Annotated in this window: 102 protein-coding genes and 1 rRNA gene (1 of these 103 cut by a window edge); 56 read left to right on the top strand and 47 right to left on the bottom strand. The window is 69.8% G+C overall.

Annotated elements, in window-relative coordinates; translation table 11 throughout:
• Positions 1-123 precede the first annotated feature (123 nt).
• From rrf to I004_RS0126525, 8 genes are all read left to right on the top strand, one after another.
• A 5S ribosomal RNA gene (gene rrf / locus I004_RS0126555) occupies positions 124-240 on the top strand.
• Positions 241-328: 88 nt separating this feature from the next.
• Positions 329-976: an HAD family hydrolase gene (locus I004_RS0126550; RefSeq protein WP_037977871.1), complete on the top strand. Its 648-nt coding sequence runs from the start codon at positions 329-331 to the stop codon at positions 974-976.
• 62 nt (positions 977-1,038) lie between these two features.
• Positions 1,039-2,220, top strand: a complete 1,182-nt coding sequence (locus I004_RS0126545; RefSeq protein WP_028437986.1) for an acetoin utilization protein AcuC — start codon at positions 1,039-1,041, stop codon at positions 2,218-2,220.
• Positions 2,221-2,325: 105 nt separating this feature from the next.
• Positions 2,326-3,201 carry a phosphatase gene (locus I004_RS0126540; protein ID WP_078511830.1) on the top strand — a complete coding sequence of 292 codons (876 nt, stop codon included), beginning with the start codon at positions 2,326-2,328 and terminating at the stop codon, positions 3,199-3,201.
• 129 nt (positions 3,202-3,330) lie between these two features.
• Entirely contained in the window at positions 3,331-3,540 is a 210-nt protein-coding gene (locus tag I004_RS0126535; protein WP_158677109.1) for a helix-turn-helix domain-containing protein, read from the top strand.
• A 150-nt stretch (positions 3,541-3,690) separates the two neighbouring features.
• The gene (locus tag I004_RS38550; protein ID WP_003948845.1) at positions 3,691-3,789 is read left to right on the top strand and encodes a 30S ribosomal protein bS22; all 99 of its coding nucleotides are present in this window, start codon (positions 3,691-3,693) and stop codon (positions 3,787-3,789) included.
• A 215-nt stretch (positions 3,790-4,004) separates the two neighbouring features.
• Positions 4,005-5,084 (top strand): NAD-dependent epimerase/dehydratase family protein, encoded by a 1,080-nt coding sequence (locus tag I004_RS0126530; RefSeq protein WP_028437984.1) that lies wholly within the window; start codon positions 4,005-4,007, stop codon positions 5,082-5,084.
• The gene (locus tag I004_RS0126525) at positions 5,077-6,123 is read left to right on the top strand and encodes a lysophospholipid acyltransferase family protein (RefSeq protein ID WP_028437983.1); all 1,047 of its coding nucleotides are present in this window, start codon (positions 5,077-5,079) and stop codon (positions 6,121-6,123) included. Before I004_RS0126530 ends, I004_RS0126525 begins: the two co-directional genes overlap by 8 nt.
• 151 nt (positions 6,124-6,274) lie before the next feature.
• Here I004_RS0126525 and I004_RS0126520 read toward each other — a convergent pair whose 3' ends face one another.
• The 3 genes from I004_RS0126520 to I004_RS0126510 form a co-directional block, all read right to left on the bottom strand.
• Positions 6,275-7,621, bottom strand: coding sequence for a DUF5667 domain-containing protein (locus tag I004_RS0126520; protein WP_028437982.1), 1,347 nt, complete (start codon positions 7,619-7,621; stop codon positions 6,275-6,277).
• Positions 7,622-7,883: 262 nt separating this feature from the next.
• Complete coding sequence (locus I004_RS0126515; RefSeq protein WP_028437981.1) at positions 7,884-8,753, bottom strand: ECF subfamily RNA polymerase sigma factor, BldN family; 870 nt, start codon at positions 8,751-8,753, stop codon at positions 7,884-7,886.
• A 365-nt stretch (positions 8,754-9,118) separates the two neighbouring features.
• Positions 9,119-10,102, bottom strand: a complete 984-nt coding sequence (locus tag I004_RS0126510) for an HAD-IB family hydrolase (protein WP_037977868.1) — start codon at positions 10,100-10,102, stop codon at positions 9,119-9,121.
• A gap of 263 nt (positions 10,103-10,365) precedes the next feature.
• Between I004_RS0126510 and I004_RS0126505 the strand changes: the two genes are divergently transcribed.
• From I004_RS0126505 to hemB, 6 genes are all read left to right on the top strand, one after another.
• Positions 10,366-10,602, top strand: a complete 237-nt coding sequence (locus I004_RS0126505; RefSeq protein ID WP_037977945.1) for a glutaredoxin family protein — start codon at positions 10,366-10,368, stop codon at positions 10,600-10,602.
• Positions 10,603-10,883: 281 nt separating this feature from the next.
• Positions 10,884-11,660 (top strand): redox-sensing transcriptional repressor Rex, encoded by a 777-nt coding sequence (locus I004_RS0126500; RefSeq protein WP_028437978.1) that lies wholly within the window; start codon positions 10,884-10,886, stop codon positions 11,658-11,660.
• Positions 11,657-13,168, top strand: a complete 1,512-nt coding sequence (locus I004_RS36195) for a glutamyl-tRNA reductase (RefSeq protein ID WP_078511829.1) — start codon at positions 11,657-11,659, stop codon at positions 13,166-13,168. Before I004_RS0126500 ends, I004_RS36195 begins: the two co-directional genes overlap by 4 nt.
• Complete coding sequence (gene hemC / locus I004_RS0126490) at positions 13,165-14,163, top strand: hydroxymethylbilane synthase (RefSeq protein WP_028437977.1); 999 nt, start codon at positions 13,165-13,167, stop codon at positions 14,161-14,163. The genes I004_RS36195 and hemC overlap by 4 nt, the downstream gene beginning before the upstream one ends.
• The gene (locus tag I004_RS0126485; protein ID WP_028437976.1) at positions 14,160-15,842 is read left to right on the top strand and encodes a bifunctional uroporphyrinogen-III C-methyltransferase/uroporphyrinogen-III synthase; all 1,683 of its coding nucleotides are present in this window, start codon (positions 14,160-14,162) and stop codon (positions 15,840-15,842) included. The genes hemC and I004_RS0126485 overlap by 4 nt, the downstream gene beginning before the upstream one ends.
• A complete protein-coding gene (hemB, locus tag I004_RS0126480) occupies positions 15,839-16,879 on the top strand; it encodes a porphobilinogen synthase (protein ID WP_051345459.1) in 1,041 nt (346 codons plus the stop codon). The genes I004_RS0126485 and hemB overlap by 4 nt, the downstream gene beginning before the upstream one ends.
• Positions 16,880-16,961: 82 nt before the next feature.
• Here hemB and I004_RS0126475 read toward each other — a convergent pair whose 3' ends face one another.
• The 3 genes from I004_RS0126475 to I004_RS0126465 form a co-directional block, all read right to left on the bottom strand.
• The gene (locus I004_RS0126475) at positions 16,962-17,765 is read right to left on the bottom strand and encodes an SAM-dependent methyltransferase (RefSeq protein ID WP_028437974.1); all 804 of its coding nucleotides are present in this window, start codon (positions 17,763-17,765) and stop codon (positions 16,962-16,964) included.
• 209 nt (positions 17,766-17,974) lie between these two features.
• Positions 17,975-18,649 carry a nucleoside/nucleotide kinase family protein gene (locus I004_RS0126470; protein WP_028437973.1) on the bottom strand — a complete coding sequence of 225 codons (675 nt, stop codon included), beginning with the start codon at positions 18,647-18,649 and terminating at the stop codon, positions 17,975-17,977.
• A gap of 12 nt (positions 18,650-18,661) precedes the next feature.
• Positions 18,662-20,179: an FAD-binding protein gene (locus I004_RS0126465; RefSeq protein WP_037977866.1), complete on the bottom strand. Its 1,518-nt coding sequence runs from the start codon at positions 20,177-20,179 to the stop codon at positions 18,662-18,664.
• A gap of 543 nt (positions 20,180-20,722) precedes the next feature.
• Here I004_RS0126465 and I004_RS0126455 point away from each other — a divergent pair.
• The 3 genes from I004_RS0126455 (at position 20,723) to I004_RS0126445 (ending at position 24,704) form a co-directional block, all read left to right on the top strand.
• Entirely contained in the window at positions 20,723-20,929 is a 207-nt protein-coding gene (locus I004_RS0126455; RefSeq protein WP_028437971.1) for a DUF397 domain-containing protein, read from the top strand.
• A gap of 263 nt (positions 20,930-21,192) precedes the next feature.
• On the top strand, positions 21,193-24,216 hold the full coding sequence (locus I004_RS0126450; RefSeq protein ID WP_158677108.1) for an NACHT domain-containing protein: 3,024 nt from the start codon (positions 21,193-21,195) through the stop codon (positions 24,214-24,216).
• Positions 24,217-24,497: 281 nt separating this feature from the next.
• Positions 24,498-24,704: a hypothetical protein gene (locus tag I004_RS0126445; protein WP_028437969.1), complete on the top strand. Its 207-nt coding sequence runs from the start codon at positions 24,498-24,500 to the stop codon at positions 24,702-24,704.
• A gap of 62 nt (positions 24,705-24,766) precedes the next feature.
• On the opposite strand, the gene argS is transcribed toward I004_RS0126445, so the two are convergent.
• Positions 24,767-26,542 carry an arginine--tRNA ligase gene (gene argS, locus I004_RS0126440; RefSeq protein WP_028437968.1) on the bottom strand — a complete coding sequence of 592 codons (1,776 nt, stop codon included), beginning with the start codon at positions 26,540-26,542 and terminating at the stop codon, positions 24,767-24,769.
• Positions 26,543-26,701: 159 nt separating this feature from the next.
• Here argS and lysS point away from each other — a divergent pair, with 159 nt between their 5' ends.
• Positions 26,702-28,453: a lysine--tRNA ligase gene (lysS, locus tag I004_RS0126435; RefSeq protein ID WP_028437967.1), complete on the top strand. Its 1,752-nt coding sequence runs from the start codon at positions 26,702-26,704 to the stop codon at positions 28,451-28,453.
• A gap of 25 nt (positions 28,454-28,478) precedes the next feature.
• Here the strand turns inward: lysS and I004_RS0126430 are convergent, their stop codons facing one another.
• The 3 genes from I004_RS0126430 to I004_RS0126420 all read right to left on the bottom strand — a co-directional run bounded on the left by I004_RS0126430 (position 28,479) and on the right by I004_RS0126420 (position 31,929).
• On the bottom strand, positions 28,479-30,101 hold the full coding sequence (locus tag I004_RS0126430; RefSeq protein ID WP_486580382.1) for a DUF2637 domain-containing protein: 1,623 nt from the start codon (positions 30,099-30,101) through the stop codon (positions 28,479-28,481).
• Positions 30,102-30,228: 127 nt separating this feature from the next.
• Positions 30,229-30,867 (bottom strand): DUF3558 domain-containing protein, encoded by a 639-nt coding sequence (locus I004_RS0126425; RefSeq protein ID WP_486580363.1) that lies wholly within the window; start codon positions 30,865-30,867, stop codon positions 30,229-30,231.
• A gap of 99 nt (positions 30,868-30,966) precedes the next feature.
• Complete coding sequence (locus tag I004_RS0126420) at positions 30,967-31,929, bottom strand: hypothetical protein (protein ID WP_028437964.1); 963 nt, start codon at positions 31,927-31,929, stop codon at positions 30,967-30,969.
• 199 nt (positions 31,930-32,128) lie between these two features.
• Between I004_RS0126420 and I004_RS0126415 the strand changes: the two genes are divergently transcribed.
• Positions 32,129-33,322 (top strand): RtcB family protein, encoded by a 1,194-nt coding sequence (locus I004_RS0126415; RefSeq protein WP_028437963.1) that lies wholly within the window; start codon positions 32,129-32,131, stop codon positions 33,320-33,322.
• A 110-nt stretch (positions 33,323-33,432) separates the two neighbouring features.
• Here the strand turns inward: I004_RS0126415 and I004_RS0126410 are convergent, their stop codons facing one another.
• The 5 genes from I004_RS0126410 to I004_RS0126390 all read right to left on the bottom strand — a co-directional run bounded on the left by I004_RS0126410 (position 33,433) and on the right by I004_RS0126390 (position 39,103).
• Positions 33,433-34,227, bottom strand: a complete 795-nt coding sequence (locus tag I004_RS0126410; protein WP_028437962.1) for an SDR family oxidoreductase — start codon at positions 34,225-34,227, stop codon at positions 33,433-33,435.
• A gap of 56 nt (positions 34,228-34,283) precedes the next feature.
• Positions 34,284-34,619 (bottom strand): YnfA family protein, encoded by a 336-nt coding sequence (locus tag I004_RS0126405; protein ID WP_028437961.1) that lies wholly within the window; start codon positions 34,617-34,619, stop codon positions 34,284-34,286.
• Positions 34,620-34,691: 72 nt separating this feature from the next.
• Positions 34,692-36,278: an FAD-dependent oxidoreductase gene (locus I004_RS36190; RefSeq protein ID WP_051345458.1), complete on the bottom strand. Its 1,587-nt coding sequence runs from the start codon at positions 36,276-36,278 to the stop codon at positions 34,692-34,694.
• A gap of 277 nt (positions 36,279-36,555) precedes the next feature.
• Entirely contained in the window at positions 36,556-37,260 is a 705-nt protein-coding gene (locus I004_RS0126395; protein ID WP_051345457.1) for a helix-turn-helix domain-containing protein, read from the bottom strand.
• Positions 37,261-37,315: 55 nt separating this feature from the next.
• Positions 37,316-39,103 (bottom strand): L-lactate permease, encoded by a 1,788-nt coding sequence (locus I004_RS0126390; RefSeq protein ID WP_037977863.1) that lies wholly within the window; start codon positions 39,101-39,103, stop codon positions 37,316-37,318.
• A gap of 202 nt (positions 39,104-39,305) precedes the next feature.
• On the opposite strand from I004_RS0126390, the gene I004_RS0126385 reads away from it, so the two are divergent.
• Positions 39,306-40,049 carry a FadR/GntR family transcriptional regulator gene (locus I004_RS0126385; protein ID WP_028437958.1) on the top strand — a complete coding sequence of 248 codons (744 nt, stop codon included), beginning with the start codon at positions 39,306-39,308 and terminating at the stop codon, positions 40,047-40,049.
• Between the two features lie 91 nt (positions 40,050-40,140).
• Positions 40,141-40,791, top strand: a complete 651-nt coding sequence (locus I004_RS0126380) for a TetR/AcrR family transcriptional regulator (protein WP_028437957.1) — start codon at positions 40,141-40,143, stop codon at positions 40,789-40,791.
• A 52-nt stretch (positions 40,792-40,843) separates the two neighbouring features.
• On the opposite strand, the gene I004_RS0126375 is transcribed toward I004_RS0126380, so the two are convergent.
• Positions 40,844-41,602, bottom strand: a complete 759-nt coding sequence (locus tag I004_RS0126375; protein ID WP_158677107.1) for a hypothetical protein — start codon at positions 41,600-41,602, stop codon at positions 40,844-40,846.
• A gap of 309 nt (positions 41,603-41,911) precedes the next feature.
• On the opposite strand from I004_RS0126375, the gene I004_RS0126370 reads away from it, so the two are divergent.
• Complete coding sequence (locus I004_RS0126370) at positions 41,912-42,355, top strand: SRPBCC family protein (protein ID WP_028437955.1); 444 nt, start codon at positions 41,912-41,914, stop codon at positions 42,353-42,355.
• A gap of 191 nt (positions 42,356-42,546) precedes the next feature.
• Here I004_RS0126370 and I004_RS0126365 read toward each other — a convergent pair whose 3' ends face one another.
• The gene (locus I004_RS0126365) at positions 42,547-43,101 is read right to left on the bottom strand and encodes a hypothetical protein (RefSeq protein ID WP_078511835.1); all 555 of its coding nucleotides are present in this window, start codon (positions 43,099-43,101) and stop codon (positions 42,547-42,549) included.
• 198 nt (positions 43,102-43,299) lie between these two features.
• Here I004_RS0126365 and hemL point away from each other — a divergent pair, with 198 nt between their 5' ends.
• From hemL to ccsB, 6 genes are all read left to right on the top strand, one after another.
• Positions 43,300-44,616: a glutamate-1-semialdehyde 2,1-aminomutase gene (gene hemL / locus I004_RS0126360; RefSeq protein WP_051345455.1), complete on the top strand. Its 1,317-nt coding sequence runs from the start codon at positions 43,300-43,302 to the stop codon at positions 44,614-44,616.
• 101 nt (positions 44,617-44,717) lie between these two features.
• Positions 44,718-45,362 carry a histidine phosphatase family protein gene (locus tag I004_RS0126355; protein WP_051345467.1) on the top strand — a complete coding sequence of 215 codons (645 nt, stop codon included), beginning with the start codon at positions 44,718-44,720 and terminating at the stop codon, positions 45,360-45,362.
• A gap of 150 nt (positions 45,363-45,512) precedes the next feature.
• Positions 45,513-46,115 carry a TlpA disulfide reductase family protein gene (locus I004_RS0126350; RefSeq protein ID WP_028437951.1) on the top strand — a complete coding sequence of 201 codons (603 nt, stop codon included), beginning with the start codon at positions 45,513-45,515 and terminating at the stop codon, positions 46,113-46,115.
• Between the two features lie 7 nt (positions 46,116-46,122).
• Positions 46,123-46,935 (top strand): cytochrome c biogenesis protein CcdA, encoded by an 813-nt coding sequence (locus I004_RS0126345; RefSeq protein ID WP_037977860.1) that lies wholly within the window; start codon positions 46,123-46,125, stop codon positions 46,933-46,935.
• A gap of 1 nt (position 46,936) precedes the next feature.
• Positions 46,937-48,796 carry a cytochrome c biogenesis protein ResB gene (resB, locus tag I004_RS36185; protein WP_078511827.1) on the top strand — a complete coding sequence of 620 codons (1,860 nt, stop codon included), beginning with the start codon at positions 46,937-46,939 and terminating at the stop codon, positions 48,794-48,796.
• Positions 48,793-49,938, top strand: coding sequence for a c-type cytochrome biogenesis protein CcsB (gene ccsB, locus I004_RS0126335; RefSeq protein ID WP_028437949.1), 1,146 nt, complete (start codon positions 48,793-48,795; stop codon positions 49,936-49,938). The genes resB and ccsB overlap by 4 nt, the downstream gene beginning before the upstream one ends.
• A gap of 54 nt (positions 49,939-49,992) precedes the next feature.
• Here ccsB and I004_RS40520 read toward each other — a convergent pair whose 3' ends face one another.
• Positions 49,993-50,535: a PLDc N-terminal domain-containing protein gene (locus I004_RS40520; RefSeq protein WP_028437948.1), complete on the bottom strand. Its 543-nt coding sequence runs from the start codon at positions 50,533-50,535 to the stop codon at positions 49,993-49,995.
• Between the two features lie 221 nt (positions 50,536-50,756).
• On the opposite strand from I004_RS40520, the gene I004_RS0126325 reads away from it, so the two are divergent.
• Both I004_RS0126325 and mqnP read left to right on the top strand, forming a co-directional pair.
• Positions 50,757-52,208 carry a menaquinone biosynthesis decarboxylase gene (locus tag I004_RS0126325; protein WP_028437947.1) on the top strand — a complete coding sequence of 484 codons (1,452 nt, stop codon included), beginning with the start codon at positions 50,757-50,759 and terminating at the stop codon, positions 52,206-52,208.
• Positions 52,205-53,131, top strand: a complete 927-nt coding sequence (gene mqnP / locus I004_RS0126320) for a menaquinone biosynthesis prenyltransferase MqnP (RefSeq protein WP_028437946.1) — start codon at positions 52,205-52,207, stop codon at positions 53,129-53,131. Before I004_RS0126325 ends, mqnP begins: the two co-directional genes overlap by 4 nt.
• A 75-nt stretch (positions 53,132-53,206) precedes the next feature.
• Here the strand turns inward: mqnP and I004_RS36180 are convergent, their stop codons facing one another.
• The 3 genes from I004_RS36180 to I004_RS0126305 all read right to left on the bottom strand — a co-directional run bounded on the left by I004_RS36180 (position 53,207) and on the right by I004_RS0126305 (position 55,933).
• On the bottom strand, positions 53,207-53,839 hold the full coding sequence (locus I004_RS36180; RefSeq protein WP_078511826.1) for a rhomboid family protein: 633 nt from the start codon (positions 53,837-53,839) through the stop codon (positions 53,207-53,209).
• A 117-nt stretch (positions 53,840-53,956) separates the two neighbouring features.
• Positions 53,957-55,198 carry a hypothetical protein gene (locus I004_RS0126310; RefSeq protein WP_028437945.1) on the bottom strand — a complete coding sequence of 414 codons (1,242 nt, stop codon included), beginning with the start codon at positions 55,196-55,198 and terminating at the stop codon, positions 53,957-53,959.
• Positions 55,199-55,249: 51 nt separating this feature from the next.
• Positions 55,250-55,933, bottom strand: a complete 684-nt coding sequence (locus I004_RS0126305) for a UbiX family flavin prenyltransferase (RefSeq protein WP_028437944.1) — start codon at positions 55,931-55,933, stop codon at positions 55,250-55,252.
• 196 nt (positions 55,934-56,129) lie between these two features.
• Here I004_RS0126305 and I004_RS0126300 point away from each other — a divergent pair, with 196 nt between their 5' ends.
• Together I004_RS0126300 and mqnE are read left to right on the top strand one after the other, a co-directional pair.
• Complete coding sequence (locus I004_RS0126300; RefSeq protein WP_028437943.1) at positions 56,130-56,585, top strand: Lrp/AsnC family transcriptional regulator; 456 nt, start codon at positions 56,130-56,132, stop codon at positions 56,583-56,585.
• A 114-nt stretch (positions 56,586-56,699) separates the two neighbouring features.
• Positions 56,700-57,866 (top strand): aminofutalosine synthase MqnE, encoded by a 1,167-nt coding sequence (gene mqnE, locus I004_RS0126295; RefSeq protein WP_028437942.1) that lies wholly within the window; start codon positions 56,700-56,702, stop codon positions 57,864-57,866.
• A 90-nt stretch (positions 57,867-57,956) separates the two neighbouring features.
• On the opposite strand, the gene I004_RS36175 is transcribed toward mqnE, so the two are convergent.
• Together I004_RS36175 and I004_RS36170 are read right to left on the bottom strand one after the other, a co-directional pair.
• Positions 57,957-59,306 (bottom strand): NAD(P)-binding domain-containing protein, encoded by a 1,350-nt coding sequence (locus I004_RS36175; protein WP_078511825.1) that lies wholly within the window; start codon positions 59,304-59,306, stop codon positions 57,957-57,959.
• The gene (locus tag I004_RS36170; RefSeq protein ID WP_078511824.1) at positions 59,291-60,694 is read right to left on the bottom strand and encodes an ATP-grasp domain-containing protein; all 1,404 of its coding nucleotides are present in this window, start codon (positions 60,692-60,694) and stop codon (positions 59,291-59,293) included. Before I004_RS36170 ends, I004_RS36175 begins: the two co-directional genes overlap by 16 nt.
• Positions 60,695-60,837: 143 nt before the next feature.
• Between I004_RS36170 and I004_RS0126280 the strand changes: the two genes are divergently transcribed.
• Positions 60,838-62,157 carry a glycosyl hydrolase gene (locus tag I004_RS0126280; protein WP_078511823.1) on the top strand — a complete coding sequence of 440 codons (1,320 nt, stop codon included), beginning with the start codon at positions 60,838-60,840 and terminating at the stop codon, positions 62,155-62,157.
• A gap of 67 nt (positions 62,158-62,224) precedes the next feature.
• Here the strand turns inward: I004_RS0126280 and I004_RS36165 are convergent, their stop codons facing one another.
• From I004_RS36165 to I004_RS0126235, 9 genes are all read right to left on the bottom strand, one after another.
• Positions 62,225-63,382 carry a GNAT family N-acetyltransferase gene (locus tag I004_RS36165; RefSeq protein ID WP_078511822.1) on the bottom strand — a complete coding sequence of 386 codons (1,158 nt, stop codon included), beginning with the start codon at positions 63,380-63,382 and terminating at the stop codon, positions 62,225-62,227.
• A complete protein-coding gene (locus tag I004_RS37720; RefSeq protein WP_051345454.1) occupies positions 63,379-64,791 on the bottom strand; it encodes a hypothetical protein in 1,413 nt (470 codons plus the stop codon). Before I004_RS37720 ends, I004_RS36165 begins: the two co-directional genes overlap by 4 nt.
• An 8-nt stretch (positions 64,792-64,799) precedes the next feature.
• Positions 64,800-65,993, bottom strand: coding sequence for a glycosyltransferase (locus tag I004_RS0126265; protein WP_028437940.1), 1,194 nt, complete (start codon positions 65,991-65,993; stop codon positions 64,800-64,802).
• Positions 65,990-66,760 (bottom strand): polysaccharide deacetylase family protein, encoded by a 771-nt coding sequence (locus I004_RS36155; RefSeq protein WP_051345465.1) that lies wholly within the window; start codon positions 66,758-66,760, stop codon positions 65,990-65,992. Before I004_RS36155 ends, I004_RS0126265 begins: the two co-directional genes overlap by 4 nt.
• Positions 66,761-66,899: 139 nt before the next feature.
• Positions 66,900-68,792: a lipid II flippase MurJ gene (locus I004_RS0126255; RefSeq protein WP_028437939.1), complete on the bottom strand. Its 1,893-nt coding sequence runs from the start codon at positions 68,790-68,792 to the stop codon at positions 66,900-66,902.
• On the bottom strand, positions 68,789-70,144 hold the full coding sequence (locus I004_RS36150; protein ID WP_078511834.1) for an O-antigen ligase family protein: 1,356 nt from the start codon (positions 70,142-70,144) through the stop codon (positions 68,789-68,791). The genes I004_RS0126255 and I004_RS36150 overlap by 4 nt, the downstream gene beginning before the upstream one ends.
• Positions 70,145-70,335: 191 nt before the next feature.
• Positions 70,336-71,871, bottom strand: a complete 1,536-nt coding sequence (locus I004_RS0126245) for an exopolysaccharide biosynthesis polyprenyl glycosylphosphotransferase (RefSeq protein WP_028437938.1) — start codon at positions 71,869-71,871, stop codon at positions 70,336-70,338.
• On the bottom strand, positions 71,868-73,034 hold the full coding sequence (locus I004_RS36145; RefSeq protein ID WP_051345453.1) for a glycosyltransferase family 4 protein: 1,167 nt from the start codon (positions 73,032-73,034) through the stop codon (positions 71,868-71,870). Before I004_RS36145 ends, I004_RS0126245 begins: the two co-directional genes overlap by 4 nt.
• A 63-nt stretch (positions 73,035-73,097) precedes the next feature.
• On the bottom strand, positions 73,098-74,186 hold the full coding sequence (locus I004_RS0126235; protein ID WP_106965443.1) for a DUF3344 domain-containing protein: 1,089 nt from the start codon (positions 74,184-74,186) through the stop codon (positions 73,098-73,100).
• Between the two features lie 176 nt (positions 74,187-74,362).
• On the opposite strand from I004_RS0126235, the gene I004_RS0126230 reads away from it, so the two are divergent.
• The 4 genes from I004_RS0126230 (at position 74,363) to I004_RS0126215 (ending at position 79,470) form a co-directional block, all read left to right on the top strand.
• Complete coding sequence (locus I004_RS0126230; RefSeq protein WP_028437936.1) at positions 74,363-74,887, top strand: GNAT family N-acetyltransferase; 525 nt, start codon at positions 74,363-74,365, stop codon at positions 74,885-74,887.
• Positions 74,888-75,071: 184 nt separating this feature from the next.
• Positions 75,072-75,362, top strand: a complete 291-nt coding sequence (locus I004_RS0126225; RefSeq protein ID WP_028437935.1) for a DUF4229 domain-containing protein — start codon at positions 75,072-75,074, stop codon at positions 75,360-75,362.
• A gap of 185 nt (positions 75,363-75,547) precedes the next feature.
• A complete protein-coding gene (locus I004_RS0126220; RefSeq protein WP_486580349.1) occupies positions 75,548-76,933 on the top strand; it encodes a dicarboxylate/amino acid:cation symporter in 1,386 nt (461 codons plus the stop codon).
• Between the two features lie 386 nt (positions 76,934-77,319).
• A complete protein-coding gene (locus I004_RS0126215; protein ID WP_158677106.1) occupies positions 77,320-79,470 on the top strand; it encodes a hypothetical protein in 2,151 nt (716 codons plus the stop codon).
• 123 nt (positions 79,471-79,593) lie between these two features.
• Here the strand turns inward: I004_RS0126215 and I004_RS0126210 are convergent, their stop codons facing one another.
• Entirely contained in the window at positions 79,594-80,574 is a 981-nt protein-coding gene (locus tag I004_RS0126210; RefSeq protein ID WP_028437932.1) for an alpha/beta hydrolase, read from the bottom strand.
• A gap of 436 nt (positions 80,575-81,010) precedes the next feature.
• Between I004_RS0126210 and I004_RS0126205 the strand changes: the two genes are divergently transcribed.
• The 5 genes from I004_RS0126205 (at position 81,011) to I004_RS0126185 (ending at position 85,739) form a co-directional block, all read left to right on the top strand.
• Positions 81,011-81,763, top strand: coding sequence for an alpha/beta fold hydrolase (locus tag I004_RS0126205; protein ID WP_037977908.1), 753 nt, complete (start codon positions 81,011-81,013; stop codon positions 81,761-81,763).
• The gene (locus I004_RS36140) at positions 81,763-83,052 is read left to right on the top strand and encodes a cytochrome P450 (RefSeq protein ID WP_051345452.1); all 1,290 of its coding nucleotides are present in this window, start codon (positions 81,763-81,765) and stop codon (positions 83,050-83,052) included. Before I004_RS0126205 ends, I004_RS36140 begins: the two co-directional genes overlap by 1 nt.
• Positions 83,053-83,246: 194 nt before the next feature.
• Positions 83,247-84,476: a Tm-1-like ATP-binding domain-containing protein gene (locus I004_RS0126195; protein WP_028437930.1), complete on the top strand. Its 1,230-nt coding sequence runs from the start codon at positions 83,247-83,249 to the stop codon at positions 84,474-84,476.
• A complete protein-coding gene (locus I004_RS0126190) occupies positions 84,466-85,293 on the top strand; it encodes a phosphoenolpyruvate hydrolase family protein (RefSeq protein ID WP_028437929.1) in 828 nt (275 codons plus the stop codon). Before I004_RS0126195 ends, I004_RS0126190 begins: the two co-directional genes overlap by 11 nt.
• A 32-nt stretch (positions 85,294-85,325) precedes the next feature.
• Positions 85,326-85,739: a cupin domain-containing protein gene (locus tag I004_RS0126185; RefSeq protein ID WP_028437928.1), complete on the top strand. Its 414-nt coding sequence runs from the start codon at positions 85,326-85,328 to the stop codon at positions 85,737-85,739.
• A gap of 93 nt (positions 85,740-85,832) precedes the next feature.
• On the opposite strand, the gene I004_RS0126180 is transcribed toward I004_RS0126185, so the two are convergent.
• Complete coding sequence (locus tag I004_RS0126180; RefSeq protein WP_028437927.1) at positions 85,833-86,180, bottom strand: putative quinol monooxygenase; 348 nt, start codon at positions 86,178-86,180, stop codon at positions 85,833-85,835.
• Between the two features lie 766 nt (positions 86,181-86,946).
• Here I004_RS0126180 and I004_RS38535 point away from each other — a divergent pair.
• From I004_RS38535 to I004_RS0126145, 7 genes are all read left to right on the top strand, one after another.
• Positions 86,947-87,273 (top strand): helix-turn-helix domain-containing protein, encoded by a 327-nt coding sequence (locus I004_RS38535; RefSeq protein ID WP_486580344.1) that lies wholly within the window; start codon positions 86,947-86,949, stop codon positions 87,271-87,273.
• Between the two features lie 72 nt (positions 87,274-87,345).
• Complete coding sequence (locus tag I004_RS39950; RefSeq protein WP_199779464.1) at positions 87,346-87,675, top strand: hypothetical protein; 330 nt, start codon at positions 87,346-87,348, stop codon at positions 87,673-87,675.
• Positions 87,676-87,776: 101 nt separating this feature from the next.
• Complete coding sequence (locus tag I004_RS0126165; protein ID WP_028437925.1) at positions 87,777-88,493, top strand: ABC transporter ATP-binding protein; 717 nt, start codon at positions 87,777-87,779, stop codon at positions 88,491-88,493.
• A gap of 5 nt (positions 88,494-88,498) precedes the next feature.
• On the top strand, positions 88,499-90,022 hold the full coding sequence (locus tag I004_RS0126160) for a hypothetical protein (RefSeq protein ID WP_158677105.1): 1,524 nt from the start codon (positions 88,499-88,501) through the stop codon (positions 90,020-90,022).
• Positions 90,003-90,236 carry a hypothetical protein gene (locus I004_RS0126155; RefSeq protein ID WP_028437923.1) on the top strand — a complete coding sequence of 78 codons (234 nt, stop codon included), beginning with the start codon at positions 90,003-90,005 and terminating at the stop codon, positions 90,234-90,236. Before I004_RS0126160 ends, I004_RS0126155 begins: the two co-directional genes overlap by 20 nt.
• Positions 90,205-90,732, top strand: coding sequence for a hypothetical protein (locus I004_RS37715; protein ID WP_158677104.1), 528 nt, complete (start codon positions 90,205-90,207; stop codon positions 90,730-90,732). Before I004_RS0126155 ends, I004_RS37715 begins: the two co-directional genes overlap by 32 nt.
• A gap of 103 nt (positions 90,733-90,835) precedes the next feature.
• A complete protein-coding gene (locus tag I004_RS0126145; RefSeq protein ID WP_028437922.1) occupies positions 90,836-91,030 on the top strand; it encodes a hypothetical protein in 195 nt (64 codons plus the stop codon).
• Between the two features lie 239 nt (positions 91,031-91,269).
• On the opposite strand, the gene I004_RS0126140 is transcribed toward I004_RS0126145, so the two are convergent.
• The 3 genes from I004_RS0126140 to I004_RS36125 form a co-directional block, all read right to left on the bottom strand.
• A complete protein-coding gene (locus I004_RS0126140) occupies positions 91,270-91,716 on the bottom strand; it encodes an SRPBCC family protein (RefSeq protein ID WP_028437921.1) in 447 nt (148 codons plus the stop codon).
• Between the two features lie 437 nt (positions 91,717-92,153).
• Complete coding sequence (locus I004_RS0126135; RefSeq protein ID WP_486580340.1) at positions 92,154-93,548, bottom strand: alpha/beta hydrolase; 1,395 nt, start codon at positions 93,546-93,548, stop codon at positions 92,154-92,156.
• A 415-nt stretch (positions 93,549-93,963) separates the two neighbouring features.
• Positions 93,964-94,332, bottom strand: a complete 369-nt coding sequence (locus tag I004_RS36125; protein ID WP_158677103.1) for a hypothetical protein — start codon at positions 94,330-94,332, stop codon at positions 93,964-93,966.
• Between the two features lie 68 nt (positions 94,333-94,400).
• Between I004_RS36125 and I004_RS36120 the strand changes: the two genes are divergently transcribed.
• The 3 genes from I004_RS36120 (at position 94,401) to I004_RS0126115 (ending at position 97,282) form a co-directional block, all read left to right on the top strand.
• Positions 94,401-94,895, top strand: coding sequence for a GOLPH3/VPS74 family protein (locus I004_RS36120; protein WP_486580338.1), 495 nt, complete (start codon positions 94,401-94,403; stop codon positions 94,893-94,895).
• A 500-nt stretch (positions 94,896-95,395) separates the two neighbouring features.
• Positions 95,396-96,034: a DUF4142 domain-containing protein gene (locus I004_RS0126120; RefSeq protein WP_028437919.1), complete on the top strand. Its 639-nt coding sequence runs from the start codon at positions 95,396-95,398 to the stop codon at positions 96,032-96,034.
• A gap of 522 nt (positions 96,035-96,556) precedes the next feature.
• Entirely contained in the window at positions 96,557-97,282 is a 726-nt protein-coding gene (locus I004_RS0126115) for a class I SAM-dependent methyltransferase (RefSeq protein WP_028437918.1), read from the top strand.
• A 56-nt stretch (positions 97,283-97,338) separates the two neighbouring features.
• On the opposite strand, the gene I004_RS0126110 is transcribed toward I004_RS0126115, so the two are convergent.
• The 5 genes from I004_RS0126110 to I004_RS0126090 all read right to left on the bottom strand — a co-directional run bounded on the left by I004_RS0126110 (position 97,339) and on the right by I004_RS0126090 (position 101,739).
• Complete coding sequence (locus tag I004_RS0126110) at positions 97,339-98,691, bottom strand: hypothetical protein (RefSeq protein ID WP_158677102.1); 1,353 nt, start codon at positions 98,689-98,691, stop codon at positions 97,339-97,341.
• 451 nt (positions 98,692-99,142) lie between these two features.
• Positions 99,143-99,547, bottom strand: a complete 405-nt coding sequence (locus tag I004_RS40515; RefSeq protein ID WP_051345448.1) for an MBL fold metallo-hydrolase — start codon at positions 99,545-99,547, stop codon at positions 99,143-99,145.
• A 144-nt stretch (positions 99,548-99,691) separates the two neighbouring features.
• The gene (locus I004_RS0126100) at positions 99,692-100,135 is read right to left on the bottom strand and encodes a PaaI family thioesterase (protein ID WP_028437916.1); all 444 of its coding nucleotides are present in this window, start codon (positions 100,133-100,135) and stop codon (positions 99,692-99,694) included.
• Between the two features lie 172 nt (positions 100,136-100,307).
• Positions 100,308-100,787 (bottom strand): hypothetical protein, encoded by a 480-nt coding sequence (locus I004_RS0126095; protein WP_486580335.1) that lies wholly within the window; start codon positions 100,785-100,787, stop codon positions 100,308-100,310.
• A 244-nt stretch (positions 100,788-101,031) separates the two neighbouring features.
• Positions 101,032-101,739: a class I SAM-dependent methyltransferase gene (locus tag I004_RS0126090; protein WP_051345462.1), complete on the bottom strand. Its 708-nt coding sequence runs from the start codon at positions 101,737-101,739 to the stop codon at positions 101,032-101,034.
• A 420-nt stretch (positions 101,740-102,159) separates the two neighbouring features.
• On the opposite strand from I004_RS0126090, the gene I004_RS0126085 reads away from it, so the two are divergent.
• A complete protein-coding gene (locus I004_RS0126085) occupies positions 102,160-103,632 on the top strand; it encodes an MFS transporter (RefSeq protein WP_028437913.1) in 1,473 nt (490 codons plus the stop codon).
• 553 nt (positions 103,633-104,185) lie between these two features.
• Here the strand turns inward: I004_RS0126085 and I004_RS0126080 are convergent.
• On the bottom strand, positions 104,186-105,019 hold the full coding sequence (locus tag I004_RS0126080; RefSeq protein ID WP_486580378.1) for an MIP/aquaporin family protein: 834 nt from the start codon (positions 105,017-105,019) through the stop codon (positions 104,186-104,188).
• Between the two features lie 157 nt (positions 105,020-105,176).
• Positions 105,177-105,824: a TMEM175 family protein gene (locus I004_RS0126075; protein WP_028437911.1), complete on the bottom strand. Its 648-nt coding sequence runs from the start codon at positions 105,822-105,824 to the stop codon at positions 105,177-105,179.
• A gap of 285 nt (positions 105,825-106,109) precedes the next feature.
• Here I004_RS0126075 and I004_RS0126070 point away from each other — a divergent pair, with 285 nt between their 5' ends.
• The gene (locus I004_RS0126070; RefSeq protein ID WP_028437910.1) at positions 106,110-106,742 is read left to right on the top strand and encodes a TetR/AcrR family transcriptional regulator; all 633 of its coding nucleotides are present in this window, start codon (positions 106,110-106,112) and stop codon (positions 106,740-106,742) included.
• On the opposite strand, the gene I004_RS0126065 is transcribed toward I004_RS0126070, so the two are convergent.
• A complete protein-coding gene (locus tag I004_RS0126065) occupies positions 106,711-107,712 on the bottom strand; it encodes a MaoC/PaaZ C-terminal domain-containing protein (RefSeq protein ID WP_037977855.1) in 1,002 nt (333 codons plus the stop codon). The two genes, I004_RS0126070 and I004_RS0126065, sit on opposite strands and share 32 nt — an antisense overlap.
• A 5-nt stretch (positions 107,713-107,717) precedes the next feature.
• A complete protein-coding gene (locus I004_RS0126060) occupies positions 107,718-109,121 on the bottom strand; it encodes a 3-oxoacyl-ACP reductase (protein WP_028437908.1) in 1,404 nt (467 codons plus the stop codon).
• Between the two features lie 72 nt (positions 109,122-109,193).
• Between I004_RS0126060 and I004_RS0126055 the strand changes: the two genes are divergently transcribed.
• Positions 109,194-110,495: an acetyl-CoA C-acetyltransferase gene (locus tag I004_RS0126055; protein WP_028437907.1), complete on the top strand. Its 1,302-nt coding sequence runs from the start codon at positions 109,194-109,196 to the stop codon at positions 110,493-110,495.
• Between the two features lie 82 nt (positions 110,496-110,577).
• Entirely contained in the window at positions 110,578-112,500 is a 1,923-nt protein-coding gene (locus tag I004_RS0126050) for an AMP-dependent synthetase/ligase (RefSeq protein ID WP_028437906.1), read from the top strand.
• A 251-nt stretch (positions 112,501-112,751) separates the two neighbouring features.
• Here the strand turns inward: I004_RS0126050 and I004_RS0126040 are convergent, their stop codons facing one another.
• Positions 112,752-113,238, bottom strand: partial view of a lipase family protein gene (locus I004_RS0126040; RefSeq protein ID WP_037977854.1) — the 3' end only. Its footprint extends 704 nt past the window's final position; 487 of the gene's 1,191 nt are visible here — the last part of the coding sequence; its start codon lies beyond the right edge, outside the window; it ends in the stop codon at positions 112,752-112,754.

Below are 113,238 nucleotides of genomic sequence, written 5' to 3'. Positions count from 1 at the left end.
TTTTTGCTCGCGTCCACTGTGCGGTATCTGAAACAACAACCGTTGTGCGGATACAACTGAACAGCGTTCATCGCTGATACACATAAAGATTTCCCCGGACCGGTTCCGGTTTCCGGGGTGTGTTTCGGTGGTCATAGCGTGAGGGAAACGCCCGGTTACTTTCCGAACCCGGAAGCTAAGCCTTACTGCGCCGATGGTACTGCATGCGGGAGCGTGTGGGAGAGTAGGTCACCGCCGAACTCCTTGTAGGAGAAGCCCCGTTGGAGGGGTGGGAACAACAGCCCACACACACCAACGGGGCTTCTTCATGTGCCCGTACAGTTGCCCCATGGGCAGGTATGACGTGGTCGTCTTCGACAACGACGGTGTGCTGGTGGACAGCGAGCCGATTTCCAATCGCGTACTCGCCGAGTATCTGACGGAGTTGGGGCATCCGACCACGTTCGAGGAGTCGGTCCGCGACTACATGGGTTCGGCCGTGCACCGCATTCACGAGCTGGTGCTGGAACGGTCGGGGCGGCGGCTGCCGGACGACTTCGACGACGCCTTTCACGGCCGCGTGTTCGCCGCGTTCCGGAGCGAGTTGAAGGCAGTGGAGGGTGTGCACGAGGTGCTCGCGAAACTGGACGCGGACGGTGTGCCGTACTGCGTCGCCTCGTCCGGGAGCCATGAGCGCATCAGGGTGGCACTGCGGAAGACGGGACTGTATGAGCACTTCGGCGAGGGGCGCATCTTCAGCGCGGACGACGTCGGTCGGGGCAAGCCCGCCCCGGACCTCTTTCTTCTCGCCGCGGAGAAGATGGGTGTGAGGCCCGAGAGGTGCGCCGTCGTGGAGGACAGCCCGATGGGTGTGCAGGCTGCGCTCGCCGCCGGGATGGACGTCTACGGCTTCGCGTCCATGACGCCCCGCGAGAGGCTCGGTGGGGTCATCGCCCACTTCTCCCGCATGGAGGAGCTGTCGGCGCTGCTCTCGTAGGGTCTGACCGCTCCGAGCGGCCTCTGTGATCCGTCCCCGGACCATGCCGGTACGGTGGCGGGATGAGTGGCGGCGCACAGTTGATGTGGGACGAGGCAGTCACCGGTTACGACTTCGGGCCGGGGCACCCGATGAATCCGGTCCGGTTGGCGCTGACGATGCGGCTGGTCGAGGCGCTCGGGCTCGACGCGCACAAGGACCTGAAGGTGACCTCCGCGAAGGCGGCCGGGGATTCGACGCTGCGGCTCGTCCACAGACAGGACTACATCGACGCGGTGCGGCGCATCTCCGACGATCCGCCCTCGGCGACGGGCGAGTTCGGGGTCGGCACTCCGGACGATCCCGCGTTCGCCGGCATGCACGGGGCATCCTCCCTGATCGCGGGCCAGTCCGTGGCGGCCGCCGACGCCGTGTGGCGCGGGGACGTGAAGCATGGGGTCAACTTCGCCGGCGGCCTGCATCATGCGATGCACGCGTCCGCGTCCGGGTTCTGCATCTACAACGACGCGGCGCTGGCCATCGCACGGCTCCTGGAGAACGGGGCGGAGCGCGTCGCGTACGTCGACGTGGACGTGCACCACGGGGACGGCGTCCAGGACGCCTTCTGGAACGACCCCCGCGTGCTGACGATCTCTCTGCACGAGCACCCGCGGATGCTGTTCCCCGGCACCGGCTGGCCCGAGGAGAGCGGCGGCCCGGACGCCGAGGGCGGTGCGGTGAACGTGGCGCTTCCGGCGGGCACCGGCGACGAGGGCTGGCTGCGGGCGCTGCACGGTGTCGTGCCCGACCTCCTCCGCGAATTCCAGCCACAGGCGCTCGTCACACAGCACGGCGCGGACACGCACTTCGAGGATCCGCTGGCTCATCTGGCCGTCAGCGTGGACGCCCACCGCATCGCCGCCGAGTCGCTGCACGGCTGGGCGCACGAGTACGCGGACGGGCGCTGGGTGGCGCTCGGAGGCGGCGGCTATGCCGTGTTCGACGTCGTGCCGCGCACATGGACGCACCTGGTGGCGATCGCCGCGGGCGCGCCCGTGCCCCCGGAGACCGAAGTCCCCGAGTCCTGGCGGGAGTTGGTGTACGCACGCACCGGCAGCCCTGCGGCGCCCCAGCGGATGACGGACGGGCGCGACCCGGAGTGCCGCGTGTGGTCGGAGACGGGCTACGACCCTGCCGACGCGCTCGACCGGGCGGTGCACGCGACGAGGAAGGCCGTCTTCCCGGCGCACGGGCTGATGCCGTAGCCGGACGGGGAAGAGCCTCGGTCACCGCGCTCCCGGCCCCCGCACAAGGATTCGCCAGGTGGACGCGGGCCGGAGGCCGGGCCGTGAGGGCCACCGGCCGCCAGCATGGGCGGTGTGCTGAGCATCGGCGGATCAGAGGCGGGGAAGGTCGGGGCGGACAACGGTCCGACCGGCGCGGGTGAACTGCGTGCGCATCTCCTCGCCTCCCGCCTTGCCGGCACGACGGCCACCAGCCGGGAGAAGAGCCTGCGCCGCTACCGGCTCTTCGCCGCTCGTGACCCGCGCGCCCTGATCGGGCTCGAACCCGAACGTGAGTGGCCTGTACCGGCGTTGCTGGCACTTATGGCTGAAACCTGCGGTGTCTCGGCCGACGCGGCTACTGTCACGGGTCACGACACCATCGACCCCGAGCGCACCATCGCTGCGCTGGACGCGTTCGCCGACCGGCTGCGAAGTGCGGCTGAGCGGCGGGTTCCCGTGTTGCTCGGGACGGGTCATCCGGCGCGCCTTCTGGGCTTCTACGCAACATTGGCCTCAGCTCTATCGTCGGCGGGATGCACTCTTCTCACATCAGCGACGGGGAGACGTATCGACATAACGACCCAGTTCGGCGTACGCACTCTCACCCTCGGATACGCACGGCGTGTTGCGCTGATACACGAACCCGGCGTGCGCCCGGCAGTTGATGCGCCTGGTGTGCACACGCATTCGCCGTTGCCGCTGCGGACCGTGCTCGCCGCCGCGATGGTGGACGGTGGACCGTTGCCGAGTCTGGTCATCGGGGACCACGGATGGGTCTGCGCAGCAGGTCAGTTGGGTATTGAGGCCATCGGGCCCGCAGATACGGATGATCCGGCGCCGTTCGTGGGTCAGGCCGAGGGGAGGGTGTCGGTCGCGGTACCTGTCGATGACGCTGCGCGGTCCGACAGCTACCGTCCGCTGGCGCGCTATGTACTCAATCGAGCGTGTCTGTCACAGTAGGAGACCGATCGCTACTCCTCTTCCCCACTTGCATCACCCGCCCCTAATCTGGGGAGGAGCGCGCATGCGAGCGGGAGTCGCCGGAAGGGGAAGCCGGTGACCGACATGTGCGGAAGGTTCAGGTGTGACATGGCTGCTGGCAAGGGACCTCTCAACGAGGTCAACTTTCTGACCGTGGCGGAAGTCGCCTCGGTGATGCGAGTGTCCAAGATGACCGTGTACCGGCTGGTGCACAGCGGTCATCTGCCGGCGATCCGGGTGGGCAGGTCCTTCCGGGTCCCAGAGCAGGCCGTCCATGAATACCTCCAGGAATCCTATGTGGGGGTGGAAACGGCCTGAAGGCGTCGCGCGACGACCCTCGGATTACGAGCCGCGCCCGGCGCCGGGTAGGCTGACCCTTCATGTAGGTCGTGTGGGCTCGGACGCCCCGCGCCGAGTGAAGACAGTTCTCTCCGCCCAAGCGGAGATGATTTGTGAGCGAGGGTTGTCGTGGGCTCAGTAATCAAGAAGCGGCGTAAGCGGATGGCGAAGAAGAAGCACCGCAAGCTCCTGAAGCGCACGCGAGTTCAGCGTCGCAACAAGAAGTGAGCGAGCGCCGGGTTCGTCGTTGACCGCCGTTCTGCTGCCCGCACCAGGTGTGCGGTGCGGTGGGGCGGCGGTTTCGTTTGGTACAGGCGTCTGAGTTTCGCCTACGCGTGTGCGGACAGGCGAGAGTCGGAATCCGCGGAACCGGAGTCGGCCGGAACACGCGGGGACCTCGCTTCATGCTGCAGGGTCCGCAAGCGGGCGTCAGGGGAGGGATCTTGGGCAGGGTCGTACTCGTCACCGGCGTGGCCCGGCAGCTGGGTGGCCATTTCGTGCGCCGTGTCCAACGTGAACCCGACGTGGACCGCGTCGTCGGCGTCGACGTCACAGAGCCGGTACACCACTTGGGCGGCGCCGAGTTCGTCCTGGCGGACATCCGGCAGCCCGACATCGCCGGAGTGCTCGCGCAGCACGGCGTGGACACCGTCGTCCACATGGATGTGCACGGCTCGCCGCCGTCGGTTCCGGGGACGGGCGGTCGCAGCTCGGTCAAGGAAGTCAACGTCATAGGCACCATGCAGCTGCTCGGCGCGTGCCAGAAGGCCCCGACGGTGCGCCGGCTGGTCGTGAAGTCGACGACGAGCGTGTACGGCGGGGCACCGCGCGACCCGGCCGTCTTCGACGAGTCCACCCCGGCCAAGTCGCTGCCCAGCGGCGGCTTCGCGAAGGACGCCGTCGAGGTCGAGGGGTACGTGCGCGGCTTCGCCCGGCGCCGCCCCGACGTGTCCGTCACGGTGCTGCGGTTCGCGCATGTGCTGGGCCCTTCCGTGGACTCGCCTCTCGCGGCGTACTTCGCGCTTCCGGTGCTGCCGACCGTGCTCGGCTACGACCCGCGGCTCCAGTTCGTGCACGAGGACGACGCCGTCGAGGTGCTGCGCCTGGCGGCCCGCGAGCCCAGGAGGGGCACGCTCAGCGCCGGTACGTTCAATATCGCCGGGGACGGCACGCTGTTGCTCTCCCAGTGCGCGCGCAGGCTCGGCCGTCCGACGGTGCCGATGCTGCTTCCGGCGATCCGCTGGGGCCGGTCGCTGCTGCAGTCGGTCGGTGCGACGGATTTCTCGCCGGAGCAGGTGCGGCTGCTGACGCACGGACGTGTCGTGCGTACGGCACAGATGCGTGAAGTCCTCGGCTTCGAGCCGCGGTTCACGACGGGCGAGACTCTTGCGGCCTTCGCGCGCAGCCGCGGGCCGGGGCTGATGCCGCCGGAGGCCCTGGCCCGTACGGTCGACAGAGTGGCTGCGATGCTGGAGCCACCGGAGGTCGGAGCGCAGGACGAGGAGGTCGGCCGGCGTGGCTGATGCGAAGGTCATCCCGTTCGGGTCTCCTGACGACGGGCACGAGCGGCGTGGTGGGTACCAACGGCACGAGGCGCGCGGGGAGCGGCATCTGCGCACGGGACACGCGGGCACGGGCGGCAGCGGAAACAATTCCGGTGCCGATGGCAGTGATGCGGCGTCCGGCGGTGGCGCGGACGCGCGAGGCGGCGCCGGAACGGAGGGCGGCTGGGACCGCAAGGCCGCACAGGCGCTCGCCTTCCTGCGCAGGCGCGTCACCGGCGAGTACGAGGTCGACGACTTCGGCTACGACCCCGAACTGACCGACCAGGTGCTGATGTCGCTGCTGCGGCCCATGTACGAGAAGTACTTCAGGGTCGAGGTGCGCGGTGTCGAGAACATCCCCTCGGAGGGCTCGGCGCTCATCGTCTCCAACCACTCGGGCACGCTGCCGCTCGACGGTCTGATGATGCAGGTCGCCGTCCACGACAACCATCCTGCGGGCCGCCATCTGCGCCTGCTCGCGGCGGACCTCGTCTTCATGCTGCCCGTCGTCAACGCGCTCGCGCGCAAGGCAGGGCACACGCTTGCCTGTTCGGAGGACGCCTCGGCGCTGCTGGCAAGGGGCGAGGTCGTGGGGGTCATGCCGGAGGGGTTCAAGGGACTGGGGAAGCCGTTCTCGGAGCGCTACAAGCTGCAGCGGTTCGGGCGTGGCGGCTTCGTCTCGACCGCGCTGCGCGCCGGGGCGCCGATCGTGCCGTGCTCGGTCGTCGGGGCCGAGGAGATATTCCCGATGGTCGGCAACGCCAAGACGCTCGCACGGCTGCTGGGGTTCCCGTACTTCCCGGTGACGCCCACGTTCCCCTGGCTCGGGCCGCTCGGGGCTCTGCCGCTGCCGACGAAGTGGACGATCCAGTTCGGTGAGCCGATCCCGACGGACGGCTACCCGGCCGGATCGGCCGAGGACCCGATGCTGATGTTCAACCTCACGGACCAGATACGCGAGACCATCCAGCACACGCTCTACAAGCTGCTGGTGCAGCGCCGGTCGGTGTTCTTCTAGCCGCACCCGGGCGGGTGCGGACGCAACAGGGGGCACCCGTCCCGTCGGCAGTGACCGCGAGACGGAACGAGCAACGCCCCTTCCATGTCCCGGACTTCACTGCCCGGTGCCACCGAAGGGGCGTCGCCTGCGCCGCTCTCTCCGCCGCGCGCTACTTGCCGTTCTCCGAGAGCTTCTTCAGCCCCGGCAGCACATCCGGGACGATGGGCGGCAGCGTGACCTGCGAATCATGCTGCGAATCGCCGTCCGAGCCGGGGTGCGACGGATTCCCGTCCGCGTCCCTGGACGGGTCCAGGATGCCGCCACCGCCGATGAGTTCTCCGGCACGCGGATCCGAACCGGTCGGCGACGGCTCGCCGCTTCCGCCGGCCTCGCGCCCGTCCTCCGAGAAACCGGACGAGGACGTCGACGACGGATCGGGAGACGTACGGCCGTGACCGTTCCGGCCGTCACCCCCCTGTCCCTGTCCGCGTGACGACTCCTTGTCCGAGCCGGAGAGCAGGCCCGCGATCGGGGTGATGTCGTGGTCCATGGCGTCGAAGACCGAACTCACGTCGTCGCGGACGTCCGAGAGTTGCGGCGGCAGGTTTCGCTGGAGCTTCGTCCAGCTCTCGCGGTGTCCCGAGCTGAACGAGGAGAGCGAACGCATCGGTGCGATGCTGCCGTCCCTCTCGTAGGCCGAGCTGAGCAGGTGATGTCCCTCAGTGGCGTCGTAGCGCATCCCGGCGAGGGCCCTGCGGACCTTGCCCATCGACTCGTCATCCAACTCGGCACCGCCGCGCGCCCGTTCCATCAGGCGGCGGGCCTCCCGCAGCCTTGCCGACGCACGGTCCAGATGCACCTGGCCGCGGTCCGTCTCGTCGTCGGCGAAGTCGAGGCGCAGATCCTCCATGCCCCGCTTGAGACCGTACAGCGAGTCGCCGGGCAGGGCCTCGCTGCTCGCCGCTGCGACGCCGCCGAGCGCGGACGCGGCGACTCCGACGCCGAGCCCGCCCGCGGCAAGCCCCTTGCCGAGACGTGAATGGGGACGGAGCTTGCTCAACGGACCGGCGGTGGGGGCGCGATGGGCGCCTTTCCTGGAGCCGCGGCCGTCCCGCTGTGCCGGAACCTGACGGGCGCGCGCCTCGGGTGAGGCGAACTCCGCCTCCATGGCGGCGATCAGCTGCGCCCGCTGGACGGTCTTGACGTCGGGAGCCAGCGCCGGCCGGGGCACTGAGCGGAGCTTCTCCGCCAGACCCAGCAGCAGCTCGGGCTCCGTGTCGCCGTCTTCCCCGGACGAGCTCTCCGCCGCACGTGCGGCGGTCGCCACGCCGTCGCCCGCCTGGAACGGACGTACCGGCGCGGGCGCGGGCGCGGGAACGGGCACCGGTGCAGTGATGCCCGGGCTCCCGACCACCTCAGCCGTCCGGTTGTCCGCCCCTGCCTCGTCGAGCGCGTGCTCGTCCAGGGCTTGTGCGAAGGCGGCAGCTCGCTTGCTCGCGGCTGCGGACCCGATCACGGGCGGCACCTCCTCTCGTCAGCACGGTCCACTCCCCATCACGGACGGAAGCTGTGGACAAAACGCTGATGTTCACTCGGAAGTGTGAGCGAACCCTTGCGCGCCACGGGTGCGGGGAGACTGCACCCCCACAACGAGCGGCAAGCCACTCGGGTTACGGACTCACGATGATGTGACCACATGCATGCGCGGAGTCACCCTGTGGTGAATGGCAAGCCCGGCAAAATCGGATGAACCGGGCTGCGCGAAGGGCGAGTTGGGCTCAGCGCGCGTCCGAGGGCAGCAGCCGCGCGAGAGTGCGGACCGCCCGGTACTGGAGGGTTTTGATGGCACCCTCGTTCTTCCCCATGGCACGGGCGGTCTCGGCGACCGACAGACCCTGCAGGAAGCGGAGCGTGACGCACTCCTGCTGCTGCGGGTTGAGCCTGCGTACGGCCTCGAGCAGAGCGGCGTTGGAGAGCGACTCCAGGACGGAGTCCTCCGGGCTGCGCTCGACCTCGTTGGCGTCGAGCATCTCGCCGGTGGTCACCTCGAGCCGGAAGCGGCTCGACTTGAAGTGGTCGGCGACCAGATTGCGGGCGATGGTGACCAGCCATGCGCCGAAGTCCCGGCCCTGCCAGGTGAAGGTCCCGATGCGCCGCAGAGCCCGCAGGAACGTCTCACTCGTGAGGTCCTCGGCCGTCGCCTTGCCGCCCACGCGGTAGTAGATGTACCGGTACACGGTGTCGCTGTACTGGTCGTAGAGGCGGCCGAAGGCCTCGGCCTCGCCGGCCTGCGCCCGCTCGACGAGATCCATCATCCGGCGGCCGTCGGTGTCCGAGACCGCAGGACGGGCGCGCCGGGCGTGCGACGTGCCCGCGCTTCCCGAGGCGGAGCTGCGGGTGCGCCTGCCGACACTGCCGGAGGACGCGGCGGAGACGGCCGGGGCGGCGTGGGCGGCAGCACCTACCGCCGCGCTGGTGGCGGCGCGGTGCGCCATGACATAGCGGTGGCCGGCGGGGACGGGTACGGCCGATGCGAGGGCGGGGGCATACGCGCGGGGGACAAGATCGCGCAGCCGGCCGAGTGCCGCAACGACCGTGCTGCGCAGCGTAGCCAGGCCCGAGGCGTCAACCCCGACGTGTGGGTACACGGGACTCCCAGAGGCAGAGCTTCCATCACGTGCAGTACGGGACCGTTCGACCCGGAAGGGGCGTGTGGGTACCGATTGCGTCTGAGGAGAATAACGCTTCGTATAGACAGTGCTACGCGTAGTTGCTGAAATCGCCGGTTCAGTCGGATCTGTTACGCGTTGATGCCTTCATTTGAACAGAGTGTGAACAGGTCAACGATCGTTTGCTGATCACAACTTGTCGTTCGAGTTACGACTTGTGCCCGGAAGTCCGAAGCGTGACTGGCGGGAAGGACCGTGCGCCGGATGTGCGAAACACGGGCCCAACTGCCGTGCGGCCACTGGCCGATACGGCGTGTCGGGAGGTGGCCGGCCGGGCTGAGGCCTTACCGGCGGCGACGCTGCAGAGCCACCGCCGCGGCCGCTCCGCCCGCCACCGCACCGACGCCCGCGGCCGCCGGGATGCCGACCTTCGCCGCCTTGCGCCCGGTCCTGTAGTCGCGCAGCCGCCAGCCCATTTCGCGCGCGTGCTCGCGAAGCCTGCTGTCAGGATTGATCGCATACGGATACCCGACGAGCGAGAGCATCGGGATGTCGTTCGCCGAGTCGCTGTACGCGGCGCACCGCTCCAGCTCCAGGTCCTCCGCCGTGGCGAGCGCCCGTACGGCCTCGGCTTTGGCGGGGCCGTGCAGCGGCTCACCCACCAGCCTTCCGGTGTAGACGCCGTCGACGGACTCCGCGACGGTGCCGAGCGCGCCGGTCAGGCCGAGCCGCTGGGCGATGATCGTCGCCGTCTCCACGGGTGCCGCGGTCACGAGCCAGACCTTCTGTCCCGCGTCGAGGTGTGCCTGGGCGAGCGCGCGGGTGCCGGGCCAGATGCGTCCGGCCATGAACTCGTCGTAGATCTCCTCGCCGATGGCCGTGAGTTCGGAGACGCTGTGGCCCTTGACGATGGACAGAGCGCTGGAGCGCACGTCCGCCATGTGCCCGGCGTTCTCGTTGCCGGCCATCCTGAACCAGGCCTGCTGCCAGGCGAACCGGGCCAGTTCGCGCTTCTCGAAGAAGTCGCGCTTGTACAGGCCTCGGCCGAAGTGGAAGAGGGCGGCGCCCTGCATCACCGTGTTGTCGAGGTCGAAGAAGGCGGCAGCACGGATGTCGCCCGCGACGGGGAATTCGGACTCTTCGTCCTCGTCCGCCTGCGCCGCCTCGAAGACACCCTGCTGGAGCTCTTCCGCCTGCCGCTGCTCCAGTTCCTGCTTGCGTGCCGCGTCGGCCGACGCCTCGCCCGCGAGCACGCTGCGCGCGGTCGCGGAGCCGGCCCGGCTGGCGATCCAGGACCAGGCGTGACGGGGGGAGGGACGGGAGGGCATGACACCGAGGATAGCGACTTCGTGGCGCCGGGCTGTTACGCCCGGATGTCCAACTGTGGGCCGTACGGGACACATTCGGAACTCACCGGTTGCGTACGGGTGTTAGGGGTGCCCGCGCGTCCCGTACGGGCGGCGGGAGGGCCCGTGACCGTCCCGTGCCTGTACGTACGGGTATCGGGGCGGCCCATCCGGCGGCAACGGCGCCGGATGTGAAGCCGCGGGGAGGTGACGTGTGGTGCCGGAGAAGCGTGACAATGGCGGGCATGAGGACTGTCACCCTGATCGGTAAGCCCGGATGCCATCTGTGCGACATCGCGCGGGACGTGATCGTGCGGGTGTGCGCCGAGACCGGAGCGGCCTGGGAGGAGAAGAGCATCGAGGACGACCAGGAGCTGTACCGGAAGTACTGGGAGCAGATCCCGGTTGTACTGGTGGACGGTGCGCAGCACGATTTCTGGCGCGTGGACCCGCAACGGCTGCGCAAGGCGCTGGAGAGCTAGCCGACGGACCAAGGGCGCCGTCGGGCGGCCCCGGGAAGACCGGTTGCCGTGCTGGGCAAGGGAGTTGGGTCCTGTCGCGGTGCCGCCGGTCACGGCCGGTAGCAGAGGAGGAGTGACGTGTGTCGCGCGTGTTGCATGTGGCACCGGTCACGTTGACCGGACAAATCGGACTCCATCTTTGTGCACGCGTTCACAAAGGCATAGCCTGGTCGCGATGGAGCGTTCGGAACGCGCGGCTTGTGCGAGATCGCTCACCGCTTCGCGCAAACGGCAGGAGCACTGTGGCAACTGGCCGAAACCACCGACCGGCGACGACCCGGAGCCGAGGGATCCCCGAGGCCACCGTCGCCCGGCTTCCGCTGTACCTGCGGGCTCTGACGGCGCTTTCCGAGCGTTCGGTGCCCACGGTCTCCTCCGAGGAACTGGCCGCCGCGGCGGGGGTCAATTCGGCCAAGCTGCGCAAGGACTTCTCGTACCTCGGCTCCTACGGCACCCGCGGGGTCGGATACGACGTCGAATACCTCGTCTACCAGATCTCGCGCGAGCTGGGTCTGATGCAGGACTGGCCCGTCGTCATCGTCGGTATCGGTAACCTCGGCGCCGCGCTCGCCAACTACGGCGGTTTCGCCTCCCGTGGATTCCGCGTGGCCGCCCTCATCGACGCCGACCCGTCCCTGACAGGCAAGCCCGTCGCCGGTATCGACGTGAAGCACACCGACCAGCTCGAGCAGATCGTCGACGAGAGCGGCGTATCCATCGGCGTCATCGCCACACCGGCGGGCTCCGCGCAGCAGGTGTGCGACCGGCTGGTCGCCGCCGGGATCACTTCCATCCTCAACTTCGCCCCGACCGTGCTGTCCGTCCCCGAGGGCGTCGACGTACGGAAGGTGGACCTGTCCATCGAGCTTCAGATCCTCGCCTTCCACGAGCAGCGCAAGGCCGGCGAGGAAGCGCCCGAGGAGGAGACCGCCCCTCCGGCTGTCCCGCCCGCCGCGGCTGTCAGCAAGCGTCCCGAGCCGGGATCTGACGGGGACCGCCCCGCCGTGATGCCCGCATGAGTCTGCTGGTCGTCGGTCTGAGCCACCGCAGTGCCCCGGTGAGCGTCCTGGAGCGGGCCGTGCTCGCGCCCCAGGTGCGCGGCAAGCTGCTGCAGGACGCCCTCAGCGCCGAGCCTGCCGCCGAGGCGGCGGTGCTCTCCACCTGCAACCGCATCGAGCTGTACGCCGACGTGGACAAATTCCACGCCGGCGTCGCCGAGCTGTCGACGCTGCTGGCGCAGCACAGCGGCGTCGGCCTCGATGAGCTGACCCCTCACCTGTACGTGCACTACGAGGACAGGGCCGTGCACCACCTGTTCTCGGTGGCCTGCGGTCTGGACTCGATGGTCGTCGGCGAGGGCCAGATCCTCGGCCAGATCAAGGACGCCCTCGCGGTCGCCCAGGAACAGCACACCGCGGGGCGGCTGCTGAACGACCTCTTCCAGCAGGCGCTGCGCACGGGCAAGCGGGCCCACAGCGAGACGGGCATCGACAAGGCCGGACAGTCACTCGTCACCTTCGGCCTGGAGCAGCTCGCGCGGACCGCGCCCGTCGAGGAGTGGGTGCGGGGCAAGCGCGCCCTGGTCATCGGCGCGGGATCTATGTCGTCCCTCGCCGCGACGACCCTCGCGCGGGCCGGTGTGGCCGAACTGGTGATCGCCAACCGGACCCTGGACCGCGCCGAGCGGCTGGCCTCCGGGCTGGGGCCCGGGCTCGCCGCGGGTGCGGCGCCGGTCGCCGCGCTGAGCGCCGGGCACGGTCCGCGCGCTCACGCGCTGCCGATCGACGGCCTCGCGGCGGAGCTGCCCCGCGCGGACATCGTCGTCTCCTGCACGGGCGCCACCGGTCTCGTCCTCACCGGAGAGGCCGTACGCGAGGCGCTGGACCGGCGTTCCGCCGCCGGCGCGGAGGACGCGGCAGGACCCGGTGGGGACATGGCGCTGCTCGACCTGGCCATGCCCCGCGACATCGACGCCGCCTTGCACGGCACCGAGCGGGTGCGGCTCGTCGACATCGAGTCGCTCGCGGAGGTGGCCGCGGACGCGCCGCTGGCCGCGGACGTGGACGCGGTGCGGAGCATCGTCAGCGACGAGGTCTCCGCCTTCGGCGCCGCGCAGCGGGCCGCGACGATCACCCCGACCGTCGTCGCGCTGCGCACGATGGCCGCGGACGTCGTGTCCTCGGAGATGGCCCGGCTCGAGGGCCGGCTCCAGGGCCTCGACGACAAGCAACGCGCGGAGATCACGCAGACCGTCCGGCGCGTCGTGGACAAGCTCCTGCACGCGCCGACCGTGCGTGTGAAGGAGCTGGCCGGTGAGCCGGGCGGCGCCGGATACGCGGACGCCCTGCGCGAGCTCTTCGACCTCGACCCGCAGACGGTCGCCGCCGTCAGCAGCCCCGTGACCCCCGGCGTCCCGGAGCCCACCGAGTCCCCGGAACGCCGCGGCGCGGGACGGCGGACCGAGCAGAACGACGAAGCAGGCGTCCCGGGCCCGAACACGGCCGGGCGCGACGAGGTGAGCACATGAGCAACAGCCCAGCGAACGCCCTCCGCCTGGGCACCCGTCGCAGCAAGCTCGCCATGGCCCAGTCGGGGCTCGTGGCCGAGCAGGTGCGGCGGCTGACCGGACGCCCGGTCGAGCTGGTCGAGATCACGACGTACGGCGATGTCAGCAAGGAACAGCTCGCGCAGATCGGCGGCACCGGCGTCTTCGTGACGGCCCTCCGCGAAGCGCTGCTGGAAGGGCGGATCGACTTCGCCGTCCACTCGCTCAAGGACCTGCCCACAGCGCAGCCCGAAGAGCTGAATCTGGCCGCAGTGCCCCGTCGTGCCGACGCCCGGGACGTGCTGATCGCCCGCGACGGGCTCCGCTTCGAACAGCTCGCGGAGACCTTGCGGACCACGGGCAGGCCCGCCCGCATCGGCACGGGATCGCCCCGCCGGATGTCCCAACTGGCCGCCTGGGCACACAGCCTGGGCGTCGAGGTCGACACCGTGCCGATCCGGGGGAATATCGACACGCGCATCGGGTATGTGCGCTCAGGCGAACTCGACGCCGTGGTGCTCGCAGCTGCCGGGATGGAGCGCACCGGACGCCTCGACGAGGTCACCGAACTGCTCAGCCCCGACGTCGTGCTGCCGGCCCCCGGCCAGGGGGCCCTCGCTGTCGAGTGCGCGTCGGCCGACGTACACCTGGCCACCCAGCTCGCCGAGCTCGACGACCCGCACACGCGGGCCGCCGTGACCGCCGAGCGAACCCTGCTCGCCGCCTTGGAGGCCGGCTGCAGCGCACCCGTGGGAGCGCTCGCCGACCTGCTGGACGACGGGCAGGTTGTCACCGAAATGCGCCTGCGCGGCGTCGTCGGAACCATCGACGGCGAGACGCTGGTGCAGCTGTCCACCACCGGTCCCGTACCGGCGTCCGCGGAGGGCGCAGCGATCCCGGAGAACATGGGTCGTGAGCTCGCCGACGAGATGCTCGCCAAAGGCGCGGCCGGTCTGATGGGGGAGCGAGCACTTTGAGCCCCACCACTGCCCACAACTCGACAGTCCGGCACCTCTACGGCGCACACGGACACGTCACCTTCCTAGGTGCCGGGCCCGGGGACCCGGGTCTGCTGACCCTGCGCGCCGTCGAGGCGCTGGCACACGCCGACGTGCTTGTGGCCGACCCGCATGTGTACGACGTGGTCCGCGGCCACGCGCGGGCAGGGGTGGACACGCCGCTTCGGGTGGAAGCCGAGGCGAAGCCGGACGCGAAAGCTGACGGTGTGTCAGCCGACGCGGCGAACGGTGCAGCAGATATTGCCATGGCGGCCGCACGCTCCGGCAAGCGGGTCGTGCGAGCGGTGACGGGCGATCCCGGCCTGGACGCCGACGCGTCGCGCGAGATGCTGGCGTGCGCACGGGAAGGCATCCCGTTCGAGGTCGTGCCCGGCGTCGCGACCGCCGTGGGCGTCCCCGCGTACGCCGGGATCCCGCTGCGCGACGCGGAGGGCACCGACGTCCGCTTCATCGACGCACGCACCGCCGACGACAGATGCTGGACCGAGGTCGGCGCCAGCGACGCCACCGTCGTCGTCTCCACGAGCCTCGACTCCGTCGTCTCCGTCGCCGGCGAACTCGTCGCCGGCGGCCGCAAGCCCGAGACGCCGCTGACGGTCACCGCGGCGGGCACCACGACGCGGCAGCGGACATGGAGCGCCACGCTCGGCACCATCGGGCAGGTACTCAAGTCCGCGAAGGTGCTGCCGTCCCCGGAGGGCGGGCAGCCGGTCATAGCCGTGGTCGGCGAGCGCAGCGGCGCGGCGGAGCGTCATCGCCTGGCGTGGTTCGAGTCCAAGCCGCTCTTCGGATGGCAGGTGCTGGTACCGCGCACGAAGGAGCAGGCCGAGTCCCTCTCCGACCAGCTGCGCAGCTACGGTGCCGTGCCCGCCGAGGTACCCACGATCGCGGTGGAGCCGCCGCGTACGCCGCAGCAGATGGAACGGGCGGTCAAGGGTCTGGTCACCGGGCGGTACGAGTGGATCGCCTTCACCTCGGTCAACGCCGTGAAGGCGGTGCGCGAGAAGTTCGAGGAGTACGGGCTGGACGCGCGTGCCTTCGCGGGGATCAAGGTCGCCGCGGTGGGCGAGCAGACCGGCAAGGCACTGATCGAGTTCGGTGTGAAGCCGGACCTGGTGCCCAGCGGTGAGCAGTCCGCCGCCGGGCTGCTGGAGGACTGGCCGCCCTACGACCCGGTCTTCGACCCCATCGACCGCGTGTTCCTGCCGAGGGCCGACATCGCCACCGAGACGCTCGTGGCGGGGCTCATCGAGCTCGGCTGGGAGGTCGACGACGTGACCGCGTACCGCACCGTGCGCGCCTCGCCGCCGCCCGCCGAGACGCGGGAGGCGATCAAGGGAGGCGGCTTCGACGCGGTGCTGTTCACCTCGTCGTCCACGGTGCGGAACCTCGTCGGCATCGCCGGCAAGCCGCACAACGTCACCGTCATCGCCTGTATCGGCCCGGCCACCGCCAAGACGGCGGAGGAGCACGGGCTGCGGGTGGACGTCATGTCGCCGGAGCCTTCAGTGCACAAACTGGCCGAGGCGCTGGCGGACTTCGGCGCGGAGCGCCGCGCGGAGGCCGTCGCCGCCGGCGACGTGGTGAAGCGGCCGAGCGAGAAGCGCCCGGCCAGGAGGAGGGCACGATCGTCGTGACTGCGCATGTTCCCGGTGGTGCCGGTGCCGGTGGTGTCGGCAGCGGGGCCGTCCCGGGCGGCTTCCCGTCCGTGCGGCCGCGGAGGCTCCGCACCACCCCGGCGATGCGCCGCATGGTCACCGAGCACCGGCCGCACCCGGCGGATCTGATCCTCCCCGTCTTCGTACGGGACGGCATCAGCGAGCCGGTGCCCGTCTCGTCCATGCCGGGCGTCGTCCAGCACACGCGGGAGACGCTGAAGAAGGCGGCAACCGAGGCCGTGCGGGCGGGCGTCGGCGGCATCATGATCTACGGCGTACCCGAGGAGGCCGACAAGGACGCGGTCGGCACCGCGGGCACCGACCCCGAGGGCATCCTGCAGGTCGCGCTGCGGGACGTACGGGCAGAGGTCGGCGACGACATCGTGATCATGTCCGATCTGTGCCTGGACGAGACCACCGATCACGGCCACTGCGGCGTCCTGGACGCGCAGGGGCGGGTCGACAACGACGCGACGCTGGAGCGGTACGCCGAGATGGCCCGCGTCCAGGCGGAGGCCGGGGCCCATGTGCTGGGCCCCAGCGGCATGATGGACGGCCAGATCGGCTACGTGCGCCGCGCGCTCGACAAGGCGGGCCACCAGGACGTGGCGCTCTTCGCCTACACGGCCAAGTACTCCTCGGCGTTCTACGGCCCGTTCCGTGAGGCTGTCGGCTCCTCGCTCAAGGGCGACCGCAACACTTACCAGCAGAACCCGGCGAGCAACGCCCGTGAGGCGCTTCGTGAGTTGTCCCTCGACGCCGCCGAGGGCGCGGACATGGTGATGGTCAAGCCGGGGCTTCCGTACCTGGACATCCTTCGCGAATTCGCCGAGCGGGCCGAAGTCCCCGTCGGCGTCTACCAGATCTCCGGTGAGTACGCGATGGTCGAGGCGGCCGCGCAGAACGGCTGGATCGACCGGGACCGGGCCATCATGGAGACGCTGACGAGCTTCAAGCGCGCGGGCGCGAACCTCATCCTCACCTACTGGGCGACAGAGGTCGCGGGGAAGCTCTGACGGCTCGCCCTGCGGCTCCGCCCCGGCGGCAACGTCCAGGTGCCGACGGCCCCTTGGGCGGGGCCGTTCCGGCGAGGACCGGTCAGGGCTTCCTTCCGATGCCGGCGTAGAAGAACGCGTCCGCGTCGGTGATGCCGGAGTCGCCCTCGGGGCGCCAGCGGTGAGTCGTGGTCAGGCCCGGCTCTATCAGCTCCGTGCCCTCGAAGAAGCGCATGATCTCGGACTTGGTGCGTATCTGCGCCGGCGTTCCACTCGCCCGGTAGACCTCGACGGCCTTCTCCGCAGCCGGGTTGAAGTCGGGGGTGGCGTGCGAGAGCACCAGGAAGCTGCCGGGGGCGAGCCGCTGGACCATTTCCTGGACGATCTCCACGGGCCCGTCCTCGTCCGGGAGGAAGTGGGTCACCGCCAGCATCGAGAGCGCAACGGGCTTGTCCAGATCGACAGTTGCGCGGAGCTCCCGTGATTCCAGCACGGCGTCATGACGCAGGTCCGCGTGCACGTAGGCGGTCTTGCCCTCCGCGCTGCTGAGGGTCAGCGCATCGGTGTACTCCAGCACCGTCGGGTCGTTGTCGGCGTAGACCACGCGTGCGTCCGGGGCCACTTCCTGCGCGACCTGGTGCAGGTTGGGCTCGGTGGGGATGCCGGTGCCGATGTCGATGAACTGCCGCACGCCGTACTCGGTGGCGAGCGTCCGCGTCGCGCGGTGCATGAAGTCCCGGTTGGCGCGCGCACCGGTGACGATGAAGGGGAAGACCTGCTTGACCTTCTCCGCAGCCTCCTGATCGACCGGATACCAGTCCTTGCCGCCGAGGTAGTAGTCGTACATCCGGGCGGAGTGTGCCTTGCTGGTGTCGATCTGCTGGGGACGTGCGCCGGATCCGGTCATCGCTGTGCTTCCTCTTCTGCCGCTGCCAGGACGGGTGCAGGGCGAATCACGTCCGTGCCCTTGCCGGTTCGTCAACAGCCCTTCGGTGCAGCCGAATTGAAACTATCAGAACGATGGTTGCGTGTTGAAGGTCCTGTGCGGCGGCAGCTTTGCGCCGGTGACCTGGACGTCAGCCCCGGCCGCTCGAGGAAGATGGCGGGCCGCGGCGTTCAGTGCGGGAATTCGACGACGAGGTCGGCGGCCTCGCGGCCCGCGGCGATGAGGCGGGCGTTGGCCTCGTCGGAGCGGTGCACCCAACTCTCCGCCTCGGAGGGCGACTTCCCGTACCGCACATGCCGGTCGATGAGCCGGCCCAGCCGCATGCCCTCGTCGAGGCTCACCCACCAGCACGCGTCCAGCAGCGGGCGGACCGGCCGCCACGCCGGCTCGTCCAGCAGCAGGTAGTTGCCTTCCGTGACGACGAGCGGGACGTCCGGCGGCACCGGCAGGGACCCGGCGACGGGCTGCTCCAACTCCCGGTCGAATCCCGGCGCGTAGACGGTCTCGCCCTCGCGCGGATCGCGGAGCCGCCGCAGCAGCGCCGCGTAGCCGTACGGATCGAACGTGTGCGGCGCACCCTTGCGGTCGAGGCAGCCGAGGCGGCGCAGTTCGGCGTCGGCGAGATGGAAGCCGTCCATCGGGACCTGCACGGCCCGGGCCGGACCGAGGGAGTCGACCAGGAAGGCCGCCAGGGTGGATTTGCCGGCGCCCGGCGGCCCCGCGATCCCCAGGATGCGCCGGCCGCCCCCAGGGCCTTCGGCCTGGGTGGGGGTCCCCCCAGCCGCGAGCCGTGCCGCTCTGGCCAACAGGTCCTGCGGGTCGGCCGACGCCTCCTGTGAACTCATCGTCCCCTCCGGTCAGAAGATGCCCTGGCCCGGGACGAGGATGCCCGCCGGGTCGTAGCGGCGGCGGGCCGCCTCCAGAGCGGGCCAGGCGCGGCCGAAGTGGTCCCGCCAGTCGGAGCGGTGGAAGGGGATGGAGCCCACCGGGTACTGCTTACCTCCGGCGTCGCGGACCTTCTCGTACGCGGCACGGTTGGCCGCGAGCAGCCGGTCGACGGTGGCGGGCTCGTCCGGCGGGCTGGTGCGCAGCACGGCGAGCAGGTACGGCGCCGGGTCGTCCGGCATCCGGAGCATCGGCGTGTGCAGCACGTCCCTGCGCAGCGGGTACAGCAGCACCACCCCGCTCGTACCGACGTCCTCCGGCTTCAGAGCGTCGAGGATGCCGGAGGCCAGGGGCTCGACGGACGCCGACGGCAGCAGCAGGTTGAGCCACGGGTGCGGGTCGTCCCAGAGGCCCTGTTCCTTCTGGTCGGCGACGGAGGGGGCGAGTCGGTCGAGGAACGTGAAGTAGTCGAGGGTGTCCGCGGTCATGCCCGCGCTCTCGAAGCGCAGCCCTGCCAGCAGCGCCTCGTCGTCGGGCTCGGGGCCCGCCGGGGGCACCTCCCAGGTCGAAGACTCTGGGGGAGGCCCGTACGCGACGGCCTCCAGCACATGGACGCGGAACGCGCCGGTGTCGTCGGGGAGCACGAGGCCCTCGACGTAGTCGAAGCGGCCCTCGGTGGTCAGCCGCCGCTGGTCCTCGAGGAAGACGGCCAGGTCGCGGTAGGGGAGTTGGAAGTGCCGCACCGTCTTCGGAGCCCGTACGAGGCGGAGCGTCGCACCCACCACGACCGCGCACTGGCCCAGGCCCGCACGTACGGCGTCGAACAGGTCCGCGTGCTTCGTCGCCGAGCAGCGCACCAATTCGCCCGCGCCCGTGACGACTTGGAGTTCGGTGACGGCGTCGGTCTGGGTGCCGTGCCGGTGGGCCTGACCGCCGAGACCGCCGACGGACAGCGTGCCGCCGACGGAGAGTTCAAGATAGTCGGTGAAGACCGGAGGCGTGAGCCCTTGCGGCAGTGTGGACTTGGCGACGGCGCTCCAGCGCGCGCCCGCGCCGACGGTCACCGTGCTGTCCTTGACGGGACCGATGTCCTTCAGCGGGGCGGTCTCGATCACCAGGCCGCCCTCGGTCTGCGCCTGCCCGTGCGTCGCATGCCCCTGGCCGCGGGGCGCCACAGGGATGCCGTGCTTGCGGCAGAAGCGGACCATCACCACGACGTCGTCGACCGAACCGGGGCGCAGAACCGCTGCCGGGCGGCGGTGGACGATGTGCCCGAAGTCCTCGGCCGCAGCGTCGCGCGAGGCGTCGTCGGTGAGCAATTCCCCGTCCAGGGGCGGCACATCGTCGAAGTCGCCGCTCGCGGAACGCGGTGGCCGGGTGCGTTCCGTTGCCCAGGCGCGTGCCGTGGGATCGAATCCGACGACGGCCGCGGTGGCCAGGCCGTACAGGGCAGCGGTCCGTCTCGAGGGTTCTGAACTTTCCCGGCTCATGGGTGTCCTCCTGATGCGGCGTCAGCGGGTGTCTCCCGGCGGTGGATGCTACGCGCGTCCGTGTGGACGCGCGCGCCTTTACCCGCCGGACAGGGGGACCTCCCCAGGTCGAAAGCCCTGGGGAGGCCGTCCCCCTGCCGCGCCCCGCCCCCGTCTGTACGGCCTGTACGGCCTGTGTACCGGCTCCTGCGCGTGACGGTACGTCCCCGGCACCGGTTGACCAGGACGGGCAGGGGCGGGGTACGGGGTCACCGGAGGCGGGCATGAGCGAGGGCGCGGAACGCGGTCCCGACGGCAGCGAGCGGCCGGTACGGGACGAGGACGACGCGGACGACACCGCAGCAGTGGTACGGACGGTCGGCCGGCTCGTCTGAAGCTCAGGGGTGGTACGGCGGTGGGGCACGCCGAAGTCCAGCTCACCAGCCGCCTCATCTCCGATCCAAGGGAAGTCCAGCTCCTGGATATGCGGTATGGGATCATCCGTGCGCAGGCGCTTACACCGAGTGAGTCCCTGGCCCTGGTCGCAGAAGCCTTGGGAGACACATGACGCTCAAGTCCGTTGCCGAGAACGGCTCCACGCCTGAATGGGTCAGGAGCAGCTACAGCAGCAACGACGGCCCGGAGTGCGTCGAGGTCTCGGCCGTTGTACCCGGCAGGGTCCGCGTGCGGGACTCGAAGGACGTCGCCGGCTCTCAACTCGCGTTCGGCGCGGCCAGTTGGAGCGCGTTCACGGGCTTCGCCGCGGGATAGCCGCCCGCGGGCCATGCCACGTGAGTCCCTGGCCTGGCCGGCTCCGCAGCCGTGACAGAACCGAAGGTCCGCGCCCTGAATCAGAACTGACGCGTATTCGACTCCCTTTGGCGGTGACGGCGCGCGCAGGACCGTTTGGTGATCTGGGACACGTGCATGGCACTGTGGTGCGGGTGATACGCATTCCCCAGCATTCGCGGCGCCGTTGGCTGCGGCTCATCCTGTTCGCCTTATTCACTTACGCGTCGCTTCACCTGGCATGGGTGCTGTTCACAGCCAACGTAAAGGCAGAGGCGGAACTGGTCGGCGTCGTGAGCATGTTCGCCGGGCTGTGGTCGCTCGCGGCGGCGGTCGCCCAGTTCCTCCCCCCGCCGCCGCCCCCGCCCGATGCGGCCGAAGCCGCCGACCAGTTGGCGGCCACGGTGCGGGAGCAGTGGTCGGACGAGGTCGAGCACCGTCAGTTGCGGGACCCGGCAGTGATCCCGCTGTCCTGGGCGGCCACGGCCCGACCGGTGACTGCCCCGACCGAGACCGTCGTCGGACCTCAAGCCGGACGCGTCACGCGGCTCTCTCTCGACGGCCGCCTGGAAGGGGACTTCCACCGCGCTGCTTCCCAACTGGCGGCCGGCTTTCGGCAAGTGCCCAGCAGCAGGCTGGTGGTCCTTGGAGAGCCGGGGGCCGGAAAGACCGTCCTTGCCATCATGCTGACGCTCGGCCTGTTGGCCGACCGCGCCCCGCACAGTCCCGTCCCCGTACTGCTGTCCGTCTCGGGCTGGGACCCGGTCAGCGAATCACTGGATGACTGGATCGTCGGCACCCTGGCCACCTCCTACTACGGCGGACAACCGCAGGTCCCGCGTCGGCTGCTGAACCGGCGGATGCTGCTGCCGGTACTCGACGGGCTCGACGAGATACCCGAAGCGGCCCGCCGCAACGCCGTACGGGGCCTCAACGAGGCATGCGGTGGTGGCCGCGGCGTCGTAGTGACCTGCCGGTCAGTCGAATACCAGGACGTGATCGAGGGCGGCTCGCCCCCACTTCGCCGAGCACCGGTGGTCGAGGTGGCACCGGTGTCCGTGCCGGACACCATCGCCTACCTGACCGAGGTCAACTGGCCGGACGGAGTGGACTGGGAACCGGTCTACACCCATCTACGGCGACATCCCGACGGGCAGGCGGCCACCGCGCTGTCTACCCCTCTGGCGCTCTCCCTCGCACGCGTCGTCTACCGCAACTGCGACCGGGACCCGCGCGAACTCCTCGACTTCGACGGCCGGCACGCCACCGAAGACCACCTCGTCGACCACACCATCCCCGCCGCCTACGCCCCACGACCGGGCACCCTCCCCCAGCAGACGGACAGCAGCTGGCAGGAGGAGTCACGGAAGGCGGAGCGATGGCTGACGTTCCTGGCCACCTACCTCCACCAGCACCGCGAACGGGACCTCGCATGGTGGCTCATGAGTCGCCGCCTCCTCTCCCGCTGGACCGGACTCCTGATCGGCATCGGGGTCGGGCTGATCTTCCTGCTTGCCGTGACAGCGGCGCAGAAGGCGGCCCACTTGCACCAGATCGGTTGGCCCGTCTGGACCGGCGTGACGGTGGCGGTCTTGGTGATGCTCACCTGGTACGGGGCCCCGGACCAGCCACCGGGCCGCATATCCTTCGCCCTACGCGGCTCCCTGGACCGGCTGCGCAGCGGATTCCGCACCGGCTTCGCCCTGACATCGCTCGTAGCCGTAACCCTGCTGGGCTCCGCTGGCGTCCTCGTGACCGCCGACGATCAATGGTCTCCAACGGCACTGGTCTTCGCCGTCCGGTTGACCGCAGTCGCCGTGGGCGCCGCGACCGCCATCGGTCTGGCCTTCGCCGTCCGCAACTGGTTCAACACCCCACCCCAACACTCCACTCGCACCACCCCCATGGGACTGCTGAACCAGGACCGCAGCTCGTCCGTACTGGGTGCGGGCTTGGCCGGAACCGTCCTCGGGATCACAGGTTTCCCGCTGCTGTGCGCAGCCGCCTCTACCGCGCTCATCGCGGTCCTGGCGCTGACCGGGGAATCGAAGATGTCCCTGACCGAAGCCGCCTCCCAGACGGCCATCGAGACGGGCATCTACGACCGGCTCCTGCCGACACTTGCTGTCACCGCGCTGCCCGGTGCCGTACTCGCCCTTCTGATCCTCCTCTCCCGAGCCTGGCCACGATTCGCCCTGCTCCACCTCGTCCTCGCGATAAAGGGCCAACTGCCCTGGCGATACGCCCGGTCCCTGGCCGACGCCCGAGAGCGCCAACTGCTGCGCCAGTCCGGCGGCCAGTACCAATTCCGCCACATCCGCCTACAAGAACGTCTCGCCAGCCGCTCCCTGGCACAAGATCGTGAACCGGTCCTCCAAACCCGGATCGTCCGCCGACGCCGCTTCCAACTTGCCGCCGCCGTATCCGTGTTCGCGACAGGCGCCCTCCTCGTCAACCAGACCCTGACCGAGGACACCTCTCGCACGACCTTGCCCACCGGCAACGTCGAGGCAATGGCGTTCGGGCCACCGGGACAGCACGTCCTCATTACGGTTGACGATCAGAAAATTGTGCGACGGTGGAACACCGAAACGGGAGAAGGGGTCACGGCAGGGAGGCTTAACGCACCACCCGTTTATGAGGGCGGCGGAATCGCTACGGGCGAGAAGGGCGCGGTGTTACTCGAGCCCAAAATGGGCAGTGACGAGCCCATCTCGAGGGCGTGGCAAGTTCCGTGGAACGGTCCTGCGCGACTGAGGTCGCCTCAACTCGTGAACGGCCCTGAACCACCCGCCTCCAAGGTGATATTGAGCACGGGCGGTCGCTACCTGATGATGGCGACTGAGCGGGAGGATCTGCTGGCGCGGGACATGGGCACCGGAAAGGAGTCCCGCGTGAAGGCCCCGGGGGGAGTGTCGCTTGAGGGCGATCTCTCGGCCGTGAATGACGGCAAAACACTCATAAGGTCTGTCATTCGCTCGGAACGCGATTACAGAACCGAGGTGCGCGACCTGAAGAGCGGCGAACTCCGATGCGCAATCCGAGGTGAATCGGCGATGCCACGAATCGACGCCCACGGCACACGGTTCATCGCCACCAGAAAAAAGGCCGTGCTCCTCTGGGACAGTCAGTGCCGGAAGATGGACGTCTCACCCATCAAAACGTACGACTACATCGACGAAGTGGCCCTGAGCCCGGACGGCGACCAACTGGCGGCCACCTTCGACGGCGCGACCCACCTGTACCGACTCCCGCCGCCCGGGAAATGACGCGGGGCAACAAGCGTTCGGCCGCTGCACCGGCCGGGCCTCAGCGGTGTGGCGAGCCCCGAGGGCGCACGTCGGGGCGGTCGCCGATCCACAGAGGTGGACCATTCAGTCCCGAGACCCTCGAACTCCTCACGGACCAAGGACCAAGGACCAAGAGGAATCGTCACTAATGGAACCTCTGATCTTCCTCAGATCAGATTTCGGCTTCGCCGCCGCCGGGAACGCGTGGTGAAGAGTCCGGAACGACCAAGGACCAAGAAGTACCAAGGGGGAATGAACAGATGGTCGTGTTCGTCGCGTTGGTTGTCTGCGTGGCGCTCCTCATCGGCATGGCTGCCGTCGTCTCCAGGCGGAGGAAGCGGGGGACCGGCCTGAGCGCGGATGGACGGGTCGCCGCCGGCGTGGACCCTTACAGCAACCAGTGGAAGTACAAGGCCCGGATGGGCGGTGGCGGAGGCCACCAGGGCGACAACCTTCCCTACAGCTGAAGCATTTCGCACGACAGGAACAGCTCCGCCCCGGCCGTCCACCGGCCGGGGCGGCGGCGTTCTCAGAGCCGCTCGGGCGTGCGGATGCCGAGCAGCGTCATGCCCTGGCGGAGCGTGCGGGCCGTGAGGTCGCACAGGAACAGCCGGTTCTGCACCAGCTGCGGCGTCTCCGCCTTCAGCACCGGGCAGTTCTCGTAGAACGGGCTGTAGAGCGTGGCCAGTTCATAGAGGTACGCGGCCAGCTTGTGCGGTTCGTAGCTCTCTGCCACAGCGGCCAAGGTGTCGCCGAACTCGTCCAGATGCAGCGCCAACGCGCGCTCCGCCGGCTCGAGTTCCAGCGTCGGGTGCACCTGCGGCTTCTCGCCGCCCGCCTTGCGGAAGATGGACTGGATGCGTGCGTAGGCGTACTGGAGATACACGCTGGTGTCGCCCTGGAGGGAGACCATCCGGTCCAGGTCGAAGACGTAGTCGCGCGTCATCGAGTTGGACAGGTCCGCGTACTTGACCGCGCCGATGCCGACCTGGGCGGCACGCTCCTGGATCTCGTCCTCGCTGAGGTCCTGGGCCTTCTCCCGTACGACCACGGCCGCGCGCTGCGTCGCCTCCTCCAGCAGGTCCACCAGCCGCACCGATGCGCCGGCCCGCGTCTTGAACGGCTTGCCGTCCTTGCCGAGGACCGTGCCGAAGGCGAGCTGCCGGGCCGCGCCCTCGGGGAGCCAGCCGGCACGCTGCGCGGTCTCGAAGACCATGCGGAAGTGCAGGGCCTGCCGGGCGTCCACGACGTACAGGACGGTGTCGGCGCCGAGTTCACCGATGCGGTCCCGGATCGCGGCGAGGTCGGTCGCGGCGTAGCCGAAGCCGCCGTTGGACTTCTGCACGATCAGCGGCGTGGGTGTGCCGTCGGGGCCCTTCACGTCGTCGAAGAAGACGCACAGGGCGCCCTCGGAGCGCACGGCGACGCCGGAGGACTCCAGATCCTTCACCACGGCCTGCAGACCGTCGTTGTAGGCGCTCTCGCCGACGATGTCCTCGTCCCGGATCTCGACGTCGAGGACCTCGTAGACGCCCTGGAAGTAGGTCTTGGACTCGTCGACGATCTTGTGCCAGAGGGCGAGGGACTCTTCGTCGCCGGACTGGAGGGACACGACCCGGTCCCGGGCACGCGCCTTGAACTCCTCGTCCGTCTCGAAGACCGAATAGGCCGCCTTGTAGAGCCGGTTGAGGCGCGCCATCGCGGCCTCGCCCTCGTCCTTCGCGTCGGCCGAGTCCGACTCGTGGTCCAGCTCGTGCGGGTGCTCGACCAGGTACTGGATGAGCATGCCGAACTGGGTGCCCCAGTCGCCGATGTGGTGGCGCCGGATGACCTTCTCGCCCCGGTGCTCCAGGATCTGGGTGATCGCGTCACCGATGACCGTCGAGCGCAGATGGCCGACGTGCATCTCCTTCGCCACGTTCGGCTGCGAGTAGTCGATCACCGTGGTGCCGGGCTGCTCGGCGTACGGGACGCCCAGCCGCTCGTCGTCGCAGCGGGCCGCGAGATTGCGGAGAACGGCCGCGTCGGTGACGTCGACGTTGAGGAAGCCGGGGCCGGAGACCTCGGCGGAGGCGATCTCCTCGTTCGGCGGCAGGCTCTCCACGACCTTGCCTGCCAGGTCACGCGGGTTCGCCTTGACGCGCTTCGCGAGTGCGAGGACGCCGTTGGCCTGGAAGTCCGCCCGGTCGCTGCGTCGCAGCATGGGGTCGATCCACTCTCCGGGAGTGCCCTCCGGCAGGGCAGCCGAGAGGGCCTCCGCGAGGCGCTTGTGGAGCGTGGCGGCGAGCGACGGGACCGAGGGCATGAATGCGAGCCGTTCCGTACGTGGGTGATGGGTCGGAATACGAGTATTTCACGCGGGTCCCCGGGCCGTCGCCGCGGTTATCCGTGTGAAACCGTGCGCTGCGCAGTGGGAGAATGGGCCCCGCAGACATGGCAGCGCAGAGAGAAGGAAGTGCCGGACGTGCCTCAGACCGCCGTCGAGACCGACTGGGTCTCCCGCATCGCCGATGACGTCATCGCCGAAGCGGAGCGTCGCGCGCCCGGCAAACCGGTCGTCTGCGCGTCCGGGCTCTCACCGTCCGGCCCGATCCACCTGGGCAACCTGCGCGAGGTGATGGTGCCGCACCTGGTCGCCGACGAGATCAAGCGGCGCGGTGTGGCGTGCGAGCACATCATCTCCTGGGACGACTACGACCGGTTCCGCAAGGTGCCCGCCGGCGTCGAGGGCGTCGACTCCTCGTGGGACGAGCACATCGGCAAGCCGCTGACCTCCGTGCCCGCGCCTCCCGGCAGTCCGCACGGAAGCTGGGGCGAGCACTTCAAGGCGGCGATGGCGGACTCCCTCGCCGAGCTCGGCGTCGAGTACCGGGGCATCAGCCAGACGGAGATGTACACCTCGGGCGCCTACCGCGAGCAGATCCTTTTCGCCATGCGCGAACGGGAGCGCATCGACGCGGTGCTGGACCGCTACCGCACGCTCGACAAGGCCGCCTCGGGTTCCGGCGGCAAGAAGCAGAAGCAGAAGCAGGGCGAACCGGACGCCGCGGAGATCGAGGCCGAAGAGGGCTCGGGCGCCGCCGCCGAGGACGACGGCTCGGGTGCGGGCGGCGGCGCGTACTACCCGTACAAGCCGTACTGCACGGCCTGCGAGCGGGACACCACCACGGTGACCGCCTACGACGACGCGACGACCGAGCTGACATACACCTGCGGCAGCTGCGGGCACAGCGAGACCGTGCTGCTGCGCGAGTTCGACCACGGCAAGCTCGTGTGGAAGGTCGACTGGCCGATGCGCTGGGCGTACGAGGGCGTGATCTTCGAGCCCAGCGGCGTCGACCACCAGTCGCCCGGATCGTCCTTCGTCGTCGGCGGGCAGCTCGTGAAGGAGATCTTCGGCGCCGAGCAGCCCATCGGCCCGATGTACGCGTTCGTCGGGATCAGCGGCATGGCGAAGATGTCGTCGTCGAAGGGCGGTGTGCCCACACCGGCCGACGCGCTCGGGATCATGGAGGGTCCGCTGCTGCGGTGGCTCTACGCGCGCCGCCGGCCGAACCAGTCCTTCAAGGTCGCCTTCGACCAGGAGATCCAGCGCACGTACGACGAGTGGGACGCCCTGGAGCGCAAGATCGCCGCGGGCACCGCGCAGCCCGCGGACCTCGCCGCCCATCTGCGTGCCTCCTCGACGGCCGCCGGGCCGCTGCCCTCGACGCCGCGTCCGCTGCCGTACCGCACGCTCGCGTCCGTGGTGGACGTGACCGCGGGCAACGACCAGCAGACGCTGCGGATCCTGAGCGAGCTGGACCCGGAGCGTCCCGTGCGCTCCCTGGACGAGGTCCGCCCTCGCTTGGACCGCGCGCAGCGCTGGATCACCACACAGGTCCCGGCGGAGCAGCGCACGCGAGTGCGGGACGAGCCCGACACGGCCCTGCTGGAGTCGCTGGAGGACGAGCAGCGCGAGTCGCTGCGCCTGCTGCTGGACGGGCTGGAGGACCACTGGTCGCTCGAAGGCCTGACGCAGCTCGTGTACGGGGTGCCGAAGGTGCAGGCGGGCATCGATCCGGACGCCAAGCCGACGCCCGAACTGAAGGTGGCGCAGCGGTCGTTCTTCGCGCTCGTCTACAAGCTGCTCGTGGGCAGCGAGACGGGGCCGAGGCTGCCGACGCTGCTGCTGGCGGTGGGATCGGACCGCGTTCGCAAGCTGCTGGGCGCGTGACGCGGGGCTGCCCTGAGCGGGGCGTTCAGCCCGCGAGCCCCATCTCCGTGTTGTAGCGCTCCTTGAACTCCCGCATGTAGGTGCGCAGATAGGCCTCGCTGAGCAGCGATCCGTCGATGTTGGTCACGCCGTGCCGCTCGTGCAGGGCACGGGAGAGCTGTCGCGCGTTCGGGAAGCTGGCCTGCGCGGCGACGAACTGGCGGTAGGCGAGGAAGTAGAACTCGTCACGGGGCACGCCGTCCGGTATGCCCACCGGCTCCGCCTCGTCGGAGGCGGACGGCGCGGGTGGTGCCGGATCGCGCTCGGGCACGAAGTCGTACTCGTCGCCCGCGCCGACGGTTGGCGGCGGCTCCACGAACAGCTGCTGTTCCTGGGCCCGTTGGGGAGGGAGATAAGCGGGGCCGCTGCCGCCGCCGGGCGCGTTGGAGTTGCCCAGCGCGCGGCGCCGGCCCGGTCCGACGGGGACGGTGACCTGAGGGCCGGAGGGCTGTGTCTCCGAGGCGTAGGTGTAGTCGCGGGAGGGTTCGGGCTCGCGGCCGGGGGCCGGTTCACGGGCGGTGCCGTCGTCGGCCTGCGGGCGCTGCGGCGTCTGCCGGGTCTGTGCGGGTGCGGTGCCGTCGTTCGGCTGCTGGGGCTGCTGGGGCTGCTGGGGCTGCTGGGGCTGCTCCGGTTCCACGGGCCCCAACTGCCCGTACTGCGCCTGCTGTTCGTACCCGTACTCGCCGTACCGGTCCTGCTGCTCGTTCGCGTACTCCCCGTACCGGTCCTGGTCCTCGTACGCGTGCTCCACGTACTGCTGTGGCGGTTGCGCCTGCCCCTGTGTCGCCGCTGCCTCGCGTCCGTCCCGGCGCTCCCCGCGGCTCTCCGCACCCTCCGGCTGCTCGGCGCCCTCCGGCTGCTCGGCGCCCGCCGTGAGTTCGGCGCGCCGGCGCCCCTCGGCCTTGGACGTGAGCCCCGGCGCCGCGCCGCTCGTGCGCGTCAGCGTCGCGGGCGCGTCGATGCCGGCCGCCGCCAGACCCGAGGGCCCGGTCTCGGAGAGCGGAACGCCGTAGCGCGCGAGCTTGAGCGGCATCAGCGACTCGACGGGGGCCTTGCGCCGCCAGTTGCGCCCGTACCGGGCGTGCAACCGGGCCTCGTAGACGAGCCGTTCCTGTTCCATGCGGATGACTTCGTCGTAACTGCGCAGTTCCCACAGCTTCATCCGGCGCCACAGCCGGAAGGTGGAGGGGAAGGCGAGCAGCCAGCGCGAGATGCGCACGCCCTCCATGTGTTTGTCGGCGGTGATGTCCGCGATCCGGCCGATCGCGTGCCGCGCGGCCTCGACCGCCACGACGAAGAGCACGGGGATGACCGCGTGCATCCCCACGCCGAGCGGGTCGGGCCAGGCGGCGGCGCCGTTGAAGGCGATGGTGGCCGCGGTCAGCAGCCACGCCGTCTGGCGCAGCAGCGGGAAGGGGATGCGGATCCAGGTGAGCAGCAGGTCCAGCGCGAGCAGCACGACGATGCCCGCGTCGATGCCGATCGGGAAGAACGGCGCGAAGGCACCGAAGCCCTTCCGCTCGGCGAGGTCGCGCACGGCGGCGAAGGAACCGGCGAATCCGATTGCGGCGATCGTCACGGCACCGATGACGACCACCGCGACCAATATGCGGTGTGTACGAGTCAGTTGAACGGCCTGCACTGGAGTTGTCCCCCACCCTTGGAAACCTGCGCGGCGCACCAGACTGGCACATGCGTCAAGTCCTTGCCGCACGGGTGCGCCACGGGGCGGGGCGTCACTTCAGGGAAGCGACTGCTTCCTTGGCCGCCTTCTCGGCGTTCTTCTTCAGGTCGTCGGCCTTGGGGGTCTTGCCGCTCTCGAAGCCGGCACCGGCGTAGTCGACCGTTACGACGACGTTGGCGCTGCGCGCCACGATTCTGTGCTCACGGAAGTCCTCGGACTTCTTGCCGTCCTTCTTCTCGACCTTGTAGCTCAGAGACGTCGCCTTGTCGCCGATCCCGTCGGCAGAGGAGGACTTGACGTCCGTGATGGTCTTCTCCGCCTTGACCGCGTCGGCCTGCTGCGTCAGGAACGTGCCGGCCAGCTCGTCGCCGGAGCCGCGCGAGGCGTCGGACTCGAAGCGCTTGAGGGAGACGGTCAGCTGTCTGTAGTCGAACTTGTCCAGGCCGCTCCACAGGCAGCTGCCGGAGTCCTTGGTGTTGCCGGACCCGATCCGCTTGCCGGACGCGTTGTCCGTCTTCGGGGTCAGCTTCTTGACCGTGTCACGGGAGACGGTCTTGCACGCGTCGGGCAGCTCCTTGATCTTCACCGGAGCGGCTTTCGCCTCTCCGCCGTTGTCGGTGGGGGCCGAACCGCCGGTCTCGCCGCCGGAGTCGGAGGAGCAGCCCGCCACCAGCAGCGCGGGGACTGCCACTGCCGCGCAGGCAAGCGTCCGGGCGAGACGCGGAGAGCGTCGCTGTGATGTTCGCTGAGCGTTACGGGGCATGATTCCTTCGCTTCCAGTCGGTTTGCGTCAGTCGTCGTCGAAGTCCCCGGCGAGTTCTTCGGCCACGCTGCGAGCCTTCTCCTGCAACTCGGCGCTGTCCGGGGTACGCCGCTTGTCCGTGAGCCACTGGTCGTACCGGATCGTGGCGATCACGTTCGCGCTGCGGAAGACGAGCGTGATGTCACGGTGGACACCTGAGTCCGCGGTGTCCAGTTGGTCGTCGATGTAGGCGTTGTCGCCGATGCCGTCGAGAATACGAGGAGAGAGATCCTCATCCGGTGACTGGGACGCGTCGGGGTCCTTTTCGGATTCGCCGTCGGCGCCGCTGTCGGATTTCTCACTCCCGTCGTCGCCGCCGTCCTTGTTCTCCGGGTCCTGGCTCTCGGCGTCCTCGCTCTTGTCGCCGCCCTTGGCGTCGCCGTTCGCGTCGCCGTTCTCGCCGTTCTCGCCGTTGTCCCCGTTGTCGTCCTCGGACGGTGAGCCGCTGTCCTCGTCGGTCGGGATCTCGGCCTGGCCCGCGCGCTCGTCGTAGAGGAGCTGTGCCTGCTTGTCGTCGCTCACGGCCGGGTCGTAGGAGACGACGCGTTCCAGGTCGACGGCGAGATGGCGGGTGGCGAGGCTCGTGGCGCTCTTCCAGCGGCAGCCCACGCGGCGGTCGGTGTCGTAGGTGACGGTGGCCTCGCCCTTGTACGGGGAGGAGTCCGGATCGGCCTCGGCGTTCTTGCCCGACGTGGTACTTCCGGCGGCGCTCTCGGCCGCCTCCGCGCCGGGGAGGAGCTTCTTGAGGGTGTCGATGCCGACGGCCCCGCAGGGCTCGGGGAGCGTGCGGTACTTGCCCGGTTCGGCGGGGGGCGCGGCGGAGGACGAGTTGTCTGCCTTGGTGTCCTCGCCGTTGCCCTCGTCGGACGATCCGCTGCAGGCGGTGAGACCTCCGGAGAGCATGACGGCCAGCGTGACGCCGGTCAGGTACGTCCTTGCCCTCCGCTGCACTGTCTGCCTCCTGCTCGGCGATTGCGCCGTCGGGTCGAAAACGAGTTGAAGCCGTGGCGGGGCCACGGAAGACAATGTCTACCGCACGCACGCCGGGGCCGTCCGTCCAGGGGGTGCATTTGGTGCTTGAAGTCCAGCTTTTCCGTTTCGTGGAATCAGTGGGCCTTTTCGTTTTCCGTCCATGGGGGAGTCGAGAGACATGCCGTACACCGAGGTGCCGGGCGCCCGCGTCCCGATCCGCATGTGGGCCGACCCGGCGGGCGTCGAGGACGTCGCCATGCAGCAGCTGCGCAACGTCTCCACGCTGCCGTGGATCGAGGGGCTCGCGGTCATGCCCGACGTGCATTACGGCAAGGGGGCCACGGTCGGTTCGGTGATCGCCATGAGGGGCGCGGTGTGCCCGGCTGCGGTCGGCGTCGACATCGGCTGCGGCATGTCCGCGGTGAAGACGTCCCTCACCGCGAACGATCTGCCCGGTGATCTCTCCAGGCTCCGCTCGAAGATCGAGCAGACGATTCCGGTGGGGCGGGGGATGCACGACGAGCCGGTCGACCCGGGAAAGCTCCACGGCTTCCCGACCGCGGGCTGGTCCGACTTCTGGAAGCGCTTCGATGGCGTCGCCGAAGCGGTCAAATTCCGTCAGGAACGAGCCACGAAGCAGATGGGAACGCTTGGCTCGGGCAACCACTTTGTCGAATTGTGCCTCGACACCGACGGTGCCGTATGGGTCATGCTGCACTCGGGCTCGCGCAACATCGGCAAGGAACTGGCCGAGTTCCACATCGGTGTGGCGCGCGAACTCCCGCACAACCAGGGCCTGGTCGACCGCGATCTCGCCGTCTTCGTGGCGGACACCCCGCAGATGGCGGCATACAGGCACGACCTGTTCTGGGCGCAGGAGTATGCGAAGCACAACCGCGAGGTGATGACGGGCCTGCTGAAGGACGTGCTCCGCAAGGAGTTCAAGAAGGCGAAGCCCCGGTTCGATCCCGTGATTTCCTGCCACCACAACTACGTGGCGGAGGAGAGCTACGACGGCGTGGACCTGCTGGTGACGCGGAAGGGCGCCATCCGGGCCGGTGACGGGGAGTACGGCATCATCCCGGGTTCGATGGGCACCGGTTCGTACATCGTGAAGGGGCTCGGCAACCCCGCCTCCTTCCAGTCGGCCTCGCACGGCGCGGGCCGGAAGATGAGCCGCAACGCAGCGCGGAAGCGCTTCTCCGCACGCGACTTGGCGGAGCAGACGCGGGGCGTGGAGTGCCGAAAGGACTCGGGGGTCGTGGACGAGATTCCCGGTGCCTACAAGCCGATCGAGCAGGTCATCGACCAGCAGCGTGACCTCGTCGAGGTTGTGGCGAAGCTGAAGCAGGTCGTCTGCGTCAAGGGGTGAGCCGGGCCGGGAGGCGCCGCGGGCCGTCGAGGCCGGCGGCACCACCCGGTCGTGCCCGCCCGTGGCGGGACGTCGGGACGGCCGTCACGGACGGGCACGACCGGGCCCCGTCAGCGTTCGCGGTGGACCTTCGTGTTCGAGGCCTGCGCGCGGGGGCGGAGGACCAGGAGGTCCACGTTGACGTGCTTGGGGCGGGTCACGGTCCAGGCGATCGTGTCCGCCACGTCCTCCGCGGTGAGCGGCTCCTCGACGCCCTCGTAGACCTTCGCGGCGCGCTCGGCGTCACCGCGGAAGCGGGTCAGGGCGAACTCGTCGGTCTTCACCATGCCGGGCGCGATCTCGATGATGCGTACGGGCTCCCCGCACAGCTCCAGGCGCAACGTCTCGGCCAGCACGTGGGCGCCGTGCTTGGCGGCCACGTAGCCGCCTCCGCCCTCGTACGTCGCGAGGCCCGCGGTGGAGGAGACGACTACGACCGTCCCCCCGCCGGAGGTGGGGGCACCACCCGGGCCGTCAGGCCCAGGGGGAGACTGGCACAGCGCCGGCAGCAGCGCCTGCGTGAGGTGCAGTACGCCGAGGACGTTGACTTCGTACATGCGGCGCCAGTCGGCCGGGTCGGCGGTGGCGACGGGGTCCGTGCCGAGCGCGCCCCCTGCGTTGTTGACCAGGACGTCGCAGCGGTCGAGCCCGGCTGCGAAGGCGTCGACGGCGGCGCGGTCGGTGACGTCGAGCGTGTGAGCCACCGCTTCGTGGCCCGCGTCGGTCAACTCCGCGGCCAGGGCGTCGATGCGGTCCTGGCGCCGGGCTGTGAGCACAACCCGGTAGCCGGCGGCGGCCAGTTGGCGTGCGGTGGCGGCGCCGATACCACTGCTGGCGCCGCTGATGACGGCAGTACGGATGCTCATGGCGCAAAGGCTACGTCGTACGGGGCCCGTGTCTCCGGTGCGGTCGCGGGCCCCGCTCATTCACCACGGGGTGCATACATGATCAGCGCGACTCCGGCGAGACAGACCAGCGCCCCCGTTACGTCCCAGCGGTCCGGGCGGAAGCCGTCCACCGCCATGCCCCAGGCGAGCGAGCCGGCGACGAAGACGCCCCCGTACGCCGCGAGGATGCGGCCGAAGTGGGCGTCGGGCTGAAGGGTGGCGACGAATCCGTAGACGCCGAGGGCGATGAGGCCGGCGCCGATCCAGGCCCAGCCGCGGTGTTCGCGCACTCCCTGCCAGACGAGCCACGCTCCGCCGATCTCCATCAGCGCCGCGAGGGCGAAGAGGGCGACGGAGCGCGCGATCAGCATGTCCGCAGGTTACGTGAGAGCGACGGGCGTCGACGAGGCGCCGGAGCCGGGCGGCGCCGCTGGCCGCGGGCCTCAGTCCGCCACGCGCAGGGCCGGTGACCCCGTCCACTCCGCCAGCGCCTGGCGCATCCCCCGCGGATCGGGCCTGTCGCTCGCCCAGGCGATGTAGCCGTCGGGCCGCACCAGCAAAGCCCGCTCTCCGACGGCTGCCGAACGGACGTGCACCGTACGGTCGTCGGCCTCCTCGTTGGTGTCCGGGGGCTGAGCGCTGAGAGGTGAGACGAGGACGAACGCGCCCTTGCGCAGCGTCTCGTAGAGCCGTCCCGAGGTGTGCGGCAGATCGGGCGCGCGCTTCCCGGCGAGCGAGTGGGAGCCCCGAGGCGACGGGTAGGAGATGCCGATGCCGGAGACCATGCGCACCGCGCGGTTCGCCAACGGCCTTACCCGGTTGACGACTTCGGCGCCGGCGGAGCGCAGCGCGCGGCCCGCGGTGGAGCGGGCGAGGGCGAGCCTGATGATCGCGCCGCTCATCCGCAGCACGAGGGTGCCGACCGGGTGCCGTTCCTTGTCGTACGTCTCAAGCAGCGTGACGGGGGAGTGGCCACGCAGCACCGCCGAGAGCTTCCAGGAGAGGTTCGCGGCGTCCTGGAGTCCGGTGTTCATGCCCATCCCGCCGGCCGGCGAGTGGACGTGAGCGGCGTCGCCCGCGAGGAAGACGCGGCCCACCGTGTAGCGCGGCGCCTGCCGCTCGTCGCTGTGGAAGCGGGAGATCCAGCGGGGTTCGTGCATCCCGTGGTCGGAGCCCAGCGCCTCGAGAGTCAACTCCCGGACCTCCTCGAGGAAGGCCGGTGCGCTGTCGGGCAGCTGCCGGTGGCGGTTCCAGCCCATGACCCGGTACCAGCCGCCGCCGAAGGAGGCGATGAGCGCGAATGACTCCTCGCCCGCGTTGACGAGGAAGGGCGTGTCAGGGGGATCGGACAGCCGCACATCGGCCAGCACGATGGAGCGGATGACGGACTTGCCGGGGAAGGGCAGACCGAGGAGGCGTCGGACGGTGCTGTGCACGCCGTCGGTGCCGATGAGATACGAGGCGCGCAGCGTGCGGACCGCTGCCGGGGCGTCGTTCTCCGCCGTGCCGTCGTCGTCGGCCTGTGCGTCCGCTTCCTGCCCGGGCCGTCGTGCCTCGGTGACGTCCAACTCGACGCCGGCCGCGTCCTGGCGGAGGTCGAGGACCTCCGTGCCGTACAGGAAGGTCGCCCCTGCCTTGCGGGCGCGCCGCTGCAGCAGCCTCTCCACCTCGAACTGGGGAGTGATCAGCACGAATGGGAAGCGCCCGGGCAGCCGCCCGGGACGGAGCACCGCCCGTCCGAAGAACCCGAGCGTCTCCATCCGCGCGCCGGTGCCGATCAGCTCGTCGGCGAGCCCGCGGGCGTCCAGTTGCTCGAGCGTGCGGGCGTGCACGACGAGTGCGCGGGAGAGGTTGCTGATCGACTCGTCGCGTCGCTCGACGAGGGTGACCCTGTGGCCCGCCTCGGCCAGGTCACCGGCGGCCATGAGCCCGGTGGGTCCGGCGCCGACGACGAGCACGTCCGCCGTGCAGGGGGCCTCGGAGTGCGGGGGGCCGGTGGGAGCTTTGCCGTCCGTGCCGCTGCGTGCCATGGAGTCCTCCCCGGAATGCACATGCCGACGCACGTTGGTCAACGCCCGTTGGCACAACGGTAGGACGGCCCGCAAGGAGTGTCAACGCATGTTGGCCTACAGGTGTTGGTATGACTGTGGAGGGTGCGGGCGCGCCGGGGAACGGCCGCGGGTCGGTGATGTCGGCAGGAGTAGGCCCCGTCCCCACACGGCCCTCTCACGGGAGCTCCGGCGTGCCGGCTCGGGTCAGGTCCGGGCGCGGGCAGTCCGTCGCGGCGGTGCTCGCTGGAGGGCGCCCTCAGGCCTCGAGCCGCGCGCAGAACACGTCCACCAGGCGCGCGAGGAAGGCGTTCCCCTCCTCGCCGGGCTCCATGGAGATCGTTCCGCCGCCCCAGTCCACGGTGCCGACCATGTCCTGGTACTCGGAGTGCAAGTGGTGCAGGATCCCGCCGACGCGGGCCCTGGGCAGGTCGAGCAGCTTGCACACGGGCTGTACGTACGGCTGCCAGCGGGTCGTGACCGCGCGGCGCAGCAGCTCGCCGACCTGGGCGTCCCGCCCGGTGATGTCGAGTCGGGCGCGCAGCGGCAACGCCAGTGCGTCCCCGAGCAGTTCGGCCTGCCGTTTGGTCAACTGCCAGCGCCCGCCGCGCTCCATCTCCTCGTACTCGGCGGGGGAGAGGCCCAGGCGCAGCGCCATGTCGAAGGTGGACACCCCGCGGGCGAGGCGGTGCTGGTGCACGTTGCTGAGAGACCCCATGAGATCGCCGACGGAGCACCACAGCACGCCGGCCAGGGCGGTCAACTCCCGTTCCCCGGGGCTCTGGTCGCCCGACTCCCAGCTCAGGACGGTCAGCGGCGTGACCTGCACTCCGTAGGCGCTGAGCATGGTCGACGCGACGTCCTCGGCCCGCATCCCGAGCGCCTGGCGCGTGCTGCGCGCCGCCTCACGGTTGAACGCGGGCCTGCGGGGGTCGGATGACGTGTACGGGGACAAGCGGTCCACTTCTCAGGTCTTCCTCACGGCAAGCCACGGGCCGGGGCAAAGAATGTCAAACGACCTAGGGCAGAGTCCAGGCCAGGATGCCTGACTGTGCATAGATCAACACGCAGAGAACAAGCAGCAGTCCGAGACTCCACTTGAGTGTCGAGCGCAGCAGTTCGGACTCCTGGCTGGCACAGCCGACGGCCGTCGCGGCGATGGTCAGGTTCTGTGGGCTGATCATCTTGCCCAGTACTCCGCCCGAGGCGTTGCCCGCGACGAGCAGTGACGGATCGAGGCCCGCTCCCTTCGCGGCGGTGTACTGGAGGCTGGCGAACAGCGCCTGCGAGGACGTGTCGGACCCGGTGACTGCCGTTCCGAACCAGCCGAGCACCGGCGAGAGCAGCGCGAGCGCGCTTCCGCTCCCGGCGATCCAGGTGCCGATGGTGATGGTCTGGCCCGAGAGGTTCATCGCGTACGCGAGTGCGAGCACGGCCGCGACGGTCAGGAGGGCCGTGCGCAACTTGACGATCGTGGCCCCGAGTTCCCGCAGCGCCACCTGCGCGTCGATGCGGAGGACGAGCGCGGTGAGCACCCCGGAGAGCAGCAGCAGGGTTCCGGGCGACGACAGCCACGCCAGGTTGTAGACGGTGGAGTCGACCTCGTTGCCCGCGACGGTGAGGAGCTTCCCGTCCAGTCCCGGCCAGGGGACGGCGATGCTCATACTGCCCAGGAACTCCTTGACGGGGGTCCACAGTTGGGCCACGGAGAAGACGGAGATGACGATGATGTACGGGGCGAAGGCCGCGACCAGCCGCTTGCTGTCGGTCTCCGGCCGTATCTCATGTCCCGTGTGCCCGGCGTGTGTCGAGTGGCCCCCATGTTGTCCGCCGTGCGCGGCCCGCGACGTCGGCACCGACTGACCTCCGGGGCTGTGGCCGCCGTACGTGCGCCCGCCGGGTCCTGGCTGTCCTCCGCCCCCGGGGCGTGGGCCGGCTCCGGATCCGCCGCCGGCGGCTAGCAGTTCCGCCCGCGCCTCCTCGCTGCCGCGCGGCTGCCAGAACCGCATGAAGACGACGGCCGCCACCAGGCTGGCGAGCGAGGTGATGATGTCTGTGAGTTCGACGGAAATGTAGTTGGAGCTGACGAACTGCACGACGGCGAAGGTCACTCCGCACACCACGGCAACGGGCCAGATCTGGCGCAGCCCGCGGAAGCCGTCCACGAGCACCGTCAGCAGCAGCGGAACGATGAGCGCGAGCACGGGCACCTGGCGGCCGACGTATGAGCCGAGCTCGGTGTACGGGATCTTCGTCAGCTCGCCGGCCGTGATGACGGGAATCCCCATGGCGCCGAAGGCCACGGGGACGGTGTTGGCGACGAGCACCGTGACGGCCGCACGGAACGGCGGGAAGCCCAGGGCGATGAGCATGATGCCGGTGATCGCCACGGGTGCGCCGAAGCCGGCGAGCGCCTCCAGCAGGGCGCCGAAGCAGAAGGCGAGCACGACCGCCAGGACACGCGGGTCGTTGCTGATGAGTCGCAGCGAGCGGCGAAGGTCCTCGAACGTGCCGCTGACAACGGTGAGTTGGTACAGCCAGATGGCCGTGACGAGGATCCAGCCGATGGGGAAGAGGCCGAAGACCGCGCCCTCGCTCGCCGACAGGGCGGCCAGCTTGAACGGCATCCCGTAGACGAGGACGGCGATGCCCACCGCGACGGCCAGAGCGGAGAGGCCGGCCCAGTGCGCCTTGACCCGTGCCGCTCCGAGCAGCAGGAAGAGAGTCACCAGCGGCAGAGCGGCGACGAGGGCCGACAGGGCGAGGCCGCCGGAGAGAGGTGAGAGGGCGGGCTGGTACAAGGGCATCCCCGTACGGGTTTGGTCAGACCATGCGTTCGAAGCTGCCACACACTATGAAGAGCCCAACTCGCTGTCCAGAGACAGCACATGACTGACAAAACTTGGTCAGACCAAAGTACGGGCGATTGGGTTACGCTCGCCGCCACCGCGTGATCCCCTGTCAGCTGCACCGGGGAGCGGACCGACGTCGCGGATCTGGGAGGGGCTCATGGCCGGACCGGACGACTGGGAACCCGTGACCCGTTCGCGTACGTACGAACTGGTCCTCACGCGGATCGAGCAGCTCATCCTCGACGGAAGGCTCAGGGTGGGCGACCGGCTGCCGCCCGAGCGGGAGTTGAGCGAGATGCTCGGTGTCAGCAGGGCCGCGATCCGGGAGGCGCTGCGCGTGCTGGAGGCTCAGGGAGCGCTTCGGCCCCGGGTCGGCACGGGCCCGGACTCGGGAAACGTGATCGCCGTGATGCCCGGCGCCGGGCTCACCCAGTTCCTCAGGCTGCACATCGCGCTCGCGCACTTCTCCCTCGACGACGTGGTCGAGGCGCGTGCCGTCCTGGAGCGGTCCAGCGCCAGGCTGGCCGCCGAGCGCGCAGATGCGGAGGACCTCGCGCGGATGCGTGAACGGCTGGACCGCATGGACGAAGTGGGGCTCCCGCGCGAGGCGTTCAACGACTGCGACACGGACTTCCACGTCGCGATCGCTGAGGCGGCGGGCAACCGTCTGGTGGCCGACCTGACCGTCTCCGTGCGCAACGCGGTCCGGCAGACCCTGCTGACGGTCTTCCACCGGGTGGGGGACTGGGAGGCGGTGGCCGCGAGGCTGCGCGCGGAGCACCGCGCGATCTACGACGCGGTGGCTGCCGGAGAGGCCGAAGCCGCGGGTGAGGCGGTCGAGGCGCACATCCGCTCCGTGCACCGGGACATCGTCATCCCTTCCCTGGCCCTCGTGCCCTGAGGCGGGCCGCGGGCAGCGCCCGGCGGGTCTTGGTCCCGCGGTTCACCTGCCACTCTGGTGTGTCAACGCTCGTTGGCCTACATTCGTTGACATGAAAGACCGAGCAGAGGCCGGTTCCGCCGCGGGAACCGGTGCGGGCGAGGCCACGGACCTCGCGGCCTCCCCGGGGGAGGCGACGGAGGGCTGGGCCCCGCGCCGCTCCGACGCGACGCGGGCCGCGATCCGGCAGGCCGCCCGCGAGCGCTTCGCGACGGACGGATACGAGCGCGCGACCATCCGCGCCATCGCGCGGGACGCCGGCATCGACCCGTCGATGGTCATGCGCTACTTCGGCAACAAGGAGGGCCTGTTCGCCGCCGCCTCCGAGATCGACCTGCGGCTGCCGGACCTGACCGGCGTCCCCGCCGAGGAGGTCGGCACGCGCCTCGTACGCCACTTCCTGGACCGCTGGGAGGGCGACGAGACGCTGAACGCCATGCTGCGCGTCGGCGTCACCAACCCCGCGGGCGCGGAGCGCGTGCACGCGGTCTTCCGCGACCAGGTCGCGCCCGTGGTGGCCGCCGTGTGCCCGGACCCGGCGCAGGTCCCCGCGCGCGCCGCCCTGCTGGCCTCGCAGATCCTGGGCATGGCCGTGAGCCGGTACGTGCTGAAGCTGCCGCCCGCGGTGGCGTTGACCCACGAGGAGATCGTGGACTGGCTCGGGCCGACGGTCCGGCGCTACGTGACGGCGGAGAGGCCATAGCGCCCTGCGGAATGATCCCGTCCCGCTGACGGGACGAGCCGCCCAACGCCCGTCAGCGGGTCAGTGGCCGTTGTGCGAAGGCGAGCGTGACGTACGGCAGGGTATTCCGGTCGATGACCGCCGTGAGGATGCCCTGAGAGCCGAGGTCGGCGCCGAGGGCGAACACATGTGGATCGGTGTCGATCCGTATGCCGTCGGCCTCCGCTCCGTCGATCACCACGGGTACACCGCGCTCGATGCAGCGCTCGTCCACGAGTCCGCTCGGCCCCTCGTCCGCGACACCGTGGGCGAACGATCCCGGTGTCGGTGGTGCGTGGTAACGGTTCCTGAGCAGGTGGTTGACGTGCGCGACGAGTTCGCTCCCGGCATCGCGCCGTGGCACCGGTTCGCGGGCCCAGCTCGTACGGACAGCGTCGTGCAGGCTGGGGTAGCGCCTGCGCTGTACGTACTCGGTCAGCCAACCAGGCTGCGGCGTTGGGGGTTGCGCCTCGACGAAGTGACGCGTCGCATCGTCCAGCTCTGCCAGATTGACAGGGTCGTCGCGGTCGTCGGGATTCCGCCACAGTGTGTAGTCGATCCCGACGGTGATGCTGTAGACGATCTCGTTGCCTGTGCTGCGCATGCCTATGCTGCGCATGTCTGCGTAACGCCTTCGTGGGCCGCGCTTGAGTGGGCTGCCCGTATTGAGCGAGCTGCGTGTGGTGGTGAGGCAGTCCCAGTCCTCCAAATGTGGCTGCGCCACCAGGCCCAGGAGTGGGATCGGCATGTGCCGCCGCAGATACTCGATCGTCTCCAGGCGGGGGTCCGGCATGTCCTCGGGTATCACTCCGACAAGTCGCAGGGCGTCTCCTTCACGTGTCCTTTGCGCTGCGCGGTTCATGGGCCCCTCAGTGTGTCGGTCACGTGAGCGCCTCGTCGAACAATTTCCGGTGGACCACGCTCCGTTGGCGCGTATGCCGCACGACTGACCCGGTGCCCCCAGGTCGCGGATGCCGGGACGGAAGGCAGGCCGAGCGCGGGCGAAGCCGGCGAATCGATGCCCGTGAACATGCCTTGGATCCTCGTCCACGGGTACTCAGTGCGCCGTAACGAGCCCCCTTCCCCTGAGAGGTGACGAAGAGTGTCGTCCTCCCTCGTAGAGACCGTGGACGTCGAAGCTCCGCTCGCGGTGAGCTGGGCACTGTGGAGCGACGTGGCCGAGTGGCCGAAGTTCCTGAGCCACGTGAAGGACGTCGTCCGTATCGACAACCGCTCCTTCTCCTGGTGGCTTTCGCTCCCCGGAGCCGAGAAGAGCTTCACCGCCGAGGTCACGGAGCTGATCCCTCAGGAGCGCATCGCCTGGAAGACGACGGACGGCGTCGAGCACGCCGGAGTGGTCACCTTCCACAGGCTCAGCGACACGACGAGCCGGGTGACGCTGCAGATCGAATACAACCCGCAGGACTTCGTCGAGCGCCTGGGCGCCCTGACCAACCTGGACTCCACGCTCACCAACTACGACCTGGGCGAGTTCAAGAAGGCAGCGGAGAACGCGTCCGGCAGGAACGGGACTTCGGGCGCCTGACCGGGGGCGCCGAACCGGAGCCGGCCCCGCGCCTCTTCCGCCGGGAGCGGGGCGGCTGCGCCCGCGCCGGAGCAGGGTTCGCGCGGCGAGTGCATGAGTCCGATCCGTGTGCTCGACGGCGCGGGCCCGGTCCGGGCCGCCAGCGCCGGAGCGCGATCAGGGCAGCAAGACCGGACGGTACGGCCGGTGGCTCAGGGCCACACCAGGCAGTACGGCTGGTGGCCGGCCATGTGCAGGCGGTCGGAGAAGTCCTGCCATTCGTGGAGAAGTTGGTACACGTTGAACGCGTCCTGAGGGCCGGAGCGGTCCGGCACCGTGGACCAGATGAAGGCCGCCGCGCCCACCGACTCCTCGCCGATGCCCCGAAGCGGGTCCACGACGGTCATCGGCAGCTTCACGACGGCGTAATCCGGGTGCAGCACGACGAGTTCCAGGGGCGGCACCCGGTGAAGAGGTATGCCCTCGATGCCGGTGAGCACCATCGCGGCCATGGTTTCCGGCTTGATCTTGGTGAACATGCCGTGACCCAACTCGTCGCCGCCGAGCTCTTCGGGGCGCATGGAAACAGGGACCCGGGCCGCCGTAGCGCCGTCCGGGGCGCCGAAGTATTTGTAGGTCACCCCCACTCGGCCGCCACCCTTGCTGCTCCCGAAGTCTCTTTCCACCGCGTCTCTGCGATGGCGTCCCCGTGCGCGCTCCGGACCGAGGTCCCCGGTACCCTCTCCCAGTCCACCACCGCGCTGCATGTCACCACCCGACCACTCGCGGCCGCCGCCGCGCAACCCGATCATCGTGTCAGAGACCTCCCCGTCCTGCCGGTCGTGAAACGCCCCGCAGCGCCCGGGTAATCCCCGTGTTACCGGGCCGGTATCTGACCGGCTCCGCATGTCCCGTATACCCACCGACGGGACGACGACGCGGTGCCGTGGGAATGCTCTGACACCATGGCCCTCGTGACTTACTCGTACGAGGCCCCAGTATCGCAGTCGCTCTACGACCGCGCCTCCGTCGTGACGCCCGGAGGCGTGAACTCTCCTGTCCGCGCCTTCCAAGCCGTGGGCGGTACGCCCCGGTTCATGGTGTCCGGTGCCGGTCCGTACCTCATGGATGCCGACGGACGTGAGTACGTCGATCTTGTCTGCTCGTGGGGGCCGATGATTCTGGGCCATTCCCACCCCGAGGTGATCGCCGCCGTACAGGCCGCGGTGAGCCGGGGCACGTCGTTCGGCACGCCCGGCGAGGACGAAGTCGCGCTCGCGGAGGAGATCGTGGACCGGATCGGGCCGGTCGAGCAGGTCCGGCTGGTCTCCTCCGGTACTGAGGCCACGATGTCCGCGATCCGCCTGGCGCGCGGCTTCACGGGCCGCGCGAAGGTCGTGAAGTTCGCGGGCTGTTACCACGGTCATGTCGACGCGCTGCTCGCCTCGGCGGGTTCGGGCGTCGCGACGTTCGGGCTTCCCGACACACCGGGCGTGACGGGCGCGCAGGCGGCGGAGACGATCGTGCTGCCGTACAACGATCCCGAGGCCGTACGTGCCGCGTTCGCCGCGCAGCCGGACGAGATCGCGTGCGTCATCACCGAGGCGTCCCCCGGCAACATGGGCATCGTGCCGCCGAAGCCGGGCTTCAACGAGCAACTCAAGGAGATCTGCCGGGAGCACGGGGCGCTGTTCGTCTCGGACGAGGTGATGACGGGTTTCCGCGTCAGCAAGCAGGGCTGGTACGGGATCGACCAAGTCGTCCCCGATCTGATGACGTTCGGCAAGGTGATGGGCGGCGGCTTCCCGGCCGCGGCCTTCGGCGGCAGGGGGGACGTGATGGAGCGCCTCGCCCCCGCCGGCCCCGTCTACCAGGCCGGGACGCTGTCCGGGAACCCGGTCGCCACGGCCGCCGGGGTCGCGCAGCTGCGGCTGCTGGACGACGGGGCGTACGCGGCGGTGGACGCGGCCTCCGAGCAGCTGCGCGGAGCCGTCACCGAGGCACTGAGCAAGGCAGGCGTGGCGCACCAACTGCAGGTCGCGGGCAACATGTTCTCCGTGTTCTTCACCGACGAGCCGGTCACGGACTACGAGGGCGCGAAGGCGCAGGAAGCGTTCCGCTTCAAGGCGCTCTTCCACTCGATGCTGGAGCAGGGCGTCTATCTGCCGCCGTCCGCCTTCGAGTCGTGGTTCGTCTCCACCGCGCACGACGACGGCGCACTGGAGCGCGTCGCCGACGCGCTGCCCGCCGCCGCCCGCGCTGCCGCGGAGGCGACGACATGAGCGCCGCGGACCGTACGGGCCCGGAGTACGAGGCCGGAAGACGCGAGGGCGCCGGCAGCTTCCGCGAGGGCGGCGACGAGACCGTCACCGTCGTGCACGTCATGCGTCACGGAGCGGTCGAGAACCCGGGCGGGGTCCTGTACGGACGGCTGCCCGGCTACCACCTCTCCGAGCTGGGGCGCAGCATGGCCGACCGGGTGGCCGAGCACCTCGCCGACCGCGACATCACTCACGTCGTCGCCTCGCCGCTGGAGCGCGCCCAGGAGTCCGCGACACCCATCGCCAAGGCGCACGGCCTGGACGTCGCCAGTGACGAGGACCTGATCGAGGCGGACAACGTCTTCCAGGGCAGGACCGTGGGCGTGGGGGACGGCGCGCTGCGCAGGCCCGCGAACTGGCGCCATCTCTTCAACCCGTTCCGGCCGTCGTGGGGCGAGTCGTACGTGCACCAGGTGCAGCGGATGCGTACCGCCCTGGACGCCGCGCGCGACGCCGCGCGCGGCCACGAGGCCGTCTGCGTCTCGCACCAGCTGCCGATCTGGACGCTGCGCAGCTTCGTCGAGCGCCGCCGGCTGTGGCACGACCCGCGCCGGAGGCAGTGCACCCTCGCCTCCCTCACCACGTTCACCTTCAACGGCGACAAGATCGTCTCTGTCGGCTACACGGAGCCGGCCCGCGACCTGGTACCGCCGCATCTGCGTGCGGGAGCCAAGTCGTCGAGGGGCGGCGGAGGGCGCGGGGCCTGACATGGCGCTGCGGCCCAGCGCGTGCCGCACGGTGCCCGCCGCCGGCCGCGCCCGCCCGATGCCGGGCCGCCGCAACTGCGGACGCCCTGTGCGCAACGGGCACAAGGGGGGCGCGGAAGATCAGCTCCGGGCCCATGCGAAACTTTTCACATGAGTCAGACCCGTGCCTTCCTGCACCGCCCCGCACTGCTGATCGCGTTGCTCGCGGCGGGCGCGTCGGTGCTGGCCGGGTGCACCGACGACAAGGCCGGTTCGTCGTCAGGAGACACGAAGTTCGTACAGGGCACTGGGAAGATCACCGAGGTCGAGCGAGGCGGGCGGCAGAAAGCGCCGGACATTTCGGGCAGAGGTGTCGACGGAAAGCGCCTGGAACTCTCCGACTACAAGGGGAAGATCGTCGTCCTGAACGTCTGGGGGTCCTGGTGCGCGCCCTGCCGCGCGGAGGCACCCAACCTCGCCAAGGTCGCCAAGGAGACCGAGGGCAAGGACGTGCAGTTCGTCGGGATCAACACCCGCGATCTGGACCGCGCCAACGCCAAGGCGTTCGAGCGCAACTACGGCATCGACTACCCGAGCTTCTACGACCCCAGCGGCAGGCTCATCCTGCGCTTCCCCAAGGGCAGCCTCTCACCGCAGGCCATCCCGTCCACGCTCATCCTCGACCGCGACGGGAAGATCGCCGTACGGGCGCTGAAGGAGCTCGGCGAGAAGGAACTGCGCTCCGCGCTGGACCCGTTGACGGCGGAGAAGTGACCCCGGCATGAGCGCGCTCGCCACCGCCGCGGCATCCTCCGCCGGCGCCGCTCTGGCGGCCGGTCCGGCGGAGGTGAACCACACGGTTCTCAGCGGGGCCCTGCTGCTGGCCGTTCCCGTGGCCGTACTGGGCGGTCTCGTCTCCTTCTTCTCCCCGTGCGTTCTGCCGCTCGTGCCCGGCTACCTCAGCTATGTCACCGGCGTCAGCGGGACGGACCTGGCGCAGGCGAGGCGCGGCCGGATGTTCCTCGGGGCGGGCCTCTTCGTGCTCGGCTTTACCGCGGTCTTCGTCTCCGGCGGCGCCCTGTTCGGGGGCTTCGGCGCGACGCTGCAGGAGCACCGGGCGGTGATTTCCAGGGTGCTCGGCGCCCTGACGATCCTGATGGGGCTCGCATTCATGGGCGCGCTCGGCCCGCTGTCCCGCCTCACCTCGCGCGAACTGCGCATCCAGCGGCGCCCGTCCGTCGGTCTCGCGGGCGCGCCCATGCTCGGCGTGCTGTTCGGCATCGGCTGGACCCCGTGCATCGGGCCGACCCTCGCGGCGGTGCAGACCCTGGCGTTCAGCGAGGCCAGCGCGGGGCGTGGCGCCCTGCTCACGGTGGCGTACTGCCTCGGGCTGGGCCTGCCGTTCGTCGTCGCGGCCGTCGCCTTCCGCCGCACGCTGGGTGCCTTCGGCTGGGTGAAGCGGCACTATGCGTGGGTGATGCGGACCGGCGGCGTGATGCTCGTCGCGGTCGGCCTGCTGCTCGTGACCGGGGTCTGGGACCGGATCGTGTACGACCTTCAAGTCTGGTCGTCCGACTACACCGTGGGAATCTGAGATGCGTACGACGGACACCGGATCGGACACCGCCGCCGGAGCCGGCGCAGGCCGCGGGAACGGCAACTCCGCGGCCGGTGACGCGGCCCCGGAGGGGACCTCCGAGGAGACGCGGCTCGCGCAGGAGGCCGAGTCCCAGCTCTCCTCGCTGTCCACCGCACCCGGCGAGGAGAAGCTCAACGTCCCCTCGATCGGGGTCATCGGCTGGGCGCGCTGGTTCTGGCGGCAGCTGACCTCGATGCGCGTCGCACTGATCCTTCTCTTCCTGCTCTCCCTCGCGGCGATCCCCGGCTCGGTGATCCCGCAGAGCAACGTCGACCGGGTCAAGGTCGAGGACTTCCAGAAGAAGCACGACGTGCTCTCGCCCGTCTACGAGAGGCTCCAGCTCTTCGACGTCTACACGTCGGTCTGGTTCTCGGCGATCTACATCCTGCTGTTCATCTCGCTGGCAGGCTGCATCGTCCCCCGCACCTGGCAGTTCGTGGGACAGCTGCGCAGCAGGCCGCCCCGCGCGCCGCGCCGCCTGGAGCGGATGCCGGCCTACACGACCTGGCACACGGACACCGCCCCGGACGAAGTGCTCGGCGGAGCCCGGAGGTTGCTGGCGGGGCGGCGCTTCCGCGTCGAGCGCGAGGGTGACGCCGTCGCCTCGGAGAAGGGCTATCTGCGCGAGGCGGGCAACCTCCTCTTCCACATCGCCCTGATCGTGCTGCTGCTCGCGTTCGCCGCCGGCCAGTTGTGGAAGTCCGACGGCGGCAAGCTGATCGTCAAGGGCGACGGCTTCTCCAACACCCTGCCGCAGTACGACGACTTCAAGTCCGGCTCCCTCTTCGAACCGGACGACCTGGAGTCGTTCGGCTTCAGCCTCAAGGACTTCCACGCGACGTACGAGGAGTCCGGTCCGCAGAAGGGCACCGCACGCGACTACCGCGCGGACGTCTCGTACTGGAAGGGCGCCGACGGCAAGGAGCAGCAGGACTCGATCAAGGTCAACCACCCGCTGCAGATCGGCGATTCGAAGGTCTTCCTGAACGGCAACGGCTACGCACCCGTCGTCTCCGTCAAGGACGGCGAGGGCCGGACCGCCTACCGCGGCCCCGTCGCCTTCCTCCCTCAGGACGGCAACCTCACCTCGTCCGGCGTCGTCAAGGTCACCGACTACCGGAACGCCGAGGGCCGCAAGGACCAACTCGGCTTCCAGGGCTTCTTCGTGCCGACCTTCGGCGGCTCGGGGGCGGGCACGATGTTCTCGCAGTCGCCGTCCCTGAAGTACCCGGTGCTCTTCCTGACCGCCTACCACGGCGACCTCGGGATGGAGTTCGGAGCCGCGCAGAGCGTGTACCAGCTCGACACCAAGCGCATGAAGCAGTTCAAGAAGGGCGACGGAAGCCCGCTGGCGAAGAAGATCCTGCCCGGCGAGACGATGAAACTGCCGGACGGCGACGCCGAGTTGAAGTTCGAAGGCGTGCGCCAGTGGGCCCAGTTCCAGATCGTCCACGAGGTCGGCAGCGGCTGGGCGCTGGGCGGTGCGCTCGCCGCGATCGGCGGCCTCGCGGGCTCGCTGTTCATCCAGCGCCGGCGCGTGTGGGTGCGGGCGGTCGCCGGCCCCGACGGACGTACGGTCGTGGAGATGGCCGGCCTCGGCCGCAGCGAGTCGGCCAGACTCCCCGAGGAGCTGGGCGACTTGGCGTACGCCATGCAGGCGGAGGCGCCGCCCGTGCAGGACGAGTCCACGGCCGGCGAACCCCCGGCCGACGAAGACACGCAGGCCGGGAACGAGCCGGAGAACGAGCACCACAAAGACGACAAGGACAAGGCCGAGGACGGCGCCGAAGCCTCGCCGCGAGGAGACCGCACGTGAACATCGCCGCTGCTGGAACGAACGAGAATCTCGCCGAGATCAGCAACTACCTGATCTATTCGGCGATGGCCGTCTACACCCTCACCTTCGTCGCGCACATCGCCGAATGGGTCTTCGGCAGCCGCAGCAAGGTGGCACGTACCGCTGCCGCGCTGAGCCCCGGCCGCGAGAAGGAGGGGCAGACGGGCGAGGAGGCCGCCGGTTCTGACGCGGCTGCGGCCACCGATAAGTCCTCGGCCGCGAAGGGCGCGGCGGCCGGCGGCACATCGGTGCTGGAGCGTCCGCGTCCCAAGGTCGTCGTCCGCTCCTCCGCGGGCCGCCGCGGCGAACTGCCGGACGGCCCCGGTGCCGCCGCCGGCGACGAACAGGGCGATCTGTACGGCCGGATCGCGGTCTCGCTCACGACCCTCGCGTTCCTGCTGCACGTCGCGGGCGTGCTGGCCCGCTCGCTCTCGGTGCAGCGTGCCCCGTGGGGCAACATGTACGAGTTCTCGACGGCCTTCTCCATGGTCGCCGTCGGCGCCTATCTCGCCTTCCTCGTCGCGAAGAAGAACGTCCGCTGGATCGGGCTGCCGCTGGTGGCGACCGTCCTGCTGGACCTCGGCCTGGCCGTGACCGTGCTGTACACCGAGAGCGACCAGCTCGTGCCGGCGCTGCACTCGTACTGGCTGTGGATCCACGTCTCGCTGGCGATCGCCTGCGGCGCGCTGTTCTACCTCGGCTTCGTCTCGACGGCGCTCTACCTCTTCCGGGACCGGTACGAGACGAAGCTGCTGAGCGGCGGCACCCCGGGTGGCTTCGCCACGTCGGTCCTGGAGCGGCTGCCCTCGTCGGTCTCGCTCGACAAGTTCGCCTACCGCATCAACGCGGCCGTCTTCCCGTTCTGGACCTTCACCATCGTCGCCGGGGCCATCTGGGCCGGCGACGCATGGGGCCGCTACTGGGGCTGGGACCCCAAGGAGGTCTGGTCGTTCATCACGTGGGTCGCCTACGCCTGCTACCTGCACGCGCGCGCGACCGCCGGCTGGAAGGGCCGCAAGGCCGCCTACCTGGCACTCATCGCCTTCGCGTGCTTCCTGTTCAACTACTACGGCGTGAACATCTTCTTCAACGGCAAGCACTCGTACGCGGGCGTCGGCTGAGGTCCGGGGACCCGTTCGTCCCAGCTCAGCTCTTGGGGCTGAGCTTCCGGGGGCTCAGCTCTTGGGCGGCGTCTCGTCCGGGCCGCCCTGGCCCTCGTCGCGTCGCCTCGACTCCTCGTCGCGGCGGCGCAGTTCGGCCTCCTGCGGCTCTGCCCCGGGACGCGGCTCGTGCCCGGTCTCGCCGCTGCCGCTGTCCGTGACGTCCGTGACGTCCGTGACGCCGCCCTCGCCCGAGCCCGAGCCCGAGCGGGGGTCGGCTCCGCCCGTGCCGTTCCGCTCGTCGCCGGGCTCGCCGTCGTCCTGCGGTCCGCCGGGCTGCGAACCGCCCTTGATGGACTTGAGGAACTCGGGGTTGTCGTCCGGCGCGACCCAGCGGCGCTCGTCGGGACGCGTCGCACCGTACGGTGCGTTCCTGCGCGGCCGTCCGACGACGAACCATGCGACGGGGCCCAGAAGTACCTGCCCGAAGAGCAGGATGATGATGACCCACACCACCTTCGGCAGCTTCCGTACTTCCTTCTCAGGAGTATTGAGGCAGTCGATGAAGGCGTAGATCCACACCGCCAGGACGAGAAGGAACGGCAGATACCTGAGCATGTGGGACGCCCCCTAGGCGAGCCGACTCGGCACGGTGGGCCGGAAGTGCGGTTTGTGCGGTTCGTCTTGCTTGTCTTCGTTTGTGCGCCCGCGTTCGCGTTCGCGCGCGGAGCACGTGCCACGGCGTTCGCGCGGTACGTACGTAAGCCAGCGTAACGGTGTCGGGAAGGGCCCGGGGGCGGCCGGTGAAGCGGGGGGACCCATGCCGGATACTGGGGCGCATGGCATACGACGATCTCCGCTCGCTGCTGCGGGCGCTGGAGCGTGACGGGGACCTGAAGCGGATCAAGGCAGAGGTCGATCCGCATCTCGAGATCGGTGAGATCGTCGACCGGGTTCAGAAGTCCGGCGGGCCCGCGCTGCTGTTCGAGAACGTGAAGGGTTCCTCCCTTCCCCTCGCGATGAACGTCTTCGGGACGGACCGCCGCCTGCTGAAGGCTCTCGGCCTCGAGTCGTACGACGAGATCAGCGAGAAGATCGGCGGGCTGCTCAAGCCCGAACTGCCGCAGGGCTTCGTCGGGATGAGGGAGGCGTTCGGCAAGCTCGGCGCGATGACGCACGTACCGCCGAAGAAGGTGAAGGGCGCACCCGTCCAGGAGGTGGTCCTCGAGGCCGACGACGTCGACCTGGAGGCGCTGCCCGCGCTGTTCACCTGGCCCGAGGACGGCGGCTCCTTCTTCAACCTCGGTCTGACGCACACCAAGCACCCCGAGACGGGCGTGCGCAACCTGGGTCTCTACCGCCTCCAGAGGCACGACCGCCGAACCATCGGGATGCACTGGCAGATCCACAAGGACAGCCGGAACCACTACCAGGTCGCCGCGCGGCGCGGCGAGAAGCTGCCGGTCGCCATCGCCTTCGGCTGCCCGCCCGCCGTGACGTACGCCTCGACGGCACCGCTGCCCGGCGACATCGACGAATACCTCTTCGCGGGCTTCACGCAGGGCAAGCGCGTCGAGATGACCGACTGCAGGACCGTGCCGCTCCAGGTGCCCGCGAACGCGGAAGTGGTGCTGGAGGGCTGGCTGGAGCCCGGAAAGACGCTGCCCGAGGGGCCGTTCGGCGACCACACCGGGTTCTACACGCCGCAGGAGGAATTCCCCGCGCTGACGATCGACTGCGTGACGATGCGCAAGCGCCCGGTCTTCCAGTCGATCGTGGTGGGCAGGCCGCCGACGGAGGACGGGCCGCTGGGGCGCGCCACCGAGCGGTTCTTCCTGCCGCTGCTGAAGATCATCGTCCCGGACATCGTGGACTACCACCTGCCCGAGGCCGGGGGCTTCCACAACTGCATGATCGTCTCGATCGACAAGAAGTACCCGAAGCACGCCCAGAAGGTCATGCACGCCATCTGGGGTGCGCACATGCTCTCCCTGGAGAAGCTGATCGTCGTCGTCGACGCGGAGTGCGACGTGCGTGATCTGCACGAGGTGGCGTGGCGGGCCCTCGGGAACGTCGACTACTCCCGCGACCTGACGGTCGTCGAGGGGCCCGTCGACCACCTCGACCACGCCTCGTACCAGCAGTTCTGGGGCGGCAAGGCCGGGGTCGACGCGACCACGAAGCTCCCGGAGGAGGGCTACACCCGCGACGGCGGCTGGCCGCACTCCATCGAGTCCGATCCCGATGTCGCACGGCTCGTCACCCAGCGCTGGAAGGAGTACGGCCTGTGAGCGGCGATGCCGTGACCGGCGACGGCGCGCGGGCCGACGTCAGCCCGCCACGCGGAGGCGTGAAGGCCTTCCTGCGGCTGGTGATGATCGAGCACTCCGTCTTCGCGCTGCCGTTCGCGTACATCGCGGCGCTCACGGCGATGTTCCGTGCGAGCGGCGCCGTCCAGTGGCGGGAGCTGCTGCTCATCACCGTGGCGATGGTGGGGATGCGCACCTTCGCCATGGCCGCGAACCGGATCATCGACCGCGAGATCGACGCACGCAATCCCCGGACCGCCGGGCGCGAACTCGTGACCGGTGCGCTCTCGGTGCGGTCCGCGTGGACCGGTGCGCTGATCGCTGTCGCCGTCTTCCTGGGTGCGTGCGCCCTGCTCAACCCGCTCTGCCTCGCGCTGGCACCCGTCGCCGTGGTGCCGATGGTGGTCTACCCGTACGGGAAGCGCTTCACGGACTTCCCGCACGCCATCCTCGGACTCGCCCAGGCGATAGGGCCCGTCGGCGCCTGGATTGCCGTGACCGGGGCCTGGTCGTGGGAGGCCGTGGTGCTGGGCCTCGCGGTCGGCGTGTGGATCGGCGGCTTCGACCTGATCTTCGGCTGCCAGGACGTCGCGGCGGACCGCGCGCACGGGGTGCGTTCCGTCCCGGCGCGGTTCGGCATCGCGGCGGCGCTCCACGGGGCCCGCGGCAGCCACGTCGTTACGGTGGCGCTGCTGGCGTGGTTCGGGGTGCTCACCGCGGCGGGGGTCTTCTGGTGGCTGGGCCTGCTGATCGTCGCTGCCGCCTTCGTCTACGAGCACTCCATCGTCAGGCCGGGCGACCTCTCCCGGCTCAACCGGGCCTTCTTCACGGTCAACGGGTTCATCGGCATCGCGCTGTTCGTGTGCGCGCTGCTGGACCTGTCGGTGCGCGGCCTGAGCGTCTGACCGTACGAGGCGCACGGCCCCGGAATGCGCACGCGCACGGGCGCGCGGTTCGGCTCTGCAACGGGACGGCCCACGTCAGTGCCAGGCCGGCTTGCCGCCTCCCGGCGTACGGGCGGTCGAGGTCATGAAGGCGGCCACGATGCCGCCGACCAGGCCGAATAGGTGGCCCTGCCACGAGATCCCGGCCTCCGTGGGCAGCACGCCCCACAGGATCGATCCGTAGAACACCGCGACGACACCGCCGAGTGCCACGTCCGTGATCCGCCTGTCCACGAAGCCGCGCACGAGCAGATAGCCGAACAGCCCGAAGATCAGGCCGGAGGCGCCCGCCGTGTTGCTGTCGTCGGGCGCGACCAGCCACACGCCGACCCCGCTGACCACGATGATCGTGAAGGCGACGGCCAGGAACCGCCCGGTTCCGCGCAGTGCCGCGAGAAAGCCGAGGACGAGCAGCGGCACCGTGTTCGCGATGAGGTGGCCGAAACCGAAGTGCATGAAGGCCGCCGGGATGACGTCGACCAGTTCGCCCTGCCTGCGCGGGACGATGCCGAAGGTGTCCAGAGCGTTGCCCGTCGCCTGGTCCACGGCTTCGAGGAGCCACAGCAGCCCCGTCCAGAGCAGGATCAGCTTCGCGGCGGGCTTGGCGCCCTGCCGCGGCGATCTGTCGCTGTTCGTGCTGTTGATGCCGGAGCCTGATCCGTACGCCATCGAGTCTCCCCCTGAGAGACAGTCGCGGAGCCGATGCCTGTGACCTTGAGAACGTGGCAGTGGGCTCGCGGAGTTCCACGGGTCCAGGATCGGGCAGTCAGGAACTCCAGGATGGCGTCAGAACTTCTCCGTGCCCAGAGCGCCATACATCCAGGTCGCCATCAGGTCCTGCGGCTCGAGCTCCCTGGTGCCGCCGGGAGCGGTCACGGCGACGGCGTCGCCACTGCTGAACTCCAGGCGCAGAGGCAGGTGGGCGTCGCCCCGCGTGAACTGACCCAGGTCAAGGGTGAGGGAGGTGAGCTGCCCGCGCCGGATCGACAGGTCCCCCGCGATGTCGCCGTCGGGCACGCGTGCGGGGTCGATCTCGGCCCCCAGGGGCCGCAGCGCGGCGATGAGATCCTTCGCGGCCTTGCGCCCGGGCAGCGTCATGCGTACGCGCTCCGCGCCCCTCTGTTCGCCCTTGGCTTCGAATTCGGCGTGCTTGCGGAGCAGATCCTGCACGCCGCTGATGAACTCGCGCTGGGACTGACCGTCGAGCGCCGCGCCGATGGTGACCGCGTCCCGGATCTCGCGGCTCCGCCTTGCCTCGTCGCTCTTGCGGTCCCTGTTCTTTTCCTCCCCTTTTTCCCTCTTGTCCTTGTGGCCCTTCTCACCCTTGCTCTTCTTTTTGTTCCTCTTGTCCTCTTCGATCTGCTCGTCCCGCTGCCGTTCCGCGAGCGTCACGGCCACCTGCGCGAATTCGTCGAACGCCTCGGGGTCCGCGCGCACCCACTCGCCCTTGAGCGCGTCCTCGGCCGCCGCCATGGTGGGCGGGAGGTCGTCCGCGAGGGCGACGATCTCCGACGCCGTCTCGCGCGCGTCCTTCGAGCCGACGGTGTGCTTGACCAGGGCCCGCAGACTGACCCGCAGATACAGCTCGTCCTCGACGGACTTGAGCGCCGCGACGTCCTTTCCGCCGAAGTTCAGCGCCGCCGCCACGTTCGCGGCGTCGGACTGGGGCATCTCCTTCAGCGGAGTCTTTTCGTCCTCGTCGTCCGTACCCGCCGACACGGTCAGCTCGGCGTGCGCCAGCATGTGCGCGGCCTGCTTCGAGCCGCGGTGCTTCCCGTCGCCCGCCCGTGCGGTGAGGAATTCGCGGGCCTCGCGGGGTGATCCGTCCACGGACACGATGACCGTCGCGGCGGGCTGGTCGCCGAGCTTCACGACGGAGTTCCGCACCTTCATGCCGGTCGTGAGGCGTTGGGCCGAGGTGCACGCCGACACGGAGGTGGCGAGCAGCAGCGCACAGGTCGCGACGGCGACGGCGCGGTGCGGCGTCGTGGAACGGAGCTGCCCGTACGGCGGACGGAAGAACTGCATCCCCCGAGCCAATACCAAAACCGGCCCGCGACGCCAGTCGTGGGCCCGGACCTACGCTCCGGAGGCGTGGCCCCCCAACTCGCCCTCCCACCGCCGGTAGAGCTTGTGCGGCACACCCGCCGCGTCGAGCACGCGGCCCGCGACGAAGTCGACGAGGTGCTGCACGGTACTGCCGCCCGCGTAGAAGGCGGGCGACGCGGGCAGCACCACCGCGCCCGCGTCGTCCAGCGAGACGAGGTGCCGAAGCGTCTGCCCGTGCAGCGGCGTCTCCCGCACGGCTACGACGAGCGGCCGCCGCTCCTTGAGCGTCACGGAGGCGGCCCGCTGGAGCAGATCCTTCGACAGGCCGAGCGCGACACCGGCCACGCACGCGGTGCTCGCCGGCACGATGAGCATCCCCCGCGCCGGATACGAGCCGGACGAAGGCCCGGCCGCGAGGTCACCGGCGGGCCAGTGCCGCACGGCGGAGACGTCCGGGTCGAAGGCGTCCGGTGTGCCGTCGGCGCCGAAGGAGAGCCAGCGGCGCAGATCCTCCTGGGCGTGCGCGTCACGGAACGGATGCCCGGTCTCGTCGATGATCGTGAGCCGCGCCGCCCGGCTCACCACGAGGTCCACGGACTCCCCGGCGTGCAGCAGGGCACGCAGCACGGCGGCCGCGTACGGCGTGCCGGAAGCGCCGGAGACACCGACGATCCACGGCGTACGAGGCGTGCTGGTTCCGGTCGTGGAAGTCACGCGACCGAGCCTACGCGCGGCTTCGGGGGACGGGTCCGCGGGTGACGGAAGGGTCCCAGGACGACTAGAGGAGAGGTGTCTGAGGGCGAGCAGTCCCCATGCCTTAGATTCGTTACCGGAGATTTCGCGGAGCCCACGGTTCCCCTGCCGCCGGCGGGGAGCCCCCAAGCATTCGGCAACGGAGGCACCAGGACCCATGGACGCGGTGGACAGGCAGCTCATTCAGGCGCTGCGTGAGAACGGCAGGGCCTCCTACGCCGAGCTGGGCCGGCTCGTCGGTCTTTCCGGCCCCAGCGTCACCGACCGCATCAACCGTCTCGAGACCGCGGGTGTCATCACCGGCTACCGGGCGACGGTCGACGCGCCCTCGCTGGGCCTGGGCGTCACGGCCCTCATCGGCATCCAGCTCACCGACGCCACCGACCACGAGGACGTGGCGGCGCGGCTGCGCGAGCTGAGCGAGGTCGAGGACTGCTGGTTCATCGCCGGGGACGACTCCTTCATGCTCAAGGCCCGCGCCTCGGACGTGGACGCGCTGGAGTCCCTCATCCGCCGGCTGTCCGGCACCAAGGGCGTCTCCCGTACGCGTACGACAGTGGTGCTCTCGACGAAGTGGGAGAACCGGGTCACCGACCTGCCGAACGAGGCCTGACCCCTGGGCCCCGCAAGGCCGTTCGGGAGCCGGGACCGGCCGGTCCCGCGGGCCCCGGGGACGGGGAGTAGGCTCAAAAAGGCGCTCGAAGCAGAAATTCTAGGAGGGCGACGCATGGACTCTGGGCTCAAGCGGGAGCTGGAGGAGAAGGTCCGCGCAGGTGTACGGCTGACGCGTGAGGACGGCATCGCCCTGTACGACTGCGACGACCTCGCCTGGCTCGGAGGTCTCGCCCACGAGGTGCGAACGAAGAAGAACGGCAACGTCGTTCACTTCAACATCAACCGCCACCTCAACATGACGAACGTGTGCACCGCCTCCTGCGCGTACTGCTCCTTCCAGCGCAAGCCGGGGGAGAAGGACGCGTACACGATGCGCATCGAGGAGGCGGTGAAGCTCGCCAAGGCCATGGAGGGCGACAACCTCACCGAGCTCCACATCGTCAACGGCCTCCACCCGACGCTGCCTTGGCGCTACTACCCGCGTTCGCTCAGCGCCCTCAAGGAGGCGCTGCCCGACAACGTCTCGCTGAAGGCGTTCACCGCCACCGAGATCCAGCACTTCGAGACGATCTCCGGGATGGACGCGAGCGAGATCCTCGACATCCTCATCGAGTCCGGCCTCGAATCGCTGACGGGCGGCGGCGCCGAGATCTTCGACTGGGAGGTCCGCCAGCACATCGTCGACCACGACACCCACTGGGAGGACTGGTCGCGCATCCACCGCCTCGCGCATCAGAAGGGCCTCAAGACGCCCTGCACGATGCTCTACGGGCACATCGAGGAGCGCCGCCACCGCGTCGACCACGTGCTGCGCCTGCGTGAACTGCAGGACGAGACGGGCGGTTTCCAGGTCTTCATCCCGCTGCGCTACCAGCACGACTTCGTCGACATGCAGGACGGCAAGGTCCGCAACCGGCTCCAGGCGCGCACCACGATGGCCTCGGGCGCCGAGGCGCTGAAAACCTTCGCGGTCTCCCGCCTGCTGTTCGACAACGTGCCGCACGTGAAGGTCTTCTGGGTCATGCACGGCGTCCAGACCGCTCAGCTCGCGCTCCAGCACGGCGCCGACGACATGGACGGATCCGTGGTCGAGTACAAGATCACTCACGACGCGGACAACTACGGGACGCCCGACAAGCTGACGCGTGAGGACCTGCTCGACCTGATCCGCGACGCCGGCTTCCAGCCCGTCGAGCGCAACACCCGCTACGAGGTCATCCGCGAGTACGACGGCCCGGACCCGGAGCGCCGCGAGTCGCCCCAGCCGATGCGCATCTGAGTCCCTCGACTGCGTCCGGGGGCGCCGGCCCGGGAGACCCCGATCTTCTGCCTCAGGGTTCCGGGCGCGGGCGCCCCCGGCCGACCCGGCTCAGCGGCGCACGGCCGTCGGTCCTCGCCCGCCCTGCGTGCGGCGCGGGCCCTGCCCGGGACCCTGGCTCTGCGCGTACCCGGTCAACTGCCCGTTTCTGCGGGGCTGTTCGGTCGCACGGGAGCGCGCGGCGTGCGGCACGGTCGCCAGCCGCGGCTCGGCCAGCCGCCGCTGCACGCCCTGCACCACGCGGTGAGCGGCGAAGGTCGCTCCGTACACGAAACGCATGGACGGGCCGAAGGACGGCGTCGCCAGCAGCCCCGCGAAGAACAGCCCGGGGTGCGAGGACTCGAACCGTGCGTTCAGCTCGGGTGCGTCGCTCGTGCCGACGCGGTGCAGGATGCTGCGCACGGACTCGTCCAGCATCGCCAGCCGGGCCAGCCGCGGGGAGAACCCAGTCGCCGCCACGACATGGTCCGTCTCGACGGTGCGCATGGCGCCGTCGGCGGACTCCAGGCGCAGACGCACCTGGTCACGCACCTGCTCCGCCGAGCTGAGACGGCTGCCCAGCAGCACCGGCACGGCGAACTCGAAGCGGTCGCGCAGCCACCATGCACCGGCAGGGCCGAGCGCGGTGCGTGCGATGTGCTGCCGCAGCGCCCCCGGCAGCTTCCGTACCGCCCACGGCATCTCGGAGAAGACCCAGCTCGGCCAGCCGGTGCCGAGTCCGCAGTGCGGGTCGCGGAGCGACGTGAGCAGCGATCGCTGAAGCGGCTGGGGCTGCGAGTTCCAGTTGATGCGGTCCGTGCGGGCCACGACCCGTACGTGGGCGCCCTCCTCGGCGAGCAGCGCCGCGGTCTCCAGCGCCGCCTGCCCGGCGCCGACCACGGTCACGTCCTTGTTGCTGAAGCGGCTCAGATCGCGGTGGTGGCTGCTGTGCGAGACGAGCCCAGGCTGCAGTTTCCGCAGCGGGCCGGGCTTGTGCACGAACGGCATGACACCGACCGCGACGGCGACGGTGCGGGTCACCAGCACGTCCCCCTCGGCCGTCTCGACGCGGAACCCGCGGGCGCACGGGATGATCGACGTCGCCGTCTGTTCCTCCGCCGCAGGCGCCGCCTTGCTGCCGAACCACTGCCCGTAGTCGGTGAACGTGCCGATCGGCAGGGGCTTTCCGTGCTCCACCGTGATGCCGCGAGCGGCGCAGTACGCGGCGAGCGTGTGCGTACCGGCCGGGTCGGAGAGGTTCGAGGACCAGGGCTCGGACTTGAGGAACATGCCCTTGGGCATGTGGTCCCGCCACGAGGCCATGGGACGGCCCAGGACGCGCAGATTGAGTCCGGCGGCCGCGGCGTGCGAGGCGATGGAGAGGCCGTAGGGACCTGCGCCCACCACTACGAGGTCGTACATGCGTTTCCTTCTCTCTGATCTTTCACTGATCGCTCATCACGGGTGGAGCGGAAATGCGGAGCTGACGGCAGGCCCGGAGCCGACGCGGCAAGCGCCGCCCGTACGGATCTGACGCGCTGCCAGACCTTGAGTGCGCCTCGGGCGAACCAGGCCGCGGCCATGGCGAAGAACGGACGCGGATCGTCGGCCGCGAACCAGGCGCGCTCCACGGCGCGGGAGCGGCCCCCTGCTTGCGGTCCCTGCTGCCGGTGACCGCGGTGACCTCCCCGTTCACCCCGGTCACCTCGCGCTTCCCACTCGTCCGGCTCCTCCCGCCGTCCCCGCCCGAGCGAAGCGCCCATGACCAGGGCCGACAGCAGGGCGTAGTTCTCGGCGACGAAGACCCGTCCCTGCCCGCCGGACCGGGCGGGCACCTCACGCCCCGTCAGATGCAGATGCTGCGCGCGTACGACGTCCAGCCCGCCGTCGTCGGTGAAGAGCCGGAACTGCGCGCCGGGCCGCGGGTTGAAGTCGAGCAGGTTGTAGCTGCCCGTCACGGGGTCGAGCCGGAAGTCGAGGTCGAGGATGCCGCGGTACTCGACCCGCGCCGCGAGCCGTGCGGCCTCCTCCTCCACCTCACGGTTCGCGATCCAGGTGCCGACCGCCGTCAGGCCCGTGCGCGGGGGCCATGAGCGCTCCTTGCGTCCCGCGCCGCCGGCGAGGAAGCCCCGGTCGCCGTCCGCGTATCCGTGGAAGAACCAGTCCCTTCCACGGCCGCCGGCCAGCCGCTGCTGCAGCAGGAGCCGGCTGCCCGCGTGGGTGCTGCGCTCGTACAACTCGCATGCCTCGGTGGGGGTCCGTACGAGCGTGGTGCTGCGCATGCCCTTGGGCAGCAGCCACGGCCTGCTCCACTTGGCGATCACCGGGGGTCCCAGCAGCGTCGCCTCGCGTGCCGCCTCTGCGGCGCTGTCCGGTGCCACGGTGACCGGGTGCGCGATGCCCAGGTCCCGGCAGAGTCCGGCCAGTTCGGCCTTGTCGGCGACGCGGGCAGGCAGGTCCGGCGCGATGTCCGGGAGCAGGAAGCCGCGGTCCCGCAGGCGCCCGGAGAGCGAGGCCACGCCGATCGCGCCACGGTCGTCCAGCGCGATGAGCACGGCCGGCCTGCCGATGGCGTCCGAGATGCGCAAGAGTGCCCGTTCGAGTTCGGCGTCCGAAGTGCCGCCCGGCGGCAGCGAATGCATCCGGTGGACGAACCGGGAGCGGTCCACGGGCCCCGGCGCCGCCTCCGCGAGGTGGACCTCGATCCCCGTGCGCCCCAGGGACCTGATGGCTCCGAGTGTTCCGTGGTGGAACGGATTGGGGTCGAGCCGGATCAGGAGGGCGGGGACTTCCGTGTCGAACGGCGGCATTGGTATGTCCTTGCGTCATGAATAGTGCGAACAGGGAGAAAATATCCCCATTGGCCTATCAGACCGCACCGAGCCGTGCCGAACGGTTAGGTCGGAAATGCGTGTTTTGCGACTAATGAGGTCGCCGGAGGACAGGAGAACGGATGCGGAGCCCCAAACGCCGCGGATACAAGGAGGTCTGCGGCCTCGTCATCGCCGGCGGGCTTCTCGCTTCCTGTACGGTCCTGCCGATGAATCTGCCCGATTTCGAGACGGAATCGTTCATCCGGAGCGTCACTTCGAGCGAGGTCGTACCGAATTCGGGCCCCAGTTCCGAACCGACGGGCGCCGGCTCATCCGCCCGGCCCGCCTCGCTCAGCAGCGTCCAGACCGCCCAGACTCCACTCGCCCCGCTCGGCGCGTTCCTCCGTGCCGATCCGGACGGTGTGCAGCGCATCCCGCAGCTGCAACGCTGGCTCGGCGGTACGGAACTGAAGGTGGGTCACTCGTATCTCCCCGGCGACCTGTGGTCCAACATCGAGGGCCGGCCCGGTTTCCTCGAACCGTGGACGAAGTGGCGGCGGGCCCAGCAGGACCGGATGTTCGTGCTCAACGTGCCGATGCTGGAACGCAACGAGGAAGGCCTGTCGGACCGCGAGGTACGGGGGCTGCTGCGTGCCGGTGCGGCCGGCCGCTTCGACAGCCACTTCCGGACCCTCTCCGAACGCCTGGTCCAGCAGAAGGCACCGGACACCGTGATCGTGCTCGGCTGGGAGATGAACGGCACGACGTACTCGCACCGTTGCGGCCCCGATGCCGACGCGTGGAAGAAGTATTGGCGGCGGATCGTCACCTCCATGCGCTCGGTTCCCGGACAGAAGTTCCGCTTCGACTTCGCGCCGAGCCGCGGCCGCGACGCCTACCCGTGGACGGAGTGCTACCCGGGCGACGACGTCGTCGACATCATCGGCATGGACGCCTACGACCAGCCGGCGGGAAGCTCCTTCGACGAGCAGGTGAGCGAGCCGTACGGACTCCAGGCCCAGGTCGACTTCGCGAGGAAGCACGGCAAGGCCATCTCGTACCCGGAGTGGGGTCTGTTCCGCAACGGCGACAACCCGGAGTACGTCCGCCGGATGCTCGACTGGTTCGACCGCCACAAGCCGCTGTACCAGACCCTCACCGACTACTGCCCGCACGGCGTGTGGCAGTGCCCCCACAATCCCGATTCCGCCGAGACCTACCGTGCCGTCCTCTTCGGCCGGTCCGGCAGCACGCCCGCGCCGTCACCCGGCGCCGGCGCGACCGAGGCGCCGACTCCCGCACCGATGCCTTCGCCCTCGCGCACAGCGGTCCCCGTACCGACGGAATCGGAAGCGCGGATCCCGTGGTACGAGGACTGCTTCGTCGTCGGCAGGTACTGCCTGCGGTTCGACAAGGTGCCGCGGAACTCGTGGGTGTCCCGGGCGGGGCTCTACGACTGACGGCTGCCGCCGGGAATACGCGCGTCGGGCTCCTCCGCCCCCGAGACGGAGGAGCCCGACCCGACGTTCACGACCGTTGCTTCTCCGACTCCGCGGCCGCGTCCGTCCCGGCCCGCCCGGCACCGCCCGGCCGGAACCGATCCATCCAGCCGGCGTCCCTGGCTCGCCGCACGGCCACCGCCGCCAGCTCGCGTCCCTTGGCCTGCGCGAGATGCACTCCCAGCACGGGCGCCATCTCCCGACGGGCCATCACAAGACGTTGGCTGGCGACGGATTCGGCCTGCCATCTCAGCTTGTGCGGCTCCGCGCCGCGCAGCAGATTGAGGGTGCCGGCTCCCGTGGATGCCGCGTGCGCGGCGGCGTGCCGCAGCAGCATCGTGGTGATGTCGACCCGCTGCGACCGCAGCTTCGGGTGTGCGCCGTAGAGATATCCGCAGACCATGTCCCGGCTGGTGAAGGTGATGTCCGAGGCCACGACCTCGTCGTCGACGCGGTACTCGGTGATGGTCGCGTCACCCCGCTCCGCCATGCGCTCGACCGTGCTCTCCAGGTGGGCGCGGAAGCGCGGCCGCAGATGCTCGGGCGTCACCCCGCGGCCCTCCCACTGCATCGCGTGCAGCTTCAGGAGGGTTCGGACGGCACCGGCCGCCTCCGACGGCAGCACGTCGTGCTCCTTGATCCCCATCTTGTCGATCTTGCGGAGCTTCTGACGGGTGCGCTTCGCGCTGCCGGCGGGCAGCCGTTCCAGCAGCTTCTCCATGGGGACCCCGGGCAGTTCGAGGCACACGGAGTCCTTCAGCGTCCGGCGCGGACCGGACCAGGCGTCGTACAGCTCCTCCGCCGCGGCACCGTGGCGCACCTCGCGCAGGTCGACGAGCGCTCCGCGCGCGGCCCGGTGCATCGCCCTCGCGAGACACGCGGCCGCGTCCGGGAACTCGGCGTCCAGCAGCACATCGCAGAAGTCGGTGATGCCGCCGCCGAGCGCGACCAGCGTCGGCAGGGGCCGGTACGTGAGCATCAGCGGCGCCACAGCGACCAGCCGGCCCTTGTCGCGTACGAGGACGACGCGGAGCCGGTCCGTCCTGCCGTACGACTGCCACCAGGAGTTCAGCCAGGTGTGGGACTGGAACGGTGTGGAGCCCCTGCTGCGCCCGCGCAGTTCGTCCCACTCCCGGGCGAGGGCGGCGAACTCCGACGGGTCCCGGCAGACACTGGCGGTGGTCATCGTCCCGCCTCCGTCAGGGAGTTGGCGCTCGTGGACTCCGACGTGGGAACGGAGCCGGTGGTCCCCTCGGGCGTACGGCCGCCGTCGGCCGCCACGGGACTGCCCGTGTACTCGGGGCGGCGGGACTGCGGACGGGCGAGCAGCGCCAGTCCGCCGAGCAGCCCGCCCGCGCACGCACCCACGGCGACCGTGACCTCCCGGGACGGCGAGACGGGCGTCGCCGGTGCCACGGCCTGGGAGAGGAGGGTCAGGCGGGCGCCGGTCCGCTTCACCGACGCCTTGGCCGTGTGCGTGAGCGCCTTCGCGACGGCGTCGGCGTTCTTCGCCGCCTGTGAGGCGCTGGAGGAGGTCGCGGTGATCTGCACCATCGGGGCGTCGGGTGACGTGGTCGCCTGGATGCCCTGCCGGATCGTGCCCCGCCGCAGGCCCGCCCGCTTCTCCGCGTCGGCGAGGATCATGGGATCGGTGGCGATCTTGCCGAACGCCTGAGCGTAACCCAGCGCACCGCCCGCCTCCGACGGGCCGGACGGCGAGACGACGACGTAGCTGATGGCGGAGTACTGCGGAGGCGTGATCTCCGAGTACGCGCCGCCGGCGCCGGCACCCAGCACGAGGCAGACGGGCAGCGGCCACCATCGGGGCGTGCGGCGCAGCCACGCCCTGAGGCGGACGGACAGCCGCGGTCCCCGAGGCACGGAGGGCTCAGGGACGGGCGGGTTCGTGCCGGCCCGTGCGGACGAGGTGCCCCCGGCAACGGCCTTGCGCCGAAGGGGAGTTGTCCTGGTGAGAGCGGAGGTCTTGCTGCGGCCGCTCATCGGCGGCGCCGAGGCCGCCGGCTTCTCGCCCCGGATCCTGCGCTTTCCGGCCCGTCCCGTCTTGCCGTCCTTGGCGGTGCCGCCCGTGCCCGTCTCTGTCTTGGTGACGGACTGCGTCTTCGCCCCCGCATCCGTCCCGGGCTCGGTGACGGACTTGGCCTTAGCACCGGCCTCGGTCTTCGTACCGGCCTCCGGCTCGGTGACCGGCTGCGCCTTCGCGGCCGGCTTACCGGCGGTGTCGGCGTCGCTGTTGCCTTCCCGTCCGCCGTCCTTCTTGCCGTCCTTGTTGCCGTTCGTCGTGGTGCCGGGCTTGGAGTCGGGCTTGGTACCGGGGGTGGTGTCGGGCCTGGCGTCCGGCTTCGGGTCCGTCTTGGTGCCCGGCTCGGCGTCGGCCGCGTCGGGCTTCACCGCTTCGCTGCCCGATGTGCCGGACGGGCTCTTCTCCGGGGTGCTCTCCGCGCTCTCGCGGCCGGCGGCCTTCGCGCCGTCGCCGGTGCCGGAGTTCGACGAGCGGTCGTGGTGCCGGGACTGCGTCGTGCGCGCCGAGCCGTCCGCGGTGGGGTTGTTGGCCGATCCCTGTACGGCTTTGGGCATGGCAGGACTCACCTCGTTGTCAGGGGTAGGGATGTCGGTGCCGGTACGGGAGTCGCCGCGGCCGGCGCCGTTGCGGGCAGTTGCGGTGCGCCCGTCGCAGCGCGGTAGACGGCCATCAGCCGCTCCGCGCTGCGGGTAATGTCGTAGCGCTCCACGACGGGCGGTACGGACAGCCGTACGGGCCCCGAGTTCTGGTACTCGCAGAGGAGCGCGGTGAGTTCCGGCACGCCGGTGCCGATGCGGCGGGCGCCGGGTGCCTCCTCCGGCGGCAGGTCGTCGATGGCCGGGCATGTCACGTGCAGTGCCGGCAGTCCCGCCGCGAGGGCTTCGAGAACCGCGAGTCCGAAGGACTCCTCGGACGAGGGCGAGACGAACACGTCCATCGCGGCGAGAAGGTCCGGGATCTCCCACGCGCCGACGCCGGACGAGGCGACCGTCCCGTCGCACTCGCCGAGCATGTTGATACGGTCGAGCGCGCCGAGCGCCGTGGCGATGCCGTGGAGCGTCTCGCGTTCGGGTCCGTCACCCGCGAGCACCAGCCGCGCGTCGGGCAGCACGGACACGGCCCGTACGAGCGTCTCGAAGTGCTTGCCCGGTACCAGCCTCCCCACCCCGCCCACGACGAAGGCGTCCTGGGGGATGCCGAGCCGCCCGCGCGTGGTGGCGCGGGCCAGGGGGTCGAAGCGGAAGCGGTGGGCGTCGATGCCGTTGGGAACGGTGTGCAGCCGGGAAGCCGGCACTCCCCATCGCCGCAGTCGCTGCGCGACGGTGTCGGAGACCGCGACGGTGGCGCAGCCCAGCCGCTCGGAGGCCAGATACAGCGCGCGGATGCCCGGTCCGAGCCGCCTCCCCTCGATCGTGTCCTCGCCGAGGGAGTGCTCAGTAGCGATGACGGCACGCACGCCGGCGAGCCGTGCCGCGAGGCGGCCGTACAGACAGGCCCGGTAGAGGTGGGTGTGGACGAGGTCGTAGCCGCCCTCACGGAGCATGTGGACCAGCAGCGGCATGACCGTCGCGTCGAGGTTGCCGGTCATGCCCAGGTGAGTGACGCGGTGGCCGTCGGCGAGGATGCCCTCGGCCACGGCGCCCGGGGCGGTGAGCGTGAACACGTCGCAGCGGACGGGCAGATGGCGGAGCATCAGCCGCAGTTGCTGCTCGGCGCCGCCCACGCCGAGCCCGGTGATGATGTGTGCGACCTTCATCGAGCGCCGCCGGTTCTTCCGCTGCCGACCGCTCCCTCGTCCTCTCCGATCTCCGCACCGGCGTCCCTCGGCACCTGCGGCTCCGGGGGAACCGCCTTGCGCCGGAGCGGGTTGAGCGTCCGCTTCAGGAACAGCCGGACGGAGGTGTCGGAGGCGTCGATGTGCACCCTCGGCAGGGCGTGCATGCACGTGAGCGCTCCGGGGTCGATCGCGCACGCGTAGCCGTAACCGGCGTTGCGCACCGCCTTGACGGCCCGGGGATCGACCGTCCCGTACGGGTAGCAGAAACCCTCCGGATCGGTGCCGGTGATGTCCGCGAGCAGCTCGCGGCTCTGCTTCGTCTCCCGCTCGACCGTCGCGTCGTCGGCCGTCGTCAGATCGGTGTGCATCATGCCGTGCGAGCCGACCTCCATGCCCTCGGCCGCCGCGGTGCGGATGCCCTGGGCGTCCAGGAGCGGCTTGCGCGGGCCGAGTTCGTCCCAGGCGTTCTCGCCGCCGAGCCGCCCGGGCAGTACGAAGACGGTGGCCGTGCATCCGTGCCTGCGCAGCAGTGGCAGCGCGCTGTCGACGAAGTCGGTGTAGCCGTCGTCGAAGGTCAGCCCGACCAGTCCGGCGCCGCGTCCGGCGGCGCGCGCCCGCATCAGCTCGCCCACGCTCACGCCGGAGAGCCCGCGGGCGCGCAGCCAGCGCAACTGCCGGTCGAGGCGGTACGGAGAGACGGTGATCCGGTACGGGTCGTCCGTGCAGCTGGAGACCGAGTGGTACATCAGCACCCACGGAGGCCTCCGCCGCCGCATGCTGGTGCGAACGGTCGCGGGGGCGGTCACCGCCTCGCGTGCGGTCGCCGGTACGGGCACCCGTCGCTGGGGCGATGGCAGCGGCAGAGCGGGGATGCGGGCACGGAACTCAGCGGACATGAGCGAACCTTCGTTTGACGGTGGCGAACAGCTGAGGCACCTCCGGGGCCCTGACGAGGCGGGCCACGGATGCGAAGACGACGAGGACGGCCACGCCGCCGGCCGCGGCACCCGCCAGCGGATCGGCGACGAGGCGGGCCGCACCCCAGCCCGCGGCGCCGGCTACGGCTGCCGCCAGCAGCAGCCGGGCCAGCCCGGCGGCGACCCGGCGCACATCGATGGCGACCACGCGGGCGCCGAGGCCGTGCAGCAGGAGCAGCGCGGCGGTGAGGATCCCGGCGGCGTTGGCGGCGGCGATGCCGTGAACTCCCCACTGGCGCACGGCGAGCGCCCCGGCGACGACGGTGACGAGGAGCCCCACGGCCATCGCCGCGGCCGGATACCAGGTGGGCCGTGTACCGGAGAAGAACGGACGCACCAGGGCGCCCACCAGGCTGTGACCGAGCAGACCGAAGCTGTAGACGCGCATCACGGACGCCGTGTCGGCGGTGTCGCGGGCGTCGAACGCGCCCCGCTGGAAGAGGAGTTGGATGAGCTGTGGTGCGCAGGCGATGACGTAGGCGGCGCCCAGCAGCACGACGATCCCGACCAGCGCCAGGTCCCGCTCCACGCGCAGGCGCGCCCGCTGCTTGTCGCCTTCCGCCATGGCGCGTGCCACGACGGGGAAGGTGACGGTGCACACCATCAGCGAGAGCACCATCGGCATCTGCGCGACCTTCTGCGCGTAGTTGAGGTGCGAGATGGCGCCCGCGGGCAGGGGCGAGGCCAGATAGCGCTCGAAGAGCACCTGCGCCTGGCGGCTGAGGGCGAAGCACACGACCGGCGCCAGCACGCCGAGGCCGAGCAGCGCGATGCGGCTGGTGTACCCGGCCTGACCGGCCGCAGCAGTGGCCGGGGGAGCGGTCGCCTCCGGGGAGTCCGGCACGGGACGGGCGGCGGTGGGGCCGGTGCCGTCGGACGGTGCGGAGCTGCCGGATGTCGCGGCGGGGCTCGCCGGAACCTTCGCGGACGCCGGCGCCGCCGCGGGGGCATCCGCGGCAGCCACGGCCTTGCGGAGCCCGACTGCCGTCCTGCGCTTCTCACGCGACGGCAACTGCCTGAGGAACGACGGCAGTTGGACCAGGACCATCAGGCCGCCGCCCACCGCGACCCCCACGGCGGCAGCCCGCACGCCCCACAGGGTGTGCCCGGCGAACATGACCGCGATGATCGCCGCGTTGTACGCGACGTAGATCGCCGCGGGTGCGACGAAGCGCCGGTGGGCGCGCAGCGCGGCGCTGAAGTACCCGGCCAGCCCGAAGGTCACCACGGTCAGGGACGTCAGACGCATGCAGTCGACGGCCGTACGGGCGTCCGGCAGACCCGGTGCCAGCACCCGCACCAGCAGCGGAGCGGCGAGCAGCATCAGTGCGGCGGTCGCGGTGAGCCCCAGCAGCAGCCGCGGCAGGGTCCGCCTCACGACACCCAGCACCGGGTCGCGTCCGGCGGCGTCCGCGTCGAGCAGGGCGCCGCCGTCCGCCGCGCCCGAACGGGCCGCCGCACGACGGGAGAGGGCGAGGCTGAAGGCGGGGACGAGGATCAGCGCCATCGCGTCCTCGATGAGCAGCGTCGCGGCCAGCTCAGGGACGGTCCATGCGATGAGGAAGGCGTCGGTGTCGGCGTCGGCGCCGAACAGGCTGGCGATCGCCTGGTCCCGGAGCAGGCCGAAGAAAGCGCCGGCCGCCGTGAGGGCAGCGGTGATCACGGCGGCGCGGGCGAGGAACCTGCCCAGTGGTGGACGGTCTGCGTCGCCGGTCCTGCCGTTGCCGTCGCTCCCGTCGCCGGTGCCCGTGAGCGTCGCCGCGTCCTGAGTGGTGGTGCGGGAGGCGTGCGTTTCCGTCATCGGGCGGATGCCTCTGCCTTGTCGTCGGCGCTCGTCGCGGGGGAGTTCGGGTGGGAAGCGTCGGCCACGGGGGAGGAGGCCAGGGCCCACCAGGCGACCGTTCCGAGGAGGACCGCGGTCAGCACGGTCGACGGGCCGCCGATGTCGGCGTAGAGGAAGTCGACGCCCTGCCAGACCAGCAGCCCGACGGCGGCCAGCCCGCAGTCGGCGGCGCCGGGGGCGTCCGCGGAGCCGCCGCCGAGGTGTACGCGGCGGGCGGCGTGCAGACGCCGCAGCCCGCACACGAGCAGCACGCCTCCGCTGCCGACGACGGCCACGGCGCCGATCAGTCCCTGCTCGCTGAGGACGAGCAGATACATGTTGTGCGGGGAGAGCAGCGGTTCCTTGTGGAACTGCATGCCCGCCCCGGCGGTGTCGCTGCCGGAGGAGAGCCCCAACGAGGCGTGTCCGTCGCGGTAGGCAGGGAAGTTCTTCGGGCCGACACCCGTTGCGGGGTCGTCCTGCCACATCGCGGTGGCGGCCGACCAGAGGCTGTAGCGGTCGGTGACGGACCGGTCAGGGGCGGAGCTGATGTCGGTGATGCTGGTCAGCCGCTCCTGGACCATGGACGAACCGACCCCGAAGCCCCCTACGAGCACCACCGACGCGGCGGCCATCGCGAGGAAGACGAGCACCGCCCTGCGCACGCCCGCCAGCAGCAGCACCACCGCGCACGCGACCGCCGTGGCGATCCACGCGCCGCGGCTGTAGGAGAGGACGAGCGGAGGTACGAGGGCCGCGGCGCACCACATCGCGATGACGCGCTGCCGCCGTGAGATGTCGCGCCGGTCCGCGAGGCCGAGCGCGAAGGCGGTCACCAGCCCCAGCGAGACCACCGTGGACATCCCCATGACGTCCAGCGGCCCGAACGTGCCCACGGCGCGCACGTCCTGGCCCATGTACGAGGCGCCGGTCCCGGTCAGGCTCTGTACGACGCCGACGGCTCCCTGCACCAGGGCCAGCAGGATCAGCGCCCAGGACAGCAGCCGGAAGTCACGGGTGCCGCGCAGCAGTAGCAGCAGCGCACCCGGGACCAGCACGAAGATCTGCAGATACCGGACGAAGCCCGGAAGGCTCGCCCAGGGATCGGCGGACGCGGCGGTCGCCACCGCAAAGGCGACAGCCGGTGCCCCGAGCACCGAAGCCGCCGTGGGTGTAAGCCGACCGCCGCGTCCGCGCAGCAGCCTCACCAGGCACCACACCACCAGTACCAGGGAGGCCGCGTCTGCGGCAGTGATCTTGCCCGAAGTGGTCACGTCGCCGGTCTGAATCGGCACGCACAGGATGAGAACGGTGGCCACGGCGGGCACCATCGGCGCCCATCGGCGCCAGAACGCCGGGCTGGTCACGGGCGGCCCGTGCCGCGTGTCCCACTCGCCGTCCGGCTCGCCCGGCCGGCCCGTGCCGTACGTCCGTCCGCTCGTGTCCTGGTCATGTCCCGGCAGATTCCGGCCGCAGTCGCCGGGCGGACGCCGGCTCTCCGGTAGTGCGACCGTCACCCCGATCACCGGCCTTCGAGGCGGAAGAACGAGGAGACCGTGCGGAACATGATCCGCACGTCCTGCCACAGCGACCACGTCTCGATGTAGTGGTTGTCGAAGCGCGACCGGTCCTCGATGGAGGTGTTGCCGCGCAGTCCGTACACCTGGGCGAGGCCGGTGATGCCGACCGGCGAACGGTGCCGCTCGGCGTATCCCGGGAGGTCCTTGCTGAACTGCTCCACGAAGTAGGGGCGTTCGGGACGAGGCCCGACGAGGCTCATGTCTCCGCGCAGCACGTTCCACAGCTGCGGCAGCTCGTCCAGGGAGGTGCGGCGCAGCACCCGGCCGACGGTGCTCATCCGGTCGTCGCCCGCGACGCTCCACAGCGTCGCCGACTCCGTCTCGTTCTCGGGCCGCAGCGTGCGGAACTTCAGCAGCGTGAACGGGCCGCCCCCGAGCCCCACGCGCTCCTGCCGGAAGATGACCCCCGGCCCGTCCGAGATCCGTACGGCCAGGGCGCAGGCGGCCAGCAGCGGGGTGGCCATGACCAGCGCCGGAACGACCAGCGCAAGGTCGAGCAGCCGCTTGCGCCAGCTCCACCCGGAACCGGGGCACTCCAGGGACAGGCGCCTGCACGAGAACCCCCACACGTGCGAGGGGCCGGTGTCGTGCGTCCCGTGCACTCCGACGGCGCAGCCGGGCCGCACCAGCCAGCCGGCCACTCCGCGCTCGCCCAACGCCCTTGCCAGCAGGGCGTTCTGCGTCTCCTCCCAGGGGGAGCGCAGGAACACCACGTCCCGGACGGTGTTCTGGATGACTGCTCTCGTCACGTCCTCCAGCACCATGACCACGGGCAGCGGTGCGTCGTCGTCGCCGTCGTCGCTGTCCTCGCCCTCCGCTTCGCCGACGAGGTCGACGAACCCGACGGGCTGCAGCCCGTAGCGGGGGTGCTCGGCGAAGACGCCCGCGACCGTACGGGCGAGCCGCCCGCTGCCGACGATCAGCGCCGGACGCGGCCGGCGCCGTGCCTTGATCCGCCGGAAGCAGTGCACCAGGGCGCGCGCCGTGCCCGCCAGGGCGGCGTTCGCTGCGACGGCGGCGAGAAGGACGCCCCAGCTCAGTGCGGACGGACGGTCGAAGGACGCGAGGAGCGCGGCCGCCACGCACCAGGCCAGTGCCGCACGGGCGGTCAGCGCGGGAAGCTCGTCGAGCGCGTACGCCCTCAGTCCCGGCCGGTACAGGCCCGCCTGCGCGTTGAGCGCGAGCGCCCCGAAGACGACGGGCCCGAGCAGCAGGCTGTCCGCGTCGGCACCGCCGACTGCCGCGACGACGGAAGCGGAGGCGGCCGCGTCGGCGGCAGCCAGCGCCGCGGCTCCACGGTGCCGAAGTCGCAGGACGTTCCGCCGCTTGCGCAGGCGGCCCACGGGCGGGGGTACGGTCCGGTCGCCCGCCTGCTGCGGGGGCGGCACCACGACGCCACCGTCCGGCCCAGCCACCGAATCCGGACGGGTCGCGACGCGCGCGTTGCTGGACCTCTCGTCCGCGCCGTCCGTCGTCATTGTCCGGCCCGCCAACTGCCCCTGGGGGCCGGTACGTCGAGCAGTTCCCGGTACAGGCGCAGCACGGATTCCGCGGTCCGGCGCACGTCGAAGTCCGCCCGTACGTGCTTGCGTGCGGCCTCACCCATGAAGTCCCGCAGCTCCGGCTCGCCCAGCAGGCGCGTGACCGCGTCGGCCAGGGCCTGAGCGTCACCCGGCGGTACCAGGCACTGCTCCTGCTGACCCGGGGGCAGGCACTCCCGGGCGCCTCCTACATCGGTGACGACGACGGGACGCCCGCAGGCCATGGCCTCGAGCGGGGTGAGGGCCATGCCCTCCCAGCGGGACGGCAGCACCACCAGGTCGGCCGCCGCGTACCAGCGGTCGACCTTGTCGCTGGCGCCCGCGAAGAGCACCCTGTCCGGGGCGGCCGCTGTCAGCTCCTGGCGGTCGGGGCCGTCGCCGACAAGTACGAGCCAGGCGCCCGGCACGCGCTTGGCGATGGTGCCCCACGCGTCCAGCAGGATCCGCTGTCCCTTCTGGCGGCACAGCCGCCCCACGCAGACGACGAGCGGTGCCTGCGCCGGCACCTCGTTCAGCAGGGGCGACGCGGCACGTGCCTCGTCCCGTCCCTCGGTCTCGGTCTCGGGCACGCCGTTGTGCACGACGGCCCAGCGCGCCGTCACTCCGGCCCGCTCCCCGGTACGGCGTTCGGCCTCGCTCACGCACAGCACGCGGTCCGTCCAGCGCGCGGCCCGGCGCTCCCAGGCGCGGGCGAGCCGTGCCGTGATTCCTCCGACGGCTTCGAACGACCATGCGTGCGGCTGATACACGGTGGGGACCCTGCCGCGCAGGGCCAGCCGGGCTGCCAGCCCGGCCTTCGCGCTGTGGACGTGCACCACGTCGGGGTTCACGCGCCGGATCAGCCGGTACGCCCGCCGTGTCTCGGCGGCGACGTGGGGGCCGAGCTCTCGCTCGGCCGCCCACAGTTCCACTTCCGCACCCGCCGCCGCGGCCTGCCGGGAGAGGCTTCCGCCCTCCGGGCAGCCCACGACGACGCGTACGCCTTCCTTCGTCTGGGCCCCGACCAGATCGGTCACGACCCTGGCCACCCCGCCTTCGACCGGTTGTGCCAGATGAAGGACCGTGAGCCGGCCTCTTCGTTCTCTGCGCTGGGAAAGCACCCGAACGTCTCCTCAACGTCATTACCGGACGGACTTCTTCGCGGAATGGGGGAATCGCGCAATTCAGCGGCGGGCGTCGACCTGCGTGTAGAGAGCGCCGAGCAGGTAGTCGTCCTTGCCGGGTGTGAACCGGAAGAGGAGGCTGTTCCCGCCGGGGCGCAGCGCCTCCCGCGCGTCGAACCGGTCGGAGTCGTATCCGAGCGTGTTGCGGTGGGCGGGAACGCGTCCCGGTACCTCGCGCCCGCCGTTGGTGATCGTCGAGTTGAACGCGTCCGCCTTGGGGTTCGCCGAATTCGAGAGCGGCGTGCCCTTGCGCTTGTTGGCGGAAAGGAGGACGGAGTCTCCGGTGTTACCGCGGTCGCCGTCGTAGCCGACGACACCCACCGACCCCTTGGCGCCCGCGGCGAAACTCATCGGGCGCGTCGCGATCGACACTCCGTTGGAACGGCTGTGCGACCCCGCGAATCCGTCCCACACGCTCAGGTGCCGCACCGGCGACTTCTTGTCCTCGTACGCGACCACGAGCGTCCAGCCGCCCCAGGCACCCGCCTTGGACTTGCCCATGGCGACATTGAGCTGCGCCACCGTGTACGTGCCGGGGCCGCTGTTCCTCACCAGCTTCGTCACGTTCGCGGAGGCCTGGTAGGCGTCCGCTCCGTCCGCGCGGCGGTGCGTGCTGACCGTGTCGGCCTTCAGCCCGCGGTACGAGCCGCGGGGCTCGGCCACCAGAACCCGGCCGTTGTCCTTGGCGGGCTTGACCTCTCCGACGCGGAGATTGCCGCCCCAGTACAGGCGCGCGTACCTCACCTGGGAGTTCTCCGGCATACGCAGGGCAGCCCGTGTGGAGTTGTACGTGTTCGGGTCGCTGTCGACGTCGGAGTAGAACATGTTGTGTTCGTTGTTCCGGCCGGGTCCGCCCTTCTGCACCGAGCCGCAGGGAGCAGCGCTGCCCGCCGGTTTGCGGCATGTGATCGACGCGTTCGCGGCAGTCGCGATTCCGCCGTGGAACGTCGCGTGATAGCGCTCCTTGAGCGCCTGACGCGGTTCGGGTGCCGACTGGGATGTCGCCGGGGGCGACAGTGACACCGTCGCGGCCGCGCAGAACACCGCGCACCACAGTCCGCGCACCGCTGTTTTCCTCTTGTCCACCATGGATGCCTCCGCCTCCCGTCACGAAACAGAGAGACCTTTACAAAGGCGATCATCGAAATTCCGGCGGCGCGCCGGTCATCTTTACCTTTTCACTGACTAGCGGACACTCGGAGGTGCGTATGAGACCGAATGGGTCACGGGGAATCCCCGGCGAATACTCGGATATGGTCGGTCCCATGCCGCTCACGTTCGAACTCGACCCGCCCGTCAACGCTCAACTGCGGGACGAACTGTGCACGTTGTGGGCCGACGTGACCAACGCCGGAGGTGCCGTCGGCTTCGTGCCACCGGTTACACCGGAGGCGATACGCCAGGACCTCATGGCCCACCTCGTCTCCGTCGACGCCGGCCGCGCGCGGATGCTGATCGGCCGCGACGAGCAGGGCGCGGTCGGCGCCGGCGCGTTCCTCCTCCTCAACGCGCACCGGCTCAAGCGCCACTGGTGCTCCGTCTACACCGTGATGGTGCGTCCCTCGCTCCAGGGCATGGGCCACGGGCGGGACCTGATGTCCGCGATCGAGAAGACGGCCAGGGGAATGGACGACATCACCGCGCTGCGGCTGACCTGCCGCGGCGGTCTCGGCCTGGAGCGGTTCTACGAGGCCTGCGGATACCGCGAGGTCGGGCGCCTCCCGGACGCGATCAAGGTCTCGGACGGTGACCTCCGCGACGACGTCACGCTCTGGATGGACCTCGCATAGGTCACGGGTCTTCGGGAGCACCGTCGAGGGGAGCGGCGGTCGAGGGAAGGGGCCGGAGTGATCGTCTCCGGCGCTGTGTTTGACTGGACGGGGCCATCCGGTGGAGGCAGCGGCCGCACCGAGCCCCCCGGCGCCGGAGAAGGAACGGCGCACGTGTCACCCGAGAAGTCCGGAGAAGACCCTCGTGAGCAGCAAGTCGCACGCAACGCTCCGCTACACCGCCATGCGGGCCGGCGTCTTCGCCGGCTGCCTCCTCGTCGTCGCCGTTCTGGCGTACTCCGGGGTCATCCCCGAGGGCATCGGCAGGTCCAACCCGCTGTGGGTCGTGCTGCTCGCGCTCGTGGTCTCGGCCCCGCTCAGCTTCGTGCTGCTGCGCAAGCAGCGCGACGCCATGTCGGAGCAGCTCGTCAGTGGGGTGGACCGGGCCAAGGAACGGCTCTCGGCGAACCAGAGCCAGGAGGACGGCGTCGCGTAGAGCCGCGCCGCGCCCGCTCCCGGCGCTCGTCGTACGGGGCTGCGCCGCCTCATACAAGGCTTGTCACACGCTCTTAACAACCGCTGGGAATGGCGCCTCCAATGCGCGGCGTTGTGGGTGCTCGTAACGCCCCGGTGGAGTTCTTTCCGGGGCCCCCGAAGACCCATTTCCAGCGGGAGTCGACCGTGCCCTCGTCCTCAGAATCCTCCGGATCGCCGGAAATCACCTCAGGCGCCTCGGCCGGTGATTCCGCTCAGCCTCCGTCCTCGTCCCCGTCGTCGCGCGGACGGATACCCAGAGTCCCGTTCTGGGCCCAGATCCTGCTGGGGCTCCTCCTGGGCGTGCTGCTCGGCTGGGTCGCGCGCAGCGGCGACATCAGCTGGCTGGGGACGGCACTCACGAAGACCGGCGAGATATTCGTCCAGCTGCTGAAGCTGGCGGTCGCTCCGCTCGTCTTCTTCGCGATCATGGTCTCGATCACGAACCTGCGCAACGTGCACAACGCTGCGCGGCTCGCCACGCGGACCCTGCTGTGGTTCATGGCCACGTCGCTGATCGCCGTCGCCATCGGCCTCCTCATCGGCCTGCTCACGAACCCCGGTGCGGGCACGGGGCTCTCGGCCGACGACGCCGGGAAGCCCGAGGAGTCGGGTTCGTGGCTGGACTTCCTCACCGGGATCATCCCGACCGACATCATCACGCCGTTCACCGAACTGCAGGTGCTGCAGATCGTCTTCATGGCCGCGGTCGTGGGCGTCGCCGCCCTCAAGCTCGGCGAGAAGGCAGCACCGCTGCTGTCGGTGGGCGAGGCCGTGCTGGCGCTGCTGCAGAAGGCCCTGTGGTGGATCATCCGGCTCGCGCCGATCGGCACCGTCGGCCTCATCGGCACGGCGATCAAGGACTACGGCTGGGACCTCATCGGCAAGTACGCCACCTTCACCGCCGACATCTACATCGGTTGCGCCGTCGTCCTCTTCGGTGTGTATCCGCTGCTGCTGGCCACCGTCGCGAAGGTCAACCCCCTGCAGTTCTTCCGCGGTGCGTGGCCGGCGATCCAACTGGCCTTCGTCTCCCGGTCGTCCGTGGGCACCATGCCCCTCACGCAGAAGGTGACCGAACGGCTCGGCGTCCCCCGCGAGTACGCGTCCTTCGCGGTGCCCTTGGGCTCGACGACGAAGATGGACGGCTGCGCCTCGGTCTACCCGGCGATCGCGGCCATCTTCATCGGCGAGTTCTACGGCATCGAACTGGGCCTGCGCGAATACCTGTTGATCGTCTTCGTCTCCGTCATCGGCTCCGCGGCGACCGCGGGCCTCACGGGCGCCACGGTCATGCTCACCCTGACCCTCTCCACGCTGGGCCTTCCCCTCGCCGGCGTCGGCCTTCTCCTGGCGATCGACCCGATCCTGGACATGATGAGGACGGCGACGAACGTGGCGGGCCAAGCGGTGATGCCGGTGCTGGTCTCGGCGCGGGAGAAGATCCTGGACCGTGACAAGTACGCCGGTGCGCGCAGCATCGACCTGGACACCGTCGACCCGGAGCCGCAGCCGACGGCCGTGGCGGCGTAGCACCGTCCCGGCGTACGGCGCGTCAACTCCCCCGATCTCGCAGGAGCTCGGGGGAGTTGCCGCGTTCCGGTCCTTTCCGGAGCCGGCACGGCGTTGCGCCGAGGCGGGCGAGGTCTGCCGGGACCTCTCGAGACGTTCGACGGAGGATGCCAGGCGGTGCGGGAGCACCCTGGTGGCCCCTGCCTGCCCCAGCAGGTGATGCCGCCCCCCGCAAGGGCGTCGATGATGTCGTTCAGGGGAGCGCGCGTCGTCTCTCTCGCAGCCCAACCAGCCGACCCATCAGGCAGGTTGGAAAACGTTCGTGGTCTTGGGTGAGGATGGAGTTCATGAACGTACGGGGGCGTGGTGGGACTCTTTCCGCGGTAGTAGTCGGTTTCGTGGTGTGCGTGGCCGGATTGACGTGGGCCGCACATGAGGACGGCAGGGGCGGGCGGGCCGAAGAAGCCGCCGATCTCGCCGACCTGTGGGGCTTGCCCGTCGCTCTGGTAGGCGCGGTGCTTACGGCCTGGAGTTCTTGGGCGGCCTTACGTGCACTGCGGAACCAACGCACCGGAGAAGTGGTTGCCGACGATCTCGCGCGGTCCGTTGTCCGGGGTGAAGGAGCGCAGTACCGGCAGTTGCTGGGAAGCGGCCTGGCTGCTCCGGACGGCCGGGTGGATCTCGCCTTCACCGCAGTCGCGACCGGGGCGCGCGACACCCCGCCTGAAGGAACCCTCGAGGGAATCGTCGAGTACTACCGGAATCTGCGACCAGGACGGATGATCATCACCGGTAGCTCGTCCCCCGGATCGGACGGACCGGACGACGGGGATGCGGGGACGGGCAAGACCGTACTCGCACTGGCACTCCTCTTGGGCTTGTCCAAGGAACGTGCCTCGGGGGAACCGGTACCGGTACGGCTGGCTGCGGCTTCCTGGCCCGGCAGCGAAATGCGCAGCTGGCTGAAGGCACATCTCTCGGCCACGTACCGGCTCTCCAACCGTGATACGGCCCTTCTTGTCGACTCGAATCTTGTCCTGCCGGTCATCGACGGCTTGGACGAGATGGACATGGGCACCAGCCCTGGATATACATCCCGCGCCGGTAGGCTATTGCGCGCTGTCGAACGTTTCGAGGACGGCGGTGCCCACTGCCCGGTTGTCATCACGTGCCGCCACGCTCACTATCAGACCTTGGTCGACGCCGACGTACAGCCCAATGTCGTTGCGCATATTGCCCTGAACCGCGTGGATGCGTCTCGCGCCGGCGACTACCTTCGGCAGCGAGTTGCCGTCACGGAGAACGGCCGGGCTCGCTGGCAGCCGGTTCTCTCCGCTGTGGACGTGGTAGCCGAACGGGGTGCAGAGAACGTCAGTCCCTCCGCTGCGACGCTTGCGGGCATGCTGGATACGCCCTGGCGGCTCACTCTGGCCGTCACAGTCTTCGAGGAACGAGCCGCAGACGGCCGCTATTTACGTGATCCCGCCGATCTGCTTGCCTACGCGGCCGAAGGCCGGCTCTACAACTATCTCCTGGACCACTACATCGGTGCCGCGGTGGCGGCATCGCAGCACGGCACCGACGCTGTGGGGGCTCCGAATTCCAAGAGCGGGAAGCGATGGGATGCCGCTGCTACGAGGCGATACCTCGCGGTCCTGGCCGGTTATCTCAATGCAAATGCCGGTGGCGAAGACGGTCGGCCTCGCACCATCAGGGGCCGCATGCTCAGCAGCAGCGATTTGGTTCTCAACGAACTGTGGCCGCTGGCAGGCGCACGCTGGATTCAGTGGGTCGAGCGAGTATTGGTCGTGCTTCTCGCCTCGATGCTTCCTGCCATGTTGCTGATCGTTTTCCATGCGCCAGGGGACATGCCTGTCCTTCGCCCCTTTCTCCTTCTTCTTCTCATCCTTGCTCTACTCTCAGTCGTGCATCGTCCCACCTGGCCCGAGATGCGCCGGGTTGACTTTCGTGGGCTACGCACCCGGAGAGGCCAGCGTGCCGCTGTCATCGGATTCATCCTGTGCTATTTGCTCTGTGTGTTGATCCTTTATCCGCGCGGTCAGACTTGGTATGCGGTCTCCGCCTTCGGAGTTCCAAGTGGCCTTGTGGTAGGTCTTACGTTCGGGCTCGTGGTGGGCGGGGACGTCCCCGGGGCCGGTCCACGTAATCTTGTCCGCCGGGATCTGGTAACGGCGCTTGTCCCCGTTCTCTTGCTCCTGATCCTCTTTTCAGGCTTGATGGTGACCCTTCTCGTACTCGACTATCTATTCGGACGAGCGGGTTTCACTCCTGGAAACTGGATTCTGCTCTGGTTCCTGGGTCTGACCGGCTTGGCGGTTGCGTGCGGACTCTTCATGTTCAGCCTTCCGATCGGGGGCGGCGCCGGGGCGTTGCGATATGTGACCTTCCTCCTGTGTACCCGGGGCCGGTTGCCTTGGCGGCTGGGCCGCTTCCTCCATGCTTGCCATGAGTCCGGCATTTTGCGCGTAGCTGGGACTGCATGGCAGTTCCGCCACCGTGAACTCCAAGACCACCTCGCCCCGCCGTATCGCTGGTGAGCGTCTTCCAACCCCTTTGACGGGCAGACCGGTCGGGCCGGCAAGCAGAGGAAGCACGCTCCAAATGAGCACGGCATCATCGATGTCCGCGGCATGTCATGCGTGGGACGAGACCTCCGCGCGTCAGAGGGCGGATGTGAGCCAGTCGGTCAGGATCCGGTTGGTCTCCCGGGGGCGTTCCTGCTGGATGAAGTGGCCGCAGCCGTCGAGGATGTGCGAGGCGCGGAGGCCGGGCAGGGTGGTGGGGTACGCCATGATGGCGTCGGCCAGCCAGGAGGTGGAGGCATCCAGGCTGCCGCCGACGAACAGCGAGGGCTGGGTGATGGGGGCTCCGTCGAACCGGGCGAGGTCCTCCCAGTCCCGGTCCATGTTCCGGTAGCGGTTGAGTGCTCCGGCCATGCCCGTGCGTTCGAACTCCCCGGCGTAGACGTCAAGTTCGTGTTCGCTGAGCCAGGCCGGAGTCCGACCGGCAGGGAATCGGTCGCGCAGCATGCCGCCTCGGCTGACGAAGTGCGGGTCCGGGGCATCGGGTGCGGGCATGGTGTCGGCGGACAGGGCCGCGTAGAACCCCGCGAGCCAGCCGCGGACGTCGGGTTCGATCTCCGCTTCGGCACGGCCGGGTTGCTGGAAGTAGGAGACGTAGAACTCCTCCGTGCCGCCCATCTGCGTGAAGACGTCGCTGGGCCTGGGGCCGCCGGGCGGCGTGTAGGGCACGCTCAGCAACCCGACCGCGCGGAACACTTCGGGCCGGACGAGGGCGGAGGTCGCGGCGATGGTCGCTCCCCAGTCGTGCCCGACGATCGCCGCGGACTGCTCGCCCAGGGCCTCCACCACAGCGACGTTGTCCTCGACGAGGTCGAGCATCCGGTACGCGTCCACCGCCTCGGGCTTGGAGGAGCGCCCGTAGCCGCGGACGTCGATGGCCACCGCCCGGTAGCCGGCGGCGGCCAACACGGGCAGCTGATGACGCCAGGCATACCAGGATTCGGGGAACCCGTGCAGAAGCACGACGAGCGGCCCGTTGCCCTGTTCCACCAGGTGTGTTCGGCCGGCCGGCGAGGACACCAGACGGTGGGCACGGTCAGAGGCGGGTGTCTGGGACATGGATCGTCACTCCTGGGGCGCCGTGCGGGAGAGCCCGGGACGGACGAGCGGTCCGGACTCGGCTGAGGTTTCTGCCGCCAAGGGCAGTACCGGCATCATCCGGCGGACAGCGGGATGCACGCGAATTCCGTTGCCGATTCAGCAACACCCGCTGGACCGCCGTGGGCCGGCATCACCGCCCGGGGGGAGTGCCTGCCCGGTCGGTACGAGCGGATCCGGTACCTGCCGCGTTCCGCCCCACGACCCCTGGCACGGCTTCGACGACTTCGCGGAGTCCGCGCGGACCGTCGGCGCCGTCGCGGGAGTGGCCGGTGCTCGGCGCGCCGCACTGAAGGACACGCGGTTCCTGGCGGAGGCATCGACGGTGCCGTGTTCCCAGGCCCGGGACGTCGCCCTAGCATCGCCGGAGGCCCAACTCGACGGCGGAGGGCGGAACATGAGCATCAAGCGGGTCGGCACCGGAACGCACACCGTGCTGGTTCTGAACGGCTGGTTCGGTTCGTCGCGGTCGTGGCAGGCCCTGCTGCCGCACCTGGACCGGGAGGCGTTCAGCTACGTGTTCCTGGACTACCGCGGTTACGGCGACCGTCGCGGCGAGACGGGCCGTTACTCGGTTGCCGAGGCGGCGGCCGACGTGCTGTCCGCGGCCGACGACCTCGGCGTCGAGCGGTTCTCCTTGCTCGGTCACTCGATGGGCGGATCCGTCATGCAGCGGGTGTACGCCGACGTGCCGGACCGGGTGAGGGCGCTCGTCGGTGTCTCGCCGGTGCCCGCGAGCGGCGTGCCGTTCGACGAGCAGAGTCGGCAGTTGTTCGACGGCGCCGCCGACAGCGCCGGCAACCGCCGCGCGATCATCGACTTCACCACGGGGAACCGGCTCACCGGCACCTGGCTGGACGCCATGGTGCGGCATTCGCTGGAGCACTCGGACCGCGACGCGTTCGCCGCCTATCTGCCCGCCTGGGCGGACACCGACTTCCACACCGAGGTCAAGGGCAGGGACGTGCCGATCCAGGTGATCGCCGGGCAGCACGACCCGGCGCTGGGTGCCGAGACCATGCGGGCGACCTTCGGAGCCTGGTACCCGAACCTCGAGCTCGCGATCTTCCCCGACGCGGGGCATTACGCGATGGACGAGTCCCCGGTGGCCCTCGCCACCTGTGTCGAGCGCTTCCTCAGCAGGCACTGATGGCCTCGCCCACCGCGGTGCCCGATGTGTTCGACCCTCGCGTGTTCGCGCGCGGCATCCCGCACGACAGCTTCCGCCGCCTCCGCGACGAGGCACCCGTCTGCCGGCAGGACGAGCACGAGGTGGACGACTGGCCGGCCGGGCCCGGGTACTGGGCCGTCACCCGCTACCAGGACGTCCGTGAGGTGCTGCGCGACCCCGCCGTGTACTCGTCCTGGCTCGGCGCCACCCAGATCCGCGACCCCGCCCCCGACGACCTCGGCTTCATCCGGCGGATGATCCTCAACATGGACCCGCCCGAGCACAACGGCATCCGCCGCCTGGCCGCCGCCATCTTCACCCGGCGGCGGCTGGAGCAGTTCAGCGAGCAGATCACGGCACGCGCCGCCGCCCTGCTGGACGCGGTCGCCGGGCACGGGAGCTGCGACCTGCCCGTCGAGGTCACCGACGACTTCCCGCTCGCCAACCTCGCCGAGCTGCTCGGCGTCCCCGCATCCGACCGCAGTCTGCTGCTGAAGTGGACCAACCGCGTCATCGGCTATCAGGACCCCGAGCACGCCGAGGTCGTACGAGACGCGGACGGACGACCGGTCAACCCGCGCTCACCCGCGATGCTCCGCGACATGTTCGACTACGCGCACGAACTCGCCCGGCACAAGCGCCGACGCCCCGCGGACGACCTGATGACCGCGCTGGCCACCGCCACCGTCGAGGACGGCCGCCTGCTGACCGAGGAAGAACTGGCGATGTTCTTCTTCCTCGTCGTGATCGCCGGCAACGACACTGTGCGCAGCGCCCTGCCCGGCGGCGTCCTGGCCCTGCTGGAACACCCCGACGCCTACCGGTGGCTGCGCGCCGATCCCGCTCTCGTGCCGTCAGCCGTCGAGGAGATCCTGCGCTGGCACCCGCCCGTGCTCAGCTTCCGCCGCACAGTCACGCGGGACACCGAACTCGCCGGGCAGCGGATGGCGCGGGGGGAGAAGGTAGTGGTCTACCACGCCTCCGCACACTTCGACGAGCGCGCCTTTCCCGACCCGTACCGGTTCGACATCACCCGCACGCCCAACGACCACCTTGCCTTCGGCCAGGGCCCCCACATGTGCCTCGGCGCGCACTTCGGGCGCATGCAGATGCGGATCTTCTTCACGCAACTGCTCGCCCGCCTGCCGGAGTTGGAACTCGACGGGCCGCCGGTCCGCCTGAGCTCCAACTTCATCAACGGCATCACTCACCTGCCGGTGCGCTGGACACCGACCCACCCCGACTCCCGCCCACCGCTGACCGAATGAGGGGCGGCCGGCGGCACCATCCGGATTCCCCACCGGGCGGCAGGCGCGGCGCGGTCACGTGCAGCTCCCCCTGGCCTTTGGGCCGTTCATGCTGGAACTCACCCTTGAGAGGGGGCAACAGGCCGACCGGAGAATGAGGCGACCGTCCCCCGCGTCACGATCGAAACCCGCAGGAGGAGCACCCCTTGGCAGTGATGTTGTGCGGGTCCTTGGACACCAAGGCCCCTGAGTACGCATTCGTTCGCGACCTCGTCGTCGAGCGCGGGCTTGACGTCGTGCTCGTCGATACGGGAGTGCTGGGAGAGCCTGGTCTCGACGCCGACGTGACAGCCGCCGCTGTCGCCGAGGCTGCGGGGACGAGCCTGGAGGCGCTGAGGGCCCGGCAGGACCGAGGGCACGCGCTGGCGACGATGGCTGCCGGCGCCAAGGCCGTTGCCGATGACCTGTATGCGCGCGGCCGGCTCAGCGGCGTGCTGGCCCTCGGCGGCAGCGGCGGCTCCTCGATCGCTGCAACCGTCATGAAGTCGTTGCCCGTCGGTCTGCCGAAGCTGCTGGTCTCGACCATGGCTGCCGGCGACGTCTCCACCTACGTCGGCACCTCCGACGTCACGCTGATGTACAGCGTCGTCGATATCGCCGGCATCAACTCGATCTCCCGGCAGGTCCTCGCCAACGCGGCGGCAGCGGTCGCCGGGATGGGCGCCGCGTACGACGCCCGGCGAACTGCGGGCGCGGCGCCGCAGGACAAGCCACTCGTCGCGGCGACCATGTTCGGCGTTACGACGACCGCCGTGGAAACGGCGCGGCGGCGGCTCGAAGAACTGGGTTACGAGGTCCTGGTGTTCCACGCGACCGGCTCGGGCGGACGCACGATGGAGGCGCTCGTGGCCGAGGGCCATCTCTCGGGGGTGCTCGACCTGACCACGACGGAGATCGCGGACGAGGTCGGCGGCGGTGTGCTGTCCGCCGGTCCGGACCGGCTCACCGCCGCAGCGGTTGCCGGCGTGCCGCAGGTGGTCAGCCTCGGCGCAGTCGACATGGTGAACTTCGGGGCCCGGAGCACAGTGCCGGAGCAGTTCGAGGAACGCACACTGCTGGCCCACAACGAGGCGGTGACGCTGATGCGGACGAGCACGGCCGAGGCCGCCGAGATCGGTGGCGTGCTGGGCAGGAAGCTCGCCGCGTCGACCGGCCCGGCCGCATTGTTCGTACCGCGTGGCGGATTCTCCGCCCTCGACGCTCCAGGCGGGCCGTTCTGGGACCCGGAGGCGGACGCCGCGTGCGTCGGCGCCGTGCTCGAGGCGGTCGACGGCAGTGCCGTCGAGGTCGCCGACACCGAACGGCACGTCAACGACGCCGAGTTCGCAGAATCGGCCGCCGACCATCTGCACCGAATCATTCAGGGGAAGCTCCATGAATCGTGATCAGGCACTTGCCGCCTTCCGCAGCCAACTCGAGGAGGGGCGGCTGATCATCGGTGCGGGCGCCGGCACCGGGCTGTCCGCGAAGGCGGCCGAGGCAGGCGGCGTCGACCTGCTCATCGTCTACAACTCGGGGCGGTTTCGGATGGCCGGACGTGGTTCGCTGGCCGGCCTGCTGCCTTACGGCGATGCCAACGCGATCGTGCTGGAAATGGCCGGGGAGGTGCTGCCCGTCGTCGAATCCACACCCGTCCTCGCCGGCGTCTGCGGCACGGACCCCTTTCGACGGATGCCGTGGTTCCTCGACCAACTGCGCTCGATCGGGTTCACCGGGGTGCAGAACTTCCCGACCGTCGGGCTCATCGACGGCGTCTTCCGCGCCAACCTGGAAGAAACCGGCATGGGCTTCGACCTCGAGATCGAGATGATCAGGCTCGCTGCCGAGCGCGAAATGCTCACCGCGCCCTACGTGTTCGACGTGGAGCAAGCCACAGCCATGGCGCAGGCCGGCGCCGACATCATCGTCCCGCACCTCGGCCTGACGACCAAGGGCAGCATCGGCGCCAGGACAACGATCACTCTCGACCAGGCCGTCGACCGTATCCAGGAGATGCGCGACGCGGCAGTCGCCGTAGCGCCTCACATCCACGTGCTGTGCCACGGCGGGCCGCTCGCCGAGCCGGATGACGTGCGCTACGTCCTGGACCGGACACAGGGCATCACCGGCTTCTTCGGCGCTTCATCGATGGAACGGCTGCCCACGGAACGCGCCATCGCCGGCCAGCTTCGTGCGTTCAAGCAGCTTCCGGCCGCCGACTAGCGACGCCTCCACCCGCACAAAGGAGATTTCTCATGCGCCGAGACCCGAACACGCTCCCGACGATGGTCTTCGACTGGGGGTCGATCAAGTGGCACGTGACGCCGGACGCTGTTCCGGGTGCGTCATCGACTCTTGGTGAGGTCGTCATCAATCCCGACAAGGGCCACGACAGGCACGAACACCCCGACGCCGACGAGATCCTCTACGTCGTCGAAGGCGAGGGCAGGCAGACCGTCGGCGACGACCCGGAGTTCACGGTGCGTACGGGCGACGCCGTGTGGATCCCGAAGGGCACGCTGCACTCCACGTTCAACACCGGCTGGCGACCCCTTCGGCTGGTCGCGACGTACACGCCAGGCGGTGCCGAGAACGCGCTGCGCGGCCTCCCCGGTTTCGTCGAGCTGGCGCCGGGTCAGGTGCCGACGTGGGCGGTGGCGTCGGGGTGAGCACCAGTCCCACTGCGGCGGCCACGTAGCACCCGTGGCCGAGCAGCGGTGGCTGGTGTCCCCGGTCACCAGGGCAGGTGGGGCCGCGGGCGTTCAGCTCCCGCCTTCGGAACCTGCCTGCTCCACGGACATCTCGCCCAGTTTCGACCACCCCTCCTGGTCGATGTTCGCATTGATGATCAGGGGAGTCTCGGCGAGATGCGGGGGCAGTTCGCGCTGGGCGGCCTTGAAGTGCTCGGAACCGACGTGTGCGACGCCGGCTTCGTCGTCGCGGAATGCCTCGACCAGAACGTACTCCGTCGGGTCGTCGATGCTGCGGGACCAGTCGAACCACAAGCAGCCGGGCTCTGCGCGAGTCGCCTCGGTGAAGTCGCGGGCAATGTCGGGCCAGCGGTCCGCGTGCTGGGGCAGTACCCGGAACTTCGCCGTAATGAAGATCATGCTGCTCTCTCCCTTGCCTGCAGGTTGCCGGTGGGCCGCTGCCTGGGGACGGGTGCCGGCTGCCGGGCGACAAGAGAGCCGTGCTCCTCAGCCGGTCAACCGCACGAGTCAACATACATAGTGATGTGCGGCGACGAACGTGGCGGGCCAAGCGGTGATTCCGGTGCTGGTCTCGGCGCGGGAGCGGATCCTGGACGGTGACACGTACACCGGTACCCGCAGCGTCGACCTGGGGCCGAGGTCGAAACCGTGCCGGGCTTCGAGGACTTCCGCTCAGTCTTCGCGGCATCGGCGTGCGGGTCGTCGGCGAGGCTGTTCAGCAGTTCGGTGACCCCGGGGCTGGGCCACCGGGCGACCGCCCAGGCCAACTCCGCCCGTACGGCGGGATCAGGGTGGGAGGCGAGGCGGAACAGCTGGGCGAGCGGTCCGCGCCCGGCGCATACCGAACCTGGGTCGCAAGTTCCTTCGGAAGCGGCTGAAAATGGCCACCTGAGCCGAAAAAAGTAGCCATGTCACCCAACGGGTATCGGCCACTTCTGGGACGTGCACCCCTGACCTCGGTCATTCCACTTTCACTGGTTCTTCACATGAGGGCCTCGCTGGTTCGCAGTTCAGCCATGATTCCGTCAGCTGATCCTGCGTAGTCGAATAAGCGCCAGCTCACATCGCTGCATTGCCCGCGGTTCAAGCCCCGCTTACGGTAAGCGCTGCGACATGGGGTTCTGACCAAGCCGACCAGGTCATACGCAGCCGAACGCATCGGCGCGTGACCGCTGCCACGGGGGATCGGGAAGTGGACCTGCCATCAGACAGACGTGTTGATCACGATGAGTCTCACGTCTGCTGCGGAGGGATCAGCGCGCCGCCATGGGTGCGCGCCGCAGATCTGTCTCTTCTGACCGCCCGTGAGCGCGAAGTGCTCGTCGCGCTGGGCGACTGTCTGCCGAACTCCGTCATAGCCGGCCGTTGGCACGTGGCCGAGCGAACGGTCAAGAAGCATGTGGCCAGCGTGTTCACCAAACTGGAGATCTCCTCACGAGCGCAAGCGGCCGTGATTGCGAACTACCGGAAATGCATCGAACAGTGCCCCTGAGGACACTAGCGGCATCTGTCATGAGCATGGCATTTTTCATCGGGTCAACATCAACCGCAGAGGAGAAGAACTGTGTCTGCGTCAACTCTCGTACGGGAACCCGGGACCGCCGAGCCGGTGAAGGCGAAGTCCGCCGGTGCGGCCACGTCCGCGTCGATCGCTGCGTACGTGGCGGCCACCACGGCGCCCGAGCGTGCCCTCGCGTCGATCAGATCCAAGGTCGACAAGGGGCTTCTCCGCTACGACGCGTGGTTCCTGATCTTCACCGCTGTCATTCTCGGCCTGGGCGCCACCATCTACGCCGGCCTGGTCATCTGGTGCGTCGTCTACCAGGACAAGAGCTTCACCGGCAGCTGGTCCTTCAAGGACTTCGGTCTGAAGGTCAGCGCCGAATGCGTGTAGCTGCCTGACAGCTGATGCAAAAGGTGTCCAGGAAGCCCGGGCCGCATCCGGGCTTCCTGGACACCGCCTGGTAGACGGACTCGGTAAAGGATCCCGCGACAGTGTCTCTCCTGAATGTCAACGACGTCAGCTACTCCTACGACGGCATTGTCAACGTCCTGCTGGACGTTTCCTTCACGGTCGAGGAAGGCACCATCGTCGGTCTCGTCGGTCCCAACGGTTCCGGCAAGTCCACGCTGATCAAGAACATCTTCGACCTCGTCCGTCTTCAATCGGGATCCATCCGGATCGGCGGCCACGAGCACGCCCGGCCCGAGGCGAAGAAGCAGGCCATCTACCTTTCCAGCAACGACTACCTTCCCGAGTTCCTCACCGCCCGCGAGTACATCTCCATGATGGGCAAGCTGTTCGGCCTCGACGTCGACCACGGTGAAGCCCTGGGCCTGTTCCGCAAGTTCGCGATGGAAGGCCGCTACGACGACCTCATCGAGGACTACTCGCACGGCATGCGCAAGAAGACACAGCTGGTGTCCGCGCTCGTCGTCCGCCCGCCGCTGATCGTCATCGACGAGACCCTCAACGGCATCGACATCGAAGCGCTGCACCTCGCCGAAGGGGAGTTCAGGAAGGTCCGCGACGAGGGCCGCTCGGTCCTGTTGTGCACGCACGACTTCGCCGTGCTGGAGCGCCTGGCCGACAAGACCCTCTTCCTGGACCTGGGTTACGTGGTGCGTGACGAGCGGACGAAGGACCTGGTCGAAGAACACGGATCGGTCGCCGCCATGGTGTTCGACTACCTCGAAACGTCCGAGCGGTGACCGGCGTGCGGCTGAAGCATTCGGCTGTCCTGGCCAGGATGCTCTTCGTCTTCTTCCTCCGCCGGGTGCTGCGGGCCGGATTCCTGAGGGCCACCCCGGTCAGAGTCTTCGTCATGGTGGCGGCGGTTCTGCTCCTGGCTGCCATGTGCACGGCGTCCTACTACTTCCTGCGGCCCATGGCCGGCGAAGCAGCCGTGTGGAGGCTGCTGTTCGACACCGCGACGGTGTCCATCCTTCTGTGGGTGCAGATCGCCTTCCTCCTGGTGAAGGTGCTGTTCATCAACGCCGAAGGGATGCTCCGGCTCAGCTACCAGCTGCCCGTCACCAACCGGGAACGATCGGCGGCGTTCCTCCTCTACGAGGCGGCGATGACCGCCGTGGTCGCCGCCGCGGGCCTGGTCTCCCTCTCCGTGAGCGCGCTGATCATCCTGGGACCGTCCGCGAGCGGATACATCACCGCGTCGGTCGTTCTGCCCGTCGTCCTGGCCTACCTGGGCCTGTCCGTCCTCTACCAACTGCTGACCAGGCTCTGGATGGTGCTGGGCCTCAGCAGGATGGCGGGCATCCTCAACGTGCTGGCCCTGTTCTCGGTGCTCGCGTACTACTTCGGGCAGATGACGCCGATGATCGCGGATGCCTCCGGCGCGTACCTCAGCAAGCGGACCGAGTACACCTGGGTCACGACGGTGTCCTGGGCCTGGAACGAACACGGGCCCTGGCTGACGCTGGCGGCCGGGGCGGCATTGTCGGCCCTGCTCGTGGCCCTGGTCTTCGCGCTCGCCCCGAACCAGCACGTACGTCAGGCCCGATACCTGAAGCTTCCCGGAAGCGTGCGGCTGCGAGGCCTTCTCGGGCCTTACGACTGGTGCCTGCTGCGCAGCGCGCAGACCGTGGCCGCCGCCGCGATGGCGCTGGCCGTCTTCGCCTACCTGCTGCTGTCCGAACCCTCGGTGAACCCCCTGTGGGGCCTCGCCGCCCTGTCCTTCGGCGGCCTCTACCAGTTCACGGCCACACAGCAGTTGAGGGTGCTGCCGGGTGCGCAGGAGCCGGCCTGGCGGGTCTACGTGCGGCTCATCAGGGCGCAGCTGGTCCTGCTCGCCCTGTTCGCCGTGCCCACCTTCGCGATCACGGTTGCGCTCTTCCCGCACCTGTTCCCCTCCAGCGCGGTGGCACTGGCGTCCTGCGTGGGCGGAGCGGGGGTGACGACGTGCATCAGCATCGTGTTCCCGGCAGAGAAGGACAACCCGTTCTCGGTCTTCCTGGGGCTGTCTGTGTTCATCATCGTGCTGGGCCTGTCAGTGATCGGTCTGGGTCTGCTCAGCCTCCCGCCCTGGGCGGTGGTCGTCTGCCTTTCCGGGGGAGCCGTCGCGTTCGTCTGGTACGCGGTCCAAGGAATCCAAACAAGCGAGTCGAGGAGAAGGAATGATCAAGGCCATGTCGGTAGTGAAGTCCGCTCTAGGGGCCGCGCTGCTGACGCTGGTCACCGCAGTGGTGACCCTTCTCATCCTTATGTTCTCAACGGGCCCTGACCAGATCGTCGAACGGAAGGCGCTCTTCGGGTCGATGGTCTTCGAGACCGTGAAGAAGGACAACGGGGCGCTGGGCATCACCGCGGGCGTCGACAACCCGGTCCCGCTGGTCGTCCTGTTCTTCTTGCTCACCGCCTTTCTGACCATGACCGCGGCCATCTACCGGGGGTTGAAGCAGCGCCGTGAGCAGCTCCTCAACGAGTCGGGCAGATGACCTGAAGGTCCGCACCGTCGCCTGGGCAGTGGCCGCGCAGGTGTGGCCCCTGCTGGCGTTGGTCGGCGGCCTCCTGGCGGCGGCCCTGGCCTGGATGGTGCGCTCCGGGGACGCCGTACCGGCCACCATGGCTTGGGTGTTGCTGGTCAAACCGGCCGCCCTGGGCATGGTGGCCGCGTTCGCTCTGCACGAGTCGGCGCACGTCGTCGTCCTCAAGCGGATCCGCACGGTCACGCACATCGCGATCGAGCGCACGGCGTTGCGTACGTCGGTCGTCCCGGAAGGGACCTTGACCGCGCGGCAGGCGGCGGCGGTGGCCCTGGCCGGGCCGTGCGCCTGCGTCGCGGTGGGCGCCGCTCTGTGGCTCTCCGGTCTCGACCGGTCGTTGTCCTGGTGGTACCTCGCGCACATCGTGTTCCTCTTGCCGTTCTTCGGCGACGGCCGAGCCCTTTGGCACTGTCTCCGCGCTTCTTCGACGGGCTCGTCCACCCCGTGACCCAAGTGGTCTCGGCGCGGGAGAGGATCCTGGACGGTGACACGTACGCGAGTGCGCCGATGCCGCCGTCAGTGTGGATCCGACCAGCCACCGAGGAGACCAAGTGACCGCCGATGGCAATGTCCACCGCCGTGAGCGTTATGCGATGGCGCTGTACGCGACGCTCGGATTCTCCGCCGAGCGTCACCCCTGGGCGACCCTGGCCCCTGCCAGGCGGGAGGTCTGGTACAGGCGGGCCGACGCTGCCATGGCCCTGGCGGACGAGGAGATCGCGGAAGCCGTGCGCGCTTCGGAGTGAACCTCCGTCGTGTCCTCGGAGTGCCTCTTCTCCAGGCGATCGGGACGGTCGGCCGGCCCTCGCCGAAAGGGGGTTCCGGTTGAGCGGGGTCGGTAGCCGCCTTCAGCCCGACCGGTCGGGACGCCATGTGCGGAAGCACGGAATCCGGCGTGGCGGACGCCGCTCGGACTCCGGTTGCCGCCCCGGCAGGCGTACCCGCGAAACACCGGAATTTGGGTGTGTCGCGGGTACGCCGGTTCTCAACGGCTGGACTCCACTGCGGACTTGATGCGCTTGCCGAAGTCGTCCGCCTCCTTGCGGGCCGCCTTCAGCGCGGCGCCGACGATCAGCTTGCCGGGCCCGTGTCCCGTCAAGGTGTTGAACAACCGCACCCGCGTCCTGCCGTCGCCGGCGGGTTCCAGGTCGTAACCGCCCTCGCCCGTGACCAGGTTCTTCGACGTCTCCGTCCATCGGATGCTGCGGGGCGGTTCGAATTCGGTGATCCGGAACTCCCTGTGGGTCTTTATCCCGGCGTCCTTGACCGTGCTCCGGTAGACGGTATCGACGCCTGCCGGACCGTCCGTCGTCTTCGCGATCTTCAGGACCCGGGGACTGAACTTCGGGTCGTTCTCACCATCCGCGAGGAAGGAGAAGACCTCCTCGACCGGCCGGTCGATCTCCGTGATCACTTCGAACTGTCCTGCCATCAGATCTCCACTCGTCGAGTCCGGGAGAGGGAAGGGGGATAGCCGGTTCGTCAGTCGCGTGAGGGCTCCGCGTCACCGGCCGGCATGTGCCCGGAAAGGCTAGCCGCGGGGTGTGACACCGACCCGAGGCTCGTGGTGTGGGGCGTGACCGGCGGTCGGCGGGTCGAATGTGGAAGGACGCCCGATTGGGTCGAGTCGGCGCCGGGCAGGCGCCGACGTGGGCGGTGGCTTCCGGCGGGTGAGCGCAAAGCCCGCCAGAGCTTCAGCCTGTGACCGTGGCGGCCTGGTCGTCCTGCGGGAGAGCCCTCCGGGTGGGTACGCAGGTACCCCGGCCGGTCTCCCCTCGCGCTGGCCCCAGTCGATGGTGCCGTCTCGGGGATGGCAAGCACGGAAGCGGTGTGGGCCCCTGACCTGACGGGCCCACACCCTTCGTGTCGTCAGAAGCGGTCAGGCAGTCCCGGGATGCGCCGCGGCGCCGACGGCGGGTGTTCGTTCGCGTCGCGGTCCTTCTTGTTCGCCGCCTTGCAGGTGACGTCCTTGGCCGGAAGCTTCCCGGTGCTCAAGTAGGCGTTGACCGCACGGTTCGCGCAGGCCTTCGGGTCGCTGTCGTACACGCCGTGCCCCTCGCCGCCTCGGACGTACACCATGCGTGAACCCTTCAGGGCCTGGTGCATGCCGCGACCGCTGGCCAGGGGAGTCTGCGAGTCCCACTGGTTCTGGACGGTGAGTGTGCCCACGCCGTTGTCCACGTCGGTGACGGGCTCGGCGGGCTTGTTCCAGAACGCGCAGGGCGTGATGTTGGAGCCGAAGTCGCCGTAGAGCGGGTATTTGGCCTTGTCGCGGATCGCGTCACGGCGGTACTGCTCGGGGTCCCGTGGCCAGGCCGACGTGTCGCCGCAGACGACGGACCAGAACGACGCGGTCATGTTGTCGGTGATCTCATTCGCGGCCGCGGAGCCGCGTGCTTCCGGCCCGCCGCCGGCCGCCTTCTTCAGACTGGCGACCACGGTGGCCGCCTCCTTGGGGCTGAAGAACTGGCTTCGCAGCATGGAGCGGATCTCGTCGCCGTTGAGCTTGTCGTCCTCGTAAGGGATCGGCTTCTGGTCGGCCCGGGCGATGAGTGCCCAGAAGGTCTTCCGGACCTCGGCGGAGGTCTTGCCGAGCTTGTAGGTGCTGTGGCGCCCGGCGGTCCACCTGGTCCACCGGGTGAACGCCGGTTCGGTGCCCGATGCCCATATCTGGATCATGCCCCGCCAGACCCGGGCCGGGTCGACCGCGCTGTCCAGTACGAAGCGGTGCGACCGCTCGGGGAACATCTGCGTGTAGACGGCGCCCAGATACGTTCCGTAGGAGATGCCCAGGTAGGAGATCTTCTTCTCGCCCAGCACGCCGCGGATCACGTCCATGTCGCGGGCCGTGTTGCGGGTGGTGATGTGCGGGAGCTTGTCGCCGTTCTTCTCACGGCACTTCTTCGCGACGCTGCGTGCCCACTTGACGTCACTGTTGAACGTCTCGGGCTTGTACGGGCGTTCAAAGTTCTGCTCGGCGGCCGAGAGGTCACAGGTGACGGGGCTGCTCTTGCCGACGCCGCGCGGGTCGAAGCCGATGAGGTCGTACTGATCGCGAACCTTCTTGGGCAGCGATTCCTGCATGTAGAGGGGCATGCTGAGGCCTTCGCCGCCGGGACCCCCGGGGTTGAACAGCATCACGCCGTGCCGCTTGCCGGGAACGCCGGTCTTGATACGGGAGATGGCCAGCTTGATCTTCTTGCCGGTGGGACGGTCGTAGTCGAGCGGAACCTTGATCGTGGCGCACTGGTACTTGGCGGGCATCTCGGGGTCGCAGCGGTGCCACGAAGGTCTCTGGCTCTCGAACTGTCTGAGTGGTTCCGCCGCGGCCACCTCCGTCGGAGCGAGTCCGGGAACAAACGCCGCGGTGACCCCCACAACGAGCAAGGGTGGTGCTATGCGTCGTATTCGCACGACAGCCGTTCCTTTCCTTACAGCTTTCAGGTGGGAATGACTCTGTCGTGCGGAGGAGTTGGAACGAATCCATCTACGAGCCGGGTTTCGTACGACCTGGGAGGGAGAGGGGTTGGGACCTGCGCAGGAGGCAGGGGGAGTGAAACAGCTGGGCCAGGGCAGCCTGGCCTGCCACACCCGGCGCCGTACTCCAACTACTCCAACTGGTCTTCGTCGGCTGCAAGTTGGCAGTTGGCCTCCTGGCTGCTTCCCGGCGATGCGACGGCTATGGGTGTTCTCCCCCAGACCCTTCCGCCCGGGTGGTGTCCCCGTCGGAGGGTGTGGCGAGCAGTGCGTTGAGGCGCTGCAGGACGTCGAGTTGTGCGGGGTTGTACAGGTCTCTGAGGGCCTTCCCCATGGTCTCCTTGGCGAATGCCTCGCCGTGAGGAGCGTCCGCTGCCGGTGCGCGCAGGTCCGGGTACTCGTCGAACATCTCCCGGGTGGAGGGCACCATGCGCTCGGCGATGTCCTGGCGGGTGTGCTCGTCGGCGTCGGCGGGCAGCGTGTCGAACTCCTTGCTCACGGGGTCGTGGGACTGGTTCCGCATCATGTCCGCCCAGGCCTGCCGGGGGGCCGGCCCGAGGACTCGCGTCATCACCGTGAACAGAGACCGCGGGCTGCTGGCCGAACCCGAGCGGCGCGCCAACGCTGACCGGCCTGAAGGTGCGCGCCGCCTCCGGCGGTCCGCTGCCTGACCCCATGCTCCAGAGCGCCCACGACACGGTCGCCAAGCGAGTGCGGGGCGTTCAAGGACTCCTCGCGGAGATCGGCACGGGGTTGCGCGAGCCCGTCCTCCAACGACTCGTCGAGCGAGGCATGGTGCGCCGCGAAAGCAGGAAGTGGCTGGGGGTGTTCACCGCGACATCGATGAGGGTCGCGGACGCGAGGCACAAGAAGGGCCTGGTCAAGAAGGTGCGCGCCGTGCTGGTGGACAACGTCGAGCCGGATGCCCGTACAGCGGCGCTGGTGGGGCTGCTCTCCGTGAGCGGGACCCTGACGAGCCTGCACCGCTCCATCCCGTGGTCGGGCAAGGTCTACAAGCGTGCGAAGGAGCTGGAGCAGGTCAGCTGGGGCGCGGAAGCGGTGAACACTGCCGTGATGCGAACCATGGCAGCGATCTCCGCGGGAACCGCCGCCGCTGTCACCACCACCACATAGGCCACACCAGTCGATGCGTACGTGGACCGCACGTCGGCTACCGGCACCGCTCCCAGATGACGCGCACCTTGCCCAGGCGGTGTCCGCGTCGAGTACCGACTCGTGGTCTTCGAAGCGGTAGTTGTGGACCTGCAAGGTCCCGGCGAGGTGGGGGAACCAGCAGTGCCCTCTCAGCAACTGGGACCAAAGAAGACCTTTGGGATGTCGGGGGTACTTCTGATGTGCGCTGGCGCGCCGGTCGCGCTCGCCGCGCGAACCTGCGGCAGGGCCCGCCATTGCGGCAAGGTGTCGCCATGACTGAGTCGGCTTTGCCCGGAGGTTTCGTGAATCGCGTACTTCGGACCTGTCCCGGAGTCCCCGGTCTCACCCGAGGCAGCACTGCCGGCGCATGCCGGAAAGGGTTTGTCAGATCGGGACGATTCCTTGAGCACAAACTCACGCGCACCATTAGTCTCCGCTGTTGTCCACCGCGCTTCGAAGATCGTGTGGAGGGGGAAAGGATGAGTTCCACCGCGCCGTCGGGGCGGGCGGCCGGCACCGCGCTGGTCGTTCTCGGTCTCGTCGCAACGCTTGCCGCGCTGCTGGTGCCCATCTACTTCTTCGACGGGAACCGGTCCGCCGCACTCTCGAGATCCGGGTGGCACGACGACGGCAAGGGGACCTGGAGAACCGAATACGGACCGCTCACCTCGCTCGACCGCGACTTCATGCGCACTGTGCGGGCCGCGGGTCTGTGGGAGCTGCCTGCCGGACGCACCGCACGAGAGCAGAGCACGAAGAGGTCGGTACGGATCGTCGGGGATCATGTCGTCGACGGGGACACCGAGTTGGACAAGCGGGTCATCCAAGCCTCTCGCACGTTGCGGGTGACGCTGCCGAACCGGCCGACGGCCGCACAGCAGAAGTATCTGGACGACATCGACAAGGCCAGGGGCAAGAAGCTCGACGAGGTCCTCGTCAACCATCTGCGGAAGCAGGACGGCGGGACCTTGAACCTCCTGAGCCTTGTGCGCGACCAGACCCGCAATTCGATGGTCCGGTCCTTGGCGACCAGGGCCAACACCATCGTCCTCGACCACATCGCCGTGGTGGAGGAGACGGGTCTGGTGGACTACGACGCGCTGCCCCACGCGCAGTGATCGGCGTCGTCCTGGTCGTCGTCGACCTGCGCGCCTGACCCGGCCCCGCGAAGGGCGGGCCGGGCCTCTGGGACGTACCGGGTGAGCCGTTTCTCAGGGCACGACCGCCTCCCGGGGGAGACGGTCAGGAGATCGCGAACTGCGCCCCGCTGAGGGAGAGCAGGGCGCCGAAGAGTCTTTCGCCACGACGGGCGCGACCATCGACGCCGACCATCGGCGGCGGCCGCTACGAGTACCCAGCCCGGGCGGGGCCGCAGGGTGACCTCCTCATCCCGTTCACCCGAAGTCGAACTCGAGCCCGTCCCGGCCGAAATGGGTCTTCGGACCTCATTGAACATCCCCCGGTACAGGTGACGACGAAGTGACGACGACCCTGCTGAGCCTTGTCCACGGAGCCGGGATGGGGAATTCCGTGCCCGGTGCTGAGCAGTGAACACGCCTGTCGCCGCGAACGAGCATGCCTGTCACTGTCACTGACCCGCCACGCCTGCCGCTTCGCGGGCTAGCGTGAGGGGCGTGACGCTGTTCATCTCCCGGGAGGGACCGGGCCTCGTCGAGCTGGCCCGACAGGCGCTGTCGTCCACGCAGCGCGGCTACGACCTGCTCGCGCCCAAGTTCCACAGCACCCCGTTCCGGACCCCGGACGAGGTCCTGGACGCCACGGCTCGCGCGCTGCGCCCGCTCGGCCCGTTCGAGGCGGGGCTCGACCTCTGCTGCGGCACCGGGCTCGGCGTCGACCGGGTGCTGCGGCGGGTGTGCTCCGGCCCTGTCACAGGGATCGACTTCAGCGAGGGCATGCTCGCCGAGGCCCGCAGGGCGGTGCCTGACGCGGGGTGGGCGCTGGCCGACGTCCGCGCACTGCCCGTCCGCGATGCCTTCGACCTGGCGGTCAGCTTCGGGGCGTTCGGCCACTTCCTGCCGCACGAACGGCCGACGCTGTTCGCGCAGGTCCACGCCGCTCTGCGCCCCAACGGCATGTTCGCCTTCCCCGTCGCGGCGCCGCCCCCTGTGGGTTCGCGCCAGTACTGGACGCTGTGGGGATTCGACACCGCGATGCGGGTGCGCAACGCGCTCTGGCATCCCCGCTTCGTCATGTACTACCGGAGGTTCCGCCTCCCGGAGGTGAGCCGCGACCTGCTCGACGCGGGCTTCACGGTCACGACCGTCCCCTTGGAGAGTCTGGGCCGCCGGCCGGACGGCAGCCCACGCTGCCGCCTGGTCCTGGCCCGCCGCGGGGACCGATCTTGATCCGTCGGCTGTGGATCAAGATCCAGCGGTGGGCCAGGACCACGGTCTGGCCGGCATCAGGAAGAGGCCGGGATCTCGCCCTTCGTGATGAACCACTCGCGGCTGATGGGCGGGAAGTCGATGCGCTGGGACGGACGGTTGCCGATGATCACGAACGGCAGCTGCGCGTAAAGAGAGCTCTCCAGGGTCAGGCCCCCGTGGAGCTGCCACGTGCCGCGTCCGTCGGCGCCGCCCGGCGTCTGCGGTGAGAACTGGGCGGTCGCCCGCAGGTACGGCCCGAGGAAGGCGGTCACGCCCACCGTGTCGTAGAGGCTGACGTCCGCCTCGGGGCCGAGCGCGGTCCGCAGTTCGCCCTCACCGGAGACGTCCGCCCTGCCGCCGGGAAGGGTCGTGCCGTCGGCCTGGTTGTCGGACTCCCAGCCGGAGTCCTTGGCGTACCGCGTGCCGACCTTCACCGTTCCGTTCACGTCCTTCTGGACATCAACCTGGATCCGGCCGTTGGCCTGCACCTTCAGTACGAGCGTCAGCTTCACCGTCACGACGACCGGTACAGGGCCGACCATGATCACGGGATGGGCCTTGACCTCGGCCACGGGGATGCGACGTGAGAAATCGGGTTCCGCGACAGTGCCCTTGACGCTCCAGCCGGCCTTGTAGTCACCTCCGACACCGATGGAGGCGGTCGCATCGGCGGGGTCGGAAGAGCCGTGCCCGTCGTAGGAGAAGTCCACCTTCGGTGAGAAGTCGAGGTACCCGCCCACCTGGGTCGGGGGCTCCTGGTCCGACTCGTCCCCGTCGGGCAGTGCGGTGTCGAAGTCGAGGTGCAGATTGTCGCCGTTGCCGTCGCGCCCGGCCTTCGTCGTGCCTCGGTCGACGTCGAGTCCCTTGACCAGCGGATCGACCTTCCACGCCGAGGGCCGGACCGGGATCTTCCCGTCGGCCTTCGCACCGCCGAAGACCTCCGTGAGGTTGGCCCGGGAGGTGCGGATCTCGGTCTTCCCACCGTCGCTGGACGCCACGTCCTTGACCTTGACGAGCGCGCCCGCGGGGGCCGACTTCGTGGGCGGGCTGGCGATCACATCGCCTTCGCGGACGTCGACGCCGCCGGTCCCGCCGTCCCGGTCCTTCCGGCTGAGAACGGCCCGGCCGTCCTCGGCGTCGTATGAGGTGAGCGTGACGGTCTTGGTCTTCAGGGTGTTGGGTCCCCGTCTGTCCGAGGGACGGCTGATCGCCGCGGACTCGGATCCGCCCGCTGTGACGGAGAGTTCGGCACCGCGTCTTCGGTCATTGTCAGCGGAGGGACCTGGGTCCTCGGTGGTGCCGAACGCGCTCGGAACCGCGATGCCCGCGACCAGCAAGCCGGATATGCCGATTATGGAGATCTTGGCGCGGCTAGTAACACGCTTCACGTGGAACCTCTTCGCTCGCGCGGGCGCAGAGCCCGTGCCCGTGGGGGGTGGACCGGCGAAACCTACTACTGAGTTGCGCCGGTTCCAAGTCCCTGGGCGAACACGCCTGGTGGGGCCGCGTACCCGCCCCGCGCCCACGTGGTCCTCCGCGTACGCGCGGGCCGGTCGCGAGGGGGACGAAGCGGGCGCCCGGCCAACGGCAGGGGTGCGGAACCACGTTCGGGCACTCGCAAGGCGCCAGGGTCACTGCGGTTCCGCGACTCCCGTCATGGGGGACGCGGGCGTGGGCCATGCCCGCGGGTACGGCACTCGCAGCGTTTCCGCCGCGACCGGTGTGTGTTCCGCGGCTGCGCGCAGCCGCCCGTCGCGGTGGACGACGGCGCCGCTTCGGCCTGCCGGCGCAGGGAGTTGAGGGCGGTGGCCGCCGCGCCGGGCCCGTCGAGGGCGAGGTTCACTCAGCCCACGTCGTAGTCGGAGAGTCGTCTCCGGCCACCAGCAGGCGTTCCTCGGGCTGCCAGAGCGAGAGATGGCCTGGCGTGTGCCCGGGCGTGCGCACGACCTCCCAGTCGGCGTCCCCGAGGCGCAGGACCTGCCTGTCCTCCAGCGGCTCGTCGACGGTGTACGGGGCGACCGGCTGGTCGAGGTGTTCCGCCACGCAGCAGCCCGCGTCGCGCCGGGCGACGGCGTGGGCGTCGGGGGCGCTGGCCGCGATGCCCGAACCTCCGGCCTGCAGCAGCGCGTTCCCGCAGACGTGGTCGGAATGCCAGTGGGTGTTCACCACCCGTGTCAGATGCCCGGCGTGCGCGCGTACCCAGGCGGCCGTCTCCTCCGCGTGGCCGACGAACCCGCTGTCCACGAGGGCCGGCCGGCGCCCGTGCAGCAGGAGCAGGTTGGCGTTCGGGAAACGGCCGGGGCTGCCAGGCCACCCAGGCCGGGAGCCCTTCGGCGGCCTCGTCCATCAGCAACCTCCTGCCGTGACGGCGGTGCCGGTCAGCTCTGGTCAGCTCACGCAGATAAGCGTCTGCTGGCCGGTCGCGACGAGCTTCCGCCGGCCGTCCTTGACGGCGAAGACTTCCAGTCGGCAGACGGTCAGGGTGCGGCCGGGCTTCAGCACCGTCCCCACCGCCTTGATGTACTCGCCGACGGCCGGTGCCAGGAGATTGACCTTGTACTCGACGGTCAGCACAGCGGTGTCCTCGGGGAAGAGGGTGAAGGCCGCGTAGCCGCCGGCGGTGTCGGCGACGGCGCTGGTGGCTCCCGCGTGGAAGTAGCCGTCCTGCTGGGTGACTTCGGGCCGCCCGGGCAGGACGATGTGCACGCGCCCCGGTCCGATGTGGGATATGCGGGCTCCGAGATGGCCCATCAGCCCTTGGCGGTCGAAGCTCTCCTGGATGCGCTTCTGCACCTCGGGGCTTGCCTCTTCGTGCTGCGCGTCTTCTTCCACGAGCTCTCCTTGAGCGTGAGCGGTGTTCGCGGCCGGTCCCGAACGTGGGGCGTGTAGCGCTGCCCCGGGCGGGTGCGCCGGCTCGTAGTCCGGCCGGGCGTCCGATGATGAGACACGCCCGCCGCCGGCGATCATCATGGCACCGCCGGTGCGGGCGGCTCCCAGCCCGGCGTCAGTCGTTCTCCAGTGGCCCGACTCCCAGGTCCTCGCGCATGCGGTTGCGCATCAGGGCCATCGCCGTGCGGCGCTGTGAGATGAGGGGCGCGTCCTCGTCGGATCCGACGGTGGCGCCACCGGCGTAGGCGTCGCGCAGGCGGCGCAGGCTGTGGAAGGCCTCGTTCCCGGCCGTCACGACGTGCTGCGGGCCCACGAGCCAGAGGCGTTCGCTCGCTGGGTAGAGCCCGGTGCCGCGAAAGGCCTCCCGTACGGCCGCCTCACGTGCCGACCCGCTCATGTCATCGCCCAGTGCGACGGCCCGTATGTCCTCACCGGCTGCCTTGAGCGCGGTGACGTACTCCGTGTAGGCCTCGCGCCGGACCTCCAGCGCGTGCCGGTTCTCCTCCCGGCGCCATCGGTTGCGGTCGGCGATCACGGTGGCGGCGATGCCGATGACGGCGCCGGACAGTGTGGACAGGAGCGGCATCCAGTTCATGGGCGGCAGCATCGTCGAGGCTGCAGTGCCGGGGCCAGTGCCCCTCCGGCCGTCCCGCCCGGGCTTCCTGAGGCGATGCGGCGTGCGCCCCTGCGGCAGGATCGGTGGCCAACGAGGCTCCTGTGCCGGTGAGTCGAGCCGTCGAACACCTCTCTCGTGGACACCGGAGCCTCGTGCGTTGCGGACGCCGACGAGTCGTGGCCGAGTGCTTGAGTCGGCCGGTGAGCCGGATCCGCCGACCGGCTCAGCAGAACGGGCGGAACTCCTTGAAGTCCGGCGTCGGGCGTGGAGCGGGCATCCGGTAGGCGCGGGTCCGCCGCCGGCCACTGGCCGGGTCAGTCGTCCCGTCGGCCAGAGCGTCCGGCACCGGATGCCACCCCAGATTGGCCTCGAAGTACGCCGCGGCAGTGCTGACCGAGGGCCACCAGACATCGTCGAGAAGCACGATGCCGCCAGGTCGGACGATCTCGCCCAGGAAGTGGAGGTCGACGAATACGTTGTGGAAGTGGTGGCTGCCGTCGACGAACGCCGCGTCCGCGGCAAAGCCCACATCGGCCAACCTGGCGAGGAACCGCTGCGACGGTTCGGTCACCAGCTCGACGACGTCGTCCAGGCCGGCGCTGCGCAGCAGCTCCCACCCCACACCGTCGTACGCCGTGTACTGGAACGGGTCGATCACCACGTGCCGTGGGGTCGGTGAACCGGCGCGCAACAGCGCCTCGCCGATCGCCAGCGCCGAGCCGCCGTAGGCCAGTCCGATCTCGACGACCGTGCCGGCCCGCTCGTCCACAAGGAGGTCACGCACCTGATCGCAGTCGCGCCGCGGCAGCGTGACGGTGGCGAAGTCCGGAGCGCCGTCGGGGCTCCGCGGAGGTCCGTGCTCGGCGAGCTCGCGGCGTACGGCGGCGACGCGCTCCGGCCACTCGCCTGCGGCTCCGTCCGGTTGCACCATCGAGCTCACCAGACACACTCCTTCTTGCTGAGGCACATGACTTGGCCAACTCTGACACTCGGAGTGGCCGACCGAAGTGCTCAGTCACAGCAGTCCCCCGATCGGTTGCCGAACTGAAAGAGCCGATGAGTGCGGGGCATATGCCAATTCACCCCGCGCCTCTCCCGGATGGTTTCAATCTGATTTCGAAGGGTCCTTGGAGTTCTATTCTCCGTCCGGGATGTTCCGCCATGGGTGAAGTGCCGTCCGTCGCCCGTGACTTGCGCGGAAGCCGTCCGGACCTGAGTTTCGATACGGCACTTCCGCGGTTGACCGAGCGTGTTAACTGTGCGGCCAGGCATGCCGGTTGAGCTCGTCTTCTGACGGCAGTGGGCGAGCGGCATGACCTGAAAACAGTGAACAATTCAGACGGAGTATGCAATGGCAGTTGAAGGTGGAAGCAGCGGGACGCTTTCATCGGGCACAGTCAGAACGGCAGTACCGGCCCGCCTCGACAGACTGCCCTGGTCGCGCTGGCACTGGATGATCGTGATCGGCCTCGGGACGGTGTGGATCCTCGACGGGATGGAGGTCACGCTCGTCGGCAACATCGCCGGGCGGCTGTCCGAGCCCGGTAGCGGACTCGCCATCAGCTCGGCCCAGGTCACGGGACTGGGCGCCGCCCTGTACGTGGCGGGGGCGTGTCTCGGTGCGCTGTATTTCGGATGGCTGACCGACCGTTACGGACGTAAGAAACTCTTCCTGATCACGCTCGCCGTCTACCTGGCGGCGACCGCTCTGACCGGCCTGTCGTTCGACAGCTGGTGGTTCTTCGTGTGCCGCTTCCTCACGGGATTCGGCATCGGAGGCGAGTACGCGGCCATCAACTCCGCGATCGACGAGCTCATCCCCTCGTACTACCGGGGCCGCGTCGACCTGATGATCAACGGCAGCTTCTGGCTCGGAGCCGCTGCCGGAGCGATGCTCTCGATCCCCATGCTCGACACGGACATCTTCGCGAAGGACGTCGGCTGGCGCCTGACCTTCGCCTTCGGTGTCGTCCTCGGCCTGGTCATCCTGGTGGTGCGGCGGAATGTGCCGGAGAGTCCACGGTGGTTGTTCATCCATGGACGCGGTGACGAGGCCGAAGAAATCGTGAAGGATGCGGAGGCGCGCTGCATAGCCCAGCACGGCAGCCTGCCCGAGCCCGCCGGAGAGATGGTCATCAATCAGCGTCAGGCCGTCGGTTTCGGGATGATCGCGCGTACGGTCTTCTCCAAGTACCGTTCCCGCGCATTTCTGGGGCTTTCGCTCTTCGTCGGTCAGGCATTTCTGTACAACGCCGTCACTTTCGGGTTCGGCGCCATTCTCGCGGCCTTCTACGAGGTGCCGGCCGGGGCCACGGGTTACTACTTCGTAGCCATCGCGATCGGCAATCTCCTCGGCCCGATTCTCCTCGGTCCGCTCTTCGACACCGTGGGGCGCCGGATAATGATCTCCGGCACCTATATCGGGTCCGGGGTGCTGCTGTTCGGCACCGCGGCGCTCTTCGCCGGTGGTCATCTGTCGGCGACGACACTGACCGTCTGCTGGAGCGTCGTGCTGTTCTTCGCGTCCGCGGGTGCGAGTTCGGCCTACCTCACGGTCAGTGAGATCTTCCCGATGGAGACCCGCGCCATGGCCATCGCGTTCTTCTACGCGCTGGGCACGGCGGTGGGAGGCATCTCCGGTCCGCTGATCTTCGCCGAGCTCACTGAGAACGGCGTTCTTGGCGACACGACCCTCGCCTTCCAGATCGGTGCGGGCCTGATGTGCATCGCCGGTGTGGTGGCGGCGTTCCTGGCCGTACCGGCCGAACGGCGTTCTCTCGAGGACATCGCCACGCCGCTCTCCGCACAGGAGTCGTCGGCCTGAGGAGGCCGGCTGAGCTCGCCGGTACGTGCCGTGCCGGGACGCCGAGCAGGCGTCCTGGCCGGGACGTACCGGCGAGCCTTTCCGGCGAACCCGGCGCCGTCACAAGTGAGTTCGTCTCCAACCTGGGTGTCGACCCCGAGCAGGTCATCGAATCCGCCGGCCCCTACGCGACCGCCGTACGGGTCTACGTCACCCGCACCCTCGAGCAGTTCAGCGGCGACGACGCGCAGACATCGGGCCCAGACGGCACAGCCCGTCCTCTCCGCGCTCACCGACCCGGAGCCCGCCTTCCGGATCCAGACTCCCAGTGGGCGCGGGAGTTCACCCCAGCCGCCGGGCGGTCCAGCTGAGCGCCAGCACCGCGAAGAGCAGGACGACGACGATCTCCAGCCCCACCATCGCCCGTCCGTCCCTCCCTCCCGCTGTCCGCCGTGCCGACCGAGACGGCCGGTGACGACGAAGACCCCCGGTCCCGGAGCCGTGCGGGGCTTCCGGTTACGGAGGTCTTCGTCGTTTCCCTGGGTGGTTCCGGGGTGGCGCGGCGCCCGCGTCGCTACTCCGCCTCGCCCGCTTCCCCTTCCGGGTGCATCTGGCCGCGGGCCATGATGACCCTGCTGATCAGGTGCTCGTAGACCAGGGCTCCGATGACGCCGCCGATGAGCGGCCCGGCAATCGGGATCCACCAATAACTGCTGAACCAGTCGAAGCTTCCTGGGAAGGCGATCGCCCCCCATCCCTCGAAGAAGGTGAAGAGCCGGGGGCCGAGGTCGCGGGCGGGGTTGATGGCGTAGCCCGCGTTCGTCCCGTAGGTCAGGCCGATGGCGACGACGACGAGACCGATCAGGAACGGCCCCATGTTCGACATGGGTGCCGTGTTGCGCATATCGATGAGGGCGCAGACGAGGAGCAGCAGGAGCGCGGTGCCGACGATCTGGTCGAGGAACGGACCCCACCACGAATCACCGAAGTATTCGGCTGGGAACGTCGCGAAGATGGAGAAGGTCGGCAGCGATTTCTCTCTGCCTGTCCCCTCCTTGGCGTTGAACGCGTCGATCGCCCAGTGGTACGTGGCGTACACCGTCGCGGCGGCGACGAAGGCGCCGACCAGTTGCGCTCCCCAGTAGGGGAGCACCTTCTTCCAGGGGAAGTGGCCTCGCACCGCGAAGCCGAGCGTCACGGCCGGATTGATGTGTGCGCCGCTGATGCCTCCGGCGACGTAGACGCCGAAGACGACCGCCAGGCCCCATCCCCAGGAGATGATGAGCCAGTTCGAAGGGCCGAAGGCCCCGGCCTGCCGGCCCGAGCCGGAGAGGCCGACGACGGCGACGGCGACCGACCCGCAGCCGATCAGAATGAGGACGAAGGTGCCGAGGAACTCGGCGATCAGTTCGCCGCCGATTCCGGTTCTGTAGCCGAGTCGGCGTGGACTGCTCTTCGTGGCGTGTTCAGCCATCGGCTCTCCTTGGTCGATCGGAACAGCCCTGCCTGCCCCTCTCCGAAACCGTAAGCAGGGGGGCTTGCGACGAAGCGGGGCTGAGCGCGCGTCACCCCGTATGTCCACCCGATGGCGTACGGGCGCGTTCCTGCTTGCGCCCGATCAGGATTTTGACCGGGACGAGGGCCAGCCAGACCCACTTGGCGACGGTGGGGGAGGCGAAGGCGAGGGGGACCGTGACGCCGAAGACGAGAACGGTGCTGGCGAGGTCGAAGGTGTCGAGGCGGCGGGTCCGGATCGCGGAGTCGTCGGCCGTGCGTCCGAGGCGCCGGTGCGAGGTGAGCAGCAGCGACAGATGGACGGCGTTCAGCGCGGCGACGTTCAGGCCGTAGACGGCGACGGCCTGCGGCTGGCTGCTGTACTCGGCCAGCAGCGCGGTGGGGAAGGGCAGCAGCGCGGTGAGGCCGAGGCCGAGCAGGGTGACGCCGGTGACCCTCGAGTCGACCGCCGGGAAGGCCGACAGGATGCGGCGGTGGTCGAGCCAGAACTCCGCGATGACCGCGAAGCTCAGCGCGTACGCGGCGATGTGGGGGAGCGTCAGATGCAGGGCCTCGAGAAAGCCCTCGGTACTGAGGCCGCGGCGCACCGTGACGTCGAGCACCAGCAGCGTCATGGCGATGGAGAAGACGTTGTCCGAGAGGTTCTCCAGGCGTTCCAGTCCTCCGTCTCCCCGGCGGGAGGCCGATGTGTGATCCACGTCGGGGATGGTAGGTGTGCCTTCGTATCGGGGGTTTCATCCCGCGCCCGTGCCCGGCGAATCGCACGCGAGTGCTGCGCCGCCGCTTGCCGTGCGCGGCGGCGGGCAGGAGCGGTGGAGGCGTCGGCCCCGCTTGTGAAGTGCGGTAACCCGGCGCTCGCCAGGTGAGTTGACGCAGGGTCCGCGTACGCTTACATCCGAACATTCCGTGGGGAGACGGGGGAGATGGGGCGGAGGGGCGTACAGGTGGGGACCAACAGCACGAGAACCGGGGGGCGCCGGCGGATGCCGCGGGAGGTGCGCGAGCGGCAGATGCTCGACGCCGCGGTCGCGGGTTTCGCACGGCACGGCTACCAGGCGGCGTCGATGGACGACATCGCCGAGGAGGCGGGCGTCTCCAAACCGCTGGTCTATCTGTATCTGAAGTCGAAGGAAGACCTGTTCACGGCGTGCATACGCCGGGAGCGGGCCGCTCTCGTCGAGGCCGTACGGGGCGGCACGGCGAAGCGCGAGGTGCCCGGCGCCCGTGCGGAGCAGCAGTTGTGGAAGGGGCTGTGCGCGTTCTTCGCGCACACCGCGGCCCGGCCGGACGGCTGGTCCGTGCTGCACAGGGCCGACACCCAGGGCGAACCGTTCGCCCGTGAGATCGCCGCGATGCGGGCGGAGATCACGGAACTCGTGACGCTGCTGCTGGCCCGCGCCGCCGTGGACGCCGGCTGCGACGAGAAGTTCGCCGAGCGGGAGGTGTCCGGGCTCGCGCACGCCATGGTCGGGGCGGCCGAATCGCTCGCGGTGTGGGCCAATGCCCGTACGGAGGCGGTTCCTTCGCCGAAGGAGACGGCCGCCACGCTGATGAACTTCTGCTGGACCGGCCTGGAACAGATGATCAAGGGCGCTCGCTGGTCACCTCACCGGTGAGGTGCAGCCGCTGCCGCTCCCCTTCTCCGCTGCGCAGTTCGAACCGGTGCACGCGCACGGGAGCGCGGTAGCCGCCGGCCGACGCCGTCGGCTCGTCCACGTGGTGAGCGACTGTCGAGGGAAGCAGCACCGGGGCCTTGAACTCCGCACGGGCGGTGAGCTGTTCACCGCCCGCGGCCGCGCCCGTACCGGCGAGGGAGCGGGCGAAGGTCCACATGCCGTGTGCGATGTGACGGGGGAAGCCGAAGAGCTTCGCGCTGAGCGGGTGCAGATGGATCGGGTTGCGGTCGCCGGAGGCGCGCCCGTAGCGGCGTCCGAGACCGGACGGCAGGTCCCAGTGCTCACGCAGGGGCAGCGGCGCGGCCGCCGTTTCGTCGTCGTCCCGGCGGCTGCCGCCCTGGCCGCTTCGGCCCTCGCCGGAGGTGTCCGCGGTGCGGTGCCGGCACAGATATGTGCTGCGCGAGTGCCACACCAGCTGACCGCCCAGCCGTGCCTCGGTCACCACGTCGAAGCTGCTGCCGCGACGGTGCGGCGCCGGGCCCTCGGCGTGCACGGAGATCTCGGGGCGGTCGTCCGGGCGCAGCGCGCGGTACTGGGTGAGTTCGATGCCGGTGTGGACGAGGCCGAGCATCGGGAAGGGGAAGTCGGGCCGCGCCATCAACTGCATCGCGAGGGGGAAGCCGAGGATGTGCGGATAGGTGGGCGGGACCGGGGAGCCGGCCGATGCGGCGCCTTGCCCGCCCGGCTGTCCCGCCGGCGGCTGCGCTGCCGGGCCGGTGTCGTCCGCGAAGCCACAGACTCGGGCGTACGCGCGCAGCCGCCCGACGTCGACGCGCGCGTCCGGAAGCATCAGCCGTTCGTCGGGCAGCCGGGCCTGCTCGTACGGGCCGCGCTTGGAGCGCGAGGCGAGGGCTCCCCGTGCGAGGACCAGGGCCAGCTTCGGCGGGGCGGTCAGACGGCGAACTGTCATGGCGCTCACGCCCCCAGCAGGCTCTGGCCGCAGACCCGTACGACCTGGCCGTTGACGGCGGACGACGCGGGTCCCGCCAGCCAGGCGGTGGTCTCGGCGACGTCCACGGGCAGACCGCCCTGGGAGTGGGAGTTCATGCGCCGGCCGGCCTCCCGGATGAAGAAGGGAACGGCGGCCGTCATCTTCGTCTCGATGAAGCCGGGTGCCACGGCGTTGACGGTGACGCCGTGCTCCGCCGCGGCACGCGGCGCGAGCGAGCGCACCAGGCCGATGATCCCGGCCTTGCTCGCCGCGTAGTTGGTCTGGCCGACGTTGCCCGCGATGCCCGCGATGGAAGCGGTGGCGACGACGCGTCCCGTGCCGCGCCGCAGCGCGCCGGCCGCCAGCAGATCGTCGGTCGTGCGCAGCACCGACGCCAGATTGACGTCCAGCACCTGGTCCCACCGCTCGGCCGTCATGTTGACGAGCTTGCGGTCCCGGGTGATGCCCGCGTTGTGGACGAGCACGTCCAGGCCGCCGCCCGGCAGCGCCTCCGCGATGCGGGCACCCGCGTCGTCCGCGGTGATGTCGAGCGGCAGCGCCGTGCCGCCGAGGGTCTCGGCGACGCGGTTCACATCGGCCTCCGCCTGCGGGACATCGAGGCAGACGACGTGGGCGCCGTCCCGTGCCAGCGTCGCCGCGACGGACTCGCCGATGCCGCGCGCGGAGCCCGTGACCAGCGCGGTACGGCCCTGGAGCGGGCGTTCCCAGTCGATCGCGGGGGTCTCTGCGGCGGCCCCGGCGGACGCGTGCTCGCCGATCTCGATGACCTGGCCGCTGACGTAGGCCGACCTGGGCGAGAGCAGGAAGCGGAGAGTCGACTCGGCGTCAGCGGCCGTGGCTCCGGGCGCGAGCCGCACCAGCTGCGCCGTGCGTCCGCCACCTGTCTCCTTCGCCAGCGAGCGCACGAAGCCCTCCAAAGCCTGCTGCGCCGCGGCCTGGTGGTGGTCGGCGTCGTCGGGGCGCGCGGCGAGCACCACGACGCGGCCGCACGGGACGACGGATCGCAGGACGGGGTGGAGGCATTCATGCACCCGGCGCAGTTCCGGTACGTCGCGTATGCCCGTAGCGTCGACGACCACGGCGGCATGGCGTCCGCCCGGTTCCGCACCGTCGGTGTTCGTACGGACGGGGAGGCCGGCACCGGCGAGCACCGCCGCGAGCTCCTTCGTGTGCGCACCGGCGTCGGCCTCGCCGCCGCGAGGCGGCACGGGCGTCAGGTGCAGCACAGGGTGAGGGGAAGGGCCGCCTCCGAGCACGGGCCGCTCCGCCGACCAGCGGTGCAGCGGTACGGGACGGGGGAGGCCGAGCCGGCGGGTCAGGAGGCGGCCGGGCCTTGTGTTGGTCCAATGCAGATATCGGTCAGCCATTCCCCGATTCCTCCAGCTCGCGTAGATTTACTTCCGAGTAAGGTTACTTACAGGTCAGGAGTTTGGTCGAGGATGAGTTCCAGCGGCCTCATTGGTTCCACCCCGCGACGCGTCGCCGTGATCGGCGGAAGCCGCATCCCTTTTGCGCGTTCGGACGGACCGTACGCGTCCTGCTCCAACCAGGAGATGCTCTCGGCCGCACTCGACGGACTGATCGAGCGGTTCGGGCTGACCGGCGAACGCCGGGTCGGGGAGTTCGTCGCCGGTGCCGTGCTCAAGCACAGCCGTGACTTCAACCTCGCGCGGGAGACCGTCCTCGGCTCCCGGCTCGACCCGCGCACTCCCGCCTACGACGTCCAGCAGGCGTGCGGAACCGGTCTGCAGTCGGTCATCGCCGTGGCCAACAAGATCGCTCTGGGCCAGACCGAAGCGGGCATCGCCGGCGGGGCCGACACCGCCTCCGACGCACCGCTCGGCGTCAACGACGAGCTGCGACGCATCCTCCTCGCGACGCGCAGGGCCAAGACGTTCAAGGACCGGGCGAAGGAACTCTCCCGCGTGCGCCTGCGCCATCTCGTACCGGAGATCCCGCGCAACGCCGAACCGCGGACCGGCCTGTCCATGGGGGAGCACGCGGCCCGCACCGCACGCGACTGGGGCATCACCCGGTACGACCAGGACACGCTCGCCGCCGCCAGCCACCGCAACCTGGCCACCGCCTACGACAGCGGCTTCCTGCACGACCTCGTCGTCCCCTTCCAGGGCCTGGCACGCGACCAGAACCTGCGTCCCGGCACCTCCGCGCACAAACTCGCCGAGCTGAAGCCCGTCTTCGGCACCTCCGAACCGGACGCGACGATGACGCCCGGCAACTCCACACCGCTCACCGACGGCGCCGCGACGGTGCTGCTCGCCAGTGAGGAGTGGGCGGAGAGGCACGGTCTCGCGCCGCTGGCGTATCTCTCCGCCTACGAGACGGGAGCCGTCAGCTTCTACGACGAGGACGGCGGGCCCGGCGAGGACGGGCTGCTGATGGCGCCCGCGTACGCCGTGCCCCGGATGCTGGAGCGCGCCGGACTCGGCATCGAGGACTTCGAACTCTTCGAGATCCACGAGGCGTTCGCGTCCCAGGTGCTGGCCACGCTCGCGGCCTGGGAGAAGCGCGGGCTCGCGCCCGTGGACCGTGAACGCCTCAACGTCGCCGGCTCCTCGCTGGCCACCGGACACCCGTTCGCCGCGACCGGCGCCCGCATCGTCGCCACCCTCGCCAAGCTCCTCGCGGAGCGGGAGGGCGCCGAAGCGGGGGCGCGGGGCCTGATCTCCGTCTGCGCGGCGGGGGGCCAGGGGGTGACCGCCGTACTGGAGAGGGCCTGAGTGTCCTTCCTCTGTCCGCCGGCTCCGCCGGTCCGCTGAACCAGCCGAATTCAACGAGGTACCTCACGAACAGGAGCCGCTCGTGACGACCCAGCCCGCCAGCCCAGTCCCGGCGCCCGCCTCCGCGGGCCCCACGCTCGTCGAGCCGGAGAAGGAGGTGCTGGACGGCGTCGTGCGGCAGGTCAGCATGCCTCCGTTCGCACCCGTGGTCACGAGCGGTTCCCTCGGCGACATCCCGTTCGACAACGCCGTCGAGGCACCCTTCGAGGCGGTGCTCAGCCGCAAGCAGCCGGACGGAACCTGGCGGGACGTGACCGCCTCCGAGTTCGCGCACGAGGTCCTGAACGTCGCGAAGGGCCTGATCGGTCTCGGCCTCGAGGCGGGGGACCGGATCGCCATCATGGCCCGCACCACGTACGAGTGGACGCTCCTCGACTTCGCGGGCTGGGCCGCCGGGCTCGTCACCGTGCCCATCTATCCGACGTCCTCCAGCTCTCAGGCCCGCTACATACTCCAGCACTCCGGCGCCCGCGGCTGCGCCGTGGAGAACGTCGAGCAGTCGCGGATGCTCTCCGCGGAGCGCGGCGCCATGCCCGCACTCGAACACCTCTGGCAGTTCGACGCCGGTGGGCTCTCCCAGATCGCGGCGTCCGGCAGGCACCTGGACGACGAAGCGGTCGCGGAGCGGCGCGGGCTCGTCGGCCCCGAACACATCGCGACCCTCATCTACACCTCGGGCACGACGGGGCAGCCCAAGGGCTGCGTCCTCACCCACGGCAACTTCTTCGCCGAGATCGACAACGCCATCGAACTGCTGCACCCCGTCTTCAAGTCCGTCAGCAAGGACCCGGCCTCGACGCTGCTCTTCCTGCCGCTCTCGCACGTCTTCGGGCGGATGGTCGCCGTCGGGTGCATGCGGGCCCGCGTACGGCTCGGGCACGCGCCGAGCATCCAGACCGAGGAACTCCTCGCCGATCTCGGGGGTTTCAGCCCGACGTTCCTGCTCGGCATCCCGTACGTGCTGGAGAAGGTCTACAACACCGGGCGCGCCACGGCCGAGAAGATGGGCCGCGCCTCCTCGTTCGACCGCGCCGCGCGCATCGCACGCCGCTACGGCGAGGCCGTCGAGGAGCAGGAGCACGGACGCGGGAGCGGCCCCCGCGCCGGTCTGAAGGCGGCGCGCGGCCTGTACGACCTGCTGGTCTACCGCCGCATACGTGCGGCGCTCGGCGGCCGCTGCCGCTACGTCATCAGCGGTGGTTCACCGCTCGGTTCGCGCCTCGCCGCGTTCTACGAGGGCGCCGGGATCTCGGTGTTCGAGGGCTACGGGCTCACCGAGACCACCGCGGCCTCCACGTGTACCCCGCCGCTCAAGCCCCGCCTGGGCACCGTCGGCTGGCCCGTTCCGGGCACGGCGGTGCGGATCGCCGACGACGGGGAGGTGCTGCTGAGGGGCGCGCACGTCTTCGGCGGCTACTGGGACCCGCAACGGAACGGCGCCATCCCGGATGTCGGGCACGACGGCTGGTTCGCGACCGGCGACATCGGCACCCTCGACGACGAGGGCTATCTGACGATCACGGGCCGCAAGAAGGACCTCATCATCACCTCCGGCGGCAAGAACATCGCCCCGGCGCCCCTGGAGGACTGGCTGCGCGCACATCCGCTCGTCAGCCAATGCCTCGTCATCGGCGACGACCGGCCGTACATCACCGCGCTGATCACCCTCGAACCGGACGGTCTCGCGCACTGGCAGCAGATGCACAAGAAGCAGGACCTCACCCCTGAACAGCTCGTCCGGGACGGCGACCTGCTCGCCAATCTCCAGCAGGCGGTCGACGAGACGAACCGGATGGTCTCCCGCGCCGAATCGATCCGCCGATTCGCTGTCCTCCCACAGGACTTCACCGAGGACGCCGGGCACCTGACCCCGTCCCTGAAGCTGAAGCGGGCTGCGATCCTGCGGGACTTCGAACGGGAGATCGCGAAACTCTACGACCGGTGACCCGGGGCGCGGCAGCGTTCGGCGAGTCTTCGGCGTCCCCCGCGATGTTCAGCGGGGCCCTCGCAGGCGTCACAGCAGCGCGATGCGTACGGCGCTCGGCGACCCGGAGTTCACCGTCGGCGACAGGACGGAGGTCGTCTTCGAAAGCTTCCGCCTCGTCGAGGGGATCCCGGCCCACCGGCCCCGCTGACCTGCGTCCTGCGCAGGCCGACGGGGCCGGGATCCGTTGCGGGCGCGGTTCGTGCCGGGGCTCAGCTGCCGCAGTCGCCCTGTGTGGACTCGTCCTTGAAGCGGTCGGAGAGCCAGTTCATCGCCGGGATCGAGGCGAGGATCGCCGTGCCCGCGTGCGGGGACAGCGGGAAGCTCGTCCACTCGACGGTGTTGCCCTTCGCGCACCAGTCGGCGCGCAGCTGCTTCCCGACGTCGTACGGGATGATCTCGTCGGCCTCACCGTGGTACAGGTACACGGGCGCGCCCGGCGCCTTGGTGCCGAGCTTGTCCTCGGCGAGACGCTGCTGCCAGTCCGGTTCCTGGTTGGGATCCTTCGTGGTGACGTCCTCGACTGACTTGTTCGCGCCCGCCTCCGACGCCTCGGCCAGGCACCCCTCCTTCATGATCCCTGTGATCCGCCTGCCCTCGTCGTTGAGGTAGCGGTCCAGGCCGAGTTCGGGGTACGCGGCGTCGTGGCCGATGGCGGACATCAGCACCAGGCCGGCCTCCTCGTCGCCGTCGTTGTAC

Source organism: Streptomyces sp. TAA486, assembly GCF_000426165.1.
Note: the sequence above shows the minus strand (reverse complement) of the source record. Positions and strands in the feature narration are given on the sequence as shown.

Excerpts from the sequence above, each read along its gene's own strand:
- I004_RS0126135 (WP_486580340.1), bottom strand. The coding sequence starts at position 93,548 with ATGCCCGCCAAGTACCAGTGCGCCACGATCAAGGTTCCGCTCGACTAC.
- I004_RS0126120 (WP_028437919.1), top strand. The coding sequence starts at position 95,396 with ATGAGTTCCACCGCGCCGTCGGGGCGGGCGGCCGGCACCGCGCTGGTC.
- I004_RS36175 (WP_078511825.1), bottom strand. The coding sequence starts at position 59,306 with ATGTACGACCTCGTAGTGGTGGGCGCAGGTCCCTACGGCCTCTCCATC.
- I004_RS0126475 (WP_028437974.1), bottom strand. The coding sequence starts at position 17,765 with ATGACCGGATCCGGCGCACGTCCCCAGCAGATCGACACCAGCAAGGCA.
- I004_RS0126405 (WP_028437961.1), bottom strand. The coding sequence starts at position 34,619 with ATGCTGATCGCGCGCTCCGTCGCCCTCTTCGCCCTCGCGGCGCTGATG.
- I004_RS0126090 (WP_051345462.1), bottom strand. The coding sequence starts at position 101,739 with ATGGTGCAACCGGACGGAGCCGCAGGCGAGTGGCCGGAGCGCGTCGCC.
- I004_RS0126445 (WP_028437969.1), top strand. The coding sequence starts at position 24,498 with ATGGTCGTGTTCGTCGCGTTGGTTGTCTGCGTGGCGCTCCTCATCGGC.
- I004_RS0126210 (WP_028437932.1), bottom strand. The coding sequence starts at position 80,574 with ATGTCCCAGACACCCGCCTCTGACCGTGCCCACCGTCTGGTGTCCTCG.
- I004_RS0126265 (WP_028437940.1), bottom strand. The coding sequence starts at position 65,993 with ATGAAGGTCGCACACATCATCACCGGGCTCGGCGTGGGCGGCGCCGAG.
- I004_RS0126545 (WP_028437986.1), top strand. The coding sequence starts at position 1,039 with ATGAGTGGCGGCGCACAGTTGATGTGGGACGAGGCAGTCACCGGTTAC.
- I004_RS0126070 (WP_028437910.1), top strand. The coding sequence starts at position 106,110 with ATGCCGCGGGAGGTGCGCGAGCGGCAGATGCTCGACGCCGCGGTCGCG.
- I004_RS0126325 (WP_028437947.1), top strand. The coding sequence starts at position 50,757 with ATGGCATACGACGATCTCCGCTCGCTGCTGCGGGCGCTGGAGCGTGAC.
- resB (WP_078511827.1), top strand. The coding sequence starts at position 46,937 with ATGCGTACGACGGACACCGGATCGGACACCGCCGCCGGAGCCGGCGCA.
- I004_RS0126245 (WP_028437938.1), bottom strand. The coding sequence starts at position 71,871 with ATGACGACGGACGGCGCGGACGAGAGGTCCAGCAACGCGCGCGTCGCG.
- I004_RS0126190 (WP_028437929.1), top strand. The coding sequence starts at position 84,466 with ATGAATCGTGATCAGGCACTTGCCGCCTTCCGCAGCCAACTCGAGGAG.
- I004_RS0126345 (WP_037977860.1), top strand. The coding sequence starts at position 46,123 with ATGAGCGCGCTCGCCACCGCCGCGGCATCCTCCGCCGGCGCCGCTCTG.
- I004_RS0126390 (WP_037977863.1), bottom strand. The coding sequence starts at position 39,103 with ATGCCCTTGTACCAGCCCGCCCTCTCACCTCTCTCCGGCGGCCTCGCC.
- I004_RS0126300 (WP_028437943.1), top strand. The coding sequence starts at position 56,130 with ATGGACGCGGTGGACAGGCAGCTCATTCAGGCGCTGCGTGAGAACGGC.
- I004_RS36190 (WP_051345458.1), bottom strand. The coding sequence starts at position 36,278 with ATGGCACGCAGCGGCACGGACGGCAAAGCTCCCACCGGCCCCCCGCAC.
- I004_RS36140 (WP_051345452.1), top strand. The coding sequence starts at position 81,763 with ATGGCCTCGCCCACCGCGGTGCCCGATGTGTTCGACCCTCGCGTGTTC.
- hemC (WP_028437977.1), top strand. The coding sequence starts at position 13,165 with ATGAGCAACAGCCCAGCGAACGCCCTCCGCCTGGGCACCCGTCGCAGC.
- I004_RS36125 (WP_158677103.1), bottom strand. The coding sequence starts at position 94,332 with ATGACGCGAGTCCTCGGGCCGGCCCCCCGGCAGGCCTGGGCGGACATG.
- I004_RS36195 (WP_078511829.1), top strand. The coding sequence starts at position 11,657 with ATGAGTCTGCTGGTCGTCGGTCTGAGCCACCGCAGTGCCCCGGTGAGC.
- I004_RS0126385 (WP_028437958.1), top strand. The coding sequence starts at position 39,306 with ATGGCCGGACCGGACGACTGGGAACCCGTGACCCGTTCGCGTACGTAC.
- I004_RS0126310 (WP_028437945.1), bottom strand. The coding sequence starts at position 55,198 with ATGCAGTTCTTCCGTCCGCCGTACGGGCAGCTCCGTTCCACGACGCCG.
- I004_RS0126540 (WP_078511830.1), top strand. The coding sequence starts at position 2,326 with ATGGGCGGTGTGCTGAGCATCGGCGGATCAGAGGCGGGGAAGGTCGGG.
- I004_RS0126510 (WP_037977868.1), bottom strand. The coding sequence starts at position 10,102 with ATGCCCTCCCGTCCCTCCCCCCGTCACGCCTGGTCCTGGATCGCCAGC.
- I004_RS0126415 (WP_028437963.1), top strand. The coding sequence starts at position 32,129 with ATGCCGTACACCGAGGTGCCGGGCGCCCGCGTCCCGATCCGCATGTGG.
- I004_RS0126505 (WP_037977945.1), top strand. The coding sequence starts at position 10,366 with ATGAGGACTGTCACCCTGATCGGTAAGCCCGGATGCCATCTGTGCGAC.
- I004_RS0126455 (WP_028437971.1), top strand. The coding sequence starts at position 20,723 with ATGACGCTCAAGTCCGTTGCCGAGAACGGCTCCACGCCTGAATGGGTC.
- I004_RS0126085 (WP_028437913.1), top strand. The coding sequence starts at position 102,160 with ATGGCAGTTGAAGGTGGAAGCAGCGGGACGCTTTCATCGGGCACAGTC.
- I004_RS0126180 (WP_028437927.1), bottom strand. The coding sequence starts at position 86,180 with ATGATCTTCATTACGGCGAAGTTCCGGGTACTGCCCCAGCACGCGGAC.
- mqnE (WP_028437942.1), top strand. The coding sequence starts at position 56,700 with ATGGACTCTGGGCTCAAGCGGGAGCTGGAGGAGAAGGTCCGCGCAGGT.
- I004_RS0126535 (WP_158677109.1), top strand. The coding sequence starts at position 3,331 with ATGGCTGCTGGCAAGGGACCTCTCAACGAGGTCAACTTTCTGACCGTG.
- I004_RS0126410 (WP_028437962.1), bottom strand. The coding sequence starts at position 34,227 with ATGAGCATCCGTACTGCCGTCATCAGCGGCGCCAGCAGTGGTATCGGC.
- I004_RS0126095 (WP_486580335.1), bottom strand. The coding sequence starts at position 100,787 with ATGAACTGGATGCCGCTCCTGTCCACACTGTCCGGCGCCGTCATCGGC.
- I004_RS0126350 (WP_028437951.1), top strand. The coding sequence starts at position 45,513 with ATGAGTCAGACCCGTGCCTTCCTGCACCGCCCCGCACTGCTGATCGCG.
- I004_RS0126185 (WP_028437928.1), top strand. The coding sequence starts at position 85,326 with ATGCGCCGAGACCCGAACACGCTCCCGACGATGGTCTTCGACTGGGGG.
- I004_RS0126060 (WP_028437908.1), bottom strand. The coding sequence starts at position 109,121 with ATGGCTGACCGATATCTGCATTGGACCAACACAAGGCCCGGCCGCCTC.
- I004_RS0126235 (WP_106965443.1), bottom strand. The coding sequence starts at position 74,186 with ATGGTGGACAAGAGGAAAACAGCGGTGCGCGGACTGTGGTGCGCGGTG.
- I004_RS0126465 (WP_037977866.1), bottom strand. The coding sequence starts at position 20,179 with ATGAGCCGGGAAAGTTCAGAACCCTCGAGACGGACCGCTGCCCTGTAC.
- I004_RS36165 (WP_078511822.1), bottom strand. The coding sequence starts at position 63,382 with ATGACCACCGCCAGTGTCTGCCGGGACCCGTCGGAGTTCGCCGCCCTC.
- I004_RS0126065 (WP_037977855.1), bottom strand. The coding sequence starts at position 107,712 with ATGACAGTTCGCCGTCTGACCGCCCCGCCGAAGCTGGCCCTGGTCCTC.
- I004_RS40520 (WP_028437948.1), bottom strand. The coding sequence starts at position 50,535 with ATGCTCAGGTATCTGCCGTTCCTTCTCGTCCTGGCGGTGTGGATCTAC.
- hemL (WP_051345455.1), top strand. The coding sequence starts at position 43,300 with ATGGCCCTCGTGACTTACTCGTACGAGGCCCCAGTATCGCAGTCGCTC.
- I004_RS0126230 (WP_028437936.1), top strand. The coding sequence starts at position 74,363 with ATGCCGCTCACGTTCGAACTCGACCCGCCCGTCAACGCTCAACTGCGG.
- I004_RS0126205 (WP_037977908.1), top strand. The coding sequence starts at position 81,011 with ATGAGCATCAAGCGGGTCGGCACCGGAACGCACACCGTGCTGGTTCTG.
- I004_RS0126255 (WP_028437939.1), bottom strand. The coding sequence starts at position 68,792 with ATGACGGAAACGCACGCCTCCCGCACCACCACTCAGGACGCGGCGACG.
- I004_RS36170 (WP_078511824.1), bottom strand. The coding sequence starts at position 60,694 with ATGCCGCCGTTCGACACGGAAGTCCCCGCCCTCCTGATCCGGCTCGAC.
- I004_RS0126470 (WP_028437973.1), bottom strand. The coding sequence starts at position 18,649 with ATGAGTTCACAGGAGGCGTCGGCCGACCCGCAGGACCTGTTGGCCAGA.
- I004_RS36180 (WP_078511826.1), bottom strand. The coding sequence starts at position 53,839 with ATGGCGTACGGATCAGGCTCCGGCATCAACAGCACGAACAGCGACAGA.
- I004_RS0126355 (WP_051345467.1), top strand. The coding sequence starts at position 44,718 with ATGCGTCACGGAGCGGTCGAGAACCCGGGCGGGGTCCTGTACGGACGG.
- argS (WP_028437968.1), bottom strand. The coding sequence starts at position 26,542 with ATGCCCTCGGTCCCGTCGCTCGCCGCCACGCTCCACAAGCGCCTCGCG.
- I004_RS36150 (WP_078511834.1), bottom strand. The coding sequence starts at position 70,144 with ATGGTGCCCGCCGTGGCCACCGTTCTCATCCTGTGCGTGCCGATTCAG.
- I004_RS37720 (WP_051345454.1), bottom strand. The coding sequence starts at position 64,791 with ATGCCCAAAGCCGTACAGGGATCGGCCAACAACCCCACCGCGGACGGC.
- I004_RS0126140 (WP_028437921.1), bottom strand. The coding sequence starts at position 91,716 with ATGGCAGGACAGTTCGAAGTGATCACGGAGATCGACCGGCCGGTCGAG.
- I004_RS0126155 (WP_028437923.1), top strand. The coding sequence starts at position 90,003 with ATGTTCTCAACGGGCCCTGACCAGATCGTCGAACGGAAGGCGCTCTTC.
- I004_RS0126055 (WP_028437907.1), top strand. The coding sequence starts at position 109,194 with ATGAGTTCCAGCGGCCTCATTGGTTCCACCCCGCGACGCGTCGCCGTG.
- I004_RS0126550 (WP_037977871.1), top strand. The coding sequence starts at position 329 with ATGGGCAGGTATGACGTGGTCGTCTTCGACAACGACGGTGTGCTGGTG.
- I004_RS36155 (WP_051345465.1), bottom strand. The coding sequence starts at position 66,760 with ATGTACCACTCGGTCTCCAGCTGCACGGACGACCCGTACCGGATCACC.
- I004_RS0126280 (WP_078511823.1), top strand. The coding sequence starts at position 60,838 with ATGCGGAGCCCCAAACGCCGCGGATACAAGGAGGTCTGCGGCCTCGTC.
- I004_RS0126380 (WP_028437957.1), top strand. The coding sequence starts at position 40,141 with ATGAAAGACCGAGCAGAGGCCGGTTCCGCCGCGGGAACCGGTGCGGGC.
- I004_RS0126375 (WP_158677107.1), bottom strand. The coding sequence starts at position 41,602 with ATGCCGGACCCCCGCCTGGAGACGATCGAGTATCTGCGGCGGCACATG.
- I004_RS0126365 (WP_078511835.1), bottom strand. The coding sequence starts at position 43,101 with ATGCAGCGCGGTGGTGGACTGGGAGAGGGTACCGGGGACCTCGGTCCG.
- I004_RS0126195 (WP_028437930.1), top strand. The coding sequence starts at position 83,247 with ATGTTGTGCGGGTCCTTGGACACCAAGGCCCCTGAGTACGCATTCGTT.